This is a genomic window from Paraburkholderia diazotrophica (assembly GCF_038900755.1).
Classification (GTDB): domain Bacteria; phylum Pseudomonadota; class Gammaproteobacteria; order Burkholderiales; family Burkholderiaceae; genus Paraburkholderia; species Paraburkholderia diazotrophica_A.
In genome coordinates, this window is the sequence record NZ_JBBPEN010000012.1 from 57,672 (window position 1) to 149,208 (window position 91,537).

Here is a 91,537-nt window from a genome sequence, read left to right on the forward strand (position 1 = left end):
GCACACCCTCCTTGCTCATACGGCGCACGAGCTGATGCACCGCTTCCGCTCCGTGCAGATTCGTCGCAATCTGAACCTTGAGGTCGAGCGTTCTTTCTTCGGGCAATCGGGAATTGGCGGAAATGACGCTCAGCAAATCCTCATCGACCTCGCCTGCCCGCGCGATACGTATGACCGGGAGTCGAAGGCCCTCTTCGAAGAGCGACCGGGCGTTGGCGGAGGTTGAGCCTGGGATCGGACCGCCAATGTCTTCATGGTGGCCGATGTTCGCGGCAAACATGAACGGACGCCCATCTTCGAAGATAGGCGTAACAATTGAAATATCAGGCAGATGCGTGCCGCCCGCCAGGTACGGATCGTTGCAGATAAAAGCGTCGCCTTCGACCATCTGATCGAGGGTGTACCGTCGGAGGACCGCCTGTACGCTACCCAGCAGAGAACCCAGATGAATCGGAATATGAGTGCCTTGTGCGACCAGCCGGCCCTGGGCATCAAAGAGTCCAACCGAAAAATCACGGCGTTCCTTGATCTGTGACGAGAATGACGAGCGCATCATGTTGATGGCCATGTCTTCTGTTATCGACAACAGGCGATTGCTGAATACCTCCATCCCGATGGAGTCAAACTTTGTGATTTCCGCAGTCGCCGGGTCGGCTGAATGATGTTGCGACATGGTGTCGTGTACCTGAGAATTAGCAATTGAACGGTATGCGGCTGGGAGTCAGTCGACGATGATGTTGCCGAACTCGTCGAGCTGGGCTTTCTGTCCCGGATGAACCACCGTCGTGGAACTCATCTCTTCAATGATCACAGGACCGGATACGGCCTCCCCGATTGGAAGCTTCGAGCGTCGATAGATCCTTGTGTCGAGCCAGCCCTCCGCCGGACCGAAATAGACCGAACGGCTATCGATGAGCGCTGACTCAAGCGATTCACCCTTTGCGGGCGCCATCAATGCGGCGTTCGGAACAATTCCGATTGCTTTCAGACGGACATTGACAATCTCCACCTCTACATCGTCGATCGCGTAGCCGTACTGACTCAGGTGCGCCTGATGGAAGGCGTTCTGGAACGCCCGCAGACCATTCGCGCTGACATCTTCGAGTTCAACCACGATGTCGTGACTCTGGCCAACATAGCGCGTATCGAGTGACAGCACGAACCTGCGGTGCTCCGGCTCGATTCGCTCGCCCTCAAGCCACTCTTTGCCTTCGAGACGCAGCTTTTCTGCTGCGTCTCGAACCGTCGCCCATGTATCAGCGTTCGCCACGGCGAGCTGCGTACGAACGAAGTCGCGCGAGATGTTGGAGACCAGCGCGCCACGTGCACACATCGTGCCCGGCTCGATTGGAACCAGCACGCGAGGAATGCCGCATTCGCGTGCGACCTCGCTGGCGTGAAGTGGGCCTGCGCCCCCGAACGCCATCAACGTAAATTGCGCGAGATCGTGGCCGTGCTCGGTCGAGATCGCTCGAATCGCACGACTCATATTTGCTGTTGCGATTTGCAACATCCCATAAGCGGCTTCGTCAACTGAGATACCGAGCGGAACCGCGATCCGCTCCTTGATCGCTGCCTCCGCGCGCTCCCGGTCGATCGGCATTCTCCCTTCGAGAAGCGCCACGGGATTCAGGCGGCGCAAGTAGATGTTTGCATCCGTGAGCGTGGGATCCGTGCCGCCCTTGCCATATGCGACAGGGCCTGGCACAGCACCCGCACTGCGCGGACCAACCTTGAGTCCGCGCGCGTCGTCCACGTGCGCGATACTGCCGCCGCCAGCCCCGATGACGTGAATGTCGACCATCGGCACCTTGGCCGGATAGCCGGCCACGAGCCGGTTCGGCGTGAACTTGGCGCGTCCTTTCTCGATGAGCGACACATCGGTACTCGTACCACCCACGTCGAACGTGATGAGGTCCCCGAAGCCTGCGGCGCCCCCCACTGCGGCCGCGCCTACGACCCCCGCTGCCGGGCCGGAGAGACACGTCAGCACGGGAAGCTCCTCAACGGACTTCAGTGAGAGCAGGCCACCATTGGAGTGCACAGTTAAGGGCTCGACAGGAATGCCAACTTTCTTGATCCGCTCCTCCAGTCGAGCCAGGTAGTTTTTCATCGGGGGACCGACGTATGCATTTAGGACTGTCGTCGACGTGCGCTCGTATTCCCGGAATTCTGGCAACACGTCGGACGAGATGCTGACGTAGGTGTCGGGCATGAGTCTCTGCACAATTTCCTTGGCTCGCTGCTCGTGCTCGGGGTTGCGATAGGAGTGAAGGAAGCTGATCGCAACTGATTCGACGCCGCTTTCACCTAAGACTCTGACCGCCTCAGCAGCCTGCTCGAGATCAATCTCTTCGAGCACGTCACCCCTTGCATTCAGCCGCTCGGTTACCTCGACACGGCGGTAGCGTTCTACGAGCGCAGGCGGCTTGACTACCGAGTAATCGAACAGCCCCGGCCGGGTCTGCCTGCCGATCGCCAGCACATCTCGGAAGCCCCTCGTGGTGAGGAGGCCGGTGGCCACGCCGCGGCGTTCAATGATCATGTTGGTCGCGACCGTCGTGCCATGGCCAAAGAAGCCAACCTGTGCCGGGTCTGCGTCGAAGATACGGAGCATTTCCTTCACCCCCTCTGCGATCGCGGTCGATGGATCGTGAGGAGTGGAAGCGACCTTGAAGAATCGGAATTCCGCCTTCTGCGTGTCGATCAAAACAAAGTCCGTGAAACTGCCACCAACGTCTACGCCGATCCGCAACATCCTGTTCCCCCCGATAGTCATTCACCCACGCCGTTATTAACCGTCGCGACACTCCTCGAGTGTGAATCGATGTTAGACGTTCGGAAAACATGCGGTCAAAGTCCGAATCAAATAGATCCGTATTTCAGAAAGTTATAGTGTTGTATCCACTTTTTTGGAGTGATAGGCACTCGCTAGCGCCTTGTCTCAGGTTTCGAGGTACCAAGGGAAAACCACGACTCATTCTCGACAAGACACGTTTACCCTGATTCAAAGCCTGTCGTTTATATTTCCAGTTTGCGGGATATTTAACGCATTTCGCGTGTGATGCTGCCTGAGCGGTCCGCCACAGCGCTTTCGCTTCGATGGGATCGCATCGACGGCGGGGTACCGCCTTTCACCACTCGTAAATCGATCTGACGATTACTGCAAAGTGTGTCGTCGTCGATGTTGCTGCCACTGCCAATGGCGTCGACAGAGAAAATGTCGCTTCAAGTTTACCTGACCTTAGCGGCTTGTCGCCCGACCGAAGCAAGGCAACTCCTATCAGTGCAATGAATTGCTGCGGGCCCTCTACATGACCTACTACCTGCAAGAGATGGGCTTTGGCGCCCTCGCAATGCAAGTGTATGGAAACGCCGGGTTCGGAATGACCGCCGCGCTGACGAACGCGAAGCAAGAGCGGACCTAGTTAATCGACGTGCCGACCGCTTGACTGCTCGAACAGATTTTGGGGCTTCACGACCAACAGTTGCGTTCGATCGCGCTCAAAGATCTGACCGCCGCGACCGAGTGTCTCGAGCGCTTCATTGGCAGTCAACGGGTCTCGCCACTGCCCGATGCGATTCGCGCCGAAGCGCGCGAACTCGGGCCGACCGAATCTTACGAGAGCCCCTACCCCCAAGCCTGAAAACGAGAGCGCACAGCCCCGACCTGCTTCTGACCGCCGTTAGCTTGCACCCCGCCTTTCGCCTTTCCGCAATCCCACGCATTTCTTCACCGGGCCTAGCCTTTCGCGACGGGCCGTCAGCCCAAAGGCCGCGGGGCCATGCGATATCGGGCAAACCCTCGAAAAACAATCAGTTTGCAAAGCAATAGCCGTCGTTTGCGACATCTCCGCCGCGCCGACGAGAAGCTGTTCTTCGGCTTCGCCGGCCCCAAGCTATCGTGGACCACCGGCCGGCGCGACGTGTCCCCTGATCCGTCGATGGCGGTGGCCGCCATTGATCGCCCGGCCCATCACTCAACTATCTTCGAGCTGAACTGGGAAACTACTGGCGTCGCAGCGCGGACGACACCAAGCGAGCGCGTCAATTACCGCAAGCCGAGCGGCCAAACTTGTTGACGATACTGTCTGCTCTACTGGACGACAAACTGACCGAAACTGACGAAGTTCGCTATCCAGTTTCGGGCCGCCTTCCTGCGTCATCCGGTAAGCACGGGCGCTTGCAGAAGTTTGATAAAAGAGCGATAGGCAGCTACACGGTGACACGGACATCGGGCACAGCCGTCAGCTTATCGTTGCGTTCGCGAGACAGAGCGGCAAGTTTTCTGTAGTCGACAACAAATGAGTACGTCAATAAGTACATTCCAGATGCAGGCGAGCATGTTTCTGAGCACATCGAAAGTTCGAGGTCGAGAAATGTACTCGCCGTATGGCCCCTGTCATTCGGCCACCGCCAACGCTCCTCACACACGAAGGCTTCTACGCGATCAGACTCAGGCCGCGCGCAACGGACCGTTCGTGAGCGGTGTTATCCGCCGCAGGATCCGTTACGATCCAGCCCTCAAGCATATCCGCCCACGCCTGTAGCATCGTCCTCCTCTGCTCGGCATATTCGGCCTTGTTGTACACCGCCCTCACCCCGCGCTGCTCGTGCGCCAGACATTTCTCTATCCAGTCGCTATTGAACCCAGCTTCATGCAAATGCGTGCTCGCCGTTCTTCGCAGGTCATGCACCGAGAAAGACTCGAAGTCCGCCCCGGTCTCGCGAATGAGCTTAACGGTGCTATCTATTACGCGATTCAGCGTGGCGGCACTTATCGGCAATTCTGTCTCGTAACGACCGGGATGCAGGTACGAGCTCGCGCCGAAACACGTCTTGAAGGTGACCAGAATATCGAGGGCTTGCTGGCTCAGATAGACATTGTGCGCACGCCCGGCCTTCATCCGCTCCTTCGGAACCGTCCAGAGGGCCGCATTGAAGTCGACCTCATCCCATGTGGCCAGGATGAATTCCGACTTGCGCACCATTGTTAGCAGCATGAACCTGACGGCCAGACGCAGCGTAGGCAGCGTGGCGGTGCGCTCCAGTGCCTTGAAAAACACATGAATTTCGGCTGGCGTCAATGCCCGGTCACGCGGCTTAAAGGTGGCGATAGCCGAAGGCCGGATATCTTCAGCCGGATTGTCCACCTTCAGCCCTCGCGCCTGAACGAAGCGATAAATCTGCAGAACAATTGGCGCAGAGCTTGTTCACCATCTGGGCCAATCGCATGGAGTGGCCTCGGAACACGACCAACCAGTGCAACGGCGACAAGAGTCTGCCGACGACGGTCCGCTAAGGCTGAAAATTTCACGCCACCGTGCCGGCACTCTCGATCCAATCCAGATTGACAACGTTCGACGATAAGACATCGCGATGTACGCGCGCGGCATGACCATGCAGGGAAGTCCAAGGTTTTGTGTCTGGGCAGCACGGCACTGAGATGTCTTCTAAAGTCATCAGCTCTGCCGTGTTGGACGAAGTGAGCGCCAGGCAGACCCACCCGCTCGAGGCGATGTACCCAGTGGCGTTCTTTGAGGCGTTGCCCGTAAGATACGTGACGACGGGTGTGTGCAACGAGCCCGTGTTCTGCCGCTGGGCGCGCTACCGGGATGGCACACACGACATTCTCAGCCTGTGGATCGAACAGATCAAGGGCGCGAAGTTCGGGATGAAGTTCCTTGGCGACCTAAAAACACGGTGCGTGAGAACATCCTGATTGCCGCGACCGATGAACTGAAGGGCATGTCGAGGCGCTGGTCGAAGTGCTTCCGGTGATGACGCTACAAACCTGCATCGCGCATCTGATCCGCGACGCGTTGGAATATACGAACTGCAAAGAGCGCAGCGAACTAGCCGCCGCAATCTGACCAATTTTACACAGTCCCGAGCGCCGAGGCCGAACTCCTCGCCTTTGAACAGGGCCCGTGGGGCCGTAATCTGCCGACCGTTGTAGCAGTCTGGCACTAGGCCGGGGACAGTGTGATTCCGTTCTTTGCGTTTGCGCCCGCGGTTCACAAAACATCGGTCTCCGCAGCCACCTCCCAGGCGAAAATGCTGAGATCAAACACTTTGCGCCGCGAGCCATCACCGCCGGGTGGTACTGCGCCGCATATGAACGGAAGCCCGTCACGAGTCAGTTCGCAATCCTCTGCAAGCATCGATTTTACCAATACCGTTCCAGAATGGGACCAGTATCTGATGTTATGCGTTCATACACGCATCACGGTACCGGTCAAATTACACGACCTGTCCGGCAAACTATGAGATCAAACGAGCGATATGTGTGAGACCGAACGAAATGTAGTTCCGTTGTACTAGTACAACATCCCGTAAATAGCTTTATTAATTATCGGGCTGTAAATAGGGCTGCAGGAGCGTGACGACGACATCGGCCATCTCCTCGAGCGAACCGGTTCCGGGCAGCGGTTCCCAACGACCACTATGGGTGCGGAAGGCAGCGCCATAACGATTGCGGCCGAGCTCAGTGAGGCGCGCCACAACAGTGGGCGCCTCATCGTCCAGACGTTTTATCAGCAGGTGACGTCCGTAGGCTTGCGTAACAATCTGGTCATGGCCGAGCAAGGTGCGTAGTTGACGCTGAAGTTCGGCCGCGTAATGTTTGGCGGGTATTGCTGGCACGTCGGTCCCCTCGATTACGTTGCGCCGGTTTGTAGTGGGTAGCCCCGGAAACTCCATTTGAAGGGGCGCGCTGCCTGATTATGCTCGCGGATAAACTGCGCGCTTCGCTCGCGCAGGGGCGCGGTGCTGGTATGGCTGGCATGGCGCAATACCCGGCGCGTGTAGCGCGCAAACCATAGTTCAATCTGATTGACCCAACTCGCGTGCAACGGCGTGAAGTGGAAGTGAAACCGCTTGCCATGTCGCGCATTGAACGCCTGCCAGACGGCCTGGGCGCGATGCGTGTTCAGGTTGTCCCAAACCACGTGCACCTGCTTGCCCGGGTATGCAGCAGCCACGCGCTCCATGAAGGCTACCAGATCGTCTTGGGTACGGCGCTCGCGGCACTCTGCCAACACCTTTCCCGTGTGCACATCCAGCGCGGCAATCAACGCCTGGGTACCGTGAATGGTAAGGACTTTCCCCGACCTCGGTGGCATAGCGATATGCCAGGATGGTCGATGCCACTCAACCCATCTGAGAAGGGGGAAAGTCATGGACAAGATTACTCGTATCGGCGTGGATCTGGCGAAGAACACCATCCAGTTACACGGCGTCGACAGTGCGGAGCGCGTCGTGGTCAGGAAGGCGATCCCGCGGCAGAAATTTCTGGAATGGTTTGCGAACCTTTCGCCGTGCCTGGTGGCAATGGAAGCGTGCAGCGCAGCCCACTACTGGGCGCGCAAGCTGCGCGCGCTCGGCCACGAGGTTCGGCTGATTGCGCCTCAGTTCGCCGCGCCGTATCGCAAAGGCGGCAAGCACGTCAAGATAGAAATCGCCCGGTTCGACGTTCAGATTGCCGCGCAGGTGAAACACGACAGTGACGCACAGCGCGTGATGGCGGTTGTCGGCATCGGCCCGCTCACCGCGTCCGCCGCGACCGCGACCGTCGGCGATGCGCGCCAGTTCAAGAATGGCCGGCAATTTGCCGCCTGGCTCGGCGCCGTGCCGAGCCAGGCCAGCAGTGGTGGCAAGACCCGGCTGGGCCACATCACCAGGCAGGGCAACACGTATCTGCGCACGTTGCTGTTTCAGGGTGCACGCTCGGCTGTCAGGACCGCCCCTCGACGACACGACCGGCTGTCGCGCTGGATTATGCAACTGCAAGCGCGCATCGGTTGGGCTCGAACGTGTGCGGCCGTCGCCAACAAGCACGCGCGCATCCTCTGGGCGATTCTGGCCAAGGGCGAACGATTCGATCCGTCGTATGTCCAGACTCGCCCGATGCCAGCCGGGCGTGGTACCGGGCGACCTATGAGCAACTGATCGGTAGTGGGCAGTGCGCCTGAAAAGGCGAACTTCATAGTCAAGGACGCAAAGGCAAGGATAGCGACAGGTCAGACCGGCAGTGGGCGAACTCGCATATCCGCCAGGTAACGTCAAGACGTAACACCGAGCCATGAATGGAGTCCTGCTGCGCGGTTATTATCCGGGCCCCGGGCGCGGTAACGACAACGCCCCAGCAAGGCCGTTTATAGGTGCGCAGTCTGTCTCGCCGCTCGATGCCGACCACCTTGATAACACAGGAACTGGGCAGATGAACTGTATTAGCGGTACTGGACCCGGTCAGACAATCTCAGCGGAGATATCGTCCGTTCCCGACCAAGGGAATGATTCTCCGGGGTGAGTCGAACCTCAAGCCTGCGCCCGTGGCGCACCGCTTCGCGGCTTCGGGCTTGACCTTTTCCTCACCCCGGAAAAGCAGCTATCAAGTCGGGGAACTCTACGCAATGAACTAAGACTGTCTGTCGAGTCGTCAAGTGCTGCTGTCATACAGATGAACGTATGAACCGGATCTTGCTAAAAAGGGAAAGTCTTTATAGGCGGATATATTCAAACTCCCGACGACGTAGCCGTCCCGCCGCCGGCGCACGCCCCGGATGCTTGCGCTCGATGGCCTGGATACCTGTCTTCTCGTCGATGCTGAGCACCACCGCGTTTTTGGGCGCCTTGCGATACAGCTTGCAAATTACATTGACCTTCTCGCGAAAGGCGGGGTCGGGACTGTGTAGCCATTGCTGCACCCGGTGCGGGCGCACGTCGCCGGCCTGCAAGATCCGCTGAACATGGCTACGGCTGATCTGTTCGACGATGCCGCGCTCGATTGCGCGCGTCACGATCTCGTCGAGCGTCGGCGTGAGCCGCCCCTGCGGTTCCTGCGCTTCGCAAGCCAACGCAATCAATTGCAGTCGCGTTTCCTGCGCAATGCGCGGCGGACGGCCACTGCGCTCACCTTCCCGAATGCCCTGTGCGCCTTGCCGCGCAATGCGCTTGCGCCACGTGCTGACCGTCTGCACCGATACGCCGAGCTCTCGCGCAATCACGGTATTCGAGTGTCCCTCATGTGCCCACAACGCAATCCGAGCCCGCATCACATCCCGCTGCGGGGCCGTCTTCTGTGCGATCAGCGACAGGAGTTTCTCTTTTTCTTTCTTCGTCAGCTTCACTGACGTTGCATGACGGCCTCGGCTCATCCCGACATGATAACGGAGGCGTTTAATTATTCAATATTTACGGGATGTCGTACTAGTCCAAGAGCGCGCATGTCCCCAGCGCGCAGCGCCAAGCAACATTCCTCTAGCTCTCCGCTGAGGTTCTTAACCTCGTCGTCCCATAAAAGTTCCACAATATTGAGCCGAAGGCGCGATACTTGCAAGTAACAACGGTCACGCGTTTGGCGAACCTCTCCGTTCGTTACCAGACCGTTGATTACGGAATGCAACTCATGGAGGATCTGCCCGCATGCTTCGAAATTCCGCGGCTTGTGTTGCAGCGTCCTCGCTCTGAGAACCAGTCCTTGCATTCGCTCAAGCGCTTTGGGAGCGTGTGCTGGAGAACAGAAGTCACCAAGCATCTCGCTCAATTTTAGCCGGAATGCGTAGGTGTCACGGTATTCTCGAAGATCACCGCCCCTGACTATCGTACCAACGCCATTCCTTATTTCCACGAGGCCTTCGTACTCGAGCCTCTGAAGATTTTTCCGAATCGGTGTGCGACTGACCTGGAATTCGTCCGCAATTGCAGTCTCCCCTAGTACGGGGCCGGGAGGATAATACAGAGTGCAGATCCGATCACGCAACGTCTGGTGAATCTCCGACATCTGATAGCGGACTGCTCATGCCTTATCCACGGTGTCGGCACTTAACAGCTTTCTTTTTGCAATGCGTGCCATCAAAGACCTCCCCGGAGCGAGAAATGGGAACGGTCGCCTGCTACAGCGTGACCAGGTTTCTGCACCCGTTGCCGTAAAATTGCCAGTACCGCACTGGTAAAAGCTGTTGTCGCCAACCGTACATTCTTGACATCGCACGGCGAAGCGTAGCCGACCGCCGCGCGCATCCCACGCGCGGTTCGCAGCGTCTCTTGAGAATCGCTAACCCTGCTTAACGGCCTGCGCTGGCCGCTGATTTGTCAATACCGAGAGGAAGCAAACGTTATGCGCACCCCCGCGCTCGCGAGACGGCGGGTTGACATCGCTCTGCCCAGGCAAGCGTGGCCGTCGGCCGGGAAGTGGCCGGCTGGATCACGGCCGTGAAGTCCACAATATGATCCGGATCAGCTGGCGTTGCCGTTCTATCTGTGGACCCGCGAATCGGTGGCGCAGTTCATCTGTTACGTCGCGCGCAGAATGAGGAGCGGTATCTCGCGCTATTCGAGGTGAGACGGGTAAGCTCCGTCGCGGGATCGGTAATATCACGTGGGACACCCGCGCTCGAAAACATACGACAGACGGCCAAAGACCGACCGGGTGCGAAGTTCACCACCCTGATGCATCACATTTAGGCGGGCAACCGCCTGCGGGCAACTGATCTCGCACGCGCTCAAGAGCGCCGGCTGCACGCACACGCTGCTGTCCGACTCCGGGCTTGAACTGCTGCGGCAGGCCTCACGAAGGTTGCCACGGCAGGCGGTCCGCATCCTGCGCACCGCCATGCAGCCGGCCGTACCTAAGGCGCTGAACCCATATCCCCGACGAACTGCTGCAACAGGACATTGAGGAATTCCGATGAACCGGCAATCCAGACGCACGAAGGCCCGAAACCGGCAAGCGGATGAGATACCGCGTACGCCAACGCTGCCCGAACTCTCCGACGAGGCGGCCGCGCAGATCCAGCACCTGTTCTCGGAATGGTTCCTGTGGTTCAGCGCGGAGTATCGTAAGCCGATCCGGCGCTACTACGAACCGTGATCGTGCCTCCGTGGACCGCGACAACCATGTTGACCGGCGTGTTGCCTCACGGGATGATGTTACTCCCGGATAATTGTCACTCTCCGGTTGTTTTGCGATGAAGGCTGGCGCTGCGTAGCAGCGTCAGCCTTCATCGCGTCGGCGTCGCCAAGTATCCTGGTCACCAGTTCCCTGGCGCGGTTCGATCGCCATGCCTTGACGCGACGCTGCAGGGTGCGTAGCTGGGCGCCTGAATACGTCGCCGATGCCATGGCGACGAGACGCTCATGTAGCTTCTTCGCGGTGATGCCGGGCTCGGATTTGAGCCATTGCTGTATTGTCGGCCAGGTGTGCTCGAACGGCTCTTCCCGGCTGCGCCAGGTATGGGGGACGCGCGCCTTTCGATGATGCGTGGGTCTTACCTCGCCGTCCTGCCACGCTGTCCCAAGACTCGCCAGGAAATCCGCGAGGGAAACGCGACCAGGTGTTTTCGCCTCCTTCGGCGCCGTGCCCGATTCGCTACATTGCGCGACGTGCTGCTGCGCTTCGCGCATTCGGCTCAGGAGGTCCAGCGGGTCGAGCGCACGAAACTTAGCACGTAGTCTGCGTTTGGTTGCTTGCGGCACCGACGTCGACCGCAGGACGCGCTCACGGGGCGTCAAGGGCGCTTCATATCGCTTCGTGACTCTCGCGCCATGACGTGTCTTGGATTTCAGCTTGAATGAAACAAATTACATGAGGCAACAGGCACCGCTTGGTAGCAAAAATCCTGAGTCAATGCGCCGGCGTGCTGCTTGACGCTGTCCCAAGCCGTCCGTGTCGCGACCGATCTCTGCCTACCAATACCACAGTGTATTGATCTGTGTCAGTCCTTCTTGGCGGTGCACCTGGTAACATTTCGATTGTACCGGTCCCGCTGCGGCACTATCGATCACGCCGACAAGGGCTGCATTCACCGTTTGGTTCAGACAGTCTGTACCTGACCATGGAGCATGTCATGCCGGACTCACTTTCTGTATGGCACACCGAGCACGTTAGTTTTGCCCGGCTGCTCGATCTTCTCGAAGAACAGGTGGCTGTGCTCCATCGGGGCGAGAGTCCGAATTACGGACTTATGAACGACATCCTTTACTACATGCGGAATTTTTCCGATCGTATTCATCATCCGCGCGAGGATGTCGCGTACGCTCGGCTTGCCAAACGCGATCCCAGGATTCAAGTCGTCGTGAATCGAGTCCTGCAGGAGCATCGCGTGATTGCCGCGGCCGGCGATGAACTCCTGAATCGCATCAATGAAGCCGCTGGAGATGTCATCGTCTCCCGCACGGCTCTGGAGGCGGCCACGGCCACGTACCTTGTGTACTATCGTCACCACATTTCTACTGAGGAGCGAGATTTGATGCCTCGCGCCGCGCAGGTGTTGACGGAACAGGACTGGGCAGCGGTCGATGCCGTCGTTTCTGCTAGCCCCGATCCGCGTTTTGGAGAAAAGGTGCTTGAGCGTTTCGAGGCGCTTCGCAAACGGATCGCAGTAGATGCGCGGATGCAATGCACATGAGCCCAGCCGCCGATCGCTCCTTGCGCAACTCGTACTGCAGGCAACCGGTTAATGGCTCTCCTTTCGCACATTCTGCCATCGTGGAACGGTCACGCATACGTGATGGCCGATCGATGATCGGCAGGAGTCCATCCATTCTGACATGAAGGCCGTCGTGAACGCTTGACGAATGATTCGCCTGCCGAAGATCGAGAGTTGAGACGAGACCTCGTCGCCCGACATCATTTGCCGCACACGATATTGTTACGTGCGGCGAACTGGGAACGTTGCAAAGCAAACTTGGGTCGCGAACCCAATGAGCCGGGCACGGACCAGTAACCCCCAATTTGCTCGGGTGTAGTCGTGCAGAAGTCAAATGCACCGGCACCCAACTCAGTAGGAATCAGGCAAAGACGATTGCCTCCATTGACACGCAGGCCCCGGCAGCCTGAAAGCCAACTGGCTCTTTCGCAACAAGAAGATCGAGATGAGAAAGCTCTGAGACTAAAATAGGATCCTACGTAACGAGCGAGTGGGAACTGCTCTGCGGCGGTTCTGCCTATATCATCGTGTTGCAGCTGCCCCCTTGCGGTCCATATGCATCAGTTCGATGCCGACAAGAACGATGCGCGCACACTTAACTAAATGATGTTTGAAGCTGTCGCCAGCATATGATGCAGCAGGCCAGCTTCAGGAAAGCTTCATGGATGAAAGCGAAGCGTTCGAAGCGGATGCGCAAGCGTCGGAAGTTGTGAAGCCAGGAGATGGTCCGCTCTACGACCCAGCGGGTTTTGCCGAGCCCACCGCCATGAGGTTGGCCACGCCGTGCAATTTCAGTTGACCCGCACCATCGATTTCCGTTCCAATCTCTAATCGTCCACCGGTTCATTCCATCTCGTTATACAGAAGTGGCTGCAGTAGCAGACGTTTATCCGAAAGCGCATTGAGCGATGCGCCGGCGTGACAGGGGTTTGTTAACGGCCGGAATTTCGCGTTTACTCTCGACTTTTCGAATGCAGATTCGCAATGAGCCGGGAGCGTGGGTGGACGAGGAATTTGAAACACTGGATCTGGGTGACCCAAGGCGAGATCGTCGGGCGAAGGAATTGCTGAAGCGGTTTGCCACGCGTCCCACTGCGAGTATTCCGGGTGCCTGTGAGGGCTGGGCCGAGACCATGGCGGCGTACCGCTTTCTGGGCAATGAGCACATCGACTGGCGTGACATGATGCAGCCGCACTGGGAGCGCACCGCTGCGCGCATGGGAGAGTTACCGGTAGTCCTGTGCGTGGCTGACACGACAGAGCTGAACTTCAACGGTCAGGACATCGAGGGGCGGGCCCGCTCAGTTACGAAGCGCAGGTGGGCATGTATCTTCACGCGACCTATGCGGTCACACCGGATCGTGAGGCGCTGGGTGTCATGAACGCCTGGATGTGGGCACGCAAGCCGCGCGACGAAAACGGCCAGCGTGGCGGCGTGCGCGAGAGCGTTCGATGGATCGAAAGTTATGAGATCGTGGCGCAGCAGGCGGCAGCCATGCTAGGCACGCGGCTGATATATGTGGCCGATCGCGAGGGTGATATCGCCGCGCTCATGCAGCGTGCGCAGGAGTTGGGCGAACCGGCTGACTGGCTGATCCGCTCCCAGCACAACCGCGCACTCAAGGGCGAAGCGAAACTGTGGGAGACGGTACACGCGAGCGAGGTGCTCGGTCATATCAGCTTCGTGCTGCCCGGGCGGGGTGGCCAGAAGGCGCGTGAAGTGAAGCAGGAGCTGCGCGCACAGCGCGTTACGTTACCCGGGCGCTGCGGCGTCGAGCTGAGCTGCATTGAGGCATGTGAAGTGGATGCGCCCACTGACGTGAAGCCCGTCGTCTGGCGTCTGCTGAGCAATCGCGAAGTGCCCGATGCGCATGCGCTCACCGAACTGATTGACTGGTACCGCGCGAGGTGGGAGATCGAGATGTTCTTCAATGTGTTGAAGAACGCCTGCCGGGTTGAAACGCTGCAGCTCTCGCAGATGGAGCGCGTGGAGAAGGCGCTTGTGCTGTATATGGTGGTGTCCTGGCGTATCGCACGGTTCATGCGACTGGGCAGGACCTGCCCGGACCTGGATGCCTCGCTGTTCTTTGAGGCTGACGAGATACATGGCGCACACGTGCTCTCAAAGAAACCCCGCCCGAAAAAGCCACCGACGCTTAACCAGATGATACGGATCATCGCGTCACTGGGTGGATTCCTCGGACGCAAGGGCGATGGTGAACCCGGCGCGAAGACACTGTGGATTGGCATGCAGCGTGTCATGGATGCGGTGATCACCATCCAGATCCTGCGCGACGGGTATGACACTTCTGTATAACGAGATGGGTTCATTCAGGCCGATTACGTCGCCGTAACGATTCCTTGACGTGCTTTGCGGACAAACCGCGACGATCGCATCGGAACGTTGCAGCGACCATCTTACGGCACGTTGTGCGCATGCGACCACGAAGACGACAAGCGCCTAAGAATCGACACAATGACGGCAAACCGACATCTCGCAATCCGACATTGTCGGATGTGCGACATAGCGAAAGACTGCAAAATAACTTGTGAAAAGAACTCGCAATTTTTTGTGATCGTTCTAAACAAGAACATTCACATGGAACGTGGACATAATGTCCAATCTCGGTTTCAGTAAAGGTTATTTCATCTTCCTGCTATTTACGGGTTCTGGCTCAACTATTGCATGGTGAGAAGGAACAAAGGAAAGGAAAGAAAACACGAAAGTCGCGTACCGACTCCGGTCCGGAACGAGGCAGTAGGCTTCCCTTTTAAATCATTCGTGCGATGAGCTTATAGCCTCTGTGACACAAGGCACAACGTTCCGTACACCAAGCATACACTCTTCGGCTACGCGCACACGTCGACCATCCGCGCTATCAGACCTGAGGGCGGATTGAGTCCAGACCTGCAGAAGCTCCATGGCCTGCTCTATGAACAGAGAGTCATGCAACTGAACAATCAAAATGGTTAGCTCGAGTGTTGGCCAGAAAGCCCTGATCACGCCTATGATCGTCGCGTGCGCCATATTCATGGAATGTGTCGACGAGAACGTCATCGTCACGGCTCTGCCGACGATGGCACGCGATTTCGGGCGTGATGCGGTGACGTTAAAAGTTGCAGTGACGAGTTACGCCGTTGGGCTCGGCGCGTTTATACCTGTCTGTGGCTGGCTCGCGGACCGCTTCGGTGCGCGCACGGTGTTTCGCTCAGCGATTGGCACCTTCCTAGTCGGCTCTCTCCTCTGCGTGGCGACAAATTCCCTCATCACCTTCGCGCTCGCACGCTTCGTGCAAGGCGTCGGAGGCGCGATGATGGTGCCGGTGGGCCGGATCATCATTTTTCGCGTTGTGCAGAGGGCCGATATCATACGCGCGATGAATTATCTCAGCGTTCCCGCGATGCTCGGCCCCGCCGCAGGCCCGCTACTCGGGGGCCTTATTACAACCTACTCGCATTGGCGCCTAGCTTTCCTTGTCAACGTGCCTATCAGCATTCTCGGCATCTGCTTGACGAATAAATACATGGCAAACACCGACGAACCTCATCCGGGCTCCCTCGACTGGACAGGCTTTTTTCTGACAGGGGCCGGTACTGCTCTACTTCTGCTTGGCTTGTCCCTTATCGGTTCTGAACTCATTTCGAACCGCGATGCTTGCTGCATGGCTGCAATGGGCGTCGTATTGCTCGCCGGATACGTTGCACATGAACGGCGCGCACCGCTGCCCCTCCTCGATCTGCAGTTTTTCGACATACCGACGTTTCGCGCGAGCGTCCTCGGCGGATCGCTGTTCCGCATCGGCCTTGGCGCAATGCCGTTCCTGTTGCCTCTGATGCTGCAGGAAGGATACGGCATGAGTGCCTTTGAGTCAGGCCTCATCACTTGCGCGTCCGCTTTGGGTGCCGTGTTCACACGCACGGTTGCCACACGCGTACTGAAACGCTACGGCTTCCGTTCGGTGCTGGTGGCGAATGCCGCGCTCTCGGGCGTGTCGGTCGCAGCTCACGGATTTTTTTTCCCGTGCACACCAACGTGGGTCATCTGGGTAGTTGTGCTGGTTGGCGGCCTTTTTCCGGCGCTGCAATTAACGACCCTCAACTCGTTAACCTATGCAGAAGTCGCGAGTCGCGACGTTGGACGGGCAACGAGCCTCGGCAGTGCTGTGCACCGGATGTCGCTCGGTCTAAGCGTGACGATCGGCGGCATCATGCTGCAGATTTCCCGCCTAGCGAACGGGCACGCGTCTATCATGTGGTCGGATTTCTGGCCCGCGTTTCTGCTGGTGAGCTTGTGCTCGCTGGCGTCGATTCCCGTCACGCTGCGCTTGCCGCGTCGCGCAGGAGAGGAAATTACACGCGCCAGCCGTATCTGATCTTCAAGCGAATTCTTCGCCACCCGTCGAATCGCACACTTCACGATAACCACTGGTGAAATGGGTCGCACAGGTGGCTCGCGTATTGCCAGCGAGCCTGATTGAAATCCTGTCACGGGCCGCTGAAAAAAGATTCGGACGCCCCTGCAGAATGCTCGCGATACTCGCCTCATCCCTGCATTTCGCGGGGCGAGCATCGCGCTACTCGACGATCAATCCGTGCCGGATCGCGTACCGGATCACCTCGGCATTGTTGGAAAGCCCGAGTTTCTGCATCAGTCGCATCTTGTGCGTACTGATCGTTTTCGCGCTGAGCGCGCACGCGTCGGCGATTTCGTTGATGCTCCTGCCCGCCGCGAGCATCTGCAGCACCTGAAATTCGCGGTCCGACAGCACTTCGTGCGGCGGCACGTCGCCGCGCTGTGTTTCGAAGACCATTGCATCGACGAGTTTCGGATCGATGAAGCGGCCTCCGTCCGCGAGCTTGCGGATCGCCGCGAGCAGCACGTCCGGGTCGCTGTCCTTGGTCAGATAGCCCGTCGCGCCCGCGCGCAATGCGCGCGACGCCACCTGCGCCTCGTCGTGAATGCTCAGCACGAGTACGGGTAGCGAAGGCTGCTCTGCCCGTACTCGTCGGATCAGATCGACGCCGCTGATGCCGGGCATCGTCATGTCGAGCAGGAGCAGATCGACGACGCAACTGCGCAGCCTGTCGACCACTTCTGCCCCTTGCGCCGCTTCCGCCACGACGACGATATCGCTTGTGGTTGCGACGATCTGCCTAAGTCCGCCGCGGACGATCGCATGATCGTCTGCAATGAGTATCCTGATCATGTTCGAGGTCCGCCATCGAGCGGGATGTGAATCGAAACCGTGGTGCCCGCGCCCGGCGCGCTGCCGATCGAAAGCGATCCGCCGATCAGCCGCGCGCGCTCGTTCATGCCGAGCAGACCATATGAATAATTGCGCCGCACCACTTGCTGATCGAAGCCGCGGCCGTCGTCACGCACCTGCAATTCGAACTTCTCCGCCGTCGAGATCAGCGTCACGTCCACGCGCGTTGCGTCGGCATGCCGCGCGACATTCGTCAGGGACGCCTGCACGATGCGGAACACGGCCGTCGCGTGCGCATCCGGGAGCGCAGGCTCGCCACCGACGATGCGCAACTCGCAAGGAATCGGATTGCGGCGGTTGAACTCGTCGACCAGCCATTCGAGCGCCGACACGATGCCGAAATTCAGTGCGGCCGGCCGCAAATGACTCGCGACGTTGCGTACCATCCAGATCGTACCTTCGACCAGTTCGCGCATGTCATCGGCTTTTTTCGTTGCTTCGGGATCGTGCGTGAGGCGCATCTTGAGCAGCGACACGTCCATTTTGAGCGCAGTCAGCAACTGGCCAAGCTCGTCGTGAATCTCCATCGCGATGCGCTTTCTCTCCTCTTCGCGGATCGCCTCCATGTACGCGGACAGCTCGCGCTGCTGCTCGCGTGATTCGACGAGTTCCTGTTCCATCTGCTTGCTGCGTATTTCGGCGAACGTGACCGCCGATTTCGGGAACGTGACCGATTCGGCGGGGTTGGGCGTTGCGCGGTGTTGATTGTAGATTTTCTTGTTAGTTCTGGTCGAGTTCGGGCTCCAGGACGTTGGGTTTTGGGGATGCCTTTCTGAGGGATTCACCGGTGAGCGTGATCCGGTGATGACGCTGCATGAGACGGTCGAGCATTGCGTCGGCGATGGTCTCGTCGCCGATCCATCCATGCCAGTGCTCAATCGGTAACTGGCTGGTGATGATGGTCGCCTTTCCCGCCGAGCGGTCATCGATCATCTCGAGCAGATCGTTTCGGACCATCGCGTCGAGGGGAGCCATTCCCCAATCGTCCAGCAGGAGCACGTCAACGCGGGCGACCTGCAGCAGCCATTTTGTGAAGCCGCCATTGCCGTGCAGAACGCGAAGCTCCTCGCCAAGTCGCGGCACGCGCAGATACAAGGCCGAATGCCCGCGCCGGCAGGCGTATTGGGCCAGGGCGCAAGCGAGCCACGATTTCCCAGCGCCGGTTGGACCGCTGATGAGCAGGCTGTAGCCGGCTTCGACCCAGTCACCGAGCGCGAGACTCGTGAGTGAGCGCGGATCGACGCCACGGCCAGCGCGCGTGTCGAGATCTTCAATGGCGGCTTGCGGATACTTGAGGCGCGCCTGCTTGAGCAGTCGGGTACGACGGCGATCATCACGCCAGCTGGCTTCCCGGTCGACCAGCAGTGACAGGCGTTCCTCGAAGCTCAGGCTGGCCGCACCGGGCTGCGTCAGTTGTTCTTCCAGGCCGTCAGCGAAACCGTCCAGCTTCAGGGTGCGCAGTTGCGTCAGTGTCTGTTGCATCATCATGGTGGATCTTCTTTATTGGTAGTAGCCGGGGCCGCGTACATGCGCGTGGCTCGGGCTGATCCAGTCGGCAGGCGTTGCCACTGCAGCGCGGTCGCGGTTGTTGATCAGGATGTCGCGCACGTGGCGGTAACGATGCACGCCGAGCTCCAGTGCTAGCGCACAGGCGGCTTCGAGACGTTCTCGGCCGTAGCGACGTGAGAGCGAGAGCAATCCGAGGCACGCCCGATAGCCGTGTTCCGGATGGCGTTGCTCCTGCAGCAGCCGGGTAACAAGCACGCCGGTTGCCACGCCGATCTGCTGTCCCCAATGAATCAGCCGTTGCGGCGTCCATTCCAGATGAGCGCGGTGCGCCGCTGGCATGTGCTCGACGACGGTGGTGTAGCCGCCTACGCGGTCGTTGCGTGCGTGGCTGGCAACTCGGCGACCGCGATGCAGCAGTTCGACAGCGCCCGCCGTGATGCGCGCATCGAGCTTGAGACCGACAAGCGCGTGCGGCACGCTGTAGCGGTGTTTGTTGATCTCGACGTGATAGTCGGCCGGTTCTGTGGTCGACCACAGAACACATCTTGTGTGGCGAAGCGATTTCTGTAGCCTTGATGCCGATGGTCAGCTTCCCGTCTGACATCATGCAGTCTGGAGGCCAAAGAATCATGGCGCCATTTGAGGAGCAACATTACCTTTCCGCCTTTCGCGGAAGGAGGTCTCCTCATGTTCGATCAACTTTTCAAACGGCCTGCTGCGGTTGCTTGCCACGCTACTGCTCCGCTCTATCGCGAGCGAGTCAGGTACCTTGAGTACATGCAGCATCAGCGGGCTTCCCGCAAGACGTTGATTCGCCATGCAGCGTACATGATGCGGATCGGAGAGGCATTGCGATGGAAGTTACCGGATTCCGTCACCGCTGCTCAACTCAACAAGCTTGCAGATCGATGGCGTGACCGTCAAACGGCTAACCCCACCCGGACCGATGGCGAAGCGTCCCGAACGGCGTATATAGCGACAGCGACGAACTGGTTGCGTTTTCTCGGGCGACTGCAAGCGTCGACCAGGGAACAGCCTGACTTGGAACAGATCGCGGCCTATGCTCGCTTCATGCGCGACGAGCGCAATCTCTCCGCAGTAACCATTCGCACGCGTTGCGGTCGCGCTGCCGAGTTTCTTCGGCTCGCCGGCGCTGAGGGCTATGACATTCATCAGCTTGACTGGAAAGCCATCGACCGCATTCTTTCCTTGAAGGGAAGCCATGATGGTCTGACGCGCGCGTCGATGCAAACCTATGGCTACAACATTCGGAATTTCATTCTTTATCTGCAGGAGCACGGGCAATGCCAGTCAGGTTTGTCTGCATCGATACAACCGGCCCGGGTATATCAAGGCGAGGCGCTACCGGCTGGTCCGTCCTGGCCCGAGGTCATTCATCTTCTTGAGAAGCTCGAAGGGGACCGGCCCGGCGCGATTCGTGATCGAGCCATCGTGATGATGTTCGTGGTGTACGGATTGCGCGTGGCCGAAGTGCGCCGGCTGCAGCTCGATGATTTTGACTGGCAGCAAGGGATTGTCCGCGTACATCGCTCCGAGCAAAGCCCACACGTCGCTGTCTTTCCGTTGGCGGGCGACGCTGCCGATGCTATTGCCAGGTACCTGCGTTTCGTTCGAGTGAGGTCCGATCGGCGTGAGGTGTTTCTCCAGTTGCGCAGCCCATATCAACCAATTAGCAGCAGCGCGATCTGGCAGATAGTGAGTCGTCAGTTGCGGCCTATGGATCTGGCGATCAAACACACAGGACCACATGCATTGCGACACGCGTGTGCGACGCGGCTTCTCGGGCGAGGTTTAACCATGAAGGAGATTGGCGACTTCCTCGGACATAGTCATCCAGCGACCACGGCGCTTTATGCGAAGGTGGACATCAATGGCCTGCGCCAGGTGGCTGATGTTGATCTCAGGAGGTTTCTATGACCCTCGTTGACGCAATATCGGCGTATATGCAGGTTATCCACGCCAACGGATGTAAAGGAGACAGTATTCATGGCGTGCTTTCCTTGTTTGCGAAGTACGTGGGTCAAGACCGAGAACTCAGCTCGATCTCCCCGGCGGAGGTTCGGGCGTTCCTCGACGGAAATCGACCACTTAGCCACTACTGGCATCGCAAGCACTCTGCCCTGATGAGATTCTTCCGCTTTGCGATCGCACGCGGTCTGGTACCCGACATTCCTCTACCGACAAGAACACCACGATGCAATCAGGATTACAAACCTTATGTGTATTCCGAAGACGACATCGACCGACTGATCGCCGCGCTTGATGGCGCCCACGATACGCTGATTGAAGCACGGACCCTTCGAGTCCTCGTGCTACTTTTATACGGGACGGGACTGCGATTGGGCGAAGCACTACATCTATGCCTCGCAGATATAGATTTGTCGCGGCAGATGCTCACGGTCCGCGACACGAAGTTCTATAAGACTCGATGGGTTCCACTCGGAACGCATCTGGTCCAGATCCTGGACGAGTACATAGTGGCCGTTCACGAATCCATCAACGTCGAGACGTGCGACGACTCGCCGCTATTTATCCGCCGTGACGGTGGTCGCCCGACCGCAAGCGGCATCCGACGCGCATTTGCTAGGCTCAGGTCGAAGGCTGGCGTTTTGCGCAACGACGGCGCCCGATATCAGCCTCGTTTGCATGATATGCGGGCGACGTTCGCCGTCCATCGTTTGACCACCTGGTATCAGCAAGGCGCCGACGTGCAGCGACTTCTACCTCTGCTGTCGACCTATCTTGGACACGCGAGCATAGCGGCCACGCAAGTTTATCTTCCCATGTCGCCGGAGCTCCTTGTGGAAGCATCGATTCGTCTCGGGCACTACGTCGCACTGGAGAAACAGTCATGAACGATCTGAATCTGTTGGCCCCCTGGGTCAAACGCTTTCTGGCGGATTACCTCGTCACAGTGAGAAGTGTGGCGCGAAGCACACAGTTGAGCTACCGCGACACACTGGCCAGGCTCATTCGTTACGCAGCGAATGGCCTACGAACACGTCCTGACATGCTCAAGGTCGACGATATCAGCAGGGATTTGATCAACCGATTTCTCCCAACAGCGGCGATGGGTAAGACTGTGAGCGCGAGAACCAGCGTCTCGCGGCCATACACAGCTTCGCGCGATTTGTGGGCGAATACGGACCAGAGCACCTGGAATGGTCTGCGCATGTCATGGCGATCCCATTCCGTAAGTTCGCTCGCCCCGAGATTCCCTACCTCGAGAAGCCCGAGATGGACGCACTCCTTGCAGCCGCAGACTTACGAACGGCGCAGGGAGTACGCGACCACGCGCTGCTGATATTCCTTTACAACACGGGTGCGCGAGCTACCGAGGTTGCACAAGTTAAGATTGAGGACCTGCAATTACAGCCGCAAGACGGCAACCGCAATGCGTTTGTCAGACTGCTGGGCAAAGGCAACAAGGTTCGGTTATGCCCACTTTGGCAACAAACGGCAGCGGAGATTTCCGCGTTGATTGTCGATCGGCCAGCGGGGCAGAGTGTATTCCTGAATCGGCGCGGCACGTCGATTACAAGATTTGGAGTCCATTCTTTGGTTGAGCGATGCGCAAGGCGAATCGAGGAGCGGTTCCCTGCAATCTGCTCGAAGCGGGTCAGCCCGCACACGATTCGCCATACGACTGCCACCTACCTTCTACGTGCGGGAGTCGACATCAACACAATCCGTGCATGGCTCGGCCACGTGTCGCTCAATACCACCAACATTTACGCTCAGATCGATCTCGAGATGAAATCGCGTGCGTTGGCGCAACTGCAGCCATCTGGCAAGACACCACGGCGTCGAATGGACTCAGAACTGCTGCATTTTTTGCGCTCACTGTAACCGGATTTCTGTGGCCTCCAGACTGCATGATGTCAGACGGGAAGCTGCCCATCGGCATCAAGGCCACAGAAATCGCTTCGCCACACAAGATGTGAACCGTCACTGTCTTGAAGCGCGCGAGCTCATAGGGCTGTGCCGGCAGCGGCTGCAGTGCCGGCGCGTCCAGCTGGGCGAATGCGCTGGCACGACATCCCGGCAGCTTCTGGAATGGCCTCTCATTCAGGTTCCTGAGCAGCGGGCGGACCGCCTCATTGACCGAGTGGACCGACTCAAACCGGTGATGACGCAGGCGCGCCATGATCCAGCGTTCGACGACCTGGACCGCAACCTCTACCTTCGGTTTGTCATGCGGACGATATACGCGTGCAGGAAGGAATGACGTGCCGTAGTGACGCGCAAAGTCCAGCACGGTGTCGCCGGCGCGAGGTTCATAGCGATCGGGATCGGCAATCATCGCGCGCGGGTTATCCGGCACGATCAGCTGCGGCACGCCGCCATAGAAGGTCAACGCGCGACCAATGCCGCCCAGCCAGTCCTCCATCGTTTCGGCCGGCGTCGCACAGGCGAATGTGTAGCTCGATGCGCCCATGGCCGCCACGAAGATGTGCGCGCGGCGTCCAGTCGTCAGCGGCAACGTGGGGCCGGCGAAGTCGACAAACAGCTTCTCGCCGGCGCGGTGAATCTGACGCATCGAGCGCTTCAGGCGTTTCGTGAACGCCTTGTAGTGCTCGCAGAACTGCGTATAGCGGTAGGTCTGCCGGTCCGCGAACTCGGCCTGGTACTCCTCCCACAGCAACGTCAGCGTCATGCCCTTGCGACGCAGCTCCTGATGGATGCGTCCGTAGTCGGGCTGGGCGTAGCCTGCAGGCCCGGTGGGTTTGCCGAGAAGCCGCCGCTCGAGTTCGCCTTCATCCATATCGCAGGCGCTTGCCCAGTCCAACCCGGCGGCACCGGCCAGTCCGATGTACTTCGTGACCACGCCCTTGGATATGCCCAGTGACGCGGCGATCCGATCGTGCGAGAAGCCGCCGTCGAATTTAAGTCGTAAAACGTCCTTGATCATGCGCATGTTCATCCGGTGCGCGGGCATGCTCTCTCCGGCAAAAGCCGGCGAGCATAGCCCGCGTGGTTGATGTCATGCGCAACGCCAATCCTGCCTTCCGGTCCGCTCGGTCACGTTCCCGAAATGCCCGGTCACGTTGCCGAAATCGCCGGTCACCATCCCGAAACGGCCGGTCACGTTCGTCCGAAATACGCAGCTTGCGCCCCGTGATGTCGTTCAGGCCGACATAGATCGCGGGAGAATCGTCGTAGGTGGCGACGCGCGCCGTCGCCATCGCCCAGAACTGCGTGCCGTCGGGGCGCCGGAACTGCACCTCCGCATTACGCAGGCTGCCCTCCATCCGCAGATACTGGATCAGATGGTCGCGCTCGCCTGGATCGGTGTAAAAATCTGCGATATTGGCCGACATGCCTTCGTCCATGCCGAAGAGTTCGCGCAGCGGCTCGTTCGTGTAGAGGATGTGTCCATCCGGCATCGACGTGATGCACAACGGCACCGGACTGGTTTCGACGATTACGCGAAAGCGCGCCTCGCTTGCCTGCAAGCGCGCGTCCGCGCGCCGCCGCTCGTCGATCTGCGCGTGCAGGTCCGCGTTGGCGCGCGCCAGTTCTTCGGTGCGCGACGCGACGCGCCGTTCGAGGTCATCGCGCGCCTGCGATAGCGCAGCCTCCGTTTCCTTGCGCACGGCCACTTCGGCGAGCAGTTGCCGGTTCTGTGCGAGAAGCTGCTTGTGCATGGCGCGCAGCTCGAGATGCACACCGACGCGCGCCAGTGTCTCGTCGACGCGCAACGGCTTGGTCACGTAGTCGACCCCGCCCGCCGAAAAGCCCGCGACGCGATCCTCGTCGCCCGTCAGCGAGGTCATGAAGATCACGGCGATATCGCGCGTGCGTTCGTCGCGCTTCAGACGGCGACACGTCTCAAAGCCGTCGATGCCCGGCATCTTCACGTCGAGCAAAATCAGGTCGGGCTGCGCGAAAGCCGCGCGCTCCAACGCTTCGATACCGTCGAGCGCCACCAGCACGCGAATCCCCCGCGCTTCGAGACTGTCGACGACCACGCCGAGATTCGCGGGCGTATCGTCGACGATCAGGACGGTGTCCGTGTGTACAGCTGGAGCGGCGAGATGGCTCATGTTGCGGTATCCCCTTCCAGGTGCCGCTCAACGAGCTGCAGGATCGCCTTCGACTGGTACGCGCGCGCCAGTTGATGCAGCCGCGCGGCGAACCCCGCATGCGCCGGATCGTTTGCCGCGATGCGCTCCGCCCACTGAATGATGCCGCGCATGTTGCTGTCGCGCGCGAGCTGATGAAATTCCGAGGATCTGCGCATAACCAAGGATGCAGTTAAGCGGCATGCTTCGCGCTCGATGGACGCCTCGCGCTCGTCGAGATACGCACGATGCAGGCGCATATCCATCCCGTCGAATGCCGACGCCACGCGGTCGAGCTCATCCGCCTCGCGCGGCGGCTCGTGAAAATCGCAATCGTTGACAGTGCGCGCGATCGCCGCGAGATGCCGCGTGACCAGCCGCCACAGGATATAGAACGTGAAGAGCGCGACCAGAAACGTATTCACGCCCAGGCTCACGAGGATCACGAGCGCGGTGTGCACAAGCTCGTGATAGAGATTGGCGAGCGTCGCCTCCACATATAGGGTGTCGATGGGTTGCACCTTGTCCTGCAGCTTCAGTTGCGGCTGATCGAGCTGCCATAGCGCTTCGCCGAGACTGTCGCGATAGCTGCGGTCATATCGACGAGACGGTTCTGAATCTGCGCGATGCCGCGCTCGTAGTCGCGATAAAGCTGCACCGCCGTCAAGATCAGCGTGATCGCGCAGCTAAAGACGATCACCGTACCGAGCAGCCGCAGCACCACACTGCGCCGCACGTAACGGAGCCCGCTCCACCATGCGTCGAACCTGTAGAGAACCATATCTTCCCGCGAGTGCCGCCGTTGTGTGTGTCCTATTCTGCACTCGATGCCAAAGCCCGGTCTACCGCGCCCCACCCGGGGTTGCAAACGTCCGATGAAACAACGCCCCCCCGCAGCAGCGACTGTGCCCTGCCCGCATGTCTTTGCGCGTTTATGACCGCGGTGTCCTTTTGTTATTCCGGCACCTCGCCCACCGGCATCATCCGGACCGTGCGCACCGGACGTTCTACCAGTTCGTCGATCAGATCGGCCATTTCGCACAGCGCGTGAAAGCTGTACGCGTCGAGTTGGTCCGCGTGATGGCGCCGCAAATCTCGCATCGTTTCACCCAGCCGCCGCAGAGCGCCCGGCGCACTGTCGGTCAACGGCCAGCAATGCAACAGATACGCGAGCGGCGTCACACTGCCCGCCTCGCACCAGGTGTCGAAAAGCCGCAGACAGAGCGAATCGACCTGCTCGACAACGTTCTCCCGCTCGGACAGATAGGCCATCATGATGCATCGGTTGACATCGCGTTTTGATGGCTCATCATCTCCGATCAGAAACTATGCCGCAGTCAGCGCACGCGCAAAGACGGTCGCGTGACATCCTGATTCCCGCGTCGGGAAACCCTGACGGCTGAAATCAGCGCTTCCTGAGACGACATTCCGCCGCCGCCGATTGGGCGCGCGCGCCGATCCCTCGTAGCATCGATTCATCGCGCATCGCGAGGAAAGTCATGGCGGGCAACAGATCGCTGCGCTCTCAGGTCGAAAAACTGGTCGGCTCGACGCGAGGCCGGACAGCGCGTGTGCGCCTGCTGGAACGCTCCCGCTCGGGTAGAACATGCCGCGTGTGCATTCAGATCGAGCGGCCGACCGGCACCTTCTCGCTCTTCTTTTTTCGCCATGCCGACGTCACTTGGCACGTGTTTCCGCAGGACAGGCGCCGACCGGAGATGGGGGATAGGCCGCAAGGCAGCCTGATCGTTCTGCAAGCCAGGGACATGTACATGCACGACGACGCTTCGAATGCATTGCCACAATATGTGATCGAACTGCGCGCGTGGCTCAGCGACTGGTACGACCATGCGTTCAATGTGGGCTACATCCGGCCGCCCTTCACACTCGACGAAGCGATTGCGGACCGGCTCGAGGGCTACTTCAAGGCGGGCCTGACGCCAGCCGAAGGCGCGATGGCGTTCTTCGGCTCCGTGCATTGAAAGGCGATCGATCAGGTTCGAAGAGTTCGATGCCCGTCTGTCGCGCCCGCTGGGCTTGATGCCCGCAGGGCCGAGTAACGCCCTGTGCTCAACAACAAGGCGTGCAGCGTGCACGCTTTGCCGATATCCTTGTCGTGCTCGATCCATTTTCGACCTACAAAGCCTTTGCCTTCTTCCAATAGGGAACTCCAGCTAGAAATGCGAGCACTGATCGGCCGAGGATGTACTGCAATTCTGTGGCATCGCGTTCGACCAGAAGGTTGCGAGCGTCGGCCGCCTGCACATCCTCAAACGCTTCTCGCCCCTTCCAATATTTTCAGCAACGGAAGCCGTGCCGCATGACAATGCGACGACCCTGCTCACCGTCCGTCAAGGCCCGCGCCAACATGCCTACAACATTTCGTCGTGTCCGCGCCCGCTGCGGAGAACGTATTCAGGGTGTTCCAAGGCATCGAGGGACACCGGCCCATCTCTCTCGACAATCTGCAAGCATCGTTGCCGACGTGTCGCACCGCCTGGCCCGGAGTGTCGCCATGCACGCACATCGTCGTCTGCGTCCCAGCAGGCTCCTGATTCGGCGCTGGGGACCACTTCGGCGCCAATGTCATGTTGCTCTGCACGGGACCGCCCCCAAGCCGAAGATGCATTCCGCAAGTGAATCATGGTGCCTACGACGCCGTGCTCGTCACCGATCGCGCGTTCGTCGGTGCAATCACGCTTGCGACCCGTATGCGTTCGCTACCGCCATCCTGCAGATCGCAAAGAACAGGCGGTCGATATCGCCTGCACCGAGGTGCATTACCATTGACGAGATTTCTTGCAATCACGGTAGCTGCTGCGCGCGGTCTTTGCGTGTCCGGGGCAGATTCTCCTTCTCCTGCGCGTCATCGCCGTTCGGCCATACTGGAAGCCCATGGCGCCACCTGCCAGCGTGCTTCGTCCGGTAACAGACCGCGTTTACGTTTTTCCCGATCGCGACGGTGTCTGGCAGCGGGTTGCGCAGCCATTGGCGAAACGAAAGTCGAACACATCCTGATCGCCTCGACCATTGGGCGTGCACACCAACGTTCGCCTTGCCAATCATCCTTGTCGTTCTCGCTCGTCTATTTCTTCGGCCAAAGTAAAACAGGAGTATGGTCTGATACCAACTGCCCAATTAGGCTCGGCGTAAATAAGTTGCAATCAAAATTAGGGCCGCCGGATGGATTGTTCAGCTGTCCAGCAATCCCATAATCTAGATTGTGGCCGCTTGTTCTATGGGTTGGCCGATCCTCATACTGGAAAGTCACGTTTCTATATTCTTGCGGATAGCTTCTCCGAAGGAGGTCGCGCAATTGATTGGGCTCGCGATTAAAATCACCAGCAATCAACCATTGGTCCGATATCTGATTTTGATTAAAATACTCCCAAACTCGAGCAATGATTGCTCCAGAATCCGTTCCGCCGTTTGCCAAGGCATGAATCCCGAAATAATAGTCAGATCCGAGTCTGATCCCCAGTATTGGCCTTGCTCCACTCCAAGCCCGCGGTTTAAGCAAGATTACTTGATCAGCCTTTTCTTTGCTGATAATAGCCAGATTTACTCGGTTGGCACCAGTATCGACTCGCGAAAAATACACGTAGTAATCGATTGGCCTTCTTGATGTGCCCAAATTCCAGACATATTCGTTTATAGGCGCGACAACCAGATCCGGGTTCACCAATCGGCCTTCCAATGGAAGTGGAGGATTAGACGTAATTGATGCCGGTAGTGATCCAGCCTCCTGTATCATCATAACATCAATGTGCCTTGAAACGGGTATCGGTCCGTCATCCCGATTTCCAAGTAGCACCGTGCGAATATTTGAATTCCATTTACTCTCCGTGCTTGCGCTGGAGCCTTGGAGATTCCAAGTCACTACGCGGCGATCGTTGACTGCCGTCCACGCATTACCAGGAAAATAGATTATCAGAAGAATAAAAATCGCCAAAACTCTCATCGGTACACCTTCTTTTTTCCACAAATGCAATTCAATGGAGTTACACAACCGAGTATCAGGCGCCGTGCTGGTAGGTAAAATCCTATGCCACGCCTAAACCGAAACGACATATCGCTCTGAATCGTAGCGATTCAACGGATATCTCGTACTGCGTGCCCATCGCGAGCGCCACGGCGAACTGCCTAGGCGAGCCGCTCACGTTCGGGCGTGATGCGATTCCATCCCGCACGGGCGTGTTCGTCCACACGAGCACGGGAGAATGCCCGGACGGGAGCGGCGCTTGGGCAGGGTGACGCAATTGCCCTCGATCAGCTTGAGCGCCGTGGGCTTGGACCTTCTTCCTCGGACCGGCATGATGACGCTACCTGATGTTGATGAACTTATTCGTCTGCAACGAGACGCGCCAGCCGTAACGGTGCGCCGCCTTCATGCAGATGCCCGTGGCACGGGACGACAGACTCAGCGGCTGCAACCAGATCGGGGTGCCGCGCGCGCGCTGGATCGGATCAAGTCTCTCGAGCACGATATCAATGTCGCGCTGCTTGCCGACCGGATACTTGATCTCGTTGGCGCGCGCCAGCGCCTCATCGAGCACCGGGCGTCCACTTGGCATTCCGTACTTCGGGCTCGTGGTGACGAAAGTGCTGGGCGTGACGAGCGGCGCGTAAGTGCCCGAGGTTTCGACCTGGACACGGTGATGCCACGCTTCGAGCTTCGCGATCAGCGGGCGCAGGTCGTACATGCACGGTTCGCCGCCCGTGATGACTACGTGCTCAGCGTCTGCCGTCCGCACAATGTTTGCGAGCGTCGGCACGTCACACCACGCATAGCTGTCGCACGGCCGCCCCGTTTTCTCGCCCATCGCCCCGACACTGATTTCGCGCTCTGGCATCACCTGCCACGTGTGCTTGCTGTCACACCACGCGCAGCCCACCGGACACCCTTGCAGACGGACGAACACTGAAGGTGTGCCGGTGAAGTTGCCTTCGCCCTGTAACGACTCAAAAATCTCGTTGACGGGATAGCTGCCAACGGGTGGCACAGCTACGGACGGTGCGTCACAGTGCATTTGCCTGTCTCCTAAGTCAGAAGTTCACCCAACCGCACGTCGGTGGCTTCCAGCACTTCGAGTGCCGAGCACGGTCACCAGCCACTGCGCCATGTTCTCGGCGGTTGGAATTGAGCAGGGCACCCTGACCATCGACGTATCCATGCCGCGCACGTAGACAGAAAGGAGCGTCGGTCCACAGCAACATGCGGTGATCCTAGTAGTCCTTGAAATAGCAACGTCTCGATCACGCCAAACTCGGTGACGCGCCCGACGCCATCAAGGGAGGCGGCTTCGAACACAAAGCGGATGCGGCGGTAGTTGTGCCATGCAGGCTCTGGCACTTGCCTTCATTCCCACAACCATGCACATGGGGCAAATCAAGTCCGACGACACAGATCGAATAGTTATCCGCAGCTCTATTCGCTTGTGATTTAGGTAATCGTCATCGTAATGGGTTTAATCATCCTGATTCCACTATCGCGACACAGTCAGTTAATGCCGATTTTCCGCTTCCGCCGCAGACTTGAGAAGGGGGAAGTGTCTTTGATTCTCTAACATCGCGCTCCGTCAGATGTCGAGAGACGGTCTGGCGTAGTACTGCTCGTCGGTAACCGGTTTTAGCCAATCGACACGTTTGCTGTCGTGCTCTTTCTGGAGCGCAATCAGCCTCACGGAGGTCCATGGTGACGCACCGTGCCAATGCTTTCGGTTCGGCGCAATGCAGACCATATCTCCAGCATGCATCGCCATAATCGGTTCGCCTTCACACTGCATCCACCCACATCCCGCTGTCACGAACAATCGTTGGCCTAACGGGTGAATATGCCAGTGTGTTCGGGCACGGGGCTCAAATGACACTATCGTGCATGACAATCCGGACGGCAATGGCACACCGCGTGGGAGACGGAAATGTATGGTACCGGTGCCCATATCAGCGAGGCTACGCGTCGACGGTGGCGGGTTCGGTCGATCACAATGCATGTTCCTCAACTCCTTTGTTATCAGCCAAAAAAGCCGATTTAGGCCTTGCGCGGTCGCGTCATCCTTAAGGGGTTGACCTCCCATCCGCCGCTGGCTGACATCATCGTCGACGCGGTTGATCAGGGGACAACGAGTTGTTCCTGCTGTCGAGTTCTCATTGTCCGGAACGTGCACGTTCGAACAGCTTTCTTGCAGGTTTCGTGCCATGCACGTCCGCATGCTATACAGCGCTTTTCATTTCTATTTATCCCATTGCATTCGTTGTGTACACGTCATCGTCATGTCATCTTTGCGACAAAGCATCCACGATCGTGTAACAAAAGCACTCAGATCGCCTTTGGTGTTGGGACGACATGAGCTTGACGCACGCCGCTGAGAAATGCGCTCCCCCCGCTCTTAATCTTACTGTGTCACAAATTGCGACGTTCATTGGGTCTTCGGCAGCATGGACACGCGTCGGGCAACCAGCCTGACAGTGAGCTGGTAGCGAATGGTCGCGATCGAGTCAGCCGTGTGGCGCTGTGCGCGCCGGACTTCCCCGTGCAACGTAATCTTCGGGAAGCCCAGGCGTCTGGCGGGCTCCGAAGTTTTTTGGCGCTCACCGGGGTGCCGGTGGCGAGTCGCTCAGACAGCAGAAACCCATAAGCTCCAATGGCCAATATTTGCGTGGTGGTGAAAGCCGCGCCCCCCGGGCCTTCGTAATCGCACGCAGCCCATGCCGCCGCTGGCCCCGGGCATCCCTGAGCGACGCACGCACGACTATATGCGCCACGGCACGACCACATCGTTCGCGGCGCTAGACATCTCCACGGGCGAAGTCATTGGCGAACTGCATCGACGTCATCGCAGCAGTGAATTCCTGCAGTTCCTGCGAACCATAGAGGCCAACGTGCCCCCTCAATTGGACGTGCATCTGGTGATGGACAACTACGGTACGCACAAGACCTCCGCGATCAATACCTGGTTGACTCGCCATCCCCGTTTTCATGCGCATTTCACCCCGACCTCTGCTTCGTGGATTAACCAGGTCGAACGATGGTTTGCCACGCTCAGCGAGTCATACATCCGCCGTGGCACCCATCGCTCCACCCGGCAACTCGAACAGGCGATTTGCCAATACATCCAGATCAACAACACACTGATCCGAGACCTTTCAACTGGACCAAATCGGCCGACGACATCCTCGCTAGCGTCAAGAGATTTTGTCTACGAATTTCTAACTCGCGACACTAGTTGAGCTTGCGCGATATTGAAGAGTTGCCTGCAGCAGCATGGCCCGCAACAGCTTCTCCGGCGCGATGCTCGGTCGGTCTCGTACATCCCGGCAAACACACGATCCATCTTTGCCAGCGCCTCGTTCGTCATAACACGAATCGAGCGCAGCGGATGCGAGCTCCGAACGAAATCGTCCAGCTTGCGCACGGAAAACAAACTTTCGGTGAACGTGTCGGCGCCCGCGCATAATCTCCAAGGGGCTGGGTGAGCTTCTTACACCAACGTTTTTGTTATTCGTCTCGATGACTTCCCGTGCGACGTATTTCCGCAGCCTGCTAAGATCGGCTCGGTGTAGCCATGTCTTTCACCAGCGCAGCCCCTGACAGGTGGCAGTACTGAGCGGCTTCTGGATTATGGACGATACGGGATTTCCGAAGAAGGGCCGGCATTCGGTGGGGGGTGCACGTCAGTACTGTGGGGTCCTGGGCAAGCAGGACAATTGCCAGATTGCGGTCAGTGTGTCACTGGCCTGTGAGCAGGCGAGCATTCCTGTGGCCTGGCAGCTCTATGTGCCGCGTGAGTGGGCCGAGGATGACGCGCGGCGTAAGAAGGCCGGAATTCCTGAGCAGATCAGGTTCGAGACCAAGGCGAAGATTGCATTACGGCAGATCGAGACATTGCTGGCTGCAGGTGCGCCCGTATTGTGTACTGGCCGATGCAGGCTACGGCGTAGATATTGATCCGGCAATAAAATATTGAAAAGGCGTAGCGTTGAAAGAGGTGGCGCTGCGTTGCGAGATGTCGCCCACGACGGTGATTGCGGCCTGCAAGGCGTACGAGGCGGGCGGCTGGCGTGCCGTGGATGTCGGGCCTCGCGGTCGTCCGTCGGGTACCGGACGCAGCCTGAGCGCAGATCAGGAGCGGGTCGTGCAGAAAATCATCCAGGACCGCACACCTGACCAGTTGAAAATGCCTTATGCCCTGTGGACCCGTCAGAGCGTGGCCGAAGTGATCGAACAGCGGTTCGGCATCCGTGTGCCGGTTCGTACGATGGGGCTGTATCTGTCGCGCTGGGGCTTCACCCCGCAAAAGCCATTGAAGAAGGCTTATGAGCAATCGCCGGCGGCGATCAGGAAGTGGCTCGATGAAGACTATTCTGCCATTGCGCAGCGGGCCCAGGCTGAAGGAGCCGAAGTCCACTGGGGCGATGAAACCGGACTGCGCTCCGACGATGTTCGGGGCCGCGGTTACGCGCCCACGGGAAAGACACCGGTGCTCAAGGTCAACGCGAAGCGTGCCGGCCTGTCGGTCATCTCCACCGTGACGAATAAAGGACAGATGCGCTGGAAGATCTTCGACGGTGCGCTGAACACCGGCATCCTGATCGACTTCATGCGACGGCTGATCACCGGGGCGAAGAAAAAGATCTTCCTGATCCTGGACGATCTGCGTGTCCATCACGGCAAGGCCGTGAAGGCCTGGCTGGGCAGGCACCGCGACCGGATCGAGGTGTTCTATCTGCCCAGCTACAGCCCTGAGCTCAATCCCAACGAGATGGCCAACGCCGACCTCAAGCAAAGCGTCACACGGCGGGCGCCAACGCGTACCAGGCTGCAACTGGTCAAGGCCACCGCGCACCATTACAGGGTTGTGCGGAAGCAACCCGAACGCATCCGGCGATACTTCCAGCATGATCCTGTCCGTTATGCGGCTTGATTTCAACATTTTATTGCCGGATCAATAACGCCTTCGGGCAGCGACTGTGCGATCTGGGCCTGCCTTATGTGGTCGGGATTACGTCAGCGGTTGTGGTCTGGCCACCGGGCGTTCAACCTCTGCCGCCCAGGCCTTATGGTGGGATGGGACGCCCGTCCGTGGTGCCGCGGCGCACGCGTACCCGACAGCCTGCAAGCGTCAAGGACCTGGCGCATTCGCTGCCGGCTGCTGTCTTCAGGACGGTCAGCTGGCGCGAGGGTTCGAATGAAACACTCAGCGGACGTTTCGCTGCAGTACGTGTGCGTCACGCGGGTGGCAATACCGGCAAGGCGCGGCTTCGCCCTGAGCAGTGGCTCCTCATCGAGTGGCCCGAAGGCGATGCTGACCCGCTGAAGTACTATCTGTCCAACCTGCCGGCCGACATTGCCCTGGAGCAGCTCGTCGCGCACGCGCACATGCGCTGGCGCATCGAACGTGACTATCAGGACCTGAAGCAGGAACTCGGGCTTGGGCATCGAGTGCCTGAATCTGGCTTTTCTCGTCAACGCACAACACCATGACCTTCAGTGGCGGATCCAGGTACAGCCCGACGATATCGCGCACCTTGTCCGCAAAAAATGGATCAGTGGAAAGCCTTGAAGGTCTCCTGCCGATGCGGCTGCAATCCGAAGGCACGCCAGATCCGCGACACGGCGGTCTGCGACATCCCCATCTCGCGGGCCATGGTGCGCGTGCTCCAGTGGGTCGAGCATGTGGGTACGGTACGGATTCGAGCGTGCGTGCGACGACCGCCTCCACCAGCGCGTCCTCGATCGTCCTCGGTGCTCCCGGGCGCGGTGCAACGAGCAACCCGTCCACGCGGTGATTGATGAATCGCGAACGCCATTTCGAAACCGTATGCGAGGTGACACGTTGTCTTGTCGCGACCGTCTTGTTGTCGATGCCCTCCGCGCAGGCCAACACAATGCGTGCGCGCAAGGCCAGCGCCTGCGCCTGCGCCTGCGCCTGCGCCTGCGCCTGCGCCTGCGCCTGCGCCTGCGCCTGCGCCTGCGCCTGCGCCGTCTTGCGTCGCATTTTCAGTGCCGTGAGCTGTTCTCGTTCCGACGCGCTCAAGACCAGTGGCGCTTTCGGTCTTCCTCGCATCATTGCCTCGCTCAATTGCGAACCCTGCAAGCCAGGTTAGTACATAACGCAAATAAGGCAATCATTTTTTAACTCGGGATACTAGTGTTCCGTTCCGTTGAGAGTATCCGCGTTCTTTAGGCAGTTCAGTTTCGAGAGTCTATTTCACATTCAAGTATATCCTGCATTCCATGCGGACCACAGTAACTAGCACCTGTTTCAAGAAAATTCGTTTGTTTATAGAGTTGCCTAGCTTTGCGATTGCGCGTATTAACACCGAGCATGAGTCGATTGACGCTTAATCTATTCGACTTGACCCATTGTTTGGCTAGATGAAGTGCCGCCTTACCGTACCCATTGCCTTGACGTGATCGAGCTATACGAAGGCTGTGAAGAGTAATAGCATCTGGCGGTGCCCATTCGGGCAGAGCAGCTTTTTCACGAAGGATGAAAAACCCAACGATTTCGTCCCGGATCGCAACCGAGAAAGGGTGCTCCAGATTCGGATTCGAGCTATTGCACAACTCAGAAAATACCACGTACAAGGGATCCACGAACTGCGCCTGATCATGGTCCAATTCTAGATGGCTAACAAGTGCACCATCGGAATGGGACAAGGCAATCAGCGTTGGGCTGACTTCGCCTTTCGAAGATTCGCCCGGCTCAGTTCGTTGTTTCGGACTAGGTTCGACCGGATGCTGAGCCAAAGGCTGCAGCCGCGTTTCGATCAAACTCGTCGATACAGGAGCGAGAAGACTAGAAAGGACCTGCTCCAGTGTCCGCCTTCCCCATGTATAGCACGACCAGCCCTTCAAGCTTTCCGTAGGCGTCTCTACGGCCACGGGTTCTCGACGAACTGCATCAGGCCACCCAGCAAATGACTTGAGCCAGGCGTCGTCGTATACTGTTTCGCCGTAGCGGTGACCCTCATCGGGAAAGATAGCAACAACCTTTTTGCTCGGATGCTTACTTGACCACCAGTTGGCCACTCTGTAGGCGGCACCGCTGGCGGGCCCCATAAATAGTCCTCGATTCCTATGCAGTTGGTGAGTTGAGTGAAACGCTTCAACGGGAGTCAGCCAATGAATTTCGTCGAATTCTCTATGATCGACGTTGGACGGAACGATCTCCCCTCCTAGACCAGCTAATCTTACAAGCTTTCCACTAGGCTGACCAAACAACACCGAATTTGGTGTATCAACACCGATCGCATGCAGTTCGGGGAACGAGGCTCTGAGAAAGCGTGTCGTCCCGCACATGGATCCTCCTGAACCGACCGGGCCCACCAAGCAATCAATTTCCCCCAGCCTATCAATCAGTAATTCGGCGAATTTACCGTAAGCTAGAGGATTAGCTAGGTTTGAATATTGGGAGGGCCAAAAGCTGCCGGGCATCTCCTTTAAATGCTGGGCGAGCCGGTTCAAGCGGGCCTGCTGAAGCCCACCACTGCGCGCGGGTTTATCGACAATATCCAAGCGTACGCCGAGTTGGACCAGGCGCCTCCGAAGATGCCGATCTAATGTCCAATCGCTAACCAAAACAAGTTTGTAACCGTGCCGTGCAGCAAGCATTGCTAATGCGAGACCAAAGCTGCCGGAAGACGACTCACAAATGGTGCCCCCGGGTCTAAGAAAGCCCTCCTCCACGGCTCGCTCAAGCATAAACCGCGCTGGTAGCAGCTTCATAAGAAAAAAGCTCGCTCCATATAGGTCGCTATTCAACTCGACAATTCGGGGACTTTCAAAGTCCTCAAGCTTGCGCATCGAGGTGCAGCTAAACATCTCTCACTCCTCAGCTAAGATTCCGTCGGTCGGTCGCAACAGGGCGTTCGAAAACACTAGCTCTGCAGATCACGAGTGGCTACCTCCATGTTCCGCCTCGTCCGTCCTTTGCTCATAGCTCACGATCAGTGCACGTCGTCGCGAGACTCGGCAATCCGGACGCTGCGCGATATCCCTAGTTCGGCATTCGTCAGGCAGTCGGCTCAGTGATGGTCTTCCCGATTTGTGACTGGTTGTCCGGCAACGTACTTCCCTGTTCGTTGATTCGCCTTTCGATCCCGTCGATGTTCCGCATTCGAGACACACTCTACGATGATGACTTTCTTCCCACCGTCCCTCAGCACCGCAAGCGCATTCTTGGACCTTGTCGACGCCGCCTGTTTGGTAGAAGGAGGGGGGCGAAAGCTGACACTTTCAGGTATTCCTCGCGACTAGTAACCCGCGCAGTCTAGATAGCCAAATTTGGAAATATCCCCTCGGGGGCAACACTCATTGCTAATGCTCTCGGGCACTTTCTGTACCAATCGTGGGATATTGTCGGAAACGCCAGCTACACCGCACTGTTACAGTTTTTGCAAATTGTGACTTATCAAGTTCGCAATGTCACGTTCGCTACAAACCGCCCACTTCTGTCATACATGCTGCAAGCAGCGCTGAGGCGCTTCACGATAACCATCGGTTTCCAACCTGCATCGCGGTTGCCGCGCAACGGCCGCCACTAGCCCCATCCTTCGCCACTTCTGGCGCCTCGTTGGATGATTTCTTGCAGATCTTCTCGCGCGAGGAAAGGCGCTGGACCGATGGGCATACGAGAACGGCGTAGAAATAGACTTCTCACGTCCCGGCAAGCCGCCCGATAACGCAAAGAATGAGTCGTTCAATGGACGCTTCCGCGAAGAGTGCCTGAACTCGCACTGGTTCTTGTCGCTGGAAGATGCCAGGCGCAAAATCGAAGTCTGGCGTGAGTACTATAACGAGGCGCGTCCCCATTCTGCACTGCAGTGGATGACGCCCGCCGAATTCGCTCGCCGGCAAGCGTGTCGAGCGAATTCGGCCCATCCAACGGAGCCGGATATTTCCAATTCAGAGCGGCCCTGATTCCGGGTCAGCCTCAGTCATCGATAATCGGCGGGGTTCACCAAAGAAGATTCGGCACTGCCGGGAAGAGGCTCGAGAGTTAGCAGAACACGACTTTTTCTACAGATCCTAGTTCGTGTCCCACTATCGGTTCTTGCTCATCCCTTCAGATCGAGTAGCACAAGACCTGCTCGAAGACGGGCTCAAACGCCCGCAGTTCGACGCGCACATTGATATCAATCAAGGGCATATGCGATTGGGCTGCCAAAATAGTGTAAGGCTAAGCTGTGCCAGTCCACCGCCAACAGGCTTCCCAATGCGCGATACAGTGCATTTCCATATTGAGAAGTGGACCCGAAGCCTTCGGTGTCGGCGCATCTGGCGCCGCACACTGTCCTAATCTGAGCGCATCGGGTTATTAAACGATAAGCTGCTTGACGAGCCCACCAACTCCCACCGAAAGGGGTTGCTGAACAACGTTTTCAATCAAACGGAAGAGCTATGTTTGCTTCGCAATCCGAGATCATGTGGCCCCCACTGGACGCCGCTTCAGACCCGTATATCGGTTTGGAGGAACTCAGCAATCCAGCAGTCGATTCATGGGTATGCGCGCAGACCGCACGTACCATGGCTATGTATGGGAATACGGCACACGCTGACGTGCTAACCGAACGGATTGCCGACGTCATGCTGGCCCAGGATCGCATCGCTACATGCACGCGCTACGGTGACTGGGGCTATAACATCTGGAACGACCAACAGCACCCTCTCGGCTTCATTCGGCGCACACCATGGGACGCGTGGGTCGCGGGTCAGCCACGATGGGAGACTGTGCTGGACATCGATGCGCTTGACCTGAACCAGCGGGACGGTGATGATACGCGGTGGGTTCTAGCCAGCTTCACCTTGATCTATCCGACGTATGATCGCGCGCTAGTACGCCTTTCGCCTAGCGGCTCCGGTGCCTGCATTGTGCGGGAGTTCGACGTAGGAGCGCGCACTTTTGTGAAGGACGGGTTTCAATTGCCAGAACCCGGTCATCACCAAGTAACGTGGATCGATCGTGATACGGTATATGTGGAGTGGGATGACAGCGCGGTAAACGCGGCTCCGGCCGTCACCGTCACCGGCTTTCCACGACAGGTGCGCAGATGGGCGCGCGGAACCCACATTGCAGACGCACCGATTGTGTTCGAATGTGAGCCCGGCGATTTGGCTGTGGTAGCACGTTACGAGCCGATTTACGCTCGCCATCGCGCATCGCGCTCGACCACGTTTTTTGAAGCGGAACGCTATTGGCTCGACGAGAGTTCCAACGAATGGCGGCGGTTCGATGTGCAGCCTGATGCTGGAATTTTCGAGTGGAATGAATGGCTGCTCGTCACGCCGCGCACCGACTGGAATGTCGATGTCACGATATATAGTGCAGGATCTTTGCTGGTTATCCGCCGTGATGCGTTTCTCGAAGGCGACCGCCACTTCACTGTACTTTTCGTACCATCGAAGACGGAAGTGTTATCAGGTGTGCGGTACACAAAGCATTTGCTGATGGTCACTTGCAGGAACGAGAGCGTGCCGCGCATAACCCTCTGGCGCTCTCCGGCCTCGCCAGATAATACGTGGGAAGCGCGAGCGCTTTCGTTGCCGGAGGGGTGCGAGGTATCGGTGACGGCTGTCGACTGGACGCGTGACGATACTGCCTTGATTTACCTTGACCACTTTCTGACGCCGCCGGCACTGTATTTCGCCGATCTCGCTGAAGCTGCCCCTTGGCGCCTGCTTCGTCGGCTTCGTCCGAGATTCGATTCAACTGGACTAGTTGCACTGCGACGGCATGCCACGGCGCCCGATGGCGTGCAGATTCCTTATTGGCTGATTGGCCGTGAGTCGGATCTTGAAGGGAACCCTCAGCCTTGTCTGCTGTACGGATATGGCGGCTATCGAGTCACAGTTGACCGTCCACATTATTTGAGCACGATGGGATTCTCGTGGCTGGAACCCGGTGGCGTTTATGCGATCGCCAGCATCCGGGGTGGCGGGGAGTTTGGCCCTGAGTGCCATCGGGCGGCGCAACGTGAGAAGCGGCAGGTGGCCTTCGACGATTTCACTGCTGTTGCGCAGGCGTTGATTTCCTCCGGAGTCACCACCCCTGAACGGCTGGCTATCAGAGGGGGAAGCGACGGTGGCTTGTTGACTGCAACGTGCATGATTCAGCGTCCTGAGCTGTTCGGCGCGGTTATCTCGGAAGTGCCGATACTCGACATGTCGCGATTTAACTTGCTATCCATGGGAGCGCTGTGGGTCGACGAGTTTGGTAATCCAGATAACCCGGAACACTACCGAATATTGATGGGCTACTCGCCGTATCAAAATGTGAAAAAAGATGTTTCATATCCACCCGTTCTTTTCACTTCGTCGTCGACAGACGATCGTGTGCACCCCGGCCACGCGCGCAAGATGGCTGCAAACATGCAGGCTCTCGGGCATGACGAAGTCTGGTACATGGAACATCGCGACGGCGGCCATGGCATGGGCGTCGAACCAAAGGCGAGGGCGCGTGCTTCTGCGACGATTTTCGAGTTCCTGCGGGCGAAGATCGGAGCATCGTTGGGGCCGGTCACGTGAACGTCCCAATGCCGTCGGCGAAGGCGTAGCTGTCGAGGCGGCTGGCGCCGCGCGACCAACCGGCTATCCGAATTCGAGACGCGTCCGTCGCAGATGTGTCGAGGGGCGGGTGTCGGATATTGCCTCATGGGGTCGGCGCTGTTTGCGAGCAGGGTAGTCGTAGCCCTATAACATGGACGCCCCGGCTGGCACGGGACAGGTGTGCATTTTCGAGACATCGACAGAATCCATGCATTTGACTCCTGATCTGCCTGCAAGCAACGCGACCTCATAGCCGAGCTGAGCGAGCCTTATCACGTTCGGCGGTGCCTGCGCATTGTGAGACGTGTCGACGTGTCGTGAACGACGTGTTCAAGCAGTTCAATTTCGGTGCGTGTGAACGCGAGCTCTGCGCGGGCCTGCGGCGCCGAGCGGCCGAACATTGTGAGTCACAATATGCGCCAGCTAAGGACGCGGAACTGCAATCAGGTCCGCTAGCCGATCCGCTGTACGAAGCCGGGATTCTTCCACTTTGCAGCCCGATTTCAGGATTTTGTGGAAGGTCTCGATTTTCCAGCGCATCGCGTAACAATAGAGCTTCTCGATTGCCGCGGCACGAGAGCAAACCGGCAGGTTGGTGATCAGTTTCCATTCAATAAGAGGACGCCCAGGCTTCCATATTGGAATACCAGACGAAGGGCAAATCTTTGATCAAGGCCGAGATAATCTGGTATAAGACTGGATGGGGAGGATCTTCTCCGTGGATCGATTTCTTGGTGCGGAAGCTGTTCGCACAACAAGTACTGCAATGACGTGCTGGAGTCGTGAAAACTACGCCATGCGCATGACGCAGCGAGATACAGGTTGTCCGAATTATCTTACCATTTGAGGACTGCGAGGTGAACCGGTTTTGCTGTAAGTGGGACATGTAGCCGAACATCGAAAACTGCTCGAAGGTCTCAGCTGATCTATTTGGTTCCTGCCCGCTGTCGCTGCTTGGATCGAAACACGTTTCCACAAAATACCACACTGGCGCCGCCACTGGGGCGCGATAAGCAACGTGGAGCAATCATGAACTGGCAAATCGTCGACGAAAACTGGCAGATGTTCGCCTCCGCACCTGCCACTACAGTCTGTCTCCTGTCGGGTTCGGTACTGCTTGGGTTTGTATCGTGTGGCAAACGCATGAATCTCGGGATACCAGCGAAACGTGGCACTAGACGTGCGGCCATCGGTTGCGGAAAGTCGCTGGTCATTGCTTACTCCGATACTTGTGACATGGGCGTATCAACCGGCTTGGCGAGTAGATAGTCCAACTGTTGCTCATGTCCAACTTGGAAGAAGTGTTCGCCGACCTTGACAAACCGGTTCTTCGCATAAAACCGTTGTGCGCGTTCGTTGGACTCAGATACACCCAGCCAGATGAAGTCTCTTCCCAGGGACCGCGCATGCCCTATCGACGCATCCATCAGGGAAAGTCCAACTCCAGCGCCGTGATAGTCCGCGTGCACATAGATGCGTCGAAGCTCAATCGGGCTAGCGCCGGGCACACAATCCGGCACGTCCTCGTCGTATAGAAGCGAAAAGCCGGCAATCCGACCGGCACACTCCGCAACCAACAGCGTACGCGCCGAAGCCGTCATGTGTTCAATGAAGTGTTCGGGCTGAAGGTTTTCTCTTACAAACGCGGACAACGCTTCTTCGGTCGTATCGGGTGGACATGAAAACGGCACGGCCGCGATTGCGACTCTGCTGAGGGAATCCGCGTCTTCGAGCACCGCTGAACGGACTACGAGAGCATCTTGCACGTTGGATACCATGAGTTGCACCGAAGGAAGTCGTTAGGGATTTTCAAATGCGGGCTGAATCCTGAAACGCCGCTCATCCGCGCGTGGACGACGCGTACCGCGCAGTGCTTTCCGCGGCACCGGTGGCAGCACTCCTGTGGTTTCGTATCAGCCATGGTAAGTTACGTAACTCCACGCGATGCATGCCGATCGCATTCCAGTCGCGGTCGAGCATATCGGCAATGCGCTTCAGTGCCTCGGCTAAGTGTGTGGCAGCATCAGCCGACAGGGCCATGCGGTACAGTTCGGCGCGCACGATGCTTCGGCTTCCGTATTGCGAGCGGCTAGGAATGGAAGCCACGCCATAAGCCCCGTCTGTATGTACCAGTTAAAGGTTTTGGATGATCTCTGTCTGCCCGAGGTAATTTCGGATTTCGCAGCCGTCGTCCAATCGCCTGACGTAGCTGCGGCCGGCGGGGATTTTTCCAAGATCGGTAGTAATGATATAGTCAGGTACCGCGAAGCCGGTCGTGTGTCCGAACAGACCATCGATTACTTCGAGACCTTTTTCGAGAGTGGTCATGAAGTGCGACACACCCGTAACATTGTCGCAGTGGTAAAGGTAGTATGGTCTGACGCGGATGCGCAGAAGTCCGGTAACGAGCGCCCGCATGATTTCGACGCTATCGTTCACACCCTTTAGTAAGACTGATTGATTTTGGACCGGAATTCCGTGCCGCAACAATCGATCACATGCAGCAGAAGCCTCGTTGGTGATCTCCTTTGGATGATTGAAGTGCGTCTGAAACCAGATTGGCTGATACTTATCCAGCATCCGGCACAACTCCTCTGTAATTCGCATCGGTAAAACAACGGGACACCGGCTTCCAATACGAATTATCTCAATGTGAGGGATCATCCTAAGCCGCGAGACAATCTCTTCTAGCTTCCGATCGTTATATGAGAGAGGATCACCCCCCGTCAATAGCACATCGCGAATTTCTGCATGCGAAGCAAGATAGTCAAAGTCAGGCTCCATCGATACGCCTTCACTCTCCCCGAAGTAGGTGCCTGTAACGTCCGTTGTATGGTATTTTCGCGTGCAGTGCCGACAATAAACGGGGCACATCGACGTGACGAGGAACACGACGCGATCGGGATACTTGTGGATCACTCGATTCGTCTTGCGATACGATGCATCGGAGACCGGATCGATTCCTGCACCCGGATATATCAGCATTTCCGCGGCGGACGGAACCGATTGAAGACGCACAGGACAGTCCGCATCCTCTGGATCCATGAGAGAGGCATAGTATGGCGTGATACGCCAAAGATACTTGCCTCTAACGGATTCGATCGCATCGCGTTCAGCATGCGTGACGTGAATCCACCTCGCGAGCTGTTCCAGCGTGGTCACCGAATTCTTCATCTGCCAGTGCCAATTCGACCAGTTTGCCTGCCCAGCGTTGCCCGGCAATTCATTTGTTGACGCTTCCATACATCCCCCACTAAATTTCCACTACCACTCAATACACAGTGAAAACTCCCCTTTCGGCTCGCGCGAGCGCTTGTTGGCGCCAAGCTGTAAGCCACGACCGCCGGCAAAGCCGGTGCCCGGAAGAGCTTGCTAGACTGCTCAATTCCGTCGTCCGATAAGGCATAGGAACGATCCCGACATGGCTACGCAACACAACACGTCACCGGGCAACCCGTACCTTCTCCAGACATATGCGACAAGCGCTTGATCCTACTCCGTGAACTCCCCAATAAATTCGCAGAATCGAGCATGAACGAGTCGACGCGACTTCGTCAGCCATTTAAAGTCCTAGATCTCATCTCCAGTCACCGACGCTCTCATTTCGAACACCACCACAAGACATGCCATGCACTATCGAACCAACCTCATTCGTTCGAAAAAAATCAGTTGATAATCGACACCAGACCATGATTGACTATGAAAAAACTCTACGATCTGCTTTATCTTATAAAATTCCCCACGCGATCGTCTGTATCAACGCACGATACTTGGCTTCTTTCGATACACGTCGGAGTCTTGCAGAAGCAAATATGAGCGGATGAACCCACTACCGCCAAGCACAGGATAGGATAGAATGCCGTGGTAGAGCTTGATCGTGGGCAAACCAATTTCACCTTGAGAAAACCCTCGGCTTCCGTAATTGAAAAGGTACTCGATGGCGCTCCCACCCAAAATCCATCCGAGGGGCGCGTTGCAGATCAGCAAAAACCCCGAACATCATGGGAGTCTCTCAACTCGCACCGACGACGATGCATCGGGGTTGGAAGGAGGCTCCCGGTACTCCAATTCGCGTCGATCAGAGGTGCGTATTCCGTGATGTCGAACGCATGCCGCGCAGCAATCAAGATGAGAACCTCTCATCCAGATCGTCGCGCCATAAACGCACCAGCGCCGGCTTGCGCGAAGCCTTGCACGAGCCTCATCGCGTCGTACGCAGGTAATCCTGGCGCGCCGGAAACTGCGTTGCAAGTGCGGCAGCATGGTCGAGCACATCCGTGTCGAAAGTACAGTAGACGCTGTCCGTACCGTCGGTCACACGCTCGATCGCTTCCTGCATGACAGGTTTGAGACCGCGCTCACAGAACTCCTCCATCGTATAAAAACGCACGCCCAGATCCCGGCCCGTACTTGATTCCGCCGGCTGCGTTCGCGAAGCCGGACAGCCCCAAGAATGCGAGCCTTCGCTGCAGATTTTGCGGTCTCAACTTCGGCACCGATAGCATATGAAACATTAACGACGGAGCACTTGTTGATGATCCTGTTCAGATAACCGTGTCACTCGAGATCAGACAAATGAACAGCATTGGCATATGTCGAATATTATCTGCCCCAATGCATGGGTTTCACTGACGGGCGGAAGCTTCCCACGCGTGATTAGTACCTTGAGCGTCGGTACCAGATAGGGCAGCAGATTCTCATTGATCTGGCGATATTGATCATTGATGTCTTCGTTCTTCCCTCTGATCAAGGAATACTCGATCGCATATCGTCACGTTCTACGATCGATACGTTTCAGCGAATGCTGCGTAAGCCGACTCAGAAAACCCGCGATATAATCAGTGGCGAACCGCTTTGACGTCGCTGTCAGCGCCCTGAAATCCGCCGCCCAATTCAGTCACGATCGCCCCGATCCGGAAGGCGCGGTTTCGGCAGAGGATCGATGATCAATCGTCACCCCGGCGTACCCGAAACTTCACGTATCAGTAAGCGCAATATCGACGGCGATCCCTCATCACTGATGCACTGACACACGCGGTCAAAATCGACCTCACAGAATTCCGCCGTCAATCGACGGAGCCCATTCCGGCGCGTCAGAAGGCGGGGGTTTCGCGATATCATTGAAAACCTCAAAACCGCAAGCATTGTGGAAATATCGACGACACCACTTGACCCATGATTGGCGTTGATGTCGATCTGCGGGGCGATCGAGGCGCCCGCTCCACAGGTTCGGAGGTTTGCTTCGCAAACTGTCACTTGAACTCCATCGGAAGTTCGGCCGCTTGGACGGCCCGCTATTCCCACACCCGCTCAATACGTCGCCTAGTTGGGTGCCCAAAGTTTGATTTGATCGGCGTCGAATAGCTGGGCTGGTGATCCTATTCATGGACGACCGTCATGCATCGCTTACCTCTCTACCGCAGCCAGCATGATATCGTGCAATCGTCCCCCCTATCGTGGAGCGGTAACCCGTGCACCCCATCATCCGACATACCGCTTGAAATTGCTCGATTGGCAGACATCCGTTTAGACGTATGCCATATCGGTTTATAGCTCACCCAATTCCGAATCCGCGCTACTAGCGCATCAGCCAGCCATCTAGACAAGTAACGCACGCGCCGCCAACGCGTATATTCCCCCTCACATCCACGCTCACCCTGACACGTCCTTCTCGACCGACGCATCGCCCCTGCGCGGCAACATAGTCTACGCCTTCCGAGGGTAACAAACCGCGTTCCCACTGGAATGCTGCCACACTGCCGTTGCCGCTTCCGCACACCGGATCCTCCAGTACACCAGAGGACGGCGCGAATGCGCGCACTTCGATTGCGGCCTCTCCATGCTTGTGGGTTCCGAATACAGTCAACCCCGCCACGCCGAGACGGTGCTCCAGTGCCGCAAGCCTCGCGAAATCCGGCCGCAGGTCGATGACGGAAGTCGCGTCGTTCAACTGTGCGACAATCCAATTCAAGCCAACATTAACGATTGCAGGCGCGGACTCAATCTCTACTTTGCGGCCAAGAATCAGTGCAAGCTCTGTCAGATCTGCTTCCCCCAGCGGTTGAAACTGTGCTGGGGGAAGGCTGAAATACAACTCAGGCACTGCTTCTCGCTTTCCGACGGACAATTGGATGAGGCCGGCATCGCATTGCTGAATCAACCCACCGCCTGGACGCGACGTGGCCAGCCCAGCTTCCAGGATGGCGTGGGCACTACCTAGCGTCGGATGTCCAGCAAACGCAAGCTCACTACGCGGCGAAAATATACGCAAGGTGTAGTCCGCCTCCGCCGTCTCGGGGGGAAGTACGAATGTGGTTTCGGAAAGATTGGTCCAGTTCGCGATGCGTTGCATTTCGTCGGCTGCCAGCCCCTCGGCATTTAGCAAGACGGCAACTGGGTTGCCAAAATAACGTCGGAAGGTGAAGACGTCCACTACCTTGTAGAATAGTTTCATATCGGCTCCTTGTTGACTTGAAAAAATATCACCGACTCGGAGCCACCATCTCTTTCTGTTGGCCACACTGTCAAATTTCCGCCTCCCTGAACGCTGTGCTTCGCCATACCGTCTTGGTAGTCGAACGGACCGAGCAATTACGCAGTCGCGCACCCAACCAAAATCGGTATGCTCTCAAAGAACAACAAGGCGTCGACAGCTACGCTCTGATCCTTGCTGATCTTGTGGATGATCGCTTCCAAATCTTGCTGCTGCAGCAACTTTGCGTTTCTCAACCACCGTGCCTCCGAGTGAATCGTTCTTTCTGGCAAGCACCGCCGTGCCCTCTCCGAGCGGCCCGAAAATGCTGCGAGCCACCGTTCGTTAAAGACCGCCTCGTAGCCACTCAGTCATTTTGGATGCCACCATGTAATCGCAAACCACCGTCCGGACGCGCTGAATTCAGCGCGCTCAGCGCGCGCGGTGTTTCACTTATAAAGCAAATATTCAAAAGATCTTCACGGCATCCACCGTATTAGGTGATCATTCCAATCCCACCCGCCGCAGCTAAACTGAAAGACTTCCCCGTCCCCGGATGTTTGGCAGCTCGATATCGCATCACGCAAGCGTGCTAGTGCTTTGAAAAGCAGACCGATCGAGGATCTCTCGGCAGATTACCAAGAGGTAGCTTCGACATTACAGCGGCAAAGGTTCGCAACGATCGTGCCAATATAAAGATGCAGGTTTTCACGCGCGCGCGACAGAGTTTGATGAAGCGCGATGGCAATCCAGTGGCTATTATTTTTGTCACGAACACTACAAAGCCAACATCCTGCACAGTAGTCGGGTTTGTGACGTTTGTGTAGTGCCGTCCTTATCGACTCTGTCGAACGCAATCTCAAGTTGATACAGCTTCAGACGCAAACGGAATCGTAGTTTGGTACACCTGCTCCTGCGGTTATTAGCTGGGTGTTTCCTCGTTCGAGTTGCGTTTGCGTTTGATGTCGGCCACGTCGTTGATGTGCGGTAGCGGAATGCGGTTGATCACGCCGCCTGACGTTTTTCTTTCAGCCTATACGAGTCGCCGGAGATCGGTACGACGTGTGCGTGCGAAGTACCCGATCAAGAAGTACGGCCGTGAGCGTCGCGTCGTCGGCGAAGGTCTGGTATTGGCGGCGGCGTAAATCCGACACCAGACGGCGGCGCAAGGTTGAGTTACTGACGTGTGCACCAAACAGTGCGTGATGCGTTATGCGAGCATGAAGAGAAAAAACGATGCCCGAAAGTTGGATGGAGCCACGCAGGCGCACGTGAGGAAGATGGTCGTGCAAGCGGTGCGCGGCGGGATGACGCAGATTGCGGCGGCGAACATCTACGGTGTCAGCCTGCGAGCGGTGAGCAAATGGATGAAGCTGTCGCGGGAAGGCGGATGGAGAGCGCTGAAGCCTGGCAAGCGAGGCCGCCAGCGAGCCTGTCCGCATTTTCGTGTGCGAGGCGTTTAAAAAATCTAATCCACGCGCGAGCGTAAAGCGCTCGCCAAACAGGATAGCAAACTGGTTCATCGCGGACTTCCAGTCAAACGTTGCTGCCCGTACGGACTTTGCCAGCACATTGCGTAGCGCCAGCCAGAGCAGTTTGATGGCGGCCTCATCGTTGGGGAAGTGCCCGCGAGTCTTGATGATCTTGCGCAACTGCATGTTCAAACTCTCGATGGCATTTGTGGTGTAGACGACGCGGCGTATCTCCGGCGGGAACACGAAGAACGGCGTGACGTTCTCCCTGACGAACTCGAGCCCCATCAGTTCCTCGAGCGCTCCGCCGTCAATACGTTTGGGCCATGCCCAGTCGAAGTCTGCCAGCGGCTTGAAGTCCAACGTCGTGCTGATCGGGTTGAACGGCGTCGGTAAATCGGTTGCACAGGCGGGCGTCGCGGATACGCCGCTCCAGTGAACGGCGCGCGCGTTGCTGTTCTTCCCACTGCCGCAACGGCTCGACCCATGACGCGTCGGCGATCTCGCTCCAGTGCTAGGCGCACCGGGGTTCTGGTGCGCCGCGGCGCCGCTCGCGAGGGTTTCCTCGATCGCGGCCTGCAGTTGGGCGGCGCCCATAACGCTCGACCTGACGTAGCACCTGCGCGGCAATGTTGCCCGGATTGCTGCCGCGTTCGGCCGCGTGCAGCATCAGTGTCCGGACAGCCGGCGCGACGTGCGCGAGATGGTCCAGGCCGCGGTGGTGGCCGGCCTCACGTTTGTGCTCCACCAGCGCATCGATGTGCGTTGCGATCTCGATCTGCGCGCCGCGGTCGTGACTGCGAGCATGCTCGGCAACGACACCGGCGCCATCGAGGATGCGTACCTGATGCTGGTCCGCACGAACCGTGAGCGCGCGTCGCACATGCGTGTGCGGTATCGAGTAGCGTGACGCTCGTTTCGGTTGCTGATGCGGCGTCGCTCCCGTTCGGATTGATCGTCCCACATACGGCGCCGCAGCGGCAGAAAATGCGGCCGCTCTTCAAGCAGCACTTCGGCCGGTATACGCACCGGTTGTTGCGACGTTGGCGCTCCTTGATCGCCAGAACTTCCGGGCCCGCTCGTGTACGACATGTCGCACGGACAGTGCCGGGTGACTCGCCATACATCTGCTCAATCTCGTGCAGATTTGAGTTCGTTGCGACGACGCAGATCTCCCAGACCCATTTGGCAGCCTCCGCCGACACATCGAAACTCGTGCTCAACGTTTCGCACTTACTATCATTGGTCTCCCGCCAGAAAGCCGAGTCGGCGCGGATCCAAACAGTTCGTGAACAGGATTTTTGATACGCCCATAATTACCCCGGTATGCTAAACACCCACGCCCACTTTTCACTGCACGCCGCGTAAAAACGCCCCGCGCAGAACACGCTGACGACTGCGCTCCGAATACTCAGCCTGGCGCTTGGCCTCATCCTCGGTCTCTCGTATACGAAATCTCGGCGACGCGCATCGCAGGCCGCTCCGCATCGGGTGGGAAAATGCACCATTTTCCGCTTCGGTGTCGAAAAAAGAACATCGCCTTTGGCCCGCCTCCGTTGTCTGCAACAACGCAAACGTAACGTCCCGCACTTGATCGTCCGTAATGGCTAACTCGAAATCCTCTCTTCGGGTCGGGCGCCAACCAATCCTCCACCATACGTCTCAACGACATTCCCACAATCCCCATAAACGTCCCCCTCCTTTGTTAAGGTTCGCGCCCGAGATCGTCGCGATGCGTGACAGCGGCTTCGGCTCGACGGGGCCGAACTTCGAATCGACCATCGGCCACGGCAACAGATCGAGTGCGTAGCTCGCCGACGGGGCCGCTGCTTCCCGGGACCGCGCTGGCTTGTCATCACGCCTTTCACGACGTCGTGATGTCGTCCCTTCGTGATGCGCCTTTCGGACCAGAACCCTACCCTTCTGCGACATCCACGCCGTACTTGTGGGCCGGCGGCGACGCGTGGCTCGCACGATCGTCTCCCGCGAGCGCAACAGCAGCCGACGCGCGTGTCTTTCGGTGCAGCCTCGCGGCGGAGATCTGTCACAAACCGCCGCGAAGCCACGCTGGCATGAAAGACTGAGTCTCGGAATTACAATTAACAATTACCGTTGTTCGATGCGCTTTCGCGCATGCCCACGCCATCCCCCCTCCGCGGAGAGAATTGCAAGGATTGTGTCCATCATTCGCTACGCAACCACTTCAGGTATGCCGTCCGCGGCGGCCCAAAGCTTGGCGGCAGTCGATGCCATCGCTCGTCGTTGACGATCATCCACAGAACTGCGTCAAAATCGTGCGAGGATCGCTATTCCTTCATCGCAATGGACTCGCACCACCTACTTCTTGCCGGTCTTCCGACGCACTCAGAACTTGTGCCGCATTGCCGCCCGGATTACGAACTGATTCGAGCTCGATGAAACGCCTTCCGCACCCGGAACATAGGCAGCGTCGAGCACCGTCTGAGTCTTGTCGCCTCCAACGTGCTGGTATGCACCCTGCAGGTACAGATCCGTACGCTTCGACAGGTTGTAGTCAGCCATCAACCCAATCGACTGGTAGTTGGGATGCAGCTTACCGGTGGTCGCATTGAAATCGGCCCGCGTATAGGTGTACATCGCGCCGACAAAGAACGCCGGGGTGAACTGATATTTCCCGTTCAGTTCGAAGTTCTGGAAGCGCAGCGAGGACAGGGTCGAGCCGGCTGGCGGTGTGATCGCGCCCACATAGCTGGTGCTGAGCGGTTGCGCGACATCGGTGTTCGTATATGCGAAGCCCAATGTCGCCGACCCGATCGTATAGTTAATTCCTGCACCGAAGATGCGCAGGCGCTCGCCCAGGAAATTTTCGTCGCCGCCGTTGTTGATCGCGCCCGTGGTCGTTGAAGACGGGTTGTTGGCCTGCAGGTACGATGCCGCGATCAACAAGGCGCCATTCGTGTACTGCGCCCCAACGCTGTATTGTCTATTATTGGCAAAATTTGTGTCGTTGCTAAAGCTGTACGTACCGCCGAACTGGAAGCCGGCGAGCGACGGACTGGTGTACTTCACGGTATTGTTTACGCGAAACGTGTTATCCGTGTTGTCGTTGTCATACGGGTGGGAAAAGAGGTAGCCCGCCCAGTTGCCGTTGGCGGTGGTCTGAGCGAGAAAGTCGACCAGCGAATCGTATTGACGACCCAGTGTGACCTTGCCATATGTGTCACTGGTGACGCCAACGTAGGCCTGCCGCCCGAACATCAAGCCGCCCTGAGCGTGTTTTCCGTTGTTCACATCGAAGCCGCTCTCGATCTGGAAAACTGCCTTCAGACCGCCGCCGAGATCCTCTGCACCCTTAAGGCCCCAGCGGCTGCCTTGAACATAGCCGCTCTGGAGCTCGTAGACCTTGCTGCCTCCCACGTTATTGGTGAAGTCGAAGCCTTCGTCGATCACGCCGTAGAGCGTTACCGAGCTTTCAGCCATTGCGGGAACGACACATGCCGACAAGACGGATGCTGCGAGTACGTTGCGTGCTTTCATCGTATTCTCCAAACCTGCTTACCATCTGGTAACGTTTCTTTCGAATTTACTATTTTTTTCATTGAATATTACGTATACCTAAATATATCTGTCGAGCATCTCCTATTTTGTAATCGATCGATCGCCTTTTGCGATCAATACTTAGAACGCTCAGAGAGCGTACGTCATAACCCCCTGGCACCCGCCAGGGAATCCTGTCAAACAGCAGCAGCATCACCGAGAAATCTGGCACCCAGGTGATCCTCTGGATCAGAGGCGCTGTAGCCGGGGACTTTGCGCGCGTTGCGCCCCTCCGAACACGACACCAGAGACACAGTCATGTAATCATTATAATGATTTCCCTGTTTTGTCAAAATTAATTTGAAATGGTGGAGGGCGTCGGCCCTTTACGCTTAGGGGAAGGTGGTATGACTTGCGATTTGGTCACCGGCAATCTGACGAAGGAACCGTCGAATGGTCTGACGGGTTGAGCGTATTGCCCAGCGACTCGGTGATCCAGTTGGGGCGTCACCTCGCTTTCGCTGCTGCTGAGGTAGCCGATGAATCTGGAAGGCGGCTCGCACGCGCGGGCGCCACGTTGGTCGTGAATGAGGCAAGGCTCACACCGACGGCAAATCGAGATGGCTGTCGTCGCACCACTCGGCACGCCAAGGCGGGATGTTCTCTTTGCGTCCGTCGACGCTTTTCCATCACAGCAGCGCGTGCCCGGTCGAGTCAGGCGTCTTCCTGATAGCGGTTCGACCGGAGAAGGAGTCTGATGGTTTTGGGAATCTGCACCGAGCCTATCGGTCCGACCAAAAAATGCGCCATCGTCCTTACTTTCACGACATTAAGAATGCGTGAGGTTCGGGTCGACGGCGCGAAGCTCTCTCGTGGCCGGAGACTGCCCCCTGTATAACCACCGCCAGTCACCGCGGCCCCGGCAACCGGCGCAGCGGCTGGAGCATTACTTAGCGACAGGCATCGTGAACTCGGCACCCTTGACAATGCTGTCCGGCCAACGCTGCATAACGCTCTTGTAACGCGTGTAGAACCGCACACCTTCCTCGCCGTATGCATGATGATCGCCGAACAGCGAGCGTTTCCAACCGCCAAACGAATGCCATGCCATCGGCACCGGAATCGGCACGTTCACCCCGACCATGCCCACCTTGATCTGCCGGGCAAACGCTCGAGCAACTCCACCATCCGTGGTGTATAGCGAGACACCGTTTGCGAACTCATGTGCATTGGTGAGCTTGACCGCCGTAGCGAAGTCCGGCACACGGATCACGCCGAGAACCGGGCCAAAGATCTCCTCCTTGTAGATCTTCATGCTCGTATGAACGCCGTCGAACAGCGTGCCGCCAAGAAAATAGCCAGGCTCCGAGCACACCAGATGGTCGCGCCCATCAACGATGAGTTTTGCCCCCTCCAATTCGCCCGAAGCGATGTATCCCGCCACCTTCGCCTTATGCTCGGCAGTCACCAGTGGCCCCATTTCCGCATCGAGGTTTTCGCCGTTTTTGATGACCAGTGACTTGACGCGCGGAACCAACTTCTCGATGAGCGCGTCAGCGGTGCTGCCAACAGCAACCGCGACCGAAATGGCCATGCAACGTTCACCTGCCGAGCCATATGCAGCACCAATCAAGGCGTCCACGGCTTGGTCGAGGTCGGCGTCCGGCATTACGACGAGGTGATTCTTGGCACCGCCGAGTGCCTGGACGCGCTTGCCGCGGCGCGAAGCTTCGGTATGGATATATTCCGCAATCGGGGTCGAGCCGACGAACGACAGCGCAGCGACATCGGGATGTTCGATGAGTGCGTCAACTGCCACCTTGTCTCCGTTGACGACGTTGAAGACGCCGTCGGGCAGACCAGCTTCCTTCAGCAATTCGGCGAGACGCAACGACGCCGACGGATCGCGCTCGGACGGCTTGAGAACAAACGTGTTTCCGCAGGCCAATGCGACGGGGAACATCCACATCGGCACCATTACAGGGAAATTGAACGGCGTGATGCCGGCTACCACACCCAGTGGCTGGCGCAGGTTCCAGTTGTCGATGCCAGTACCGATCTGGTCGGTGAAATCGGTTTTGAGCAGGTTGGGAATACCCGCAGGCAATTCCACAACTTCGATGCCTCGCACCACCTCGCCGTGGGCGTCAGTGAACACCTTGCCGTGTTCGCGCGTGATGAGCATCGCGAGTTCGTTGTGGTGCCTGTCCAGCAACTCCTTGAACTTGAACAGGACACGTGCGCGTTTTAGCGCAGCCGTTTCGCTCCAGCCCGGGAAGGCCGCCCTAGCCTCCTGCACCGCCTGTTCAACTTCCACTACCGAAGCAAGCGCGACTGAACCGGTCACCTCACCGGTCGCGGGGTTGAACACGTCCTTAAACTGCCCGCTCGACGGCTCAACTATCCGACCGTTGATGAAGTGGCTGACCTACTTCACGGCGAGTCTTGCGCTCTCGTTGACAACATTCATTTTCATACTCCAAGGCTGTCTGGTCAATTTCTGCAAGACCTGAGATTTCAGGCCACGCTGCGCAGGGCGTCACGAACCGTCGAGAAAATCTGGGTAATCTTCTCTTCGTCGATAATCAGCGGCGGCGAGAATGCAAGGATGTCCCCTGTGTAGCGCACGAGCACGCCGGCCTCGAAACATTTCAGGAAGACTTCGTATGCACGGGCGCCCACTGCACCAGGCCGCGATTCGAGTTCAATACCAGCAACGAGGCCAAGATTGCGGATGTCCTTCACGTGCGGGGAAGTACTCAACTCGTGTGCAGCATCCTCGAAGACGCCAGAGAGCTCGCGCGCCCGGTTGAAGAGGCGGTCGCGCTTATATATGTCAAAGGTCGCAATTGCCGCCGCGACAGCTGCCGGATGCGCCGTATAGGTGTAGCCGTGAAAAAATTCAATGGCATTTTCGCCCCCCGCGTTGACGACCGCGTCGTGCACCAGGCGACTAGCCGCCACCGCGCCCAATGGAACCGCCGCATTGTTGATAGCCTTCGCCATCGTGAGGATGTCCGGCGTTACACCAAAGTACTCGCTCGCCGTCGGCGCGCCGAGTCGGCCGAAGCCGGTGATGACCTCGTCGAAAATCAGCAGGATGCCGTGTTTCGTGCACAGCTCACGCAGCCGCTCAAGGTACCCCTTCGGTGGCACAAGCACGCCCGTCGAACCTGCGAGCGGCTCCACGATAACCGCCGCAATGGTCGATGCGTCGTGCAACGCCACGAGGCGTTCGAGTTCGTCCGCGAGGTGGGCGCCCCACGTTGGCTGGCCGCGCGTGAAAGCAGCCTCCGCGATGTTCAGTGTATGCGGCAGATGGTCGACGTGCGGCATCAGGTTGCCCGAGAACGTCTTCCGGTTCGCAAGAATACCGCCAACAGAGATGCCACCAAAGCCTACACCGTGATAGCCGCGCTCCCGGCCGATGAAACGCGTTCGCTGGCCTTCGCCGCGTGCCCGATGATAGGCCAGTGCAATCTTCAGGGCCGTATCGACCGATTCCGAACCTGAATTCGTGAAGAAGATGCGGTCGAGACCCGCCGGCATGAACTCCGCTACTTTCGTCGCTGCCTCGAATGCGAGCGGATGGCCCATCTGGAACGTCGGCGCGTAATCCATCGTCGCGAGTTGCTGGGCGACCGCCTCCGTAATTTCCGAGCGACCGTGTCCGGCATTCACACACCATAGACCTGCAGTTGCGTCCAATACGGGGCGGTCATCGACCGTCGTGTAGTACATGCCCTTGGCCGACTTGAAAAGACGCGGCGCCACCTTGAATTGACGGTTCGCGGTGAACGGCATCCAGAAGTTAGAAAGGTCAGGTATGTTAGAAGTGCTCATGTGTGTCTCCGTGAAGATGGCACCTACTCTACCTACGTCGCGCGGTACAATCACTGGACAGCACAAATCAAACCACCAAACCGGATTGATTTTTTCCCTCAGACTGTATTGAAATGTTCAAGCTGAACCTCTCGCGAGTGCGAAAAAGCGAAGGCACTCTGGTTGATCAGATTGTCGCGTCAATCGAACAGGAATTAAGTCACGGCACCTATCCCGCTGGCACAAAACTGCCCTCGGTACGCAATTTCGCGAAGACGCACTCCCTTAGTACGTACACGGTTTCGGAAGCGTATCAACGGCTCGTTTCGCTTGGCCTGGTTGTTGCCCGACCTGGCGCTGGATATCGCGTGGCAACGCCTGAGGCTCACACGCCAGATGCGCCCGCGTGGAGTGGGCCGAGTTTGAACGCATCATGGCTGCTATCAGATGTTTTGCAGACCACTCCGTACCAATCAAGGCCGGGTGTGGCTGGATTCCAAAATGACTGGGTAAACGAGAGCGGCATTCAACACGCATTGCGCGTCGTAAGTCGCGTTCCGGGCGCGCGAATCGGAGGATATGGCCATCCATACGGCCTGGCGGCGCTGCGCGAGTTCATCGCGAGCGGCTTGCGCCGATACTCCCTGTCTGTTGGCAGCTCGGACATTCTGCTCACGCAAGGCGTCACACAGGCACTAGACCTCGTCGTCCGAACTCTATTGCAACCGGGCGACACCGTGATTGTGGAGGACCCGTGCTACTGCAATCTCCTCCAGATTCTCAAGGTAACCTTCACCAATGTCGTGAGCGTCCCGCGCACACCTGATGGCATCGACATCGCACAACTAGAAGAGATCGTCCGTAAACACCGCCCTAAGGGCATGTTTATCAACACCGTGCTACAGAACCCCTCAGGTGCCTCGCTTTCTGTTTCTTCTGCATTTCGGCTGCTTCAAATTGCAGATAGAGAAGGTCTTTGGGTTGTGGAAGATGATATCTCCAGAGAGTTGGCACCTACTCGAGCGCCGTGCCTCGCTGCAATGGAAGGGTTGAAGAATGTCATCTATCTCTCAGGCTTCTCCAAGACCATCACGCCTGCAGTGCGCGTTGGTTATATTGCGGCATGCCGAGACCTCATTTCACGATTTGCGTTGACCAAGATGGCAGTTGGACTTACCTCATCGGAAGTCACAGAACGCGCGGTGGCAAATGTGCTAATCGATGGGCATTATGACCGCCATATCGCGCATATCCGCGAACGGCTCTTTAATGCTCACATGCGCGTAGCCGAATCGATGACCAATTCTGGTCTGGAGATTTTCCACATGCCAAAGGCTGGTCTGTTCCTATGGGCAAAGTTACCGATTCGTCCAGAAAACAGCATGGCGGTGACGAATGAAGCGCTTGCCAAGGGAATCTGGCTCGCACCGGGGTCGTATTTCCGCTCGGGAGAACCGGCGTCAGCGTGGTTCCGCTTTAACGCCGCAACTTCGGACATCCCGGAACTGTGGACATTCATGAAAAACTATCTACGCTGAACGTCCCTGCTCGCAAGCGCATCACAAAGCGACCCGAACACTGTCCGCTTGATACTTGCCGGGTTTTACACTGCGCGGTGCCCTCGGTTCCGGTGCCATCTAACGGGAATGTCGGCCAGCCCCTCTCTACAAAGGCAATTGGCTCAGTGCCTCATTGAGATGAATCCACCGGGCGATGCCAAACGTCCGCGCTTCCTGCAATTCCTTGCCACTGCTCCCCAGGGCGATGACGCGATGGGGAGCAGTCTCGAGCGTGTGCAGCGCAATGGCATAACGATCAGTGAATTCCTGCGACGAAAGGATCGCGGAAAAGTACGTCACTCCGTCCTGTCCGAGCGCGGAGCCAATGGCACGATTTAAATACTCGGCGCTTAGATTGCTCATCAATAGCAGCGGATATCCGTCATCCCTGATGCGCTGAAGCAACTGTTTAAGCGCCGTGCGCTGTTCGCGACCCGCTTCACTATCCGGGCTATCGTCCATTGTCGACCAGACGTCATCCATATTTGCGACAATTGCGTCGATTGCCATTGCGGGTCTCCATGACGGGTGAGTTTTCTTCGGTTTTTCGGCTTCCGGATGCGATCCAGATTGAGCTATCGCGTCTCGCTAAGCTGATCAAGAATCGTGGGGTTCTCAAGCGTCGACACGTCCTGCGTGATCGCCTCGCCCTTCGCGAGCGAGCGCAGCAGACGGCGCATGATCTTGCCCGAGCGCGTCTTCGGCAGGTTCTCGCCGAAGCGGATGTCGCGGGGCTTGGCGATCGGCCCGATCTCCTTGCCCACCCAGGCGCGCAGATCGTTGGCGAGCTTCACGGCCTCGTCGCCCTGCGGACGCGTGGCCTTGAGCACCACGAACGCCACCACGGCTTCGCCGGTGGTGTCGTCGGGGCGGCCCACCACGGCGGCTTCGGCCACGAGCGGGTTCGCCACCAGCGCCGACTCGATCTCCATCGTGCCGAGGCGGTGGCCCGAGACGTTCAGCACGTCGTCGATACGGCCCATGATCGTGAAGTAGCCCGTGTCCTTGTCGCGCACGCTGCCGTCGCCGGCCAGATACAGCTTGCCGCCCAGTTCCTCGGGGAAGTAGCCCGACTTGTAGCGCTCGGGTTGTCCCCAGACGTTGCGGATCATCGCGGGCCACGGACGCTTCACGACGAGAACGCCGCCCTGCCCGTTCGGCACGTCCTGGCCGGTTTCGTCGACGATCGCGGCCATGATGCCCGGCAGCGGCAGCGTGCACGAACCCGGCACGAGCGGCGTCGCGGCCGGCAGCGGCGTGATCATGTGGCCGCCGGTTTCGGTCTGCCACCACGTGTCGACGATCGGGCAGCGCTTGCCGCCCACGTTTTCGTAGTACCACATCCACGCTTCGGGATTGATTGGCTCGCCGACCGTGCCGAGAATGCGCAGCGAAGAAAGGTCGTAGCTCTTCGGATGCACCCTCGCGTCGGCTTCGGATGCCTTGATGAGCGAACGGACCGCCGTGGGCGCGGTGTAGAACACCGTGACGTTGTGTTTGGCGATCATGTCCCAGAAGCGGCCCGCGTTCGGGTACGTGGGCACGCCTTCGAACACGACCTGGGTTGCGCCGATCGTGAGCGGACCATAGGCGATATAGCTGTGGCCCGTGATCCAGCCGATGTCGGCCGTGCACCAGAACACGTCCGAGGGCTTGTGATCGAAGGTCCACTTCATCGTTTGCGCGGCCCACAACAGGTAGCCGCCCGTGCTGTGCTGCACGCCCTTCGGTTTGCCCGTCGAGCCCGACGTGTAGAGGATGAAGAGCGGGTGTTCCGCGCCCACCGGCACCGGCGCGCACGTATCGCTCTCGGCCGCCGAAAGTTCGTGCATCCACTGGTCGCGGCCTTCGTGCCAGGCGACCTTGCCGCCCGTGCGCTTGTAGACGATCACGCTGTGCACCGCCTCGCAGCCGCCCATGGCGAGCGCTTCGTCAGCGATGTTCTTCAGCGGCAGCGCCTTGCCGCCGCGCATCTGTTCGTCGGCGGTGATGAGCGCGACCGCGCCCACGTCGACCATGCGTTCGTTGAGCGACTTCGACGAGAAGCCGCCGAACACGACCGAGTGCGTCGCGCCGATGCGCGCGCAAGCCTGCATGGCGACCACGCCTTCCACCGACATCGGCATGTAGATGACCACGCGATCGCCCTTCTTCACGCCGCGTTTCTGCAGCGCATTGGCGAAGCGCGACACGCGCGCGAGCAGGTCCTTGTAGGTGACGTTCGTGACGGTGCCGTCGTCGGCTTCGAAGACGATCGCGACGCGCTCGCCATTGCCCCGCTTCGACGTGGCGGTCGAGGCTGTTGTACGAGGCATTGAGTTCGCCGTCTTCGAACCACGTGTAGAACGGCGCCTTCGATTCGTCGAGCACCTTCGTGAAGGGCTTTTGCCAGTTCAGGGTTTCGCGCGCGAGGCGCGCCCAGAAGCCTTCGTAATCGCGTTCGGCTTCGGCGCACAGCGCCTTGTAGGCGTCCATGCCGGACACGTTGGCCTGCGACGTGACCTCCGTGGCAACCGGAAATATACGGCGTTCCTGCAAGTAAGATGCAATTGTTGACATTGGTTCCTCTAAAAGGACTGCAAAGGCCCGATTGCCTGTCGGCTTGTCTTTCCCGCCTTGAGTGTATTTGTCGACGCGGACTGGCTGGAGCGCGTCAACCTGGTCCACAACTTCAAAATGGATCCTTGCACGATCGCGACACGATAGCTCTGACCAGCGAAGCCCCGCGTTTCCCGCTTTCACCACATCATCGACTGCATCACTGGGTGTAAGGCGTACCGGGCCCACAACTGCGCGACCGAACGGCCAGACCACCACTATTTCCGAACGCTAGCGCTCGCATGCAGGATCCATATTGGTATTTATTTTCCGGCGTCGTGCAAGGCGCTGATGCTCTCACTCGCCAGATCAGGAAGAATCGCTAACGCCGTCTCGAGAGCGCCAGCCCCGGTCCGCTGATCGTCACGCTCTTCAACATATCGGGGTCAAGCATCCCCTAGTTTCGTTAAGCATCCTGCCCGGACCGCGGCCGCGCAGCTGGAGCCTGACGCCGACGCGGCCTTCGACATCATTAATGCAAAACATTATAATGATTTCTCTGATTTGCCAAAATCAATTTTTGGAGTGCATCAGACCCTTTGCGCTCACCTGGAGGATGGTATGACACTTGATATGGTCACCCGGCTATCCAACGAAGGAACGGCCGAATGGTTACAGCGCCTGCAGACCCGTGGTGGATGGGTGTCTCCGATCTACGAGACGCTGAAGATCTCGGTCGTTCAAGCGAGCTCTGGATCCGTTCTGTTATCGATGCCGGCATCGTCGTTTGCAGGTAATCCCACCGGAAAGCTGCATGGCGGCGCGCTCGCCACGATACTCGATTGCGCAATGGCGCTGGCAGTGGACTCGGCTCTTGGCGCCACGCAAGTATCTGCGACCGTCGAGATGTCGGTTCGCTTCCTGGGAGCTCAGGAGGCTAACGGCTCGACCGTCTTGGCCAGCGGCTCGGTGACCCAGTTGGGGCGCCGCCTCGCTTTCGCTGCCGCCGAGGTGGTCGACGAGTCTGGACGGCTGCTTGCAAGCGCGGCCGGCACGTTTGTCGTGAACGAAGTAAAGCTCACACCGACGGCAAACTGATCAGGTCGGTCGCACCATCCGCTTCGCGAGGACCGGGAAATCTCTCCGTCCGCCGGGGATTCCCCATCGCGGCAGCGGCAAGCGTCCTGTTGAGCGGCACGTTCGTTTGATTGCATAGATTACAATTGATGTCATTCGAGCGTTTCCTTCTCGCGCCGGCGTTGTTCCTGTGTCAAGGCGGCACAAGCTGCGGCGAGACCATTCGGGTCCGAGAGTCACCACATGTCAAAGATGATTAGACGAACTACAACACGCTCCTCGGCAAGCTTGGCCCAGTCGGCCTCACGCTCGGCAACCACGGAGCAGTCCCGCGTCGTCCTGCCCAAAAGTATTACTGCAAGATCGGGGCGGACTGCGATGCGACAGGCGCGTTACATCGCAGAGGACATCAGGGCAATGATTATCCGCGATAATCTGAGTCCAGGCGATCGGCTGCCGAGCGAGAAAGACCTGATGGCGACTTACGGCTCGGCAAGAGCCACGGTACGGGAAGCGCTCGCGATTCTGGAAAGTCACGGCCTCGTCGAAGTTACGCCCGGGAAAAACGGCGGCGTCAGTCTTGCTGATATACCCACGGACACCGTGTTACAGGGACTGCAAACTTATCTCTATTTCCGCAATCTCACATGGCAACACATTTACGACGCCCGGGAAAGTATCGAACCTGAAATTGCGCGTTCATCGTGTGAATGTGTGACACCGGACGTCCTGCAGTCCCTTGAGCATACGGTTGAACTCTGCCGTGCGGGACTCAGGGGTCAACTCGACCGGCGCGCACATAAGAACGCCGAAATAGATTTCCACGAAATCATAGCCAGACATTGTCCCAATCCGTTGCTTCGATTCGTCGGCCTGTTCCTTTGCAGGGCGGAGAGGGAGATGATTGAAGATTTGCTCACGTTCGACGACGAGGACTCGTCGCTGAAGGTGATCATGGAACACGAGGAATTGATCGAAATGTTCCGCCGTGGGGATGTTGAGCATGTGCACTCGTTGATGCATCGCCATCTTCTTGGAATGGCGGAATCCATCGAAAGCAGGCGTGGAAGGCATAACGGCGGAGCACATGATGAACCGCCCGTAAAGCGGCAGAAAGCCAAGGCAACCCGTTGAGCAGCAGGCAACCCGTGTTGCACAGGCGCTACGGGGCCTTGCGGCGTTGGCCGTTCGGCGAGCGCTGTCGCTTCCGAACCTGTTGACCTTGTGGCGGCCTCCAGTTTGTGGAGGATTCACACATGGCCCCAACCAGCCAGGCTGGGGCCATGCGATTGCGCACCTTGCGGCCGTAGACGCTCAAAAACTTACCTGCCCCCTGCCCTTGAGCTCCAGGCGCGCTCGAACCTGGTCCGGGGTCGCTACTTCCTTACCGAGTTCTTCAATGATGCGTCGAATCTTGGACACCTGCTCCGCACTACTTTGCGCAAGTTTGCCGCGGCCTATTGTCAGGCTGTCCTCTAACCCTACACGAACATTGCCCCCGAGTAGCACGCCCATCGTTCCAAGCGGTATCTGGTGCCGACCGCCGGCAAGTACCGAGAATTCGTAGTCTCGCCCAAGAAGTCGATCCGCAGTTTGCTTCATATGGAGCAGTTGTTCCGGTGCGGCATCAATTCCGCCGAGAATGCCGAGCACAAACTGCAGGAAGATCGGACCGGTTAGCAGTCCGCGGGACCGGTAATGCGCGACAGTTTGAATATGCCCGACGTCATAACATTCAAGCTCAAAGCGAGCTCCTCGCTGAGTGCCAATGACGGACAGGATCTCCTCAATATCAGCGAATGTGTTCTTGAATATTGTCTGTCGTGACGCTTCAAGGAACGGCTTTTCCCAATCGAATTGCCACTCGTTGCGACGCTCGGCCAGCGGGAACATGCCAAAATTCATTGACCCCATGTTCAACGAGCACATCTCCGGATTAAGCTGGAGCGGTGCGGCGAGGCGTTCATCGATCGACATGGACGAACTGCCTCCAGTCGTCACGTTGATGACAGCGTCGGTGGCTGACGCTATTTGCTCGACGACACTGCGGAAAAGAACGGGGCTCGATGACGGCTGACCATTCAGGGGATCCCTGACATGAAGATGGATGATGGCCGCGCCAGCTTCCGCAGCCTGAATAGCATGCGCAGCAATGTCCTCGACCTTGTATGGCAGATATGGTGACAGTGACGGTGTATGAATAGATCCCGTGACTGCAGCGGTGATGATGGTAGGTCCCATATGCATTGGCTTGTCTGACATGCTTGCCTCTAATAGCGAAAAGACGATTAGTCGAGCGGCTGCTCCGCAAAACGCAGTGGATCCCTTGTGGGCGATGCCACGAACTGGAACCAGGCGTCAGCAGCAGCTACCGGCATTTGAGCCGGGAGCCACTGTGGTGAAAGAACGTCGTGCGGCCATCCCCGGATGGATGCGGTCGCCCGCTGAAACTTCCGGGACTAGGCGTCGCGCCGCGTCATGCGCATCGCGTAGTTCTTCATGATTTTTGCAACGTCGTTGCAGTACCTGTTGTGTGAAAGGCTGCCGCACCAGGTGATCGACCCCACCGAAAAGACGGATCCTCCCCAACCTGTCTCGTACCAGATCATCTCGGCCTTGATCAACGACGCAAGTGGGCCGTGATCGAGCGACTCGTCATGCGCGGTGAGTGCGTCGAGCGCGGCACCGAATGCCGATGAATGCCGTTCGGATGTCGCGAGGAGAGTGTATTGCTCTGGCGAACCCGCAATGGTTGAAGTCGAGTCGAGTTCAAACCCTGCTGCACCGCCCCCCGAGAGTCCGTAATCCCCGATGATTCCCGAAGAGACGCCATCAAGCAGCCAGCCTCCAGGCTGTTCACGCGCGTGATCGTGAACGCGATAGTACGAGCCTTCGAAAGGCCCCTGCGCCGAGAATCCAATACCAACCAGCCGCTGCGGAGGTCGGCCGCTGTCACGCCAAAGGCCTCCCAGTCGACCATCGAATGCGTTATGAAGTTCGCCCGGCAAACTGGTCCAGTTCCGGATCCCGTTGTTGCCACGGCGTAGCTCAAGCGCGCCGGGAAACAGTTCGGATAGGGCAATTTTCCAGTAGAACCCGTTGCCCCCAAGATAGGCAAGATTGCCTCCCTGCTTCAGGTATCCCTCAATGGCGTCGAGTGTGCGCTCAGTGTGGTACTCAGGATGGGTGCCTGTGAGGACCGCGCGATAAGGTTCGAGCATAGCCTGACCGTGACGCTCGAGGTCGTCGTCCGTCACGATGTCAAACCCGATACCCTCGTGTTCGAGCCAGTCCAGCAGATAGTGATCAGCAATGTAGTGTCTGCAGCCTGATCCGCGAGGTTCATTGAATGTCATGAAACCAGGGCGCATCGTCAGCATGGGCCGCAGACGGGTAGAAAAGGCGACGCCGCTGCCGTCAGCGTGCAGGTTGTAGGTTGATAATCCAACTTCCGGATGATCGTCCGGATTATGTGGATATGCTTGCCACGCATTCACCTTGGCGCGGAAATCTTCATCAAAGTTACCGCGCGCAAAGTTTGCGTAAGCCTGATAGGTGTACGTCGGTATGACGATCGCGAGTTCGTGGCCCGGCCGTCCGGGACGTGCGCTCACCCAGAATGGTAGCCAGTCGCGATCAACTCCCCGGTCGTCTGCAAGTGCCATCGCGTAAGAACCGGAAGGAAGGTCGTCAGGAACAGTGAAGGTAAAGGACGTTTCCCAATTGACGTCGTCAATATCTTCCTGATGAAAATGAATCGCCGCATACTCATCCGGCGCAGCACGCCAACAGAACTCGCGGCCGGTCCAATTCGAGGAGCGAACTGCGCGCGTAGGAAGATTAACGATCCGGCCGTGATGGGCACCCGGACCGCAGTCAAATACGTCTCCCGTATCAATTCCAAGCGCGAAATCCCATGCTGCGATCACCATCGAACCAGCGTGGATTCGCGGTGCTTCGATACGCCCATTGAAATGGAGCGTTGGCGCATCGGCGGAGAGAGCCGCGATTGCAACGGCAGGCGCGGGAGCGCTCCAACCACCGGTAGGCACGGTTGCAACTGTTTCCGAGCCGATGTAGCGCGAATCAATCGGCGTAAAAGACAGCTTCAGCTTTCGCGTCCTGGCGTCGAAACAGAGGGAAATACCCGCCCATCGGGCTCCCACCGGGCAATTCGCGCGCAGATTCACAGTTAAACCACTGTCGTTGGACCAGGTTGCAGTGGCCCCCTCGCCATCGATACCAATCTGCCATCCTTGTGCCTTGTTCGAGTCCCACTGCGACATAATGCACTGTGAGCCGTTCTTTGCTAACGTCGGCAACACCCGGACAGAAATTGACCAGTCATTGTCAGGGTTAGGCCACGGTACGCCAGGTACATGAATCCAGGAACCTCGATGAATCAACTGCTCGACCGATGGTGCGTTGGTCGAATAGATGTGGCCCAGGTCAACCATACGCAAGCCAGGCCCCGCAGGATTGACGTCTGCATGGATCACTCGAACAAGTCGCGCCGTGAAGGGGGACTCCAGGCGGCTGGATACCTTGAAGGCGATGGATTCGCCCGATACGGCCGAGAGTCGATCGCTGTAACCGACCAGGTCCATGGTAGTTTTCAACATTGCGGCAACTCCTTTGATTCAAACGCGCAAGGCAGACTGCCAATAAACGCGCCAGAAAACTCCGTCATCCATCGATTAATGATTCGCTTGACGATAAAGGTTTTACGGTCACACGAAACCATTCCCTATTCCGAATCGCGGCGGAGAGGCTTCAGAGGCCACCTTATCGGAAGCAGCGTCAGGAAATGTCCCATAAAGCGCTGACTGCGGCGTGTGGATAGACAATTCGTCACACGACCTGCACCGGTCGACCTTGGCGCGAGGAACGCCAGCCATTTTTTCTCGGCTTTCTTGAATGCACCGATCAGCAAAAATGATATCGATAGGTATATCAGCGCAGCGATCGTGAAGCTAGAGAACGTCATGTACGTCGCCGAGTTCATGTCTCGCACGACCTTCATGAGCTCCGGCACCGTCGCGGTGAAAGCAAGCGTCGTGGCATGCAACATAAGGATGATCTCATTGCTGTACATCGGCAATGCGCGGCGAAGCATAGCCGGGATTATCACGACACGGTAGATCGCGCCTGATGACATTCCAAAGGCTCTTGCGGCCTCTATCTCCCCATGAGGAATGGTCCGCATTGCGCCTGCGAATAGTTCCGTAGTGTAGGCTGAGGTACTCAGTGAAAATGCCAAAACTGTGCAGTTCATACCACTTCTGAAGAAAGCACTCAGAATGTCGCTTGCCCTCACAAATTCGAGGCCATATATTCCAGTGTAGATCAACAGCAACTGCACATAGAGTGGCGTCCCGCGGATCGCGAATGTGTATGCCTTTACCGTCCCGGAAACATATCGATTGGACGAATTTCGCGCAATGGAAAGAGGCACCGCAAGTACGAAACCAAACGCGACTGAAAGAACAAGCAACCATAGCGTCACTACCAGTCCGCTAAAGTGATCACCGTCGAAGACAAGTAGAGGTAGCCAATACTGTCGAAGTAAGTCAATCATCGTGAGGCGCCTCGAGCATGTCTGGAGTAGTGGCGCTGCAGCCGGTCAAGCGCGACTGTAGAAATCGCAGCCAGGACCAGATAGACACCGGCTGCAACCAGCATGAAGAAGAAACTGTTGAAGGTACTGCGTCCGGCATTCTGCGCAGCCTTGACAAGGTCTGATAGCCCGATAATCGATACCAGCGCTGTTGCCTTCACGATAACCTGCCAGTTGTTACTGATTCCAGGTAAAGCGTGCAACATAAGTTGCGGAAAGACGATCCGTTTAAATGCAGTCCAATAGGTCATCCCGTACGCCATCGCCGCCTCAATCTGCCCCCGGCTGATTGACAGATAGGCCCCTCGAAAAGTCTCGACGAAATATGCTCCGTACACCAGACCAATTGTCACGGAGCCCGCCCAGAACGGACTGATGTCAACCTGCGCTGCACCGAAGCGGTCGGTCGCCACGTTCAACGCGATTTGAATGCTGTAAAACGTCAGCAACATCAGTACAAGATCGGGGACCCCCCGGATGATCGTGGTGTAGCAGGTGGACAGGAAGAAGCTTAGCCGGTTTCCGGACAGCTTGGCCGTCGCGCCGAGGAGCCCGACGAGAAACGCCACGACAAGCGATAGCAGTGACAGTCTCAGCGTCTCCAGGGCGCCACAAAATATTTCTGTGCCATAACCGCTTAGCATGCCCTGCTCCTTCTGATCCAGGAATCGCCTTGTGATCCACATAGGTTCATTTGAGACTGCCCGAGAGGAAGCGCTGGAGTCGCGGACTTTGGGGGCGAACGAAGATCTCTTCGGGAGCGCCCTCCTCTTCGACTCGCCCTTGTTCAAGGAACATGACACGGCTTGACACCGACCTGGCAAATTCCATTTCATGTGTCACCAGGACCATCGTTCTCCCCTCTTCCGCTAGTCCCTGCATGACCCTGAGAACCCCGCCGACGAGTTCGGGATCGAGCGCCGACGTCGGTTCATCAAAGAGGAGGACGTCTGGTTCCATGGCAAGGGCACGCGCGATTGCAACCCGTTGTTGCTGCCCCCCGGACAAGTGCGATGGATACGCGTCGCAATGGGTCCGCGGCATGCCGACTTTCTCGAGATAGCGGAGCGCGCATTCGCGCGCTTCCGAACGGCTGACCTTTGCGACACGATGCGGAGCCTCCGTCACGTTTTCCAGCACCGTCATATGCGCCCAGAGATTGAAATGCTGAAAGACCATTCCGAGTCGAGCTCTCAATCGTTGCAGCTGCTTTTTGTCTCTGACGATGAGATCACCGCGGGCGTTGGGGAAGGTTTGGATCTCCTCATCGTGCAACTTGATGGTGCCTCCGCTGGGGCTCTCCAGGAAATTGATGCAACGGAGGAACGTGCTTTTGCCCGACCCAGAAGAGCCGATCAGGCTGATCACGTCTCCCGCGCGCGCCTCCATGGACACACCTTTGAGTACGGAATGTTCGCCAAAATTTTTCGTGATGTCGCGTATGCTTAATGTGTTCATAAAATACTCATCCTGTGTCTCAGCAGGAAGTCTGCGTCCAGGCAGGCAGTGCTCCGCCTCAGCACCCTCGCCTGTTGAGCGATGGATACTGACGCGGCCCCGCCTCTCGCAGATCATAAGGTTGGCACTATGGCCCATCTCCTGCCGCAGCGGCGCAAGCGGAGTGTGCCAGCATCGCCGGCGACTATGCGTCGTCAACTCCCGCTGCTTCGATAATCATCTGGAGCAAGACGTTGGCCCCTGCCTCCAGGTCCTTTGGAGATGCGTTCTCGATTTCGTTATGACTGATCCCGCCCTCGCAAGGAACGAAGATCATCGCGGTAGGTGCTACGCTGGCCAGATAAACCGCATCGTGTCCGGCACCACTAAGCAGATCCATCGACGGATAACCAAGATCTGCGCTTTTCCGCCTGACCGAATCCACAAGGAAGCTGTCGAAGGGCTGAGGAGGGAAATGAACGACCTGTTCGACTTCGACAGGCAATTCACATTCCGAGCATAGCTCTCGGAACTGCGTGTCCAGTAAGTCAAGGAGCTCGGCAGAATCGGCACGAAGGTCGACAGTCATTGCCACCTGGCCTGGAATGACGTTCCTTGAATTCGGGAACAGAGACATACAGCCGACAGTTCCCCGCGCGTTCGTGGAAGACCCGGTCGCGATCTGATTGACCCCTTTGACGAGGTCAGCCGCGACAAGCAAGGCATCCCGACGCAGATTCATTGGAGTTGGACCGGCGTGAGCTTCCTGCCCTTGAACCTTGACGTTGTACCATCGCTGACCCAGCGCTCCGGTGACGACACCGACCGTACAGGCCGCCGTTTCGAGAACCGGACCCTGCTCGATATGCGCCTCGAAATATGCTTTTGGCGAGTACGATGGCTCAATGCAACCTTGATAGCCAATAGACTTCAGTGCATCCTCGACTGATATCTGGTCCGAGTCTTCGCGAGAAAGCGCGTACTCGAGTGAAAAGGCCCCGCTTGCCACGCCGGATCCCATCATCACTGGAACAAACCGGGATCCCTCTTCATTCGTCCATACGACGACTTCCACTGGCGCAATGGTCCTTAGTCCGTGGTCGTTAAATGTTCGCAGCACTTCAAGACCTGCAAGAACGCCATAATTTCCGTCGAACTTCCCGCCAGTCGGTTGCGTGTCGATGTGACTTCCCGTCATTACCGGGGGCACTTCGGGGTTCGTTCCAGGGCGGCGAGCTACGATGTTTCCGATTTTGTCGATTCGTACAGTACAACCAAGTTCGGTTGCCCAACGGACAATCAGATCTCGGGCTTCCTTGTCCAGTTGTGTCAGGGCCAGTCGACAGACTCCGCCCTTCTCCGTTGCACCGATCTTCGCAAGGTCCATCAGACTGCGCCAAAGTCGGTGACCGTCAATTCTCAGATCAGACAGCGTCAGGATACTGTCGCTCACGTTGCACCTCTATCGCTATACATTTTCGATGCCTTCCGGTGTTTCCCGCTCTATTCAGCAGATGGAATTCTTTCTCAGTACAGGTAGTTATTTCGAGATGTCGAAGTCAACGTACTTGTGAGTGATGGTCGTGTACGTTCCATCGGACCGGATCTTTTGCAGCGCGTCGTTGATGGACTGCCTGAGACTGGGGTCGTCCTTGCGAAGGCCCATGGCGGTATAGTCAGCGATGCCGTTCACCACGATAGGTCCTCCGGCAAACTTGAACCCGCGACCCCGCTCGGTCTTGAGAAAGCCCACACCAGCCTGGATCTGCTCCACCAGAACGCCATCCAAACGGCCATTTACAAGGTCTGCGAGCGCCTGGTCCTGGTTGGCATACGGGACGACCGTCACGCCCGAATTAGCCCACTGCGCTTTTGCGATGGTCTCCTCTACGGAGCCCTGCAAGACACCGACGCTCTTGCCCCGCAGACTCTCAGCGATGGGTTGCAACGTGCTTGCCTTGGACACCAGGAGCCGGCTATGCGCGCTGTACAGCTTGTCGCTAAAGTCGATTTCCTTTTTTCGCTGCTCGGTTGCCATCATCCCCGAGAGAATCACATCGATTTTTCTCGCTTTCAGGCTGGGAATCAGACCGTCGAAATCCCCTTCGACCCATTCACATTTCGCGTGCAACTGGGCACACACCGCGTTCCCTAGATCAATATCGATGCCGACGAGCTTGCCGTCAGGCGACTTGGATTCGAAGGGCGGATAGTCGGGGGATGTGCCGAACCGAATCGTCGCGATGTCCTTGGAGAATGAAAGCGACGGCAGGACAATGAAACTAATGACGACAGCCAGCAAAACGTGAAGCTTTTTCATGATGTTCACCGATTTTGTTGAATACAGTCAGGGTCTGATGCGCGTGATTTCCAGTTTCGCGGGTCGTGTACAGATCTCACCTTCCGAGCTCAGTAAGAGCCTCACGGGACGATCTCGCGAACTTTTCGACGATCTCAGCAAGTTCGCTATCCGTAGCAATATAGGGCGGCGCAAGTATGACCGTGTCACCCAATACTCCGTCGACATTGCCGCCAGACGGGTAGCAGATTAGTCCGTTCGCGAGCGATCTCTGCCTGACCTTGAGATAGAGTTGCTTTTCGGCGGCGAACGGTGTCTTGCGCTCCCGGTCTTCCACAAATTCAACGCCCCAGAAAAAGCCGCGGCCGCGGATATCGCCGACGGCTCCGATGTCCGCCAACTCTGCTCTGAGCATCTCGCCGAACCGCCGCCCGGCGGTCTGGACGCGTTCGATCAGACGATCCCGCTTGATAATCTTCTGGACAGCGGCGCCAGCGGCGCACGCGGCCGTATGGCCACTGAAGGTGTGCCCCGTCATCGGGCCACCGTACGCGCCGTTGATAACTTCTGCGACCTTCTTCGTATAGACGGTCGCCCCCAGTGGAATATAACCTCCACCCAGTCCCTTCGCGATCGGCATGATGTCGGGGACCACGTCGTCGAATTCCAGTGCTCGCCAAGTTCCGCATCGGCCGGAGCCACACATCACCTCGTCTGCGATCATCAGCACCCCATGGCGGTCGCAGACTTCCCTGACGGCCTTGGCATAGCCCTTCGGCGCGGGAACGACGCCACCTGCAGCGCCGACCACGGGCTCAAATACGAACGCTGCAACGTTGTCGGCGCCGATGCGCAGAATTTCCTGTTCCAGTTCGTCGGCGCAGGCCCTGCCCAGTTCATCCGCGTGCACGTCATTGAGGGGCCGGTACTCGTTGGCCGGACTGATCAACGACGCGGGAATGAGAGCGCCCTCGAAGGGTGCCCTGCGTTCGAGAAAGCCGGATATGGAAAGGGCGCCAAGAGTGTTCCCGTGCCATGACCGCTGGCGCGAGATAAAGCGTCGACGGCTCGAGTTGCCAAGCGCGCTGTGATACTGCAAGGCGAGCTTCAATGCCGACTCGACCGCCTCCGACCCACCGGATACAAAGACCATTGACGTTAAGTCCGGTCCACACGCCTCCCGTACAAGCTCGGAAAGCTCTTCCAAGGGGTCGCTGGTGAACAGATACCGGTAGCCATGGGCGATCTGTCTGAGTTGCGCGGCGACGGCCTCGTTGACCTCTTCATTCCCGTGTCCAAGACTGTAGACGGCCGGTCCAGACGAGCCATCGATGTATTGCTTCCCGGTCGTGTCGAAGACATATACGCCTCGACCATACTGCACCTTCGGCAACTTCAGAGCGGCAATCGTAGTACCGCCCTTAAATTCGACTTTGCTCATTTCGCCCCCCCGACAAGGCTCCGGCGAAGCGGCATGGTCAGACAATGCGCAGCGCCGCCCTCAATGACAAATTGCTCGAGGTCAGGATCGAACACGTGAAAACCTTGTGCCCGCAAGGCAGCGTTGATTCGAGGATTTTGTTTTGAGGAAAGCACCCGATCGTCGCCAAGAGCGACGGCATTGGCACCCATGCTCATCACCTCGCGGTAGCCGACCTCGATCAGTTCATACCGTTCTCGCAGCCACGCGACGTCGTCCGGGTCGAGAATATCTGTGGCGCACAGCGCCACCTTGTCGTTGACAACACTGAACAGAACGTCGAGGTGCAGGAAGTACGCAGGTACCTTGATAAAACGAGTTTGCCAGCCCGCCTCGGCAAACCACGCTGCAACCTGTTGGGCAGCCGCGTACGTCGTCCGTACTTCGTTCACGCCGATGAGTACCTGACCCGGCGACAGGATCTGGACATCCCCGCCTTCGAGACTTCCAGCAGTCACCCGTTTCCACACCGGAATATCACACAAGGCGCAGAAATCGACGATCGGCCCCCATTCCCCCTGTCGCTCGGGTCTAGCCATCTGGCACAGAAGCAAGCCAAAGGGTGTCATCACGCTGCTGTCTCGCGTATAAGTTTGATAGAACAAGTGCGGGTCCTGCTCAAGAAGACGGCAGGTGACACCAGCTTCGGTGAGAGCAGCTCGCAACTCTCGATGCTGGCTCATCGCGGCGGCAACATCCGCGGTCTTCCCTGCGTCCAGCGAACCGATAACCATCGTGTTTGAACGCGCCCAGTCGTAGTACATTGCATCGCATACGAGCACCTCGGTGAGACGGCCATACTCGCTATCGAGGAATGCGCGCGCGTCGACGTGTTCTGCCACTTTTCCCGACGAGACTTTGTTCATGAAGAGTTTGTCCATTGTTTCGTTAAGCCAACATTTACCGGGACCGCGGATGCATCACGGCTTCGCCCTGAGGACGCCGCGGCCTGAGACTCACAATATTAATGATTATAATGATTTGCACACAAAGGGCTTGATAGTATTTTCCCTACCCCTCACGCTCATGAACAGAACTTCGGTTGCAAGCAGGAGACTGTGTCCGGTGCTTCAGAGGCAGGCGGGGTTCGGCCAGGTGGTGCGGTGATTGACCGATTTAAGCAAGAACAGCCGGTGGTGGCTCACGATTACCGTCAGTCCGGTCACTGCTGCCAACCGGTTGTCGCCGCGAATCCGAAGCCTCTAGTACAACATCCCGTAAATAGCTTTATTAAATTGTCCTGGCTATCATTTCGAGATGAGCCAAGGTCGTCATGCAACGCCAGTGAAGTTGTCGAAGAAAGCGTTCGACCGCACCGGGTCCAGCAATGGCTACACAGTCCCCACCCGGCCTTTCGCGAGAAGGGGTCAATGCGATTTGCAAGCTGTACCGCAAGGCGCCCAAAAATGCGGTGGTGCTCAACATCGACGAGAAGACGGGCATTCAAGCCATCGAGCGCAAGCACCCGGGGCGTGCGCCAGCACCGGGACGGCTGCGTCGTCGGGAGTTTGAATATATCCGGCACGGCACCCAGGCGCTGATTGCCGCGCTTGATGTGCATACCGGTCAGGTGCTGGCAGACTGCCGCGAGCGGCGCACCCGGGACGACCTAGTCGCCTTCATGGAGCGCGTGGCGGTTGCGCACCCGCGCAAACAGGTGCACGTGATTTGGGACAACCGCAATACGCATCGCGCTCAGGCCGTCGGGCAGGCGTTCAACCAGCGGCATGATCAGCGGTTTCACTTCCACTTCGCCCGTCACACAAGCCTACGGGCGGCACCTGCTGATCAAACGTCTCGATGATGAGGAACCGACTGTTGTGGCGCGCCTTATTGAGCTCCCCCGCAATCGTTATAGTGCCGCCTTTCGCAGCCACACCGGCCGATGGGAACCGCTGCCGGGCACAGGTTCGCTCGACGAGATGGCCGAGGTCGTCGTCACGCTCCTGCAGCCTTATTTGCAGCCGGATAATTATTAAAGCTATTTGAGGGATCTTGTACTAGGTGACCTAGCCGGATACGGCCGTACGCCTCGGCATCAACCTCACAAACCAGTGAATTTCGTTGCCCAGGCCGATACAGAACTCTACGGCGCTGGAAACTGGACTGACGGCGTACGAGCTGAACGATCAGGATGTCTGCGCGGTTTTGCTCCGATGTCCGCTCCGTTAAGCACCAGCACTTCCAGAAGCCCGCGGACAATCGCGGTAGGCGGCGGCTATGCACCTCCAAGGCGGTCGTAGCCGCACGCATCGTTGTGCTCGCACGACAGAGCGGGGCGTGTTTTAAGGTACGCGACGACGTTGCCAGTTCTCGCAGCGAGCGTTCGTGGCCCCATCCATCATTTGCGTCAGTGCCAGGGCGCTGACGTTGCTATGCTCGTACGCCTGTTCCCGAGTCAGCCAGCTCATAACGCCCCCTCGATAGCGCGAAGCTTCGCCAGCTCGTTCCTTTTTTGTTCGCGTCGAGCTTTGCCCCATCGCGGGAACCATACATTCTGACAATACCGATGCTGCGATTACACCGCATCCTTTCATCGAATCCTCCAAACCTAGTTACCATCTAATAGGAATTTTTCCTTTGTGCATTTTCTCTTACGCATTGCGTAGTACAACCAAGTAGCTAAGTGGAATCGTCTCCTTTCAATCGATTTACCATGACGGAGCGTTCACGTATGGCGAGAAGCGTGCCCGAGCACGCATTTATCGAACTGCACACTGGCGCGCGAATCGGAGGTCGGCCTCCTGACAAATAACGCGCATTGTGATCGCATCAGCCGGGCGGAAGCAGTTATCGCTTGCCACCGGTGTGCAATGGCGGATGCACTGATCTGAAGCAGCAACAGTCGTCGCGACATCCTCGGTGCAAGACGTTTTGCGAGCGTCTTTGAAAAAACCGCGTGCAGGCGCGGATCGACGCGGGTGCCGGGTCCGCCTTCATGCACACGCCTCGTACAGGACATCCACGATCTCCGGCGCGAGTTCAACGCGGGGCGTCAGGCTGCGTTCACCGCATCCTTGCACGCCTTCCCCGCCGTAGACTTCACGGTCTTCGCCGCGGCGATCGTGATGGTTTCACCCGTCGCCGGATTGCGGCCCGTGCGTTCCGAACGTGCGCCCGTCGAGAATGACCCGAAACCGACAAGCTGCACCGTATGACCACGCGTGACGGCCTGCGTAATCGATTCCAGCACGGCGTCGATGGCAGCGCCGTAGTCGCCTTGCTTTCGCCCGTGGCGCTCGCAACCGCATCAATCAGTTCCTGTTTGTTCATATTCGTCATCCTTGAGAGGCGTCCGGGTGTGGACATCACGGACACCTTATCGCATTTCGGTTTCGTCGCGCACGAACCGGCGACGGCGCGGGCGGGAGACGCCGAACGGTGCCGCGCCTTGCGTGCCGGCGGTTGGTGGCGAAGCTAAGGTAGTGGGAGCGAGGCGCAGATCGTTAGTTGCGTGAACGGTGCGGCGCTTTCGCCAATGAAGAACACACGAGGAATGGGTCACGAGATGCATCGCAGTACGCCGTTCGACCGTTCATTGACAAGGCGTGTTTGGCTGCAGCCGTTCGCTGCGGAACACAGCTGATCGAATGCCTCCGATGAATCTCAAGCGATGCATGCATGTGCATTCGCTAAAAAGTTCATGCTCTACAGACTTATGGCGGGAGACAGAACACACGCATCCGCGTCGTCAGCTCAGTCATGGGCGGAGTGTTCACTTCGTCCTCTTGGCGCGCAGGCAGCAATTGGTCAGCACGGTGTACCTGAGGCGATAACTGCGCCAACGGCCCCTGATGCGTGTCCACATCGATGCGCTGCGCACCGGACATGACGCTCACATGGCAAGATGCATCGATGATGCGAGCGCCTCCCCGCTTGTGTCTATAAACGTAGTAGTATTTAGCAATTGTGATTTTGCGTCACTCTCGCCGACGCTGGCGTTCGCGTATCTGCTCACGCGGTGAGGCGCACAATATCGGTCATAGCTTGCGGTTCTCACAGATTGCGAAATGAGAGTTGAGATGTTCCTGGCGTAGCTGGGCCGATTCACGACCATTTTTTGGGATAAGAGGGGTCGGCGTAGCGGATGTACGGGCTACGCAGGCTCCATAGACTGTCAGTGCGCCGTCATCGCATATCGGATGTGGACGTACCACGGCATGCTGTCGACCACGAACGGAAAACCATGAGCGAAAGTGTATATGGAGAGCAGGCAACCGGGCGGGTGACCCACAGCCTGTTGCGACTCAGCACGGCCATGCGGAGCCAGGCATGGGGGTGGGCGGAAGGCGCAGGTTTGACGCCGACGCAAGGCGAAATCCTCGTGCTGCTGATGCAGCGCAAGGGGCCGATGCGTCTGGGCGAAATCGCCCGCGAAACGGCGCTCACGGCCGCGACCACGAGCGATGCCGTGAGCACGCTGGAGACCAAGGGCCTGGTGGAAAAGCGCCGTGCGCTCGACGACGGCCGCGCGCTCGCCTTGCGCCTGACGGCAAAGGGACGCACCGCGGCCAGGCGCGCCACGCAATGGCCCGATTTCCTCGCGAAGGCCGTCGCCACACTGCGTGATGAAGAGCAGTCGCTCTTTTATCGCACGCTGCTGAAGACCGTACGCCAGCTGGAAGTGCAAGGCCATATTCCGCCGCACCGGATGTGTGTGACCTGCACGCATCTCGATCCGAGCAGAAACCCGAAAAAAACGCCGCATCACTGCATGCTGCTTGATCTGTCGATGGCCGACACGGATCTCCGCCTGGACTGCCCCGTGCACGAAACGGCCGACGCCGCCACGCAGAAAAAGACCTGGAAGATCTTCGCGCAGCAAGGCTGAGCCAGCGGAGGCGCGGCTCGACCGCCGGCGCCATGCACGCTGGCGGACGGCCGGTCTGTTTGCGCCCGGGATAGACATTGGTGGCTGGACGCTGGCGTCCGTCGCGTGATGGCGGCTGAAAACAACTGCCTCAGCGGCGCAGCGTGGAACGCCCGTCTGGGATTGTGCGTCGGAATAGGGTACCGACGGTTATGCTAGTCTGCATTCCTGATTAAAGTGATGTTGAGAATCATGATCTGCCGGCCCCTCACCCGGCTTGGGCGGACCTGTGCGCCTGCGCACAGTCGCGGGTTACAGGTTCTCCCGTCTCACGTCCACCTGTCTGAAACGGCTGTAGGGACATGCGAATCGCCACCAAGCGGAAGTCCTGCAGAAAAAATGCTTTTCCGCAGGCGGCACCACGAAGAAGCAGAGACCGGGTCGAGGACCGTGATCTGCCTTGGGCGTGTTGCCCTTCGTCCCCTTTGTTATTCCACGCCCTCGGCGAGACGATGCAGTCGGCGTTTTCCTGCGAGTCCTGGTCGCCGACACGGCAGAGGTGGATAAGCCGGTACAGAGCTTGATCAGATCGAATCGCGAGTTGAAGAGCGCGCTCCCGGATGCACCAGTCTCGCAGGACGTCACGCGTTACGAGATTTCAGCGAGGACCTTTGTGCCGACAGCGATGTAGATTGTCAATTACGATGGCCGCCGTGTTGCCTCACGGGATGATGTTACTCCCGGGTAATTGTCACTTTCCGGTTGTTTTGCGATGAAGGCTGGCGCTGCGTAGCGGCGCCAGCCTTCATCGCGTCGGCGTCGCCAAGTATCCTGGTCACCAGTTCCCTGGCGCGGTTCGATCGCCATGCCTTGACGCGACGCTGCAGGGTGCGTAGCTGGGCAGCAGAATACATCGCCGGTGCCATGGCGACGAGACGCTCATGTAGCTTCTTTGCCGTGATGCCGGGCTCGGATTCGAGCCATTGCTGTATTGTCGGCCAGGTGTGCTCGAACGGGTCTTCGCGGCTGCGCCAGGTATGGGGGACGCGCGCTTTTCGATGATGCGTGGGTCTTACCTCGCCGCCCTGCCACGCTGTCCCGAGACTCGCCAGGAAATCCGCGAGGGAAACGCGACCAGGTGTTTTCGCCTCCTTTGGCGCCGTGCCCGATTCGCTACATTGCGCGACGTGCTGCTGCGCTTCGCGCATTCGGCTCAGGAGGTCCAGCGGGTCGAGCGCACGAAACTGGGCACGTAGTCTGCGTTTGGTTGCTTCCGGCACCGACGTCGAGCGCAGGATGCGCTCAAGGGGCGTCAAGGGAGCTTCATAGCGCTTCGTGACTCTCGCGCCATGACGTGTCTTGGATTTCAGCTTGAATGAAGGCTGGAAGAAGTTGATGTACAGACGCGACACCGCGTAAAGGGTGGCAAGTGCTTCCGTGTCTTCAAGTCCACGTAACCTGCCATAGCCAACGAGGCGGCGCACGACTGATCCATTCTTTTGCTCGACCCAGGCCTGGTCATTTTTTTTGTATGCACGCGAGCGCGTCAGCTCGATACCCGTTGCCTTGCAGAAGTCAAAGACGGCCTCATTCATGAAGGCAGAATCGTTGTCACAATCGAGGCCGCGTAGCGGAAATGGCAAGGCAGGCCTAACGCGTTCGATGTGCTCGAGGACGAGCGCACCGCTTCGGTAAGGCATGGCCAGGCATTCGGTCCAGCCGGTCGCGATATCGGTCATCACGAAACTATGCACGAAGTCGCCGTCGATCTTGGTGCCACCGCAATGCTCGACGAAATCAACCTCGAGATAGCCGGGTAGCGGATTATTCCAGTCAGAGAAGGTCCGGATTGGCACCGCACGACGAATCGCATTGCCGATTCCGCCAGCGCGCCGGCGTTGACCCGCGAAAGCCTGTTCGCGCACGTCACGCAGCAGCCGGTCAATGGTGGCGGCGCTGATCTGGTTCAGCCGTTGGCGAACCTCCTTCGATAACCTCAGGTGACCATGCCGTGTCATCGAGTCGATCAGCGTTGGAATGAGCGCCTTCAGTCGCTTGCCGCAGATCCGGTCGGCAGCCTCCCACAGCGTGATCAGCGCGGCCCGTACCTCATCGTCATAGCGTCGCTGCGGACCGGGCTTCGCCCTTGAAGGCAGAGGCTCGCGACACAGCACACGGATCGCATGCTTACGGTGATACCCAGTTACCTGAACAAACTCGTCCAGTATCTCGCGCTTCTCGTTCCGGTCAGAACGGCGGTACCGCTCACCGACTGCCTCAGTCAATTCCCGTCGTGTTGTCATGCTGAGCCGCCTCGTCATAAGTCGTCCCCGCCAGCATTCTGACGGGTAACAAATTACATGAGGCAACCGCCACCGCTTGGTAGCAAAAATCTTGAGTCAATGCGCCGCCCAAGATAATTGTCGTTCTCTAAGCGATATCGTGCGTGTCGAAAGCGGGCCGAGGGCTGCGGCGGATCTGGGTGCCGATGGTCGAACAGGGACATGCGGATCAGCCTGCACATGTTCAGCCCGCGTCGCGTCACCTTTTTCAGATCAATGGAACGCAGCGGGTCTGCCGCCGCGCCCCGCCCTACCGTTGCGGTTACCGCACGTGTGAGGCTTGCCGGGTGGGTCCAGTCGGACGACTGCCCGAGCCCAGACGCTCGTTGTCGCTATCGACAGAGTGCGCGCATGTGGCAAAGCGGTCCATGAGTGCTGCGCGATGACATCGCTGCATCTGTCTGATGTCAACGCTGCCGGATCCGGCTGAAGCATGCAAAGGGACGCACTGCGGCCAGGCGCGCTACGCAACGGCCGGGCTTCCTCGCGAAGGCAGTCGGCACGCTGCGCGATGAAGAGCAGTCGCTCTTCTATCGCACGCTGCTGAAGACCGTACGCCAGCTGGAAGTGCAAGGCCATATACCGCCGCACCGGATGTGTGTAACCTGCACGCATCTCGATCCGAGCAGAAACCCGAAGAAGATGCCGCATCACTGCAGCATGCTGCTTGATCTGTCGATGGCGGACACTGACCTCCGTCTGGACCGCGGTGCATGAACCGGCCGACGCCGCCACCCAGAAAAAAACCTGGAAGATCTTCGCCCAGCAAGGCTGAGTCAGCAGACGCGCAGCCCGACCGCCGGTGGCATGCGCGCTGGTGTATCGGCCATTTCTTTTGGTGCCCGGGATCGACGTTGGTGTTGCCCCCTCTCGTCCCATTTGTCATTCCATGCCCTCGGCGAGTCGATCAACATATGCAGGCTCATCCGCATGTCCCGTGTTCAACCATCAGCAGCGAAATCCGCTGCAGCCCTCACCCCCGCGATTGGCACGCACGATATCACTGCCGGCACAAAGACCTCACCTTGAGACAATCTTCGCGTGGCCGCCCGGCCATACGCCCGACTACAGAAAACGTAGTATCTGCTACAAATCTTTGAGCGGCGCCCCAGATGAGGGTGCAGAATCGCCGGTTCAGCCCGCCCGATGCAAAGTGCGTCGCATTGATCGTGAAACAATGCCGCCATTCGTTCATTTATTCGCGCAAAATCCGTAGCTTATGGAAACTGCGGCTTTTATTCTGATTGTTTCACGAACCTGATAATCTGCATGAGGTCAGGACGTATCGGGCACCTCTCGCGTGACCATTGCGCCGGGGCTTCGCAGGACGCCTTTCTCGCTCCAAGGGAGCCGCGTCGGAGTTGACATCAGGGACATAATGTCAACTGAACTCAACTCACGATGTCTTTGGGCGGCCGCGCCTAGCTCCTGGCTTACGCGCACGCAGTGCCCCGTCCGCCTAAGCGACGGGAGAATTCTGCGGTGCGCGCACGGGGCCCTGGCTCCCTTCCCGATGCAATCGCTGCGCGACCTCAGGCGACCGGCGAATTGACGTGACCGCTTCGTGGAGCTGTTCGCGCTGACCAGGGTTCGCACGTCGGAGATCGTTCGCTGCCATGCTCAACGGGACCGCTCCGTTCGATCCGAACGTGAGAGACGTTGCTTGGTTCTCCGCCCTTCCCTAGCTGCTGCACTCTGAACGCGTGGCAAAGGTAAATGCAACGGTAGGGTTGCATCAGACGACGCCACCGGTCGGCCGAACGCCGGAGGCGATCGCATTCGCGCGACTGTAGCGCCGACACCATAAAGCCGAGCGGCTGGTAGCAGCGTCGACGCATGGGCTGCGGCCTGCGGCGTTGATGTCGGCCGAGGCGTCGTGCGCCAGCCACAATATGGTCACAGCGACAAGTTTTTGAACTGGCGACTCGTCCTCGCACCTCATGTCCAGCGCGATACGTTCGCGACGCGTGCAGCGGCCGAGCATGTGCTGGTCGACGATGTGTCGCGCGCGCTCGTATCCCTCGTTCGAACGCTTCCTGCTGTGGTCGGTCACGGTGCGTCGCAAACCGCTCAGTTCACTGCTGGTTGACAACTGCCAGGCGCACATGGATTTCCTCGCGGTGCCACACCCGTCCTTCGTGGCCCCGAAAACCCCGCGTGCGAGAGGCTTGTGGCGGCCATTTGCGTCGGCAGAATCGAGCGCCGACACCCAGAAATACGCGGTGCGAACTCCGCGAGCGCCTTCGCCTGGTTCATGACCGTGCGATATCTCGCTGGAAATACGTCGGATGGCGTGATTGATCCTTTCGTTGGCGAGCGGATCGACGCGACACCGGTCGGCCGCGCCTTGCCCGCCACCTTGTGGCGTCGCATCCGGATCTTCACCGACCCGTAATACGCAGCACCGGAGCGGCGTCCCGTGCAGGTCGCGCTGCTGCTGGGCTTCGACGCGAGGGGCTGGCCAACGCCTGCCGCGAGAAAATGTCGCCTGCCCTGCTCGACGACGGCACGGCGATCTGGCAACTGTACGTAACGGCAAGGGCAACCGGGAGCGGATCGTACCCGTCAGACCCGCGACCCTCAACGCGCTGCGCGAGCAAAGGCACGATCGCGGCCTTGACTTCGACTCCCGAATCAGCGGCCCGCTGCTGGCTCCAATGTTCATTCCGTGAACCCGGCGCGCCCGGAAAAAGCGCGCGGGGGAATCCTCCTCCCCTACCATCCCGACTCTATCAAGGTTGAACGGGCACTTGAGCGACTGATCGCCGTGATGCCGGGTCTGACCGCTGGCGAAATGAAGACGGTGGCGTGCATTCTCCGCGTGCCTTCAGGCGCACATTCGGACCGACAGTCAACGACTTGCCGCTAGACGTCGTCCAGCAAATTCCTCGGACACGCGATAAACGTCTTCAATCTACGGGAAAGCAGCGGATGTTGCATGAGGACACCAGCTACTACAAAGGCAAACCTACCGCCCCCACACGGCGCCCTTTGACGGCTCGAGCATGCCGCAGCATCGAATTCACCCCGCTGTGAGCGCGAACGCCAGCGGTCCGTCTGCCTGTGCGATTAGAGGAATGCGGTTCCTTTGCGAGGCACGGGTGGATTTACTTATCGCCCTCTCAGCTGAACTACTGCATGAAGTTTAGTCGGAACGCGCGGATGGAAACCGTTCACTACGCGCATAACCGGCTGGGGGTCACGAAGCCCCATCCGACTGAGCCGAAAAGTCATGTTGTATGGGGCGGGCTCGAATGGAGATCCCAGGTCATCAAATGACAGCTGTTTCGGCTAGATTTCTGCGACGATCCTCGCGATCGTTTCTGTGCGATAGGTCATGGTTTATGGGCACCTAGATACTATGGAAGGGCCGCGGAAGTAAGCCTCCTGGAGTAAAACGAGGATTCCGACGCCCGTTTTCCCCGAGAGGAGTACGCAAATGAATGCGCCTCGCACGGCCCTTCACGGGCAGGATACAACCATCACCGGATCGCTGTATGTCGCCTTTGAACTGGGTGACAAGAGCTGGAAGCTCTCGCTCGGCGATGGGGTGCGCTCGCCGAGCCGCTGCACAGTGGCCGCTGGCGATACGGCCGCAGTCTTCACGGCGATTGCAAAGGCCAAAGCGCGCTGTCATCTGGCCACCGATGCCCCGGTGCGCAGCTGCTATGAAGCCGGGCATGACGGCTTCTGGCTGCACCGCTGCCTGGAAGCACATCAGATCACGAACCTGGTGGTCGATTCAGCCAGTATCGAAGTCAACCGGCGCAGACGTCGCGCCAAGACCGACCGTCTCGATAGCGACAAGCTGCTGTCGATGCTGATGCGCTACTACGGTGGTGAGCGCCGGGTTTGGGCGGTCGCACGTATCCCCACCCCCGAACAGGAAGATGAGCGGCGGATACACCGTGAACTCGATCGCCTCCGGCAGGAGCGCACTGCCCATAGCAACCGCATCCGCTCGCTGCTGGTCCTCCACAACCTGCGGCCCGAGCGAATCGGTGGCCGCGCGTGGGCGCACTGGTGGGCGCAGCACACCACACAGCTGTTGCCAGCCCTGCGCGCCGAGATCGAATGCGAATTCGAACGGCTGTTGCTCGCTGCCAGGCAGATCACGGCGCTCGAGGTACAGCAGCGGCGCGAGGTGCGCAGCGGTGCGCAACCCGCGATTGCGCGGCTCGCCCGCCTTGCGGGTATCGGCACCGGCAGTGCCTGGGTCCTGATCAGGGAACTGTTCGGTTGGCGGCACTTTCACAACCGCCGTGAAGTGGCCGGCTGCCTGGGCTTGGCCCCGACGCCCTATACCAGCGGCACCAGTGAAGTTGAGCAGGGCATCAGCAAGATCGGCAACAAGCGAGCGCGATGGCTGATGGTTGAACTGGCGTGGAGCTGGTTGCGCTTCCAGCGCAGCAGCCAGCTAAGCGACTGGTTCAACGAGCGCTTTGCAGGCGGCGGCAAGCGTATGCGACGCATCGGCATTGTGGCACTTGCCAGACGTCTGGCGGTCGCGCTATGGCGCTATCTGGAATTCGGTGAGATTCCCCTCGGAGCAACCCTCAAGCCACCTGCGAAGAACGTGGCAGCGACCTGAGTAGACAACGTCGAGCGGCAACAGCGTTTGAAGGTTCGGCGCGCCCGGACAGTAAGCGGGTTACCTTCGCAGGCAACCGTAGTTCTAGATGGGGCGCGTTCATAATGGGGTAGTTCCAGCGCCTTGCGCATGCGGTATGTGGTGCCCGGTCTCGTGCCAGCACGGATAGGTTGGTCCGGTCAAGTGTCCGGACTTCAGACACCCCGACCTCACTGCTGTTCTCGCTTGATATGGAGGATTGCAAAACATCTGATCGGCCAGGTTATCCACGGCCGGCCAGCGTCGTGGTCGTAGCAGGCGACCCGCCGGCCGGCCGTGGATAACCTGGCCGCACTCTCGAATGGGAGATAACTAACGGAAAAACGGATCGCGAAAGGGCTTGACTTCCATTGCCCCATAGAAGTCCTCACTGTCGCGAAGCGTCGCGTTCCGAGTGAGAGCCGAACTAACACAAAAGTGCCAGTTATCTATCACTTCCTCAGTTTGCCGGATCGGCAAGTGCCACAAACTGACACTTGAGTGATAGATATCTGACAGTTCGGGAGTCGGTCGCCCCTTGAACTAGCCGCTTTTGCCACAAGCGCAAAGGCGGTCCGTTCGTCAAATTCGGTATAGAAGGCTGCGTCCTTGCGACATCTCGGCATGTCGAGACAATTCATTGAAGGATCTGGCCGCAAGGAAATTCCGGGCGACTGCCATGGCACGACCGTTAACGATAGCATTGAGCCACGCCGATCCGGGGAGAATCTAAGGAGCTAAATGACTGATTTTAAAGAATATCCAACTTGGATGGTGGCGACTGGATTTTCTGCCAGTCGTCTATGTGTTTGATTTTATTCAGTATCCAAGTTGGATGACACTTCGCCTTCTGAATCAAGTTCGCGACGGATGAAGTTTGCGATGCGATCGCCCCACTCTTCCGCCTTTGCCTCGCTGTCCTTTCCTGAAAAACGTAGCCCAATGACACTGCTTCGTACCGTTACGTCACAGAACTTTTTCTTGCCGATGTTTATCGACTTAGCCGACGGCTGGGGCGCCTTGGGACGAGCCGGAGTCGCGAGCGTAAGCGCCCTCTCCTGCGTCATCTCATCAGAATCCATCAGCGCCGCGATCGCACGCGTCACTCCTTCCTCATGTCCCTGTTGAGCCAATGCAGCGAACTTAGCCGCAGCAGTGCCACCCAGTCGATGCGGCTTTACCGCAATCATCTGTTTGGCCGCGGCAGGTAGATTGTCGAAGGACAGAATTCGCGCAACATGGCTTTGTGCTAAACCAGAGGCCCGAATGATGTCTGCCTGCGTGAGACCCAGGTTTTCCTGAATGCGCTGGAACTGCCGATATTTTTCGAAGTCGGGAAGCGACGGAGCAAGCAGGTTCGAGAACGCCGCCCCGAGCTCAACTTCCGTATCGGTGCCGGTAAACGGCACGCCACGAATTTTCGTGCGATTTAGATCGTCTCGGTAGATCGCGACCCGGTTGTTCCCCGAAATGATTTCGTTGCGCCCATCACCTAGCGGCCGATAGACAATCGGGTGAACAAGCGGGTTTGCTTCAAGATTCGCCCGTAGTTCGCCATATTCCTGCTGCGACAGAACTCGCCGACGCCCCGGCACTTCGACGAGGGTAGAAATCTCCACCTCTTCCGAATATGTACTGCCAGAGGATTCCAGTTCCTCGATGCGCTTGATCGCGGCTTGAAGTTCCTTTTCTTTCTCGGCCAACAAGGGCAGGGACGCCATTAACTGGCCGGGGGCGGTTTTAGGCCTGCCCGGCACGTCCTCGTTGACTTTTTGCGGGCGCGGCGATGTTCCAATCGTTGCTGCCTTTGCGGCAAGACGGTCTTTGATGCTCATTCGGCCTCCTGGTTTGCGAGCCAAAGTGCGACAAGCTGCTGGTCGACGATCTCTGCGAATCGATCGTATGCCTCTCGTGCGCGTTGATAGGTTTTCAAGCTTCCTTGATAACGCGAGATGTCATACACCGTGCCAAATTCCGCAGCGGCTGTCTGAGTAACGGCCGTCGTGGGAATTTCTATCGGAAGAACTAGACCTTCGTAGGTCTTGTTGATCCAGTCGCGAACGATCGGCGTCGCGGCTTGGCTCTGGTCGACTTTGGTCAGAAGGACGTGAATGAAATCGAAGCTCTTAACGAGTTCAGGCGCAACCTGTTGCATGCTTTCGGAAAGATCCGAAAACAGATTCCAGAATTGGGTCGACGACGCATAGTCGAGCGCACTCGGCGGCGTCGGTACGATAAGTCCGTCCGCCGCCATGAAGGCATTGATCGTCAAATACGAGAGGGCAGGGGGCGTATCGATGATGACAACGTCGTAATCGCTCAGTAGCGGTTCGAGTCCCTTGTTCATAACATTCCAGAACTGAAAGGACTGGTCCTTCGACTGCTTAAACGGTAGAAAAAACTCTGCGCCGAACAACGCCGCACTTGCTGGGACAAGGTCGACCCCGTCCCAATACGTCGGCTGCACAGCGTACTGAAGATCCTCTTCATCGCCATATATCAGCGGGAGCACAGTTTGCTCATCCGAGACCTCGCTGTCGGCAAGGATTCCATGAAGCGCAGACAGTGACGCCTGCGGATCAAGGTCAACCAAAAGAACTCTGCGGCCGAACAATGAGAGACCTTGCGCTAGGGTCATCGCGGTAGTCGTCTTACTGACCCCGCCCTTGAAGTTCCCAATCGCTATCTTTTTTCCCATTACGCCGGCGGGCCGCTTCGAATACGGCCCAATCCGATCGATCCATACTCGCGCCTCAGAAAGCGTAAACTCCCTGCTGCGACTATGACGAAGCGTGCCTTGAGGCAGGTCGGCCTCGGTCCGAGACAGATAGTGCATTCGCTGTCTGTCGATCCGGCACAAGTCGCCCACCTGTGCCGTCGTGAAGACCGGAGGGTTTTTGCGCGGGTGAGGGGCAAGCATGCTCTCGCGTACATCTACGAGCATTCCACTGGCGTTCTCTGCTATAGCCTTGATTGCGCTAAGTGGCATAGGCTTAGGCGCATGCTTCAGCTTTATGGACATCTGCGGCTTTTCAGCACGCCGGACTGCTGTGTTCATCAACGGCTCCCTTATCGATGTAACGACCACCGTCACATGTTTGATTCAACACGTAGAACGAAAAATAGCAGTCAATGTTGAATTTCGCGGAAGCTTAGTTGTTAACTAAGCTAAGTGCAAGTAATTCGTGATTGTTTGCAGACTCTCGGAATCTAGGTTGGTCGGGGATTTCCGCGGTAATCGCGGAAATCACGTTAACTCGTCGAGACCCGCTTGTTGGCCTTCCGTGGTCGAACCGAATGGTCGTTTTCCGCGTTAATCGATCCATCAGAGAAACAACAACTGTTGTTGTTCTTTAAGAAACAACGACTTTAAAACGTTTACGTTCGCCGGAACCTTGCCTGGTAAAGGTTCGCGGGAAGGCAGGTCATGCTCTATGGGGCGAATGGTCAGGCTTTATGGGTCGATGACGGGATTTCAGGTCAGGGTTGATGGGGCGAAAGGTCATGGTTGTTGGGGTTAGGTCAGGGTCTATGGGGGCTCGGGGAGCTAGACTAATAACCTATTGATTTGACGGTAAATTCCGACACTTCTCAAATGCAAAGGTCATGGTCTATGGGCGTCAAGGTCAGGGTTTATGGGGGAAAGGCTGCGCTCCCCACAGACTATGACCTTTCAGCAGCGGCGCTCACGGGCCGAAACCGCACTGGACGCGTCGCGTAGCTCACTTGATCCCTCATACGACGTTACTGTCCGCCCCACAAACCCTGACTTTGACCTGGCCTCATGGGCTATACCCGTAAAGCTCCCCACAAACCATGACCTTTCGCATGCTCTTCTGGCGAAAAGCTCCCCACAAACCATGACCTTTCCCCGGCTCGGACACCGGCCCCACAAACCATGACTTTTCAATAGGCCCGGGTCTACTTCGAAAGGTCAGGGTTCATGGGGAACGCAGAGCGCAAAACAGGAAAAGTCAGTGCGAAAGAGTTGCCGACATGACTTTTAGCTCCTAGAATCCCGGAAGCCTTATGGAGAGTGCATGCCCAACATCAAGCCGCTTGGTCCTCCGCCTAGCGAACTGAAAAAGCACGTTGCCACAGTTCACGTGAGCGGCGAACTGTCGTTGCTTGAGCGGAAGATTGTGAACGTCCTGCTACTTAACGCGTTCGACGATCTCCTCACGAAGAAGCGCCATACGCTGCCCGTGGGCATTCTTTGCACCATGCTAGGGTTCGACAGCAAGAATCACGACGCGTTGAAGCGAGCATTGTTGAAGGTCATGTCGACACCTATTTCTTTCGATCTTCTGCACGACGGTGGCAAAACAGACTGGGAAGCGTCGCCCCTCATCGCATACGCCAGCATCAAGAATGGCCTCTGTTCGTATGAGTACAGCGACTGGCTCGCCGGGAAGCTCGCGAATCCTGACATTTACACCCTGATCAACATCAACGTTCAGCGGCAGTTTAGCGGGGGCTACGCGCTTGCACTTTATGAGAACTGTCTCCGATTCAAACGAACAGGATCGACGGGATGGATCCCAGTGGAAACATGGCGTCGCCTGCTTGGCGCAGATGCAAGCATGTACGATGAGTTCAAGCATTTCTCGGCCGAAGTGATCAAAAAGGCTGTTAAAGAGATCAATCAGGTGTCAAACATCGTCGTGTCTCCCGAGTACAAGCGAGAGGCAAGACGTGTCGTCCAGATACGCTTCCTGGTCGAAGACAATCCTCAAAAGTCGATGTACGACAACGAAGAGGATGAAGAGCAAAAATCTATTCGGGAATCCGATGCATTCAAGCGTCTCACTCGCCTTGGTGTCGGAGACAGACTCGCTATAAGCTGGATTCAACAGGAACCGGATCGAGCGTTACAGACAGCCATTTACGTCGAGGAGAAGGCGAAAAGCAAGCAGATCCGCGGAAACGCTGGAGGTTACGCAAGGACCGTATTCGAGAAGGCCGCTCGCATTGAGGTGGGGCCTGGCAATGAGCAGAGCGGATCGGTTTCCACACGTCCCACAGTTGTCGAAAAGGATATATCTGCCGAAGAACGTTCTCGCCGAACGACTGCAAAAATCAAGTCGTTGACGCTAGCGGAGAAACAAAAGTTCGCCGGCGAATATATGGCGGAAGGCGGAAAGGGAAATACATATCAGCCGGAAACTGGAACGTTCAAGAACCCATTGGAGCGAACGGCTTATACCTCGTGGTTACGCGCAAAGATCGCGGGCGCTGACTGAATTACGCGCATGGCCGATCGCGAGACAATTACAGCGATCAATGCTTACCGCAAAGGAGAGAGCGCACTCGTTTCAGCCTTGGGCCATCCGGATTCTTAACGAATCCTTTGAAGGAACCGCGAATCGCTCCGAAGCCCGAGCGATTCATCGTTGTATTAGCGCATTATCAGTCGCGGCGAGCCATGGCTGCCGCGCACGAACCTGTCCAGTTACGCCTCGGATTTCGGCTTCACGCGTTGAATTTTCGAGTTGCCAGGCCGAGCTACAGTGCTTGCTGTTGGCAGTGGCAGGAACGCGTTGAGGATCTGTTCCAACTCCACTATCCGGGGAGCGACCCGCTCGAAGTTTGGCACGTCTAGACGTAAATACTTTTTTCCGGGAATTATGCTTACCCGCACGCCTTTCCGGATGACTGGCTTCCCGGTGGTTAGCACCGAGAAGACGTCTTCGAGCGAGCAATCGTGGGTGACGCACCTAGCTCGCCGAACAATTTCGGACTCACCCAGCTGACGAGTGAGGGTTTGAAGAATATCGATATTTCTAAAAGAGACTGTTCGATCTCCGAATATATTCAATACTGCTTTGGGAAGTCGGGCGGCGGCGACCATCCTCGACACTTGCGAAAGCGAAATGTCCAGTTCGGTTGCAATGGCTCGTTGACTTGGCCAGAGCCCTTGGTCAAGCACCGAAACATAGAACTTCCCGAGTGCGATGATGGAAGCCTTTGTCGCGCGCAACCGCTTGTGAATCTCGATGGCAGCTTCACGATCGCTCGCCATTTCGTCGTCGCGTTCCATGACCTTTGTCTGTCAGACTGGTGGAAATTGATAAAAAAGAGTAACAATGGTTTTGCAAAAATGTCGTTCGGCTAAGATTATTGCATAATTCGAAAGAGGAACCTGAGCCGGATCAGGTCGCTTTTCATCGTTACCCGCATCTCAGAAACAGCAATAGGCTAAGACTTAAGCTATTGAAAATAAGACGAAAAACTGCGACTACACGCAATGCAAAATCGCCCGTCACCTCCGCCTGTCGAGTGTGAAATGTGTGAAACACTGGGTGGAACGATATTACGCCTTTAAGGCTCAACGACTTCCACCGAAAGCTTCATTTTTTTCGCGTCATTTTGGGTTAGGACCTTGAGCCGGCTCAGGCCATAGCAGCAGTACGCGCTCTGGCAAAAAGCCGTTGTAAATCGCGTCTCTTTTGCGTGACTGGCTTCTCTCCAAGGCTGATTCAATTGAGTCAGCCTAAATGGATCGACCGTCATGCGCTTATTCCGTAGCAAAAAGCAGATTGCCCTCTCAACCGCCCCCGGCGGTTACTCAGAGGACGACCCCGAGAAGATCATCTTCGACATGGGCGCGCGTCTTCGCATCGAAGCCAACCACTGGAAGACGTTCTGCTTCATCCTCGCGATCGTTACAGTGGGGGCGGTCTATAGCCGCAACCCGCCTCCATCCGTCGTCAAGGCATATGGTGTGTCATCGGACGTCAACGGCCATGCCGTCGTGACGCAGCTGGCCGCCTATAAGCCGGACGATCAGGCGATCCGTACGTCCCTGCGCGAAACCGTCGAGCGCTGGTTCACCATCGAGCCGGTCCTGACAGACGACATTCAGACGTCCCGCATGGCGCGCAACATCAACGGCGTCAAGGCCATGATGGTGGGGAACGCGCGGAATCAGTTTGGCGACTGGATCAAGGGCGACGCGCCGTTCCAGGCCATTGTGCTGAATCCGAAACTGGTACGTGAGGTGCGCGTCACCAACGTCGCGCTGCTTGAGGACTCCACCGCGGTTGTCGAATTCACAACGACCACGACGCAGTCCCCAACAGATAGGCCTGTTGTTCAGAAGTACGCCCTGACCTTTCGCTATCAGATCGTTCCGCCGACCGCCGAAGATGCACTTGGTGCGAACCCGTTCGGGCTGTTCTATCCGTTGTTCTCGATCCAGAAAACCCAATGATGATCGCCTCCCGCACGCTCACTTCGTGGGTCGCCGCCTTCGCATTCACGGCTGCCATCTGTCCGTCCGCGCATGCCGCGAAGAAGGGGACCGGCGCGCCAACCGCGTCTTTCGATCTCGCCACCGCGATGAGCGATCCGATGAGCCCGGTGAATCCTTATAACGCTGGCTCCGACCCGGTCACCATGCCCGGTGATGCGCGCATGGCCGTTTTCCCATACAGCCGCGACCAGATCTACCGGATCATGACCGCGCCTCTGAAAAACACGACGATCGAGCTGGCGAAGGGCGAGCGCCTGACAATCGATCCGGCGATGGGCGACTCGGTTCAGTGGGTCATTGACACCGATGGCGAAAACCACGTCTTTGTGAAGCCGGTCAAGCCCGGCCTCGTCAACACGCTTCACCTGACTACCAATCTGCGCGAGTAC

The 91,537-nt window shown here is 57.9% G+C and carries 54 protein-coding genes and 28 pseudogenes (1 of these 82 running past the window's edge); 30 read left to right on the plus strand and 52 right to left on the minus strand.

Annotated elements, in window-relative coordinates:
- Nucleotides 1-673 carry the beginning of a hydantoinase B/oxoprolinase family protein gene (locus tag AABE10_RS29665; protein WP_342936745.1) on the minus strand. Its footprint begins 1,097 nt before the window's first position, so only the first 673 of its 1,770 coding nucleotides appear in the window; it begins with the start codon at nt 671-673; its stop codon lies off the left edge, out of view.
- 48 nt (nt 674-721) lie between these two features.
- Nucleotides 722-2,758, minus strand: coding sequence for a hydantoinase/oxoprolinase family protein (locus tag AABE10_RS29670; RefSeq protein ID WP_342936746.1), 2,037 nt, complete (start codon nt 2,756-2,758; stop codon nt 722-724).
- A gap of 730 nt (nt 2,759-3,488) precedes the next feature.
- Here AABE10_RS29670 and AABE10_RS29675 point away from each other — a divergent pair.
- Complete coding sequence (locus AABE10_RS29675; RefSeq protein ID WP_342936747.1) at nt 3,489-3,647, plus strand: hypothetical protein; 159 nt, start codon at nt 3,489-3,491, stop codon at nt 3,645-3,647.
- 138 nt (nt 3,648-3,785) lie between these two features.
- Nucleotides 3,786-4,082, plus strand: a complete 297-nt coding sequence (locus tag AABE10_RS29680; protein WP_342936748.1) for a hypothetical protein — start codon at nt 3,786-3,788, stop codon at nt 4,080-4,082.
- A 360-nt stretch (nt 4,083-4,442) separates the two neighbouring features.
- Here AABE10_RS29680 and AABE10_RS29685 read toward each other — a convergent pair.
- Nucleotides 4,443-5,198, minus strand: a pseudogene (locus AABE10_RS29685) (tyrosine-type recombinase/integrase); the annotation flags it as partial.
- A 218-nt stretch (nt 5,199-5,416) separates the two neighbouring features.
- On the opposite strand from AABE10_RS29685, the pseudogene AABE10_RS29690 reads away from it, so the two are divergent.
- Nucleotides 5,417-5,722: pseudogene (locus AABE10_RS29690) on the plus strand (transposase); the annotation flags it as partial.
- Nucleotides 5,723-5,753: 31 nt separating this feature from the next.
- A pseudogene (locus AABE10_RS36495) lies at nt 5,754-5,873 on the plus strand (hypothetical protein); the annotation flags it as partial.
- A 475-nt stretch (nt 5,874-6,348) separates the two neighbouring features.
- Here AABE10_RS36495 and AABE10_RS29695 read toward each other — a convergent pair.
- Together AABE10_RS29695 and AABE10_RS29700 are read right to left on the minus strand one after the other, a co-directional pair.
- Entirely contained in the window at nt 6,349-6,645 is a 297-nt protein-coding gene (locus tag AABE10_RS29695) for a hypothetical protein (protein WP_342936749.1), read from the minus strand.
- Nucleotides 6,646-6,659: 14 nt separating this feature from the next.
- Nucleotides 6,660-7,091 (minus strand): annotated as a pseudogene (locus AABE10_RS29700) (IS630 family transposase); the annotation flags it as partial.
- Between the two features lie 88 nt (nt 7,092-7,179).
- Between AABE10_RS29700 and AABE10_RS29705 the strand changes: the two are divergent.
- Entirely contained in the window at nt 7,180-7,950 is a 771-nt protein-coding gene (locus AABE10_RS29705) for an IS110 family transposase (RefSeq protein WP_342936750.1), read from the plus strand.
- Between the two features lie 557 nt (nt 7,951-8,507).
- Here the strand turns inward: AABE10_RS29705 and AABE10_RS29710 are convergent.
- Together AABE10_RS29710 and AABE10_RS29715 are read right to left on the minus strand one after the other, a co-directional pair.
- Nucleotides 8,508-9,158: pseudogene (locus AABE10_RS29710) on the minus strand (IS630 family transposase); the annotation flags it as partial.
- A 26-nt stretch (nt 9,159-9,184) separates the two neighbouring features.
- Nucleotides 9,185-9,784 (minus strand): GntR family transcriptional regulator, encoded by a 600-nt coding sequence (locus tag AABE10_RS29715; RefSeq protein ID WP_342936751.1) that lies wholly within the window; start codon nt 9,782-9,784, stop codon nt 9,185-9,187.
- 906 nt (nt 9,785-10,690) lie between these two features.
- On the opposite strand from AABE10_RS29715, the gene AABE10_RS29720 reads away from it, so the two are divergent.
- Nucleotides 10,691-10,873 (plus strand): hypothetical protein, encoded by a 183-nt coding sequence (locus AABE10_RS29720; RefSeq protein ID WP_342936752.1) that lies wholly within the window; start codon nt 10,691-10,693, stop codon nt 10,871-10,873.
- 59 nt (nt 10,874-10,932) lie between these two features.
- On the opposite strand, the gene AABE10_RS29725 is transcribed toward AABE10_RS29720, so the two are convergent.
- Nucleotides 10,933-11,406 (minus strand): hypothetical protein, encoded by a 474-nt coding sequence (locus tag AABE10_RS29725; protein WP_342936753.1) that lies wholly within the window; start codon nt 11,404-11,406, stop codon nt 10,933-10,935.
- Between the two features lie 443 nt (nt 11,407-11,849).
- Here AABE10_RS29725 and AABE10_RS29730 point away from each other — a divergent pair, with 443 nt between their 5' ends.
- Nucleotides 11,850-12,410, plus strand: coding sequence for a hemerythrin domain-containing protein (locus tag AABE10_RS29730; protein WP_342936754.1), 561 nt, complete (start codon nt 11,850-11,852; stop codon nt 12,408-12,410).
- A 616-nt stretch (nt 12,411-13,026) separates the two neighbouring features.
- Here AABE10_RS29730 and AABE10_RS29735 read toward each other — a convergent pair.
- A pseudogene (locus tag AABE10_RS29735) lies at nt 13,027-13,221 on the minus strand (transposase); the annotation flags it as partial.
- Nucleotides 13,222-13,402: 181 nt separating this feature from the next.
- Here AABE10_RS29735 and AABE10_RS29740 point away from each other — a divergent pair.
- Nucleotides 13,403-14,748: pseudogene (locus AABE10_RS29740) on the plus strand (IS4 family transposase).
- Between the two features lie 649 nt (nt 14,749-15,397).
- On the plus strand, nt 15,398-16,804 hold the full coding sequence (locus AABE10_RS29745; protein ID WP_342936755.1) for an MFS transporter: 1,407 nt from the start codon (nt 15,398-15,400) through the stop codon (nt 16,802-16,804).
- A 201-nt stretch (nt 16,805-17,005) separates the two neighbouring features.
- Here the strand turns inward: AABE10_RS29745 and AABE10_RS29750 are convergent, their stop codons facing one another.
- The 4 genes and pseudogenes from AABE10_RS29750 to AABE10_RS29765 all read right to left on the minus strand — a co-directional run.
- Nucleotides 17,006-17,638 (minus strand): response regulator transcription factor, encoded by a 633-nt coding sequence (locus AABE10_RS29750; protein ID WP_342936756.1) that lies wholly within the window; start codon nt 17,636-17,638, stop codon nt 17,006-17,008.
- Nucleotides 17,635-18,324: pseudogene (locus AABE10_RS29755) on the minus strand (sensor histidine kinase); the annotation flags it as partial. The gene AABE10_RS29750 and the pseudogene AABE10_RS29755, both read right to left, overlap by 4 nt.
- A 94-nt stretch (nt 18,325-18,418) precedes the next feature.
- Entirely contained in the window at nt 18,419-19,186 is a 768-nt protein-coding gene (istB, locus tag AABE10_RS29760) for an IS21-like element helper ATPase IstB (protein WP_091789752.1), read from the minus strand.
- Between the two features lie 12 nt (nt 19,187-19,198).
- Nucleotides 19,199-19,720: pseudogene (locus tag AABE10_RS29765) on the minus strand (Mu transposase domain-containing protein); the annotation flags it as partial.
- A gap of 174 nt (nt 19,721-19,894) precedes the next feature.
- Here AABE10_RS29765 and AABE10_RS29770 point away from each other — a divergent pair.
- The 3 genes from AABE10_RS29770 to AABE10_RS36500 all read left to right on the plus strand — a co-directional run bounded on the left by AABE10_RS29770 (nt 19,895) and on the right by AABE10_RS36500 (nt 23,077).
- On the plus strand, nt 19,895-21,145 hold the full coding sequence (locus AABE10_RS29770; protein WP_342936757.1) for a tyrosine-type recombinase/integrase: 1,251 nt from the start codon (nt 19,895-19,897) through the stop codon (nt 21,143-21,145).
- Nucleotides 21,142-22,083, plus strand: a complete 942-nt coding sequence (locus AABE10_RS29775; protein ID WP_342936758.1) for a tyrosine-type recombinase/integrase — start codon at nt 21,142-21,144, stop codon at nt 22,081-22,083. Before AABE10_RS29770 ends, AABE10_RS29775 begins: the two co-directional genes overlap by 4 nt.
- Nucleotides 22,084-22,465: 382 nt before the next feature.
- Complete coding sequence (locus tag AABE10_RS36500) at nt 22,466-23,077, plus strand: tyrosine-type recombinase/integrase (RefSeq protein ID WP_428983411.1); 612 nt, start codon at nt 22,466-22,468, stop codon at nt 23,075-23,077.
- A gap of 88 nt (nt 23,078-23,165) precedes the next feature.
- Here AABE10_RS36500 and istA read toward each other — a convergent pair.
- The 5 genes and pseudogenes from istA to AABE10_RS29800 all read right to left on the minus strand — a co-directional run.
- Nucleotides 23,166-24,146, minus strand: a pseudogene (gene istA, locus AABE10_RS29780) (IS21 family transposase); the annotation flags it as partial.
- Between the two features lie 187 nt (nt 24,147-24,333).
- Nucleotides 24,334-25,275: pseudogene (locus AABE10_RS29785) on the minus strand (response regulator); the annotation flags it as partial.
- Nucleotides 25,272-25,814: a hypothetical protein gene (locus AABE10_RS29790; RefSeq protein ID WP_342936759.1), complete on the minus strand. Its 543-nt coding sequence runs from the start codon at nt 25,812-25,814 to the stop codon at nt 25,272-25,274. The pseudogene AABE10_RS29785 and the gene AABE10_RS29790, both read right to left, overlap by 4 nt.
- A 14-nt stretch (nt 25,815-25,828) precedes the next feature.
- Complete coding sequence (locus AABE10_RS29795) at nt 25,829-26,074, minus strand: hypothetical protein (protein WP_342936760.1); 246 nt, start codon at nt 26,072-26,074, stop codon at nt 25,829-25,831.
- Between the two features lie 173 nt (nt 26,075-26,247).
- Nucleotides 26,248-26,568 carry a hypothetical protein gene (locus AABE10_RS29800; RefSeq protein ID WP_342936761.1) on the minus strand — a complete coding sequence of 107 codons (321 nt, stop codon included), beginning with the start codon at nt 26,566-26,568 and terminating at the stop codon, nt 26,248-26,250.
- 497 nt (nt 26,569-27,065) lie between these two features.
- Here AABE10_RS29800 and AABE10_RS29810 point away from each other — a divergent pair, with 497 nt between their 5' ends.
- Both AABE10_RS29810 and AABE10_RS29815 read left to right on the plus strand, forming a co-directional pair.
- Nucleotides 27,066-27,275, plus strand: coding sequence for a hypothetical protein (locus AABE10_RS29810; protein ID WP_201662255.1), 210 nt, complete (start codon nt 27,066-27,068; stop codon nt 27,273-27,275).
- Nucleotides 27,276-27,516: 241 nt separating this feature from the next.
- Complete coding sequence (locus tag AABE10_RS29815; RefSeq protein WP_342936792.1) at nt 27,517-27,933, plus strand: hypothetical protein; 417 nt, start codon at nt 27,517-27,519, stop codon at nt 27,931-27,933.
- A 445-nt stretch (nt 27,934-28,378) separates the two neighbouring features.
- Here AABE10_RS29815 and AABE10_RS29820 read toward each other — a convergent pair whose 3' ends face one another.
- The 3 genes and pseudogenes from AABE10_RS29820 to AABE10_RS29830 form a co-directional block, all read right to left on the minus strand.
- Nucleotides 28,379-29,278, minus strand: coding sequence for a cytolethal distending toxin subunit B family protein (locus AABE10_RS29820; protein ID WP_342936762.1), 900 nt, complete (start codon nt 29,276-29,278; stop codon nt 28,379-28,381).
- A 337-nt stretch (nt 29,279-29,615) separates the two neighbouring features.
- Nucleotides 29,616-30,323, minus strand: a complete 708-nt coding sequence (queE, locus tag AABE10_RS29825; protein ID WP_342936763.1) for a 7-carboxy-7-deazaguanine synthase QueE — start codon at nt 30,321-30,323, stop codon at nt 29,616-29,618.
- A gap of 1,468 nt (nt 30,324-31,791) precedes the next feature.
- Nucleotides 31,792-31,976 (minus strand): annotated as a pseudogene (locus tag AABE10_RS29830) (IS701 family transposase); the annotation flags it as partial.
- A gap of 10 nt (nt 31,977-31,986) precedes the next feature.
- On the opposite strand from AABE10_RS29830, the pseudogene AABE10_RS29835 reads away from it, so the two are divergent.
- Nucleotides 31,987-32,519: pseudogene (locus AABE10_RS29835) on the plus strand (IS630 family transposase); the annotation flags it as partial.
- Nucleotides 32,520-32,526: 7 nt separating this feature from the next.
- Here AABE10_RS29835 and AABE10_RS29840 read toward each other — a convergent pair.
- Nucleotides 32,527-32,717: pseudogene (locus AABE10_RS29840) on the minus strand (IS5/IS1182 family transposase); the annotation flags it as partial.
- A gap of 188 nt (nt 32,718-32,905) precedes the next feature.
- Between AABE10_RS29840 and AABE10_RS29845 the strand changes: the two are divergent.
- The 3 pseudogenes from AABE10_RS29845 to AABE10_RS29855 form a co-directional block, all read left to right on the plus strand.
- Nucleotides 32,906-33,236, plus strand: a pseudogene (locus AABE10_RS29845) (IS701 family transposase); the annotation flags it as partial.
- Nucleotides 33,237-33,263: 27 nt separating this feature from the next.
- A pseudogene (locus tag AABE10_RS29850) lies at nt 33,264-34,217 on the plus strand (IS630 family transposase); the annotation flags it as partial.
- A gap of 20 nt (nt 34,218-34,237) precedes the next feature.
- A pseudogene (locus AABE10_RS29855) lies at nt 34,238-34,732 on the plus strand (transposase); the annotation flags it as partial.
- Here the strand turns inward: AABE10_RS29855 and AABE10_RS29860 are convergent.
- Together AABE10_RS29860 and AABE10_RS29865 are read right to left on the minus strand one after the other, a co-directional pair.
- Nucleotides 34,731-35,360, minus strand: a pseudogene (locus AABE10_RS29860) (helix-turn-helix domain-containing protein); the annotation flags it as partial. The pseudogenes AABE10_RS29855 and AABE10_RS29860 overlap by 2 nt on opposite strands.
- Before the next feature lie 125 nt (nt 35,361-35,485).
- Nucleotides 35,486-37,120, minus strand: coding sequence for a pyridoxal-phosphate dependent enzyme (locus AABE10_RS29865; protein WP_342936765.1), 1,635 nt, complete (start codon nt 37,118-37,120; stop codon nt 35,486-35,488).
- A 786-nt stretch (nt 37,121-37,906) separates the two neighbouring features.
- Here AABE10_RS29865 and AABE10_RS29870 point away from each other — a divergent pair.
- Both AABE10_RS29870 and AABE10_RS29875 read left to right on the plus strand, forming a co-directional pair.
- A pseudogene (locus AABE10_RS29870) lies at nt 37,907-38,218 on the plus strand (integrase core domain-containing protein); the annotation flags it as partial.
- A gap of 480 nt (nt 38,219-38,698) precedes the next feature.
- Nucleotides 38,699-40,822, plus strand: a complete 2,124-nt coding sequence (locus AABE10_RS29875; RefSeq protein WP_342936766.1) for a prolyl oligopeptidase family serine peptidase — start codon at nt 38,699-38,701, stop codon at nt 40,820-40,822.
- A 1,238-nt stretch (nt 40,823-42,060) separates the two neighbouring features.
- Here AABE10_RS29875 and AABE10_RS29880 read toward each other — a convergent pair.
- The 11 genes and pseudogenes from AABE10_RS29880 to AABE10_RS29940 all read right to left on the minus strand — a co-directional run bounded on the left by AABE10_RS29880 (nt 42,061) and on the right by AABE10_RS29940 (nt 56,146).
- On the minus strand, nt 42,061-42,621 hold the full coding sequence (locus AABE10_RS29880; protein ID WP_342936793.1) for a GNAT family N-acetyltransferase: 561 nt from the start codon (nt 42,619-42,621) through the stop codon (nt 42,061-42,063).
- Between the two features lie 61 nt (nt 42,622-42,682).
- Complete coding sequence (locus AABE10_RS29885) at nt 42,683-42,904, minus strand: hypothetical protein (protein WP_342936767.1); 222 nt, start codon at nt 42,902-42,904, stop codon at nt 42,683-42,685.
- 72 nt (nt 42,905-42,976) lie between these two features.
- On the minus strand, nt 42,977-44,086 hold the full coding sequence (gene blsG, locus AABE10_RS29890) for an arginine 2,3-aminomutase (RefSeq protein WP_342936768.1): 1,110 nt from the start codon (nt 44,084-44,086) through the stop codon (nt 42,977-42,979).
- Between the two features lie 958 nt (nt 44,087-45,044).
- Nucleotides 45,045-45,317, minus strand: a complete 273-nt coding sequence (locus tag AABE10_RS29895; protein ID WP_342936794.1) for an arginase family protein — start codon at nt 45,315-45,317, stop codon at nt 45,045-45,047.
- Between the two features lie 1,104 nt (nt 45,318-46,421).
- Entirely contained in the window at nt 46,422-47,297 is an 876-nt protein-coding gene (locus tag AABE10_RS29900) for a PhzF family phenazine biosynthesis protein (protein WP_342936769.1), read from the minus strand.
- 1,023 nt (nt 47,298-48,320) lie between these two features.
- A pseudogene (locus AABE10_RS29905) lies at nt 48,321-48,418 on the minus strand (ATP-binding protein); the annotation flags it as partial.
- Between the two features lie 381 nt (nt 48,419-48,799).
- A pseudogene (locus AABE10_RS29915) lies at nt 48,800-49,054 on the minus strand (transposase); the annotation flags it as partial.
- 247 nt (nt 49,055-49,301) lie between these two features.
- Nucleotides 49,302-49,813: pseudogene (locus tag AABE10_RS36505) on the minus strand (Mu transposase domain-containing protein); the annotation flags it as partial.
- 1,338 nt (nt 49,814-51,151) lie between these two features.
- On the minus strand, nt 51,152-52,303 hold the full coding sequence (locus tag AABE10_RS29930) for a porin (protein WP_342936770.1): 1,152 nt from the start codon (nt 52,301-52,303) through the stop codon (nt 51,152-51,154).
- Nucleotides 52,304-53,249: 946 nt separating this feature from the next.
- On the minus strand, nt 53,250-54,719 hold the full coding sequence (locus AABE10_RS29935; protein WP_342936796.1) for a CoA-acylating methylmalonate-semialdehyde dehydrogenase: 1,470 nt from the start codon (nt 54,717-54,719) through the stop codon (nt 53,250-53,252).
- A gap of 101 nt (nt 54,720-54,820) precedes the next feature.
- The gene (locus AABE10_RS29940; protein WP_342936771.1) at nt 54,821-56,146 is read right to left on the minus strand and encodes an aspartate aminotransferase family protein; all 1,326 of its coding nucleotides are present in this window, start codon (nt 56,144-56,146) and stop codon (nt 54,821-54,823) included.
- Nucleotides 56,147-56,259: 113 nt separating this feature from the next.
- Between AABE10_RS29940 and AABE10_RS29945 the strand changes: the two are divergent.
- A pseudogene (locus tag AABE10_RS29945) lies at nt 56,260-57,663 on the plus strand (PLP-dependent aminotransferase family protein).
- 126 nt (nt 57,664-57,789) lie between these two features.
- Here the strand turns inward: AABE10_RS29945 and AABE10_RS29950 are convergent.
- Together AABE10_RS29950 and acs are read right to left on the minus strand one after the other, a co-directional pair.
- The gene (locus AABE10_RS29950) at nt 57,790-58,194 is read right to left on the minus strand and encodes a hypothetical protein (RefSeq protein ID WP_342936772.1); all 405 of its coding nucleotides are present in this window, start codon (nt 58,192-58,194) and stop codon (nt 57,790-57,792) included.
- Nucleotides 58,195-58,259: 65 nt separating this feature from the next.
- Nucleotides 58,260-60,243: pseudogene (gene acs, locus AABE10_RS29955) on the minus strand (acetate--CoA ligase).
- A gap of 600 nt (nt 60,244-60,843) precedes the next feature.
- Between acs and AABE10_RS29960 the strand changes: the two are divergent.
- Nucleotides 60,844-61,320: a PaaI family thioesterase gene (locus AABE10_RS29960; protein WP_342936773.1), complete on the plus strand. Its 477-nt coding sequence runs from the start codon at nt 60,844-60,846 to the stop codon at nt 61,318-61,320.
- Nucleotides 61,321-61,677: 357 nt separating this feature from the next.
- On the plus strand, nt 61,678-62,433 hold the full coding sequence (locus tag AABE10_RS29965; protein ID WP_342936797.1) for a FadR/GntR family transcriptional regulator: 756 nt from the start codon (nt 61,678-61,680) through the stop codon (nt 62,431-62,433).
- A gap of 180 nt (nt 62,434-62,613) precedes the next feature.
- On the opposite strand, the gene AABE10_RS29970 is transcribed toward AABE10_RS29965, so the two are convergent.
- From AABE10_RS29970 to AABE10_RS30010, 9 genes and pseudogenes are all read right to left on the minus strand, one after another.
- Entirely contained in the window at nt 62,614-63,561 is a 948-nt protein-coding gene (locus AABE10_RS29970) for a 3-keto-5-aminohexanoate cleavage protein (protein ID WP_342936774.1), read from the minus strand.
- 197 nt (nt 63,562-63,758) lie between these two features.
- Nucleotides 63,759-65,921: a N,N-dimethylformamidase beta subunit family domain-containing protein gene (locus tag AABE10_RS29975; RefSeq protein ID WP_342936775.1), complete on the minus strand. Its 2,163-nt coding sequence runs from the start codon at nt 65,919-65,921 to the stop codon at nt 63,759-63,761.
- A 248-nt stretch (nt 65,922-66,169) separates the two neighbouring features.
- Nucleotides 66,170-66,877 (minus strand): annotated as a pseudogene (hisM, locus tag AABE10_RS29980) (histidine ABC transporter permease HisM); the annotation flags it as partial.
- Nucleotides 66,874-67,560: an ABC transporter permease subunit gene (locus AABE10_RS29985; RefSeq protein WP_342936776.1), complete on the minus strand. Its 687-nt coding sequence runs from the start codon at nt 67,558-67,560 to the stop codon at nt 66,874-66,876. The pseudogene hisM and the gene AABE10_RS29985, both read right to left, overlap by 4 nt.
- Nucleotides 67,561-67,606: 46 nt before the next feature.
- On the minus strand, nt 67,607-68,374 hold the full coding sequence (locus AABE10_RS29990; protein WP_342936777.1) for an ABC transporter ATP-binding protein: 768 nt from the start codon (nt 68,372-68,374) through the stop codon (nt 67,607-67,609).
- Between the two features lie 184 nt (nt 68,375-68,558).
- Complete coding sequence (locus tag AABE10_RS29995; RefSeq protein WP_342936778.1) at nt 68,559-69,806, minus strand: Zn-dependent hydrolase; 1,248 nt, start codon at nt 69,804-69,806, stop codon at nt 68,559-68,561.
- 87 nt (nt 69,807-69,893) lie between these two features.
- Nucleotides 69,894-70,673 carry a transporter substrate-binding domain-containing protein gene (locus AABE10_RS30000; RefSeq protein WP_342936779.1) on the minus strand — a complete coding sequence of 260 codons (780 nt, stop codon included), beginning with the start codon at nt 70,671-70,673 and terminating at the stop codon, nt 69,894-69,896.
- Between the two features lie 76 nt (nt 70,674-70,749).
- Nucleotides 70,750-72,093 carry an aspartate aminotransferase family protein gene (locus tag AABE10_RS30005; protein ID WP_342936780.1) on the minus strand — a complete coding sequence of 448 codons (1,344 nt, stop codon included), beginning with the start codon at nt 72,091-72,093 and terminating at the stop codon, nt 70,750-70,752.
- Nucleotides 72,090-72,998 (minus strand): dimethylarginine dimethylaminohydrolase family protein, encoded by a 909-nt coding sequence (locus tag AABE10_RS30010; protein WP_342936781.1) that lies wholly within the window; start codon nt 72,996-72,998, stop codon nt 72,090-72,092. The genes AABE10_RS30005 and AABE10_RS30010 overlap by 4 nt, the downstream gene beginning before the upstream one ends.
- A gap of 438 nt (nt 72,999-73,436) precedes the next feature.
- Here AABE10_RS30010 and AABE10_RS30015 point away from each other — a divergent pair.
- Nucleotides 73,437-73,924, plus strand: a pseudogene (locus AABE10_RS30015) (transposase); the annotation flags it as partial.
- A gap of 1,203 nt (nt 73,925-75,127) precedes the next feature.
- Here AABE10_RS30015 and AABE10_RS30020 read toward each other — a convergent pair.
- Nucleotides 75,128-75,405 (minus strand): annotated as a pseudogene (locus AABE10_RS30020) (HU family DNA-binding protein).
- A 913-nt stretch (nt 75,406-76,318) separates the two neighbouring features.
- Here AABE10_RS30020 and AABE10_RS30025 point away from each other — a divergent pair.
- Nucleotides 76,319-76,963, plus strand: a complete 645-nt coding sequence (locus AABE10_RS30025; protein WP_342936798.1) for a MarR family winged helix-turn-helix transcriptional regulator — start codon at nt 76,319-76,321, stop codon at nt 76,961-76,963.
- Nucleotides 76,964-77,676: 713 nt separating this feature from the next.
- On the opposite strand, the gene AABE10_RS30030 is transcribed toward AABE10_RS30025, so the two are convergent.
- Entirely contained in the window at nt 77,677-79,245 is a 1,569-nt protein-coding gene (locus AABE10_RS30030; RefSeq protein WP_342936782.1) for a transposase family protein, read from the minus strand.
- A 474-nt stretch (nt 79,246-79,719) separates the two neighbouring features.
- On the opposite strand from AABE10_RS30030, the pseudogene AABE10_RS30035 reads away from it, so the two are divergent.
- Nucleotides 79,720-80,059: pseudogene (locus AABE10_RS30035) on the plus strand (MarR family transcriptional regulator); the annotation flags it as partial.
- Nucleotides 80,060-81,019: 960 nt separating this feature from the next.
- Here the strand turns inward: AABE10_RS30035 and AABE10_RS30040 are convergent.
- Complete coding sequence (locus tag AABE10_RS30040; protein ID WP_342936783.1) at nt 81,020-81,391, minus strand: hypothetical protein; 372 nt, start codon at nt 81,389-81,391, stop codon at nt 81,020-81,022.
- A 1,332-nt stretch (nt 81,392-82,723) separates the two neighbouring features.
- On the opposite strand from AABE10_RS30040, the gene AABE10_RS30045 reads away from it, so the two are divergent.
- A complete protein-coding gene (locus AABE10_RS30045; RefSeq protein ID WP_342936784.1) occupies nt 82,724-83,875 on the plus strand; it encodes an IS110 family transposase in 1,152 nt (383 codons plus the stop codon).
- Between the two features lie 833 nt (nt 83,876-84,708).
- On the opposite strand, the gene AABE10_RS30050 is transcribed toward AABE10_RS30045, so the two are convergent.
- On the minus strand, nt 84,709-85,728 hold the full coding sequence (locus AABE10_RS30050) for a ParB/RepB/Spo0J family partition protein (protein WP_342936785.1): 1,020 nt from the start codon (nt 85,726-85,728) through the stop codon (nt 84,709-84,711).
- Complete coding sequence (locus AABE10_RS30055; protein ID WP_342936786.1) at nt 85,725-86,951, minus strand: ParA family protein; 1,227 nt, start codon at nt 86,949-86,951, stop codon at nt 85,725-85,727. The genes AABE10_RS30050 and AABE10_RS30055 overlap by 4 nt, the downstream gene beginning before the upstream one ends.
- Nucleotides 86,952-87,933: 982 nt before the next feature.
- Here AABE10_RS30055 and AABE10_RS30060 point away from each other — a divergent pair.
- Nucleotides 87,934-89,136 carry a replication initiation protein gene (locus AABE10_RS30060; RefSeq protein ID WP_342936787.1) on the plus strand — a complete coding sequence of 401 codons (1,203 nt, stop codon included), beginning with the start codon at nt 87,934-87,936 and terminating at the stop codon, nt 89,134-89,136.
- Between the two features lie 209 nt (nt 89,137-89,345).
- Here the strand turns inward: AABE10_RS30060 and AABE10_RS30065 are convergent, their stop codons facing one another.
- Nucleotides 89,346-89,933 carry a hypothetical protein gene (locus AABE10_RS30065; protein ID WP_342936788.1) on the minus strand — a complete coding sequence of 196 codons (588 nt, stop codon included), beginning with the start codon at nt 89,931-89,933 and terminating at the stop codon, nt 89,346-89,348.
- Between the two features lie 471 nt (nt 89,934-90,404).
- Here AABE10_RS30065 and AABE10_RS30070 point away from each other — a divergent pair, with 471 nt between their 5' ends.
- Nucleotides 90,405-91,106 carry a type IV secretion system protein gene (locus AABE10_RS30070; RefSeq protein ID WP_342936789.1) on the plus strand — a complete coding sequence of 234 codons (702 nt, stop codon included), beginning with the start codon at nt 90,405-90,407 and terminating at the stop codon, nt 91,104-91,106.
- Nucleotides 91,103-91,537: TrbG/VirB9 family P-type conjugative transfer protein (locus AABE10_RS30075; protein ID WP_342936790.1), on the plus strand; the 435-nt coding region annotated here is incomplete at its 3' end. The genes AABE10_RS30070 and AABE10_RS30075, both read left to right, overlap by 4 nt.

Coding starts and splice junctions, on each gene's coding strand:
- AABE10_RS30050 (WP_342936785.1), bottom strand. CDS start 85,728: ATGAGCATCAAAGACCGTCTTGCCGCAAAGGCAGCAACGATTGGAACA.
- AABE10_RS29795 (WP_342936760.1), bottom strand. CDS start 26,074: ATGGTTCTCTACAGGTTCGACGCATGGTGGAGCGGGCTCCGTTACGTG.
- AABE10_RS29965 (WP_342936797.1), top strand. CDS start 61,678: ATGCGACAGGCGCGTTACATCGCAGAGGACATCAGGGCAATGATTATC.
- AABE10_RS29670 (WP_342936746.1), bottom strand. CDS start 2,758: ATGTTGCGGATCGGCGTAGACGTTGGTGGCAGTTTCACGGACTTTGTT.
- AABE10_RS29800 (WP_342936761.1), bottom strand. CDS start 26,568: ATGATGGCCTATCTGTCCGAGCGGGAGAACGTTGTCGAGCAGGTCGAT.
- AABE10_RS29720 (WP_342936752.1), top strand. CDS start 10,691: ATGAACCGGCAATCCAGACGCACGAAGGCCCGAAACCGGCAAGCGGAT.
- AABE10_RS30010 (WP_342936781.1), bottom strand. CDS start 72,998: ATGAACAAAGTCTCGTCGGGAAAAGTGGCAGAACACGTCGACGCGCGC.
- AABE10_RS30025 (WP_342936798.1), top strand. CDS start 76,319: ATGAGCGAAAGTGTATATGGAGAGCAGGCAACCGGGCGGGTGACCCAC.
- AABE10_RS30060 (WP_342936787.1), top strand. CDS start 87,934: ATGCCCAACATCAAGCCGCTTGGTCCTCCGCCTAGCGAACTGAAAAAG.
- AABE10_RS30065 (WP_342936788.1), bottom strand. CDS start 89,933: ATGGAACGCGACGACGAAATGGCGAGCGATCGTGAAGCTGCCATCGAG.
- AABE10_RS30055 (WP_342936786.1), bottom strand. CDS start 86,951: ATGAACACAGCAGTCCGGCGTGCTGAAAAGCCGCAGATGTCCATAAAG.
- AABE10_RS30045 (WP_342936784.1), top strand. CDS start 82,724: ATGAATGCGCCTCGCACGGCCCTTCACGGGCAGGATACAACCATCACC.
- AABE10_RS30005 (WP_342936780.1), bottom strand. CDS start 72,093: ATGAGCAAAGTCGAATTTAAGGGCGGTACTACGATTGCCGCTCTGAAG.
- AABE10_RS29940 (WP_342936771.1), bottom strand. CDS start 56,146: ATGAGCACTTCTAACATACCTGACCTTTCTAACTTCTGGATGCCGTTC.
- AABE10_RS29775 (WP_342936758.1), top strand. CDS start 21,142: ATGACCCTCGTTGACGCAATATCGGCGTATATGCAGGTTATCCACGCC.
- queE (WP_342936763.1), bottom strand. CDS start 30,323: ATGCACTGTGACGCACCGTCCGTAGCTGTGCCACCCGTTGGCAGCTAT.
- AABE10_RS29725 (WP_342936753.1), bottom strand. CDS start 11,406: ATGCGCGAAGCGCAGCAGCACGTCGCGCAATGTAGCGAATCGGGCACG.
- AABE10_RS29990 (WP_342936777.1), bottom strand. CDS start 68,374: ATGAACACATTAAGCATACGCGACATCACGAAAAATTTTGGCGAACAT.
- AABE10_RS29880 (WP_342936793.1), bottom strand. CDS start 42,621: ATGGTATCCAACGTGCAAGATGCTCTCGTAGTCCGTTCAGCGGTGCTC.
- AABE10_RS30040 (WP_342936783.1), bottom strand. CDS start 81,391: ATGTGCGCCTGGCAGTTGTCAACCAGCAGTGAACTGAGCGGTTTGCGA.
- AABE10_RS29900 (WP_342936769.1), bottom strand. CDS start 47,297: ATGAAACTATTCTACAAGGTAGTGGACGTCTTCACCTTCCGACGTTAT.
- AABE10_RS29975 (WP_342936775.1), bottom strand. CDS start 65,921: ATGTTGAAAACTACCATGGACCTGGTCGGTTACAGCGATCGACTCTCG.
- blsG (WP_342936768.1), bottom strand. CDS start 44,086: ATGGAAGCGTCAACAAATGAATTGCCGGGCAACGCTGGGCAGGCAAAC.
- AABE10_RS29750 (WP_342936756.1), bottom strand. CDS start 17,638: ATGATCAGGATACTCATTGCAGACGATCATGCGATCGTCCGCGGCGGA.
- AABE10_RS29985 (WP_342936776.1), bottom strand. CDS start 67,560: ATGCTAAGCGGTTATGGCACAGAAATATTTTGTGGCGCCCTGGAGACG.
- AABE10_RS29680 (WP_342936748.1), top strand. CDS start 3,786: ATGCGATATCGGGCAAACCCTCGAAAAACAATCAGTTTGCAAAGCAAT.
- AABE10_RS30070 (WP_342936789.1), top strand. CDS start 90,405: ATGCGCTTATTCCGTAGCAAAAAGCAGATTGCCCTCTCAACCGCCCCC.
- AABE10_RS30000 (WP_342936779.1), bottom strand. CDS start 70,673: ATGAAAAAGCTTCACGTTTTGCTGGCTGTCGTCATTAGTTTCATTGTC.
- AABE10_RS29865 (WP_342936765.1), bottom strand. CDS start 37,120: ATGTTTAGCTGCACCTCGATGCGCAAGCTTGAGGACTTTGAAAGTCCC.
- AABE10_RS36500 (WP_428983411.1), top strand. CDS start 22,466: ATGGACGCACTCCTTGCAGCCGCAGACTTACGAACGGCGCAGGGAGTA.
- AABE10_RS29730 (WP_342936754.1), top strand. CDS start 11,850: ATGCCGGACTCACTTTCTGTATGGCACACCGAGCACGTTAGTTTTGCC.
- istB (WP_091789752.1), bottom strand. CDS start 19,186: ATGATGATGCAACAGACACTGACGCAACTGCGCACCCTGAAGCTGGAC.
- AABE10_RS29970 (WP_342936774.1), bottom strand. CDS start 63,561: ATGTCAGACAAGCCAATGCATATGGGACCTACCATCATCACCGCTGCA.
- AABE10_RS29705 (WP_342936750.1), top strand. CDS start 7,180: ATGGACAAGATTACTCGTATCGGCGTGGATCTGGCGAAGAACACCATC.
- AABE10_RS29770 (WP_342936757.1), top strand. CDS start 19,895: ATGTTCGATCAACTTTTCAAACGGCCTGCTGCGGTTGCTTGCCACGCT.
- AABE10_RS29875 (WP_342936766.1), top strand. CDS start 38,699: ATGTTTGCTTCGCAATCCGAGATCATGTGGCCCCCACTGGACGCCGCT.
- AABE10_RS30030 (WP_342936782.1), bottom strand. CDS start 79,245: ATGACAACACGACGGGAATTGACTGAGGCAGTCGGTGAGCGGTACCGC.
- AABE10_RS29810 (WP_201662255.1), top strand. CDS start 27,066: ATGCACGACGACGCTTCGAATGCATTGCCACAATATGTGATCGAACTG.
- AABE10_RS29745 (WP_342936755.1), top strand. CDS start 15,398: ATGGTTAGCTCGAGTGTTGGCCAGAAAGCCCTGATCACGCCTATGATC.
- AABE10_RS29715 (WP_342936751.1), bottom strand. CDS start 9,784: ATGTCGGAGATTCACCAGACGTTGCGTGATCGGATCTGCACTCTGTAT.
- AABE10_RS29930 (WP_342936770.1), bottom strand. CDS start 52,303: ATGAAAGCACGCAACGTACTCGCAGCATCCGTCTTGTCGGCATGTGTC.
- AABE10_RS29960 (WP_342936773.1), top strand. CDS start 60,844: ATGACACTTGATATGGTCACCCGGCTATCCAACGAAGGAACGGCCGAA.
- AABE10_RS29950 (WP_342936772.1), bottom strand. CDS start 58,194: ATGGCAATCGACGCAATTGTCGCAAATATGGATGACGTCTGGTCGACA.